Genomic DNA, 113598 nt, shown 5'->3' on the forward strand with positions numbered 1-113598 from the left:
CTGGCCTCCGTGTCGGAAATCGCCGGGTGCGGCCCTGTCCGCACCGTGCGGCTCTGGCAGACATGCTAACCCGCGTTTGATGCCGCGCGGCAGGCCAGCCTCTACCTCACGGGAGTCATACTGACTTATTGAAGGACAGCCCGCGCCCTATGACTGGGATCGTCAGCATGCCGAATGAATGAAGTGCGTGCCGTGCTCGTGGACGTACGCAAGGGCGTGCTCAGCCAGCCGGATCGAGGTCGCGCATCCGCTCCACGGCCTCGTCGCGCCCGCTCACGCCGAGCTTGCCGTAGATATTGGTGAGATGCCACTTCACCGTCTCGGGTGAAAGGCCCAGCGTACGCGCGATTTTCTTCGTGCTGAGCGCTTCGGCCAGCAGCTTGACCACGTCCATTTCGCGCTCGCTCAGCGCCTTGATGCCGGGCGGCGTCGCGCGCCGACGCGCCGCGGCGTTGCCGTTTTCCGCGGCCGATTCCCGAAGCGCCGTCTGCGGCGGCTGCGCGGCCTGCAAGCGCTCGACGTAGAACGCCAGCACCGGATCGAGCGGCGCCTCGCGCGCGACTTCGGCGATCAGATCGAGCGCCGACGCATCGGCATCGAGCAGGCTGCGCAGAAGCCCCAGTCGATGCCCGAGGCGCAGCGCCTCGAGCACGTTCGCGCGCGCCGGCGCGGCGCGTCCTAGCCGCCGGTCCACCACGGCGCGCTGCAGCCGCAGCGGGGCCACGAGGCCGAAGCGCCCGTGCACCTCGCACCAGGCCACGAGCGCGTCGAGCCGCAGGGCGGCCTGTTCGAGGTCGCCGGTTGCGATGAGATAGCGCACGGCGGCCGCGCGCGCCGCGAAGCGCAGCCCGTCGAACGTAGATTCGCCGTCACGCCGCTCGCGGCCGGAATCCGCGTCGGCCTCGAGCGCCTGCAGCCGTTCGAGGCAAGCCTGCGCCGCGCTTACTTCGCCGAGCGCGAGTCGGCGGAACACCTGCGTGGCGAGACTCACACCGAGCATGCGCGGCAAGCCCGAGGCCGCGCCGATTTCCTCGAGCCGTTCCAGCCATGCGAATGCATCGAGCCGGTGGCCCGCCGCCCAGCGCGCGCCAGAAAGCACGAGCATGCCGCGCAGCACAACGTCCGATACCGCAACGCGCTCCAGCACGTCGACCCGCCGCTCCAGCAATTCGCGCGCTTCCTCGTTCTGGTTCTGTTCGTAGAGCACTTCGCTCAGCAGCGCCGCCGCCACGCAAGCCGCCTGGTTGGCGGCGCGGCCATGGCGCTCGGCCTCGCGCAGCACCGCCCGGTAGATGCGTTCGGCCTGGTTCATCTGGCCTTCCATCGCGTGGCTCAGCCCCACGAAGCAGCGCCCCATGAGCGCGCCCGCCGCCGTGCCGAGCAGCGGCGCATCGGCGCTCGCGCCATCGCCGAATGCCGTGAGTTGAACATTGCGGGCCGCTTCGTACTCGCCGCGCTGCATGTAGATCCACGAAACGACATTGTTGCGCCCAGCGAGCGTCACCTTGTCCGCCGTGGGGGGCGGCGCGAGCAGTTGCGGCAGCAGCGCGATGGCCGCGCCGGCGTCGTCGCGCTGAATGGCCAGCGCGGCGCGCAGCACCAGCACCGTGAAGCGATCCGCTGCGGCGTTGGCGGGCAGGTCGGCGTCGAGCGCGTCGAGACTCGCGGCGCAAGCCTGCAATTCGAGGTGGAATAATTGCTGCCGCGCCATCCAGATGCGCAGCGTCAGGCTCGACTGCACCTGCGCGAGCGGCAACTGGCGCACGAGCGCGGCCAGCGCGCGCATCTGCCCGCGCAAGAACAGCGACTGCGCGAATTGCTCGATCAACGCCGCCGCCCGCGCGGCCTCACCCGCCTTGAGCACGTGGTGGACCGCCTCGCCCAGGTGCCCGTGCTCGAGGAACCACTGCCAAGCGCATGCGTGCACGTCGCGCTGCGCCCCGCCGCTCCAGCTCTCGAATCGATCGAGCAAGGTCTGCTGCAGCAGCGGATGCAGGCGATACCAGGTTTCATGCCCCGTCTGGTTGAGCGGCGTGATGAAGAGATTGTCGCTTTCGAGCCGTTCGAGCAGCGAAAGCGTGCCGGGCTGGTCGGGCACGTCGCGCGCGAGGAGCGCCGTGCACAGCGACGCGCAGAAGCGGTCGCAGGCCGCGGCGCGCGTAAGCAGGTCGAGTTCGGCGGGCGCGAGCTTCGAGAGCACTTCGCGCTCGAAGAACAGCGCAAACGTGCGGGCGTCGCGCACCTGCTCCTGAATGGCCAGATCGATGGCGCCCGCAGTCGGCGCACGGCGCTTCTTTTTCAGGCTCAGCGAAAAGAGTTGCAGACCCGACACCCAGCCGTCGGTCAGCTCGTTCAGACGCCGGGCGCTCGCCGCATCGACATCGCCCAGCTGCGCCTTGAGAAAGCCCTCAGCTTCGTCTGCGGAAAGGCGCAGGTCGCCCATGGCGAGTTCGAGCGTCATGTCCTGCCCACGCAGACGGTCGAGCGAAAGCGGAATTGGTCCGCGCGACGCCAACGCGAGATGCAGGTTCGCGGGCGCATAGTCGAGCAGCCATTGCAGCGCTTCGAGGATGCGCGGGTCGGTGAGGTGGTGGAGATCGTCGAGCGCGATCACGAGTTCGCGCCGGTGGCTCACCACGCCGCGCACGAGCGCGATGACGGTGCGCTCCACGCCGTCCTGGTCCATGCCAAAGGATTCGAGCAGCGTGGCTTCGCGCGAGATCGCGGGATCGACGCGCGCGACGCTGGAAAGCAGATAGTCGAGCCAGACGCCGGGATCGTTGTCGTCCTCGTCGAGCGAGAGCCACGCGACGTCATAGCCGAGCGGCGCGAGCGCGCGGCACCACGCCGCGAGCGTTGTGGTCTTGCCGTAGCCAGCCGGACTTTGCAGTACGAAACAGCGGCGCTTGCGCTCGGCGAGCATGCGGGCGATCAGCGCCTCGCGCGCGAGCGTGCGCCGGTTGCTGCGCGGCACCGCGAGCTTGCTGCTAACGAGCGGTTTGAGCGTTGCGGCGCCCGAACCCTCCGGTGCATTGGCCAGACTTTCCGACATGCTGGACTCGTGCCTCATGAAGCTCCACGGCATGGACATCGACCTCTCGAATACTACACTTCAGACCGCGCGGCAGCCCCCATACCGCGCCCTGGGCGCCGGGCACACGCGCAACGACACGCAAAAGTAGCGCTGACCGGAGTGGGCGGGCCCACCCAAAACCGGTGGGTTCGCGAGCGCGTCGGCGCGCTGCGTTACTGGGGCCAAACCCTATGCGTTGATCGCCCCTGCGGCGGCCCCTCGCCGCGCAATCTTGCACCGTCGTATACCCCTGGAAGGACTCGTAAGCGATTGGCCAAAGGCCGCGCTGATTCGTGCTTCATGCAAGCGCTCTGGAAGCGAAGATTTGCCTCGCCGCTCGCCGATTGCCCCCCGATCGGCGTAAGGCGGGGCGCGCTTCCCCCTTCTCGGCGCGCCCCTTCTTTTTGTTCCATTGCGCCAAGGAGGCCCTTCATGACCAGCCCTATCGGTTCGAGCAGTTTCGCGCACTTGTCGTCGTTGACGTCGCCGGGCGAAAACCGCAGCAGCAAAAATTCCAGCACGGGAAGCACCGCCGGCAACCCCTTTCCGCAGCAGGAAACCGTCCATCCGGCCGCGCCGGTCGGCCCGCTCGGCCACACCATCAATACGTCGGCATGACCACTTCGTTGTCACGGAAGCCGTCGACGCAGCGCTCGCCCATGTGCCCGACACCACGGTTGTCGACGCATCTGGTCCGCGCCGCGTCGGCCATTGCCATCGCCTGCCTCGCTCTGCCGCTCGACGGCTGTGCCGTGGTGGCCTTTCCATGCCGGGTTGCATCGGCCACGCTGAAGATCGTGCCGCTGGTCGGTCACCCCGCAGCCGTGCCGTTCGACGCGTGCGCGGCGGCGGTCGACTGATCGAGGTCCAGCCGATGAAACGGGCGTCATTGATCGCTTTCGTTTTGAGCGCGACATACCTGGCCGCGCCGCTCTCGTCCGCGCAGGCGGACACGCACTTCGAAGGGCGCGTGCAAACGTATGTCGCGCCGAAGGCCCCCGCGCCGGCGAACCCAACGAGCGCAGCGAGCGCAGTCAATGCCGCAAGCGCGGCGCAAGCGGCAAGCGCCGCCAAGCCATCGGCGTCGCCAGCCAAAAAGCGGCGGCCCGCGCCAGGCGCATCGGCCGCCCGCCAGCGCGTTCTGGTGCAGGACGACTCGCCCTTTGCGTTTCGCGGCATTACGCTCGGTACGCCGCTGAGCGCGCTGCGCCAAACGGACATGGTGCGCGCTACGCCGCACGAGAGCGAACTGCTTTGCGAAACCGATATCGCGGGCAGCGACATCGGCATGATGATCAAGAGTTACACGAGCCTCACGGTGGCTTGCCGGTGGGCGCACCACACGTCGCAAGGCTGGACGCCCTCGCGTGCCGTGGTGGACGGCGTGCCCGCGGTCGACCATATCCTGCGCTTCGCGCACGCTTCGGCGGGCGATCCGCTGCGTCTTTATGAAATGTCGTTCGTCGTGGACTCGACGACAGCGTTCGATCTGCGCGATCTGCTCGCGTCGCGCTACGGCGCGCCACGCGTGCTCGGCGCGCCGTCTCTGCCGCTGCTCGTATGGGAGAACGCGTCGAGCACGATCACCATCTGCCTGCTGCCGGACAGCCACCGCGCGACGCTCACGTATCTGCTCAAGCCCGCTACGGTGCGTGGCAAAGGCAGCGAGAAGACGCTCAAGCTCAGCCAGTTCGACGAAGGCTGAAATGGCGCGCGCCGACCGGTCGCCCGAACGAACTCAACGAATCCGTTGATATCGCCATATCCGACAATTCATTCTCGCCTCCTTCCCCGCCATGTCATTCGTTCAATCGGAATCCTCACTATCCAGCGCGCGCCGGACGACTCGTTCGAAAGGCCTGCCGCACGTGTTGCTATGCGCATCGATCGCCACTGCACTCGCCGGCTGCGCGACGCAGGAGTCGATCGTCAACACGCCCATGACGCCGCCGCTCGCGGAACCGCTGCTGAACGTCAACACGAGCGGCGCGATCTATCAGTCGGGCACGGCCATCTCGCTGTACGAAACCCCTCGTGCGCAGCGAATCGGCGACGTGCTCACGATCCGGCTTTCCGAAACCTATAGCGGCAACGATGTCGCGAGCGCCGCTGCGAAGCGCGACAGCAACATCACGGCTACGGCCGCCGACCAGTCGACCGGCGCGGCGGCACGGCTCGCGCGGCTGTTCAATATCGGCTCGGCTTCGACCTCGTTCAACGGCAGCGGCAACCACTCGCTTTCCAGCGATATGACGGGCACGCTGGCCGTCACGGTCATCAGCAAGACGCCTACGGGCAATCTAGTGGTCTCGGGGGAGAAGATCATCGCGATGAGCGGTGAGCATCAGCGCTTGCGGCTTTCCGGGATCGTCAATCCGAATGACGTGGAGGCCGATAACTATGTTGAATCTGGGAAGATCGCCAATGCCCGGATCGAACAGCTTGGGCATGGGTTGCTTAATGATGCGACTACCGTCGGGTGGTTGCAGCGGATGTTCTTGAGCGTGCTTACGTTTTGAGGTTTTTTTTGCTGGTGTTTGGTGGGGACTTTGGCTGCTTTGGCCTTGCCTTGTGTTCACGTCGGCATGCATGCGTTGCCCCTTTGCGGGGCAACGCTGGCAGACCGACGCAAATTCAAGGAAAGGCCAACGGTTTCAACCCAATCCCAAAGACGATCAGTCCTCCTCACCATCAGACAACTCACCTTCGAACTCATCGGCGTATTCACCGCCGGCATCACCCACATGCGCCCGAGCATGCTCGCCAAAGCGCTCGGCGAAACCAACCTCGCCATCCGGCACGAACACATACCCGTGCCCCCAAACCGTCTGAAGATACCGCGGCTCCGAAGGATCGGTTTCAATGAGCCGCCGCAAGCGCCAGATCGCGACATCGAGACTGCGGTTCCGATACCGCCCCGCCTCCCCATACACGATTTCGATAATGCGCTCGCGCGAAAGAATCGTCATCGAGTGATTGACGAATAGCTTGAGAAAAGCGAATTCGCTAGACCGCAACGGCATGCGGACTTCATCGCGATACAACTCCCGCGAACGGAAATCGAGTTCAAAAGGCCCAAAGCGAAACGATTCGCGGCTTTCCGGCGCGCCCGTGAGGTTCGAAATACTGCGCCGGCGCATGACAGAACGAATGCGCGCGACAAGCTCGCCCGGATCGAACGGCTTGCCCACATAGTCGTCGGCGCCGAATTCAAGGCCCAGCACGCGGTCGATCACTTCATTGCGCGCGGTCAGCATGATGACCGGCAAGTCGTCGCCGCTCTCGCGCAACGCGCGCAGCGCACTGATGCCATCCACCTCCGGCATCATGATATCGAGCACGACAACCTGCGGGCGCTCGGAACGCAGCCGCTCCTGCATCGCGCGCACGGAAGGCAGCGTCGTGACGGTAAAGCCACGCATCTGCAGATATTCGGCCGTGACGTCGCGCACGACCGGATCGTCGTCGACGAGAAAGATATTATTTGCCATGCGTAAATCGTAAGGGACGAGATCGAGCCGGTACAGGCCCGCAGCCTTACCAATCCTTTCCCGCGCGAGTCGCGGGGCGCCAGTTTTACTGGTCGCTGGAAGCGGACTGGAACGAATTGCCCAATTGCGTCTGATCGACCACCATGCTGTCTACCAGGCCCTTGAGCTTCACCGCCGCACTCGAATAGCGGTCGGTACCGAGGCCGCGCACTTCGTAACGCGCGGTAACGGCAATATGGTTGTGCATGAAGATCGTCAGATTGATCGTCGAAAGATAGGCCCGGCTTTCGTCGCTGAAAGTCGGCTTGCCGAATTCGATCGATGCGTTATACACGAGACGCCCTTCGCAACTCACCGGCTCGGTTCCGGCGCCATAGACGTCCGATGTCACGCCGCGCTGCGAGAGCACGAGCTGCAACGACGGCACGAAATCGCCCGACGTGACCATGGGATTATTTTCGATGCAGATCGAGCTGAGATTGACTGGCCGACCCGTCACGAATTTAGGCGAGGAGTAATTCGAGGCGACCGCGTAGCCCGCCTGAATCACGGAGCCAGTCGCATCGGCCGCGGTAATGAGCGTCCATGCGCAGCCGTTGAGCGCGAGCGCCGCGGCGCATGCGGCGCCGAGTTTCACCGTGCGCGCGCTCGCACGGCTGACGTATGACACGATTTCATGTGGCATGGGAGCGGATACCCGATGCGTGGTTGGGCTGCGCGAAACGAAACACGTTCCCGGCAGGACTCGACACGCATGATCGGTGCAATGCACTACGTGCGATGGCCGGGACATCGGTCAATGTTGAATGCCACTTCCCACTTCTTCAAAAACCTCCCGCTCGGTAAGGAGTTGAACGGCGATCGTTCGCACGTTCGCAGCGCAAACGCGCGCGCTGCAAGCGGTCGGCGACCTACGGCGACTATTGCGCGTCACCACGCATGTAATGTTTCGTAAGCGCTCCTGCATTCTCCCCGCTGAGTGAGACATTGCACGTTCACCGCCGCGCTATCGTTCTCACTGCGGTTCTCACTGCCGCGCCGCGCTTTGCGACGCCGGACGAACCACACGCTGCTCCCGTTTTTCCCCTGTTATTTCAACATCATCATGGCTGCCATGAACCGAGAACCGAAAATCCGTCGCGCCCCCTTCTTCAAGCGCGGCCTGAACGCTGCTGCGATCGCGCTGTTCGCGTCGCTCGCTGGCTCGCCGTTCGCGCACGCTGCAAGCTTTCACTGCCCGCACAACGCGTCGGCGTCGGAGCGCCTCGTGTGCAACGATCCGACGCTCTCCGCGCTCGACGACAAACTGGCCGCGCTCTATCACAGCGCGCTCGACACGACCACCGACACGACCGCGCTCGAAGCCGACCGCGTGAGCCAGTGGCAATGGCGCCAGCACAACTGCAAGGACAAGGCGTGCGTGACGGACTGGTACGACCGCCGTATCGCCGAACTCGAAGGCGATCTCAAGCATGGCAAGCAGGCTGCCGTGCAGCGCGTGAAGGAAGGTGTCGTCAACCAGAATCTCGCGCCCTCCGCACAGGACGCCGTGCTCGAAATGCATGGCATCCAGCCGACGCCCAAGGACAATAACGCAGCGGCTGCGCCGTCCGCGGATACGACGAAAGGTGTGAAGAAAACCGGCGCGAAGGTCGCCTCTGCCGAAACCGACGCATCGCTGCACCTGCAAAAGATGCCGAGCGGCGTGGCCGCCGACGCACGCCAGACGCGACTCGCGCAAGCGCATGCCCATCACCTGCCGCCGAAGGATGCCGCGCCGTCCGGCGACGTCTCTCCGTTGACCGCGAAGATGGCAGGCGCGAACTCGGCATTTGCGAAAGCGGCAGGCATGGCGTCCATCGACGCGCCGCCCGTTCAGAGCGCGAGCCCGGCGGCCAGCGTCGCCGCCGAAAAGCCGGCGGACCTGGCGAGCGCAGAACAAGGCGCACAACAAGGCTCGCAGCAGGGCGCGAACGCACTGAACTGCGCATCGGTTGCATCGACGCAAACCGCGCACGCTACGCAAACGTCCATCGAGCAAGGCACCGTCGCCCTGAAGTAAGGGGCCATGTAAGCTACGGCAAGAAATCTGCGGTCGCGCGCTGTTCTGCCGGTTGTCGATATCAAATAAAATGAGGCGATGAGTCCACACGTTCTCATCGTCGACGACGATCCGGTCGTGCGCGATCTCCTCTCCGGCTTTCTTCGAGCCAACGGTTTCGAAGCCTCGGTGCTCCACGACGGCACGCATCTCGGCATGCGGCTGGAACGCGAGCGGCCATCGGTCGTCGTGCTCGACGTCATGATGCCCCGCACCGACGGCCTGCGCGCCCTCGCCGCGCTGCGCGCGCAAGGCGACGACACGCCGGTGATCTTCGCTTCCGCGCGTGGCGCGGTGGGCGACCGCATCGCCGGTCTCACGCTGGGCGCAGACGACTACGTCGCCAAGCCTTTCGATCCCGAGGAATTGCTGCTGCGTATCCAGACCGTGCTGCGCAGGCGCGGGAACGGACCCACAGGCGCCCCCGTGGTGCGCGAGCGCTACCGCTTCGGCGCTTTCGAGCTCGATTTCACGGAGCGCACGCTCGAGCGTGACGGCAAGCGTGTGCCGTTGCGCAGCAGTGAGTTCGTGCTCCTGAAGATTTTCACCGAGCATCCTTATCGCGTACTCTCGCGCGTGCTGATTCACGATCTGCTGCACGCAGACGGCCTCGAATTTCACGAGCGCAGTCTCGACGTGCCGGTATGGCGCTTGCGCCGCGTGATCGAAGACAATCCTGCGCAGCCCCGCTACGTGCAGACCTTGCGCGGCAAGGGCTATGTATTCGTGCCGCAGGGCGACGTCGGCATTGAAGGCCACACAGCAGACGATGAGCCCCAGGGCGGTCGCAGCACGAACGCGTAATCGCATGAACAATCCGTTGAATACGCTGTTCGGGCGCATGGCGCTGATGTCTGCGCTGCTGCTGTTCGCCATTCAGGCATGCTGGTTCGTCGTGTTCGCGCCGCAGCCGCGCCGCCATGAAGTGGAAGGGTTCGAGCGCGGCCTGCTGCTCATGCTGCACGCCGCAACAGGTGCCGTACCAGGCACGGCGGCAGGCGCGGCACCCAGCGCGCCCCCCAACGAGATGGACCTCGCGCCGGCGCTGCGCGTGCATCTCGTGCCCACCTGGAACATGCCTGCCGACGTGCGCCTCGAAGTGCCGAAGCGCGAGCCGCTCGCCGACTTGCGCAAGCAACTCCTGCGCGACCTGCCGCCCGGCACCGAGATTCTCGCCGACCTGCGCCATCGCGAAGCCCTGTGGGTGCGTTTCGCGGGTCAACCCACATGGATCGTCGCGCCCGTCGATCTGCCGCCGGCACACAACCTGCTGCCGCTGTTCGGTTCCATGCTTGCCATCTCGCTGCTGCTCGCGCTGCTCGCCATGTGGCAAATGCAGCGGCCGCTTTCGCTCGTGGCCCAGGCCGCGCGCGCGTTCGGCACCGGCCATCGTCCCGCGCCCGTCAAACAGCACGGGCCGCGCGAATTGCGTGAGCTGATTGGCTCGTTCAACGGCATGATGAAGCAGCTCAACGAAGCGGACGACGATCAGGCCGTCATGCTCGCGGGCGTCGCGCACGATCTCAAGTCGCCGCTCACGCGCCTGAAGCTGCGTGCGAGCATGATGGGTTCCGAGCGCGAACGCGAACAGCTCATCCGCGAAGTCGATTCGCTGAACGATATCGTCCAGCAGTTTCTGGAATTCGCGCGGCAGCGGCCCGAATCGGGTCCCGAGGTGGAAGTCGACGCGCTGTTGCGCGAGCAGTTCTTTTCCGATGCCGGCGACGACGACGATGCACTCTTCCGGCTCGATCTGCGTGCGGGTTCGGCGTTTCGGCTGCCGCGCACGCTGCTCGACCGGCTCGTGTCGAATCTCGTAGACAATGCGCTCGAACATGGCGTGCCGCCTGTGGAAATCGCTACGCGCCGCGAAGGCACGCAGTGGATCGTCGAAGTGCGCGATCATGGCCCAGGCATTCCACCCGAGCGCGTGGCCGCGGCGCTCAAACCTTTCGTACGCCTTGACGAAGCGCGCGGCGGCGAAGGCCATTGCGGGCTCGGGCTCGCCATCGTGACGCGCCTCACGCGCAATCAGGGTGGCCGCTGCGAGTTGTCCAATCACCCCGAAGGCGGGTTGCGCGTGCGCATCGCGCTACCGGCCGATGCAAGGGCCGCAGCGTAAGTTTTTTATTGCCGTTGATCGCCTGTGTGGTTGTCGCTGCGCGCGCCGCTCATACCACGAGCCGGCCGCGCAAACGATCCACCGTCTCGGACGCAAGGCCAAGGCCCACGGTGAGATAGCGGTTGAGGTCCCCGTAGCCTGCCTGCACCGCGTCGAACGCGGTCTGCAGATAGCTGGCCTGCACGGGCGGCGCCGCGTTGACCGAATCGACGCCCGTTGAGCGCCACGCATCGGTCAGCATGAAATCCTTCACGATGATTTCGAGCGGCACGTTTGCGATCAGCAGCAACAGCGCGCACGCCCAGCCCACCACATCCACCCCTGTCCCGCCCGTGATCAGCACCGGCCCCGGCGCATCGGCAATATGTTCCAGCAGCGCGCCGTAGATCGAACATTGCATGCGGCCTGTCACGAGCGTGCGCCAGCGCATTTGCATCGCTGCGTCCAGTTCGCCGGCCAGCATGCCCGCGAACGACGGCGGTTCGAGCGTGCCCAGCACATTGAGCGCGAGGTAGCCGGCCGTGCCAGGCGTCATGTCGGGCGTCGCGTCGATTTCCGCAGGCGTGCGCAGATCGTAGACGTTGGAAAACGCCATGCGCTCGAGCGTCGCCGCATCGGCTGCATTCGGCGTGAGCGCGTCCGAGCGGTAGACAAGAGCGCGGCGCACGTGCGCGCCGTCACTCGTCGAATAGCCGGGCGCAGCGCCACCCAGATCGCGGAAGTTCGCGACGGAACCGATGACGGGCGTCGGCGCATCCTGCGCGCCGTCGCCTCCCGTGTATTCGCCGCCACACGCACTCAGCAACGTGCTTGCGCAACCGCTCAGCGCCAGCAGGCTCACCGTGCCCTTGAGTAGCGCGCGGCGCGGCGGATTGGCAAGCGCAGCGCCGCCCCTGCGGTTGAAGTTGCCGGTCGCGGCCACAGGCAAACGCTTACGCGCCTGCGCGAACGAAGAAGTGTAGGCGGAGAAAGGCAAATTCATCGATTGGCAGCTTATGTAGGGAACCCGCCGTTCGAGCGGGCCGCTGCAACGTCGCGCGTCGCATGCGTTCGGAAAGGCCGCAGTTTACCGGCAGATGTGCCTGAAAAGGTAAAAGCGCAAAACGCCGTAATAATTCTTTCCGATTCACCGTGCATTGCGCACCGATATTTAGCGCCGGATTTGACTTATATTCTTACCGGACCTTTCCATTTACACACAACAGGTAATTCCAGTGGTATTGGCCGGTTATTTCTCATTTCAATCCGTTCCTGAATATCGGCTGCGCGGCGCATTTTCTTTATAGATCCTTCAAGTTCTTTCCAAATATTATTCTTGACGCTCTTTGTCGCGCTTTTATAATCGCCCGTGAATTCAGGCATTCGCCTGGCCATCGCGGCAGCCATAGGCTGCCCCTGGGAGTACCACGTCATGTACAAAGGCAGTGTGACCGAGGAAGCGCGCGAAGTCCTGCGCGCAATCGAGCTGATCCAGCTGGGCGCACGCATGCCTGTGCTCGAAAAAGAGCTGACGCTTTCGCGCAATCGTTTGATCAGGCTTTATCGGGAACTCAAGAACGCTTCCCCCCCCAAGGGTATGTTGCCGTTTTCGGCGGACTGGTATTTCACCTGGCTGCCGAACATTCACGCGTCGCTCTTCTACAACATCTACCTGTTCCTTACGGACAGAGCGAAATGCAGCCGGCTCGACGCGCTCACGCGTGCGTACCGTCTTTATCTCGAACACTGCGAAAGCGCCGAAACCGAGCGCGTGCTGAGCTTCACGCGGGCGTGGACGCTGCTGCGCTTTTTCGAAGGCGGCCTGCTCACACTGTCGAGCTGCACCGTATGCTCCGGCCGCTTCGTGCGCCATGTGCGCGACGCACACAAGCCCACGGCGTGCTGCATTTGCATGCCGCCCGCGCGCGCCGGCATGACGCGCGCAGCACGTGCGAACCGCCAGGCGGAAGCTGACGCGCCGCCTCCCGCCTCCACCACGCGAGGCCGCGCCGCAGCGGCATTGGGCGAACTTTCGGGCACTGTGCGCGAAACCATGCGCGACACGCTCGCCGAAGTCACGCGCGCCCTCGACCCAAAGCGTTCCGCAAACCGCTTGCGCCTCGTCGGATCGACGCCTGTCTAAGCGACAAGCAGCGCAGTCCTTACGTCACATCCTCGTCGCGCTCTGCATCCGCCTGCAGAGCGCGAATATCGCACGCGCAAATCCGGCAGATTGCTTTGTGATCCTGATGAATGTGCTGATGCTGGCGAATCTCGCATTGCTGCGCCGCGAGCTCGATGGCGTGCGAGTGCGCGGCCTGCCAGATCTCCCAGGCGATCTGTGCGCCGCTTTGCGCATAGTCGTCGTTTTGGTCGCGCTCGAGCGCGTCGGGCAGGCGCGTATGGACTTGCAGATAGTGCGTGCGATAAAGCGCCTCGAATATCTCGCGGCGTGACGGGCGCTTCAAGCTCGCCTCTTCGCGAACGTTGCGGGATTGGTGAGGCGCAGAGACTTCATCCACATGCGGCGTCGAGACGTACTTCTTCTTGCGGGTGGTAGGGTCACGCAGCCGTCGCGCGCCAATGCGCGCACGACGTTACGGATATCGATATTGTCGCAGGGTGCGCCACGTAAATGGCCGCGGAATATCGCGAATTTTTCCGCGTTATTCGTGAGTCGTTTCAGCAACCGGACCTGCGATTATTGTGGGCATAAGGAAGTCGAAAGGAGTCGACCATGCAAATCGGGGCGGCGACGCAGTTCGCCAACAGCAACGCCAGCACGAGCACGCTCGGTGCGGGTGCCGCGTCAAACCAGGCAGAGCAGGATGACACGCAGTCGAGCGACGCTTCGACGAACGTCGCGCCGTCTACGTCGCAGGACGATGCCGTGCAGATTTCGCCGCAAGGCTATGCGGCCGCATCCACTGACGATACCGCGGACAGCGACGATTCCGCGAGCGATGCAGCCGACACGAACGATGCGAGCGACGCGACCAGCGCGACCGACGGGACAACGACGCCCGCCGAAGCGCAACCCGTGAAGTCGCTCGTTTATGGCGCGCTGGGACTCGAGCGGCCCGACGCGCCCGCCGACCCGAACCACACCTATACGCTTGGGCGGTGGATCGCGGCGGGCATTACGCTGGGCGGCATCATTTCCCTATTTATCTGAGCGCCGCGCGCCAACCTGGCGCGCATAATATTTCGGATAACAGAAGATACGGGTGGATTCGGGTGGCAAGTCGGCTATCATCAGCGCCGGCAAGATAACTAATTCATCACGTACAAGAGGTCCGCCCGTGGCTCTCAGCGCCTTTGCCGCTTCGCAAGCCGCCGTTCCGATCGCCGCCATCGCCGCCGCGGCCGTTGCGCTCGCCAAGGGTGGCCCAAGGCAACCCGCGCCGCTCGAGTCGATCAACGCGCCGTTCAAGCAAGTCGACTTTTCCGACCTTCCGGCGTTGCGTCGCTATTCCGCGCGAGACGGCACGTCGCTCGCATGGCGTGCCTACCTGCCGCATGCCAGCGCGCCGCAGGCTTGCGTCGTGCTCATCCACGGATCGTCGGCAAGCAGCGCGAGCCTGCACCCGCTCGCGCGCCAGTTCGCCGCCGCGGGCTACGCGGCCTGCGTGCCCGACATACGCGGCCACGGCGAATCGGGACGCAAAGGCACGATCGCCTACATCGGCCAGCTGGAAGACGACCTCGAAGACCTGCTCGCAGCGTTGCCGCCCGAACTGGCCGCACTGCCGAAAACGCTGATCGGCTTCTCGGCGGGCGGCGGCTTCGCACTGCGCTTTGCTGGCAGCGCACGTCAACGTCTGTTCGAGCGTTACGTGCTGCTCGCGCCCTTCCTGCACCACAAGTCACGCACGACGCGCAACGAAGTCGGCGGCTGGGTGTCGGTCGGCATGCCGCGCCTCGCCGTGCTCGCCTTGCTCAACGGCTTGCGCATCCGCACCTTCAATCATCTGCCGACGATCGCCTACGCGCTCGCGCCCGAGGTCCGCGACCAGCTCACGCCGCAGTACTCGTTCAATCTGATGCAGAATTTCCGCCCGCACGCCGACTATCGCGCGGACATACGCCGCGCGCGGCAGCCATTGCACGTGCTGGCCGGCGCCGACGACGAAGTTTTTCTCGCCCGCGAATACGCTGCGGCGTTCGAGGAAGCCGGCGCGCACGTGCCGGTCACGCTCGTGCCCGGCGCGGGGCACATCGGCTTGACGCTGGATGCACCCGCAATCGCCACGATCGTCGGCTGTGTGCAGGGCTGCTTGAAACGATAAGGCCGGCGCGACGGCTTCACGCTGGCCTGTCCATATCCGCCAAACTGGCGGAATTCGCCGATTGATATTCGGGACGAACTGGCCCATATTCAAACAGGTGCGCCAAGTCGGGCACCGTTTTTGCGGCAATTCGTCAATCGAAGCGAAAGCGCGCTCCTCCCATGCTCAACGCCCCTGGCCACGACGATTCCGGTGATTCTGGTCTGCGGGAGTGTCCCTACTGCGCGGCTCGGTTCAACGCTTCCCTCGCACTCTGCCCCCAATGCGGCGCGAACCAGCTGGCCGCCGCTGCCCGCCTCGCGGGAGCCAACGACGATGAGCCGGACGAACAAACACGCGGAGTCGCCGACCGCCTGCGTGCGAACCTGGGCGCGCTACCGGGCGGCCTTGGCGGGAATCGGGTCTACAACGGCGAATACCCTTCGATCGACGAGGAACACATCGCCGAGCGATCGCGGCGGCCCCGCTACGCGTGGGCGGGTCTCGGCGCGCTCGCAATCGCGCTCGCGGGCTTCGCGTTCCTGCATCGCGGCGATTGGGAGCCGAAGCTCGGCGCACAGGTGGTCGTAGGATCCGTAACGGGCGCCAGCAGCACACAAGGCACACAGGCCACGCACGGTGCCAAGGGCACGCTCGCCGCCGCGCAGGCTAATGCGCCGGCCGCCGCCCTGCCGCGCGCGCACGCGGCGCAGCGCAGCGTGGCCCAGCAGAACGCACCTGCGGCCGCACGCGCACCCGCCTCGCCACGCTATGCGAGCGCGCATGCCGACGTCGCGAGAAATCTGACCAACGCGCGCCTCAGTCTCGACAAGAACAATCTTTGGCCCGCGCGCCAGGCGCTGAGGAATGCGCTCGCAGTAGAACCCGACAACCCCGACGCGCTGCAGATGCAAACCGACCTCGTCGCGCGCGAGCAGCAGCGCGACGCATTGATCGGCCAGGCACGGCAATGCGCACACGAGCGTCAATGGGCTTGTGTGCGGCAAGACGCGGGGCACGCCGTGGAGGTCGACGCATCGAGCCGCGAAGCGCGGCACCTGCTCGCCAGCGCCGAGCGCCGGCCTGGCGGCGCCAGGCGCACCGGCTGGAACTGGCCATGGGAAAGCCAGTATGCGCAGGCAGACGACGCCCGTTCTCGCCAGGAATCCCTCTTCTGGCACCACTGATTCCTTCCAGTCGGGCGGCCCCGGCAAACGAGACTTGCGGACAATTTATGAACGATGAATAATATTGAACGTCGTTCAATATTATTCTTTCGCATGTCCACGCCCACGACCTTTGCGCCAGGCCGCCGCGACCGCAAGCGCCTGCAGACCCTCGAGCATCTCGCGCGCACCGCCGCCGCGCTATTCGAAGCGCACGGTTACGAACCGGTGACGATGGAGCAGATCGCCGCCGCCGCGGACGTCGCCAAGGGCACGCTGTACAACCATTTCCCGGTGAAAGAGGCGGTGCTCGCCCATTGGCTGCATCTCGAACTGGCTGCGAATCTCGCAGCGCTGCACGCCAGGCTCGAAAGCACGCCGGGCTTCGCCGCTGGCGCACGGCTCGTGCTCGATCATTCCGCGAGCTGGTGCGAGGCGCACCCGGACTACCTCGCGCCCTACCTGCGCTATCGCTTTCTCGGCATCGGCACGCAGCCTTCGCCATCGCGCGACAGCGAGCAACTGAGCGATATCGCCGATACCTTCGCCTGGCTCGTGCGGCGCGCGCAGGGGCAAGGCGAACTGCGCGACGATCTCGACCCTGCGCGGCTTGCCCTCTCGTTTCACCACCTCTACCTCGGCGCCATGCTGCGCTGGCTCGCCGAACCGCGCCTGATGCTGCGCAAGGAGTTTGCCGCAGCGGTCGATTTGTTCCTGCACGGCGCCGCCCTTCCCGCGCAGGCAGCCCGGAAAGCGCCGGCGAAGGCCGCGCCGAAATCGAGGAAAAAGACCTCATGAAGTTCATCGTCGCGACTTACGGCACCGAGGGCGATGCGCGCCCGTTCGCCGCGCTGTGCCGTGGCTTGATCGACGCGGGTCACGAAGCGCGCCTGCTCGCCGATGACGCCACGCTGGGCAGCGCCCACGCACTCGGCGTGCCCGCCACCGCGCTCGCCGGCGACATTCGCGGCAGGCTCCGCCCGGACCACGCGATCGCCGGCGTCGTCGCGAAAGGCGGCGGCTTCAACGAAACCGCACGCGCGCTCGCGAAGATCGCCAACGAAAACGCGCAGTCGTGGATGCGCACCATCGTCGAGGCGGGCGAGGGTTGCGATGCGATTCTCGTTGCAGGGCTGGCCGCGTTCGTCGGGCTTTCCGCGGCGGAGTATCTGGGTGCGAAGGGTATCGGCTCGGGCATGATTCCGCTCACAGCCACGGCGGACTTCGCTTCGGCGTTCTTGCCGCCCAGGTGGGTGCCGCGCGTGCTCAACCGCGCGAGCCACGGCCTGGTGAACGCCATGCTCTGGAAGGCGTTCCGCGACAAGACCAACGCCGCGCGCGCGATGTTCGGCCTGCCGCCGCGCAAGGCGGTCTGGAAGGACCACCCGATGCTCTACGGTATCTCGCGAGGCCTGCTGGCCACGCCTGCCGACTGGCCCGCCAACGCGCATCTATGCGGACAGTGGCTGGCGCCGAGCCCCGCATGGACGCCGCCGCCTGAGCTGGCGCACTTTCTGGCTGCGGGCGAAACGCCCGTCTATATCGGCTTTGGCAGCATGACGGGCTTCGACAATGTGCGGCTGCTAACCGCACTGATCGAAGCCATGCAGGGCCGGCGCGCACTCTTCTACCCGGGCTGGAGCGGCATCGATCCGAAGGCGCTTCCTGAAAACTTCTTCGTCGTCGGCGACACGCCGCACGACTGGCTGCTCCCGCGCACCGCCGCCGTCATTCATCACGGCGGCTCCGGTACTTCGCACTCCGCAACACGCGCAGGGGTGCCTTCCATCGTGACGCCGTTCGCGGGCGACCAGTTTTTCTGGGCGGACCGCCTGCACGAGGCGGGCGTCGCGCCGCCCGCCGTCGACGGACGCAAGCCCAGCGCCAAAGCGTTCGCAAGCGCACTCGACTTCGCCGCCAGCGAAACGGTGCGAAGCCGCGCCCGTGCGCTAGGCGAAATCATGCGTGCGGAAAACGGCGTAGCGAACGCAGTGGCCACCCTCGAGCGCATCGTTGCGCTCGAGGTGCGCGAGGGAGCCTGAAGTCAGCCGGTCAGCGAAGCCGCAATGGCTTTCCTGAACGGCATCAGCCGTGAAGCGGCCCGCAGCATGAAGTCGCGCGCCAGCTTCGCGGGCGCGGTGTTGTTCGTATAGACGTCGGTGATGAAGCGCGTCGCGAGATAGAGCGGTTTGGTCGCGCGGCGATGCTGGGTTTCGTAACGTTGCAAAACCGGCAGGCCACCGATATCGAAGCCGCCCTTTTGCGCCTCGATAATTCGGTTACCTAATGTTTCCACGCCGAGCAGCCCGAAATTGAAACCATGCGCGGTCACCGGATGCATGCCGACCGCGGCGTCGCCCACGGCTGCAAAGCGTTTGCCGACGAAGCGCTCCGGATAAACGGCCACGAGCGGATACACGTGCCGCGTGCTCGCCAGCTTCATCGCGCCCAGCCTGTGCATGAAACGATCCTCGATATGGCGCGCGAATTCGTCGGCTTTCAGCGCGGCGATCTCGTTGACCTGGCCCACGGGCAGCGTGAGCACGACCGACGACTGATGCGCGTTCGTCGAGCGCTCCGCGTTCATGGGAAGCAACGCGAGCGTTTGCCCGTAGCCAAACCACTCCCAAGCGGCGTGATCGTGCGGCGCTTCATGCGTCATGCGGCAAACCAGCATGGCACGCCCGAAATCGTGCATGTTGGCGGCAATGCCCATCATCTTGCGCGTGGACGAGAAGCGGCTGTCCGCCGCGACGATCAACCTGGCCGAGAGCGTTTCACCGCTCTCCAATGTCACGCTCGCCAGGGCGTCGCCGGCTTTCACGCCGCTGACCTTTTGCTCTGCGAGCAGCGTCACGTCGCCGTGCTCTGCCATGCTTTGCCGCAGGGATTCATAGGCCGCCTTGCGAATCAGGTGATTGGAGATCAGCCAGCCCAGCTCCGCGTGGCCGCTCAGTTCGTGCCCGATCTCGAGCGCCCCCGGCGAGGGGCCGTTGAACACCTTGGCGCTGCAAAGCGGAGCACGCGCGTGCGGGTCGATACGATCCCAGAGCCCGAATTTGCGCATCGCGCGCACCGACTTCTGCGTCAGCGCGATCTCGCGTCCGTCGAACTGCGGCTCGCTGATGTCGGCGAGGCACTGCTGCTCGACCATGACGATCTTGAGGCCAACCCCACTGAGCGAGCGCGCGAGACAGAGCCCCACCGGCCCGGCGCCCACGATTACGATATCTGCTTGCATGAATCGAACGATTTGAATGTGACTCAAGCGACCTGAACGGCCGGAGCGACCTGCGCGATGCCGTGTTCGCGCAGGGCTTCGACCATGAGCGCGTCCATCGACTTGACGTGCCAGACGAACCAGTCGCGCAGTTCGCCCACCAGTTGCCGCCCTGTGTCGAAGCGCCCCTCGTCGGCAACTCGCCTGCGCACCTCGCCGACCACGTTCAGCACGTGTCGATGCTGACTCGCATGGCAATGGCGCGGACCGAAGTTCATTTCCTCCATCCACGCTTCTTCCTGCGCGAAATGCTGCCTCGTATGCGCCGCCCAGGCGTCGAGCGCGCCGAGCCATGTTTCGTCGGTTGCGCGCGCGAGCGCGTCGAGCAGCGCGACGAATTCGGCATGCATCGTATCGGTCATGGGTTCGCCTAGGTGCAGATCGGGCGCAAGAGTTGGCGTGGGGCGCGGCGCGGGTGAGATCATGAAGGAAAGTGGCAGCGTTCAGCAGCGGTCTGAAAGCCCTCTCGGGCAAATTTTCAAGATACCGGGACGCATGGGTTTGCGCGCTGATTTTTAGCAAACGTCGCACGATCGGTTAGTGAGGCCGATGGCCGCGCCCAAGGCTCGGTGTGTCCGCGTGCGGACAAAGCGATCAAACGAGAGGAAACGAGAGGAAACGTCGATTCCGGCGCAGCGCAGGTGCGCGGGCCGCAAATATGGAACGATGCGAGGAGAGGTGCCGCAGACGAAAAAATACGAAGCCGCGCGGCGCGCGGCTCAAACCAGTTCGGCGAGATTGACGAGGGCGCGATCGCCGTCGGATTGTGCTTCGTTTTCGGCGCGGAATGGCTTCTCGCTGTACGCGATGACCTTGAACCCGCCGCCTGCCGAACGCTCGATGGTGATACCCCAGTGCCAGCCGCCTTCCTGTTCGAATACGTGCAGCCTCGGACTCGATGGTTGGCTCGGCGATTGAAAAATATTCATGTGAAGCCTCCCGTGGTGGGAATATCGTCTCGGACGATTGCCTGGATAGGAATCAGTCTAAGAACCCCCTTGCTGCGACGCAATACGGAATTACGTGGACGTGAGAACCCTGAGGCGTCGCGCATCATTTGAAAATAACCCTGGTTATCATGCGACGCCTGGCAAGCGCGAACGCCGCCAGCCACGCCCGATCCCAAACTGCGAGACAGCGAGACCCCGATGACTACCCCGACGAACGCCGCGCCCTCACACCCGCTCGATCTTTCGCGGCATGCTCGCCGCGCATTGCTGGAAGGACCCACGCCGATCCAGCCATTGCCACGGCTAAGCGAGGAACTTGGGGGCGTGAATGTCTATGTCAAGCGCGACGATCTGACTGGCCTGGGCGGAGGCGGCAACAAGCTGCGCAAGCTCGAGTTCCTGGTAGGCGAAGCGCTGGCCGCCGGCGCGGACACGATCGTCACCGTGGGCGCGCGCCAGTCGAACCACGCGCGCCTGACGGCGGCTGCCGCGGCGCAAGTGGGCCTGCAGTGCGAACTGGTGCTCACGCGCGCTGTGCCGCGCGACGACTTCGAATATCTGCAGAACGGCAACATCCTGCTCGACGACCTGCTCGGCGCACGCGTGCACGATCTGCCCGGCACGGCCAATGCACTCGAGTTCGCGCAGGCGCGCGCCGACGAGTTGCGCGCCCAGGGACGCAAGGTCTACGTCTGCCCGCTGGGCGGGTCGAGCCCGGTGGGGTGTCTGGGCTATGCGGCGTGCGCCGCCGAAATCGTGACGCAGGCCCAGGCACAAGGACTGAGCTTCGCGCGCATCGTCGTGCCCAACGGCAGCGGCGGCATGCACGCGGGGCTCGCTGCCGGTTTTGCAGCGCTAGGTATCGACCCGGGCCTCGTGCTCGCGTACACCGTCTATTCGAAGGCTGAGCAGGCTCATGCCGCAACGCTTGAAAAAGCCGGCAAGACGCTCGAACTGATCGATCCGGCGCGGCGCATTGAAGGCCGGTCGATCGTGATCGACGAAGCCCAGCTCGGCGAAGGCTACGGCATTCCCACCGACGCCATGCGCGAGGCCGTGCGGCTCGTGGCTTCGAAAGAAGGCCTGCTGCTCGACCCCGTCTACAGCGGCAAGGCGTTCGCCGGTCTCGTTCAAGCCGCGCGTTCGGGACGCCTTGCACGCGGCGAGAACGTCCTGTTCATCATGACCGGCGGCTTGCCGGGCCTGTTCGCCTATCGCAGCGCATTCTGAGACATGGCTAAGGCGCTGCGCGGCGTTCAACCGCGAGCGGTGGGCCGGGCTTCCGGCGGCTGCACCACCGCGTGCCAGTACGCGAAGCCATGCCGCTTCCCTCACCGATTCCATTCGAATCCCCCGTTCCCGTGCGAGCCGCCTGGCTGCTCGCGAGTCACGAGAAATTGATAATGGCTTATCAATTGACTCGTCAGGGAATGCCCGAAAAATCGGGCAAGTCGCTTCCACCAGATGGAAAGCTACAATCGTCGGAGCGAACGACCCACGGAGGCCACGATGACCGATGACGAACGCGCCATTCGCGAGCTGGTGCAAACATGGATGGACGCCAGCCGCGCCGGCGACACGGCCAAAGTGCTGAGCCTGATGACCGACGACGTGGTATTCACCGTGCCCGGCCAGGAGCCATTCGGCAAGGCAGAATTCGCCGCGGCCTCGCAAGCGCAGCAAGACATGCGCATAGAAGGCACGGCTGAGATCGTGGAACTTCAGGTGCTGGGGGACTGGGCCTTTCTGCGGAACCGCATCGACATCGCCATCACGCCGCCAGGCGCAGCCCAACCCATGCGGCGCGCGGGCTACACGCTCACGCTGGTGCGCAAGGACGCAAACGGGCGCTGGCTGCTCGCGCGCGACGCCAATCTCGTGGCTGCGAAGGCGTAAATCCGCCGCAGCGAACGCGGGCATCGCCGCCTGCAATCCGCAATTCGCTCGCGGCACGCCAGGTCGGCAGGTCTGGCGCGCGCCCACTTGCTTTCACGACCGAAAGGAAAGAACGCCGCCCGACAAGGCTCGCCGCGTTACGCCCCTTTTTCGAATCAGAAAACCTTATCGATTCCTTCAGTTTATTGAGTTTCCCTTAATTGTGCGCTTGCGGCAAAGTGACGCTCATACGCTCGGAGCCACTCCTTGAACCAACGCATCGATCCCTCCCTACTTGCTGCGCCCGACCTGTCGTACGCCACGTTGCACTCGGGCATTGCCCTGCCGTTCCTCGAGCGCGGCGAAGGCGAGCCGCTGCTGTTCGTCCACGGATCGCTCTGCGATTACCGCTACTGGATGCCGCAGCTCAACGGCCTGTCGGAGCATTTCCGCTGCATTGCGCCGAGCCTGAGCCACTACTGGCCCGCGGCGGACGCCTGCATCCAGGGCGATTTCGGCTGGGAGAGCCACGTTACCGAGCTGGCCGATTTCATTACCGCGCTCGGCCTCGAATCCGTGCACCTCGTGGGCCATTCGCGTGGCGGCTGCGTGGCGTGGCATCTCGCGCGCCGCTATCCGCGTCTCGTGCGCACGCTCGTGCTCGCCGACCCGGGCGGCCCGCTCTCGCGCGTGGACGACGACGAAGCCGCGCTGCCTCCCGCGACCAACGCACTGCGCACGCGCGCAGCCGACCTCATCCACGCCGGAGATGTCGAAGCGGGGCTCGAGTTGTTCGTCGACTCCGTGAGCGTGCCGGGCGCCTGGAAAAAGGGCTCGGCGGCGTTTCGCCAGATGGCCATCGCCAACGCCACGACGCTGCCCAAGCAGTTGCAGGACCCGCTGCCGCCTTATGCGCCGCGCGCCGCCGGCGAGATCAAGTGCCGCACGCTGCTCATCGACGGCCAGCGCAGCCCGCTCATGTTCCGCAACAACGTCGAGGCGCTGGACGAGTGGATCGAGTTCGCGCGGCGCGTCACGATCAAGGGCGCCACGCACGGCATGAACGGCACGCACCCCGACCTCTTCAACACTCACGTGCATACCTTCATCACGCAAGGTTGAGACGTCAGTCACGGCCCGGTTGATCTGTCGTTTGTGGTCGAGACGACTCAACCGTCGGCCGCATTTCCAGCCGCACCGGCATGCGGTTCGGCACCATCGCGAATGCGGTGATTTCCTCGATCGTCGCGGGATCGACGGCCAGCTTCACGTTGAAGCGGTTCATCAGCATCGAAAGCACGAGACGCATTTCCATGGCGGCCAAATGCCGCCCCGGACACACGCGCGGCCCCGCGCCGAACTGCACCCACGCGCGCGGATCGTGCACGCGCGCTTCGTCCACCCGCACAGCGCCACCCGCCTGACCACGCAGCCAACGGTCGGGATCGAAATGCTCGGGCTGTGAATAGTGGCGCGCGTCGAGCATGGGCGGGCGGGTGAGGAAGAACATCTTCGACCCGGCGGGCAGCGCAACGCCGCCCACCTGCACATTCTCAATGGGCTCGAACGCCATGATCGCGGCCACCGGGCGAAACCGCAGCGTTTCGCTGCACACCGCTTCGAACAGGTCGAGATCCTTCACGAGCCCATAGTCCGGACACACCGCGTGTGCGCCCAGCACCGCGTGCGCTTCGTCGGCGAGGCGCTGCTGCAATGGCTCGTCAGCGGCCAGATAGTAGAGCGACCACGCCAGCGCATTGGCCGTGGTGTCCTCGCCCGCCAGCAGCAGCGTGAGCACGTTGGCAGCGATGATGTCGTCGCTCACCTCCGAACCCGGCTCCGAGTCTGGGTCATCGCGCAGCGCAAGCATCGCTTCGAGCAGATGACGCGGCGCGTCGGACGGCTCGTCGCGCATGCGCTCGCGCGAGCGCGCCATCATGCCGCGTATCGTGCGATGCACTTCGGCGAGCGCTCGGTCCGTGCGGCGGTCGCGCGGCAAACGCACATAGCGCCAGTACGGAAACGGCGCGTTCACGCGATGCATGAGCGTCGGGAAAATCTGCGCGAGCTGCTCCTGAATAACGCCGCGCTCCTGCTCTAGCGTGCGCGGGTCCTCCCCGAACGCAAGCGCGCTCGTCACGTCCACGGTGTAGCGCTTGAGGTCGTCGGTCATTTCGACCACGTCGCCGCGCTCGGCCGCGCGCTGCCAGCGGTCGTTGAGACGCGCCGTGATCGCTTGCAGCGTGGGATAGAACGCGCGGATGTGCGGTATGGAAAGCGCCTGCATGACGAGCCGGCGCTGCGGCTCCCACGCCGCGCCCTCCGCCGAGAACACGCCGTTGCAGCCGATCTCGGCGAGCACGGGTTCGAGCGACGCATAACGCCGGTAACGATGCGGACGCTCGCGCATCACGCTCTGGCTCAACTCCGCGTCGCTCCAGACCGTGACCGGCATGCCGCAGATCTGGAAGCGATACGGCGTGCCAAGCTCCGCCGCCCACTGTTCGAGCACGCGATGCAGCCTGGGCGCGTTCAACTGATGCAGATTGCCGATGAACGGCAAGCCGCGCGGGCACGGCAGGTCGCGCACGTGGCGCAGGCGCTGGGCGGAGGATGCGGCGGCGTCCATGGCGCGACAGGGCGACGGGAGAGGCGACGGCGCTCAGTCGAGCGACATCCCCAGTTCGGCGGCCATGCGCGTAACGAGCGTCTGCAAGCGCGCGACTTCTTCAGCGAGGCGCTGCTGTTCGGCGCGCACCGCCTCGAAGTCCGCGAGCGAAACGCTCTCGCCGGCTTCCTCGCGGGCACCGGGCGCGATGGTCCCGGCTGCCACGAAGCTCGCTGCGTTCACCTCGCCGCAGAGCAGATGCATCCAGCGGCTTTCGCGCTCGCCCGGCGCGCGCGGCAGTTTCACGACGAGCGGCGGCTCGCGCTCGGCCAGTTCTTCCAGGAAGCCTTCGACCGACGAGACATCGGCGAAGCCATGCAGACGCGACGAGTTCAGGCGCAGTTCCGCTCCCGTCTGCGCGCCGCGCAGCAGCAACACGGTGAGCAGCGCCACGGCCTGGCTCGGCACGCCGAGCACGCGGTTCAAATTGTGTTCGAAGCGCGGCACGCGGCTGCTGCTGCCTTCGAACACGAGGCTCAGCAGCTTGAGGTCTTCGATGGCGGCGAGCACTTCGGCTTCGCTCACGTTCATGACTGGCGTGCGCGCCGTCTTCTGGTTGCAGCCGAGCGTGAGCGCATTGAGAGAGAGCGGATAGGTGTCGGGCACCGTGTGCTGCTTTTCGACCAGCACGCCGACGATACGCGCCTCGATGGGCGAGAGCGCGCGCAAGGCGCGCGGCGAGGAAGCATCGGCAGGAGAATTCATGGGCAGATCAACCAGGCTGTGGTTCATGTTGGAATCAGGCGTTCGATCATACGCGCGCCGGGCTTCGCGCAGAAGCCGGACGGCCTGAATCGAGCCGCGAACTAGCCCGGCGTAATCAGCTTCAACCCCGCCGGCAGCGCCTCGCCGAACACCCGGCCCGTGTCCGCCGTATCGAGCGCGACGACTTCGCGCACCATCGTCACCCACGTGGGCGGCGCGTTCGCCGACTCCATGCGGCGCACCACGGTCTCGCGCAACTCGGGCGGCAGGTCTCGCGAGCGGTCGCCCGTCATGCGCGCGATTTGCGCGGCGGCGAACATCGCCGGTTCGATCTTTTTCCAGTCGAGCGCGAGAATCGCGTCGAGCCAAAGCGCCGCTGTTTCCGGCGGCACCACGCCGTGCGCGCTGCCGTAGAACGGCTGGCGCGCGCCGATGCGGCCCACGGCCCACCATGTCTGATGATTCTCCGAAGGCTTTTGAAGCCGCTGCAACAGCCGCTCGCCGATCTCGATCTTGCGCTCGGCCGCAATCTGTTCGAGCGATGCGTAGAGACGGATCATGTCCGCATGGGCGAGCTTCGCGGGGTCGAAAGGCAGCTTGTGGCGCTTCGAGCCGGCGGCCTCTTCGAGGTAGGTCATCGCCTCCAGCACCTCGTGCTGCTGCGCCTCGTTCAGGCCGCCCGCCGCGCGCCGCCAGAGCGTCCACCACTCCGACCAGACCTGCCCCTCGTTGACGAACTGGATGCCGTCGTCGAAGAGCGTCCAGAGCTGTTCGACGCGCCATTCGTCCAGCGGATAACCGAAGCCCGGCCGCAAGCTGAAGCCGGCGAGGTTCAACCACAGGCGCTCGTGATCGGCGGAGCGCCGGCGCTTGCCCGCGCGTTCCCAGAGCGCGCCGAACAGTTCGCGCAGGAGCGGTCCGTCCCAGTTCTGGCGCGGCCCGAGCCGCTCTTCGAGATGCGCGCGCAGGCGCTTCACTTCCTTCGCGTCGATCTTGGCCGAGCGCGCGCCGAACACGCGCTCGATCGCTTCGATGGCGTCGTCGAGGCTCGCGTGGCGTGACTCGCCATTCGCCGCCGCTGCATCGCCCTCGTGCTCCGCGCGGCGCAGTGCGAATTCGAGCAGCCAGCGTTGCGAGGCGTCGTCGGTGGCGATGCAGTGCATCTCCAGCGTGCCGACTTCGGTCAGCGCGGTCGTGAGCTTGACGGCGCGCTCGCGCGCCGCCTTCACATCGCCGCCCGCGGGCACCACCGTTGCGAGCGGCGGCAGGCGCACGAAGTCGCCCGCCGCGAGGTCGGCTAACTCGCCGGGTTGCCACGCGGTGTCGGCCACCGTCGATGCGAGGTGGAACTGCACCGGCTGGCCAAGCTGCAATGCGAATGTGCGGTCGTCCAGATGCAGCTCGTGGCCTTCTTCCGTGCCGCGCGGCAGGACGCATACGCCGCGCGGTGCGGCATCGGCGTCCGCGCCTTCGTCAAGCACGAGGAAATAGCTGCGCGGTGAGCCGCCGCCAATACGCGGCGCGTTGCCCGCGCGCGCGAGCGCGTAGGCAACCGCTCCGCGCGCGACGGCCACGTCGGGTTGATCGTTTTGCAGCACGTTGAGCGGCTCACCGCGCCAGGTGCCGAGCGTATCGGCCAGACGCTGCGCGAGCGCGCGCGCGCGGAACACGCCGCCGTTGAGCAGCAGCGCGTCGGGCATGGGCAGCGTGGCGCTTTCTGCGCGGGGCGTGGCCAACGCGTCGCCCAACGCCTCGCGCGACTGCGCGGCGAAACGCTGCAAAAACGCCGCGATATGACGCGTGATGGCCGGATCGGCGGCATAGGGCAAGCCGAACTCGACGATCGCCGCGCGCGAGCGGCGCGGCAGGTCGCCGGCATCGCCCATCGGGAAGAAGCCGTCCACCACGATCTGCGCGACTTCCTCGCGGCCGAGCTGCGTGGTGCGCGCGCCGCCCACGAGGCGTGCGCCCGCGCCCAGCAGCGTGATCGGCACGGACTCGGGCGCGCTGTCGTCGAGCAACTGCTCCTTCGCCACGCGGCAGCGTTCCACGAGCTGCGAAAGGCTCGCCGCGCTCAGCCGCGTTTGCGCGTTCGCAAGGCGGCTCTCGGCCAGATGCGCGAGCGCGAGGTCCATGTTGTCGCCGCCGAGCATCAAGTGATTGCCCACGCCGATGCGCGTGAGCTGAGGCTCGCCGTTCTCGAACTGCACCTTGATGAGCGTGAGGTCGGTCGTGCCGCCGCCCACGTCGCACACGAGCACGAGCCGCGACGCGCCAAGCTCCGCGTCGAGCGTCGCGCGATGGTGGTACAGCCAGTCGTAAAACGCGGCCTGCGGTTCTTCGAGCAGGCGCAGCGCGGGCAGCTTCGCGAGCCGCGCCGCTTCGAGCGTGAGTGCGCGCGCGCCGTCGTCGAACGAGGCGGGCACGGTGAGCACCACGTCCTGATCTTCGAGCGGCGCGTGCGGGAAACGATGGTTCCACGCGGCGCGCACGTGCGCGAGATAGCTCGCGCTCGCCGCGACCGGCGAAACCTTGGCGACGTCGTCGGGCGCGCCCCACGGCAGGATCGGCGCGAGGCGATCCACCGCCGCGTGCGAGAGCCAGCTTTTCGCGCTCGCCACCAGCCGGCCCGGTACCTGCGCACCGAACGTGCGCGCGAGGCGGCCGATTACGGCGTCGTCGTTTTGCGAGGACGCGCTCCACGGCAAACGCAGATCGCCCGCTGCCAGCTCACCTGCCGCCGGGTGATAACGCGCGGAAGGCAGCATCTTCTCCGCGCCCACTTCCCCAAGGCCGGTGAGCTGCTCGACGTCGAACACGCGGATGGCGTCGCCGCCGGCCTCCACGTAGGCCACGACCGTATTGCTCGTCCCCAGGTCGATGCCGACGACGTATTGCTTCATCGGGCTCAGTCGCTCGCTCCGCCGCGCACGTCGAACTCGACCTTCCAGCGCTCGTTCGTGCCGCTCGGCATGGCCTCGAGCTCCAGCGTGCCCGCTTCCGTCACGCGCGCATGCAGCTTCACGGGCACGACTTCGCCGGGCGTGCGGCCTTCGGTCGGCAGCGTCGCCTGGATTTCCTCCAGTTCCTGCAATTCTTCAGGCGACCAGTAGTCGAGCATCGTGCCGACCTGATCCTGACGCCGCACCGAAGAGCCGAAGAAACGGAAGTGCACCGGCTCGCCCACCACGAGGCCGAACTCCTGCGGCGGCAGCGCCGCATCGGTGCCCTCTTCCATGCCGAAAGGCGCGACGCAAAGTGCCGACACCGGCGGCTCCAGGCCCGGCACCGCGGGCATGGCCGATTCGACCGCCACGTAGTACGCGCGAGCCGTACCGCCGCGAATGCGCACGCCCTTGCCGCGCTTTACGTAGCCGTAATAGGCCGCGCCGCGCGCCACGGCGAGGTCGAGATCCGCACCGCCCAGCAGTCGCGCGGGCGCGGCGCCTTCAGCCGCGAGCCAGCCGCCCAGGATGTCGAGGACGCGTTGCGAGAGCAGCGGCGACTTGAACACGCCGCCGTTGAAGAGCACCGCCGTGGGATGCAGGAAAGTCGCGCCAGCGGGCGGCGCGCCAAAGCCTTCGAGTTCCGCGAGCGCCTGCACCTGGCGACCGAGGAAGGCCGCGAGATGGCGCGTGACGCCCGCATCCTGCGCATACGGCAGACCAAGCTGCGTGAGGCCCACGCGCGTACGTACGGCGGGGCGCGCGGCGGCGTCCACCTGCGGGAAAAAGCCTTCGAGAATGATCTGCGTGAGTTCGGCGCGCGTGAGTTCCGTGCGGATCGACCCGCCGATCAGCTTCGAGCCGCGGCTCGGCACGACGATCGGCACCGTATCGACGGAGGCGTCGGTCAGCAGCGTTTCCTTCGCCGAGCGGCACGCATAGGTCAGCGCACGCAGTTGCCACGGGTCGGCCTGCGTGCCCTGCGCCGCGAGCTTGCGCGCGACCACGTGCGCGAGTGCGAGGTCCATGTTGTCGCCGCCGAGCAGAATGTGCTCGCCCACGGCCACGCGATGCAGTTCGAGATTGCCTTCGCGCTCCACCACGGCGATCAGCGAAAGGTCGGTCGTGCCGCCGCCCACGTCCACCACGAGGATGATGTCGCCGACCTTCACTTCCTTGCGCCACGCGCCGCCGCTCTTCTGGATCCAGCTATAGAGGGCCGCTTGCGGCTCTTCCAGCAGCGTCATGTTGGCGTAGCCCGCGGCTTGCGCGGCTTCCGCCGTCAACTCGCGTGCGGCTGGGTCGAACGAGGCCGGAATCGTGACGGTGATCTCCTGTTCGCCGAACGGCGCCTCGGGGTGCGCGTGGTCCCACGCCTCGCGCAGGTGCGTGAGATAGCGCACCGAGCTTTCGAGCGGCGACACGCGCGTGACTTCAGGCGGCGCGTCGTTCGGCAGAATGGCCGCGCGGCGGTCCACGCCGGGGTGGCACAGCCAGCTCTTCGCGCTCGAAACGAGGCGAATGGGCGTGCCCGCGCCACGGCTGCGCGCCAGTTCCCCCACGGCGTACTCGCGCGTGGTGGTCCACGGCAGCGTCAGGTCGCCCGGCGTCAGCTCGCCCGCATGCGGCAAATAGAGAAACGACGGCAGCAGATCGGGCGATTCCAGGGTGCCTGGCGCCGTGAGCTGGGTCACGTTCAGCACGCCCTGCTGGGTCTTTTCGCCATCGCTGGCGGTGAGGTCGACGTAGGACAGCGCGCAATGCGTCGTACCGAGGTCGACGCCAATCGAATATCGCGGATCGCTCACAGCTCCACCTCCGCCGGCGCGATGATGCGCGCGTCGTGCGTCTTGACGAGTTGCGGCAGCTTCACTTCCTCGACGCGCCAGCCGCGATGCGTGAGGCTGCCGCTGAACGGCGCCTCGCCCACCACGTTGCCGGTGAGGCGCACGGCGGCGGCGTCGAAGCCGGCCGGCAGCGTCACGCGCGAGCCTTCGGACTCGCTGCGCACCGGGCGGATGGCGAAGTGGTCGCGCAGCGTGGCGCGGCAGCCTTCGTGGACGATGCGGGCGGCGGCGCCGATATCCGCATCGGCGTAACCGGCAATGTCTTCCTCGACGAAATCGACGAAGCGCGCGTTGCGCTGGAGCAGGCCGAGCAGCTGAAGCGCGGCGTCGGGCGTGGCTTCCTTGATGACGGTGGGTGCGGGTGCCGGTGCGGGTGCCGGCTTCGCGACCGGAGCCGCGGCGGGCGCGGGCGCGGCGGCGGCGGGCGCAAACCCGCCCTCACGCAGACGGCGCACGTTGGCGGCAAGCTCGCCGTCGCCGAGGATCGCGAAGAACGATCCCAGCGCGACCGAAAGGCGGCCGAAGAAAGACAGATTCGATTCGGGCATGTAGACGACTCCAATAGCGCTTGAGGGCTCGCAGACAAGGCGAGCCGACCTGCCGGGCTCGCAACGAGGCCCGATCGATGCCTGGAAGGAGGCGGCCGGCAGGGGAAACTCGAGCCCGGCGCGGGCTCAAAACCCGTATTTTGCCTTGTCGCGGGCGCAAGCCGGTCGAAAAGCGGGATTTGGCGGGGGAATGGCGTGCGCGGGGCGGGGCGCGAGGCTTTGGCGGTGGGCCGGCGCCGCGGGCTATGGGCGCGGGCGGCGCGGCTCTACCTCGGCGGCCAGAGGTCGAGCGTTGCCGCCCTCAAAAGGCGCATCGCGGCAGAGAAATGGGGCGCGACGGCAGGCGTGCGCACACGCTCAGGCCTGCCCCTCCGCCACGCTTCGCGCCAATGCACCAGTGCATTCAGGGAAAGATCGGCGACGTCGCTTCCGCGCCTTCCACGTCGGCACGCGGAACATGCTGCGCGATGTTCTCCTCGATCTCCGCTTCGCGCGAGCCGGGCACGTCGGCCATGACCAGCAGTTGACCGTCCTCGATCGGCCCGCGAAAACGCGTGAGCAGCGTGTTCGGTTCGTCCACGCCGATCATGCCGGCCGCCCACGCGCCGAATATCGCTCCCGCCAGAGTCAGCGCGACGACCACCCCGCCCGTGATATCGAAGTTCGAGAGCGGAAACACCAGCGCCACGAGACCGACGATTGCGCCGGTCGCAGCGCCGAACATCACGCCGCGCTCCAGCGCATGCACGACGTCGCTGCGCTGCAACAGCGAGGCCTCGGGCAAGCGTTCGAGCCCCACGCTGTGATTGGCGAGCACGTGAATATGACGCCACGTGATGCGGGCGCGCAGCAGATCGTCGACGATCGCCTGCGCGGTGGTGGTGTCGGGAGCGAGGAAATAGAGGCGTCGCATGATGGCTCTCCTTCGGTCATGTGGCTGACCGCTTGCTACTACATGACGACTGATCCGATCATCCTACGCCTGACCACGACCAGATGGAAACGCCCTGGACCGCGTCAAGCGCTCGAAACGCTGCTATATCTCGACGCGCGCGCCGACCTCGATCACGCGATTGGCAGGCAGCTTGAAGAACGCGGCGATATTCCCGACGTTGTGCAGCATCACCGCGAAAAGGCGCTCGCGCCAGATCGCCATGCCATGGCCGCGCTTCGGCACCACCACGGCGCGGCTCAAGAACCACGACGTCTCGTCGAGATCGAACGTCAACTCCGCGGACTTGTAGGCGGCAAGCGTGCATGGCAAGTCCACCTCGTCCTTGAATCCGTAATTGACGATGACGCAGTAACAGCCTGGGCAGAGCAGTTCGACCTTCACGCGCTCGCTCTCGGCCACCCATGGCACATCCTTCGTCTTCACGCTCAGGAATACTACGCGTTCGTGCAACACCCGGTTGTGCCGCAGATTGTTGACGAGCGCGTGCGGTACGGCGTCGGCGTTCGGCGTGAGGAAGATCGCCGTGCCGCCCACGCGCACGGGGTTGCTCTCGAGCAGCGCCGCGAGATAGGGCTTGAGGGGCTTCTTGCCGGCGCGCGTGCGCGCCTCGACTGCCATCATTTCCCAGCCCTTTCCCCAGGTCGCCATGACCGTGAACATCAGTCCGCCGATCACGAGCGGGAACCACCCGCCGTCCACGATCTTGAGCAGGTTGGCCGAGAAGAACATGGCGTCGATCAAGAAGAAGAACGCCGTGGCGAAGATGCACAACGCCCAGTTGTAGTGCCACGCATAGCGCACCACGAAGAACGTGAGGAATGTCGTGATGAGCATCGTACCGGTCACGGCAATGCCATAAGCGGAGCCGAGCGCCGTGGATGAACGGAAGCCGAGTACCGCCGCGACCACAGAGACGAGCAGGATCCAGTTGATGCCGGGCACGTAGATCTGCCCGATCTCGCGCTCCGACGTGTGCACGATGTTCATGCGCGGGAGGAAAGACAACTGCATGGCCTGCATCGCCATCGAATAGGTGCCCGAAATAACGGCCTGCGAGGCGATGACGGTGGCGATGGTCGCGAGCACGATCATCGGCAGAATGGACCATTGCGGAAAGAGCCGATAGAACGGACTTTGCACAGCGCCTGGGTTCGCCAGCAGCAGCGCACCCTGCCCGAGGTAATTGAGCGCAAGCGCGGGAAACACGATGCCGAACCACGTGAGGCGAATAGGCTGCTTGCCGAAGTGCCCCATGTCGGCATAGAGCGCCTCGGCGCCCGTGAGCGAGAGCACGACTGCGCCCAGCGCGACGAAGGCGAGCCAGCGGTGATGCAGGCAGAACGCGATGCCCTCGCGCGGATCGAGCGCGAACAGCACGGCCGGCGCATCGGCGATGTTGATCAGCCCCACCCCGCCGATCACGACGAACCACAGCACCATCACCGGACCGAACACGGCGCCGATGCCCCCGGTGCCATGCTTTTGCGTGAGGAACAGCACGATGAGCGCTGTGAGCGTCACCGGAATCACATAGGTCTTCAGCGCGGGCTCGGCCACTTCGAGGCCTTCCACTGCGCTCAGCACGGAAATGGCCGGCGTGATCACGCTGTCGCCGAAAAAGAGCGCCGCGCCCATCACGCCGATCACGAGCAGGGTGTTGCGCAGATGCGGCTTCGACGCAACCGAGGAAGCCGCGAGCGCGAGCAGCGCCATGATGCCGCCCTCGCCGTGATTGTTCGCGCGCAGGATGAGCGCCACGTACTTGAGCGAAACGACGATCATGAGCGACCAGAAGATCAGCGAGACGATGCCGACGATATTGAAAGCATTGACCGCGAGCCCGTTGCTGGGATCGAACACAGTGGCGAGCGTGTAGAGCGGGCTCGTGCCGATGTCGCCGTAGACCACGCCGAGTGCGGCGAGCGCGAGCGCGGGAAGCGCCGGGCGATGCGGGCCGGAGTCGCCAAGGCGATCGTGCGCGTGCGCCGCAGATGCGGATTGTCCCATGTCTCCCTCCTGGTGGCTGCGGGGCCGGGGGGCCGCGCGGCCTTTTCGCTTCGCATTCGCTTCGTTGGCGAGGCTGCCCCTGTTGGGGGCGCACTAGTCGAAGTATAGGAACTGCGCGCAAAAATGCGCTTTGCGTGGCACGCAACGACGCCGGGCGAGGCACCATGCTTTCGCAAAACTGTCATAGTCGAGCGTATTCACCTGACCATTCGCCCGATCAATCGTGCCGCGCGTTACGCGTACAACGAAAAGGAGCCGCACAATGCGAAGCCGCCTAACGTTCCACTGCGCCGCGCTAGCGCTCGCTGGCTGCGCTTCGTTGCCCCCTTCCACTCAACAAGGCGCACAACAGGACACAGGAGCGCTTTCTGCGCAGCCTGCGGCCTTCGTGCAGGCAGGCGCAAGCGCACACGGCCGTGCCGTGAAAGTCATGATCGTGACCATGTTTGCGCCCGAAGCGAAGACGTGGCTCGAACGCCTCGGTCCCTGGGAGTCCGTGACGATCGCGGGCCTCTCGCCCGACTACCCCAACGTGCAATGCAACGCCGACGACGTCTGCGTGATGACGACCGGCATGGGCCACGCGAACGCCGCCGCCTCGACCATGGCCCTCGCCTTCGCGCCGCAGTTCGACCTGCGCAAGACTTACTTTCTCATCGCGGGCATTGCGGGCGTGAACCCCGAGCATGGCACGATCGGCTCGGCGGCCTGGTCGGACTGGCTCGTCGATTTCGGCCTGCAGTGGGAAATCGACGGCGATGGCCGCCCGCGCGATTGGCGCACCGGCTATCTCGGCATCAATACAAAAGGCCCGAACGAAAAGCCAGCGCTCGACTATCGCACCGAGGTATTCCGCCTGAACCCGAGGCTCACCGAAGCCGCCTGGGCGATCTCGCACGACGTGACGCTCGCCGATAGCGCACAGGCCCAGGCCGCGCGCGCGAAATATGCTTACCCAAGCGCGAAACGCCCGCCCACGGTGATCCGCTGCGATTCGGTCGCCGACGATACCTGGTGGTCGGGCAAGGCGCTCGGCGCGCGGGCCAGCGAGTTCACGCGCCAACTGACAGGTGGACAAGGTGTGTACTGCATGACGCAGCAGGAGGACAACGCCACGTTCGAAGCGCTCAGCCGTGCGGCGCGTGCGCAACGCGTGGACCTCGACCGCGTGGCGGTGCTGCGCGCGGGCTCGGACTTCGATCGTCCGTATGCGGGCGAATCGAATGCGGCGAATCTGCTGAACTATGCGAGCCAGGGCGGCTTCGCCCCCGCGTTGGAAAACCTCTATCGCGCGGGCCATCCGCTCGTGCAGACCATCGTTGCGCATTGGAGCGAATGGCAGGATGGCGTTCCTGCGAACCTGTCTGCCGCTTCGCCTCGCTAGCAATATCGCGGCCTGTCCCCGCTTTGCCTCGCTGCATCGACGCATCCTTGTGAGGAATACAGACGATCGATGTACGCCGCTACCCGGTACGCATTGCCTATTCGCAAAGCAATTACAGCGCACGATCGTTCATACGCATTGCGCATGGGAATGCGGGATTTCCGCTACCGAAATCCTCCTTTGACCGGATAGCTTTATCGCGGCATCTATGCCAGATTAGTTCTCACTCAATGCAAGCGCAGCGCAGGGGTCGCGTAGCGATGCGCCATGATTCCACGGGGGACAGCATGCACGGATACTTTCCTCCCCTTCATGCCACCACGCACATCATGTTCGCGAGCAGGTTCGCGTGTGTACATTCGCGAGTGCGTGGGTCATGAATGCCGCCAGCATCGTCGTGCTCGGCGCGGGGCCAGCGGGCGCAGCCGTTGCGCGCGCGCTCGCGGGGCTCGGTTATCGCGTGCAGGTGGTGAGCGACTGGCGCCGCTTCGACGCTGCCGAAACTTTGTCGGTACGCGTGATCGAAGCGCTGCGCCGCGCGGGCCTGCATCGCGCAGCCAGTTGCGGCGAGGGACCCTGCGTGCGCACGACGCTCTGGAACGGCGCGCTGCAAACGCTCGACGCCGAATTCCTCGTGGACCGACGCGTGTTCGATGCGGCCCTGCGCGAGGATCTATGCAGTGCGGGCGTCGACGTGATCGAAGCGAACGTGCGCTCGCTGCAGTCCTCGTCCGCGGGTCACGACCTCATGATCGAAACCGCCGACGGACCGCTCACGTTGCGCGCTGACTTTCTTGTCGAAGCGCGCGGCCGCCTCGCGCCGCTATTGCGCGACGCCACGCGCGGTCCGCAAACCGTGAGCCTGCTGAACGTATGGAAGGGCCGCCCGGGCGCGGCCGCCACCGCGGTGGAAAGCCTGCCGGCCGGATGGGCGTGGATGGCGCGGCTAGGCGACGGCCGTTGCTACTGGCAATTGACGCTCGACGTCACGAACCCCGAACTGCCGCAGCGCGATGAGTTGCTCGCGTTTTGCGAGCGCATGCGGCACTCGCCGCTAGCCAGCGACTTCTTCGCTGGCGACGCCGCGAACGACGCGCGTCTCTACGCACGCAGCAGCACCGCCACACTGTGCGGCCGCACCGGCGGCCACAACTGGCTGCGCGTGGGCGACGCCGCGATGGCCGTCGATCCGCTTGCGGGCCATGGCGTGTTCCAGTCGCTCACCTCTGCGCTGCAAGCGCCCGCGGTGATCCACACTTTGCTCGCGCGGCCCGAGCGCGCGCCACTCGCGCTGCGTTTTCACCAGCAGCGTATCGAACAGTTGTTCATGCGTTTTGCGCGCACCGGTCGCGATGTCTATGCGCTCGAACAGCGCTGGAGCACGCAGCCGTTCTGGCAAACGCGGGGCGCGTGGCCCGACGACCGGCCCGCTCATGTGAGCGCCGATTTCAACGAACTGAACGTGGGGCGTGCGCCCGTGATCGATGGCGGCATGATTGCCGAAGCGGATGTTGTCGCGAGCCCGGACCAGCCGCTCGGCATCTGGCATCTTTGCGATGCTTCGCTCGCGCCTGTGGTTGAAGCGCTGCGGCATGAGCCTGCCGAGCAGGTGCTCAAGTCGCTCGATGCGGATCAGGCGCGGATGATTCGGCATTGGCTTGCGATGCAGGATTATTCGTGAGCCAGGTGTACGCGCACACGGCCGGCGGCGGCAAGCTGCTCGCGGTGCTGCAGGTCAACAAGCAGTCGGCCTTCGACGACGGCCGCGCGCGGCAGGCAGCGATCATCGCGCTCGGCGTGTATTCGGAACTCAAGCACGCGATCCTCGTGGACGCCGACGTCGATCCCTTCGACACCGACGACGTGATGTGGGCCATGCGCGACGAATTCGTGCGGGCGAAGTTCAAGGAGGTGGATCCGCGGCCATTCGCCCCCACGCTGTTCGGAGACGATCATGAGTAAGCGCGCCTTGAATGGCCGCAAGCGGCTGATCGTCGGCGTGACGGGCGCCACCGGTTTCATCTATGCGGAGCGCACGCTGCGCCTCTTGCGCGAGATGGAGGTCGAGACGCATCTCGTGATCTCCCGCGCGGCCGAACTCACGCGCGGGTACGAGTCGAGCCTCTCACGCGAAGCCCGCGAGCCTGCAGGAAATGGTCGATCATTCGGTGAGCCGCGCGCTCGACCGGTTCGGGCTCGATACGGAACGCATCGAGGCCGGGCGCGACGCATGAAGCCGCACGGGCACACCGCGCTCACGCTGGCGACAATTGGGGAACGTGCATCGCAGTATTAAGTTTCGGCGTAAAATGCGCCGTTCGCCGCGATGTACCGGCGTAGAAGCCTCACGCCAGCGATGCACGTCGATCTACTTACCATCTACTTTCTCCTGATCGGGACCCTGCTAGCCAGCTCCCTGATCACGCTCTGGGAACATCGAACGCATCCCGCGCGCAGCAAGGCCTTGCGGATACTGGCCGCGGGATACGCCACCCTCGCAACCGGCTGCGCCGCGGTGCTCGTGCGCGCCGATCTGCCCGGCGTATGGGGCGCCGCGCTGAGCAACCTCGTCATCATGGCCGGCTATCTGCTGGTGCTGCATGGCGTAGCGACGTTGAACGCCCGGAAATACCGGGCGGCTTCGATCGTCCTGCTCGTTGTCATCGCGCTGACATGGGCCACATGGGGCGCGCGGCATCCCGCCGACATGTGGTACTACGCAAGCGCGTTTCCCATTGCGCTGGTGAGCGCCATGACCTCGCTCGAACTGCTGCGCGGCGATGGCATGAAAGGCGTTCAATCGGTGCAATCGCGCCACGTCGCGACGTTCGTCACGGGATTCCACGCGCTCTTTTACCTGTTTAGAACGTTCGTGCTGCCGTTTTTGGGGAGCCGCTATGGAGACGGTTTCGTCGCGCTCGTCAGCAAGATCACGATGTATGAAGGCGTGCTGTATTCGATCGTGCTGCCCATGGCCTTGCTCAAGCTGATTCGCGAGGAAACCCACGGGCAGCTCCTGCGCGAATCCCAAACCGATTACCTCACGCACCTTGGCAACCGCCGCTGGTTCTTCGAAGAAGGCGAGCGTGTGATGAGCGACATCGGGGGGCGTCAGCCCGTTTCGCTTCTCGCCTTCGATCTCGACCACTTCAAGACCATCAACGACCGCTACGGCCACAAGACCGGCGACGAAGTCCTCAAAACCTTTGCGGATATTGCCCGTAACGCGATGGGACCCGACATGATCCTCGCGCGCATAGGCGGTGAAGAATTTGCCGCCCTGCTCCCGGGCCATGACCGCCTGCGTGCCAAAGCGGTGGGCGAAGCGATCGCCAGGCATTTCGCCCAGACCGTGACGCACGTCGACATACGCGCCACGGTGAGCATCGGCCTCGCACAGCATGGGTATGAGGCGTCCACGCTCTCCGACCTGCTGGCCGCCGCCGACACGGCGCTCTACAGTGCGAAAGCGCTGGGCGGCAACCGGCTCGAAATGCTGGTGCTCTAACGCCCCCCTCAAGCCAAGTCAGCTATTTGTAGGCTGCGCGCATCCTTTTTGCTAGCCCACTAAGGCCCGCCCTATCCGGTCGCGGGCGCAACCGCGTCGAGCGGTAAGGGGGGCACAATGGCAACGATCGATTACCGGATTCGGGTGGCAATTTCCGCCGGACTGATTTTCTTGCTCGCGGCCTGCGGAGGCGGTGGCGGAGGCGGTGGCGGCGGTGGCTCGAGCAGCACCACGAGCACGCCGGCGGGCGGCGTCAAACTGCAGATCGTCTCGTTCGGCGACAGTCTTTCCGACGTCGGAACCTACGCGCCGCTGGCGAGCGCCGTGGGCGGCGGCCGGTTCACGACCAATCCCGGCCAGGTCTGGTCCCAGGACGTCGCGCAATATTATGGGGACACCCTGAGCGCCGCGTACACCGTCGGCCTCGATCACAAGCTGAGCGCGCAAGGGGGCTTCGGCTACGCGGAGGGCGGCTCGACGGTCGCCACGCCGGCCAACCAGTACGACTTCCTCTCGGACGTAATCGGCAACATCGAGATGCCGGTCAACACGCAGGTTTCGAGCTATCTCTCCGCTCACGGCACCTTCAACTCCGGCCAGCTCGTGCTGGTCTGGGCAGGCGCGAACGACGTGCTGCGCGCGGGCAACCCGCCTACCGCCAATACGGTCGTGCAGGCTGCCGCCACGACGCTTGCTCAAGTTGTCGGGCAGATCGTGGCGGCCGGCGCCACGCATGTCGTGGTGATCAACGTGCCGAACGTCGGGCTCTCGCCCAAGGGCATCGCCTCAGCCGACGGCGGCGCGAATCTGACCCAGCTCTCGCAGCTCTTCAACTCGACCTTGAACGGCGCGTTGCAGACGAATGGGCTGCAAGGCAAGGTCATCCAGATCGATTCATACACGTGGATCACGCAGCTCGTGGCGAACTTCCAGGCAAGCGGCTTTACCGTGTCCAACACGGCCCAGGCGTGCGACCCGTCGAAAACGCCGGATAACACCTCGCTGCTCTGCTCGCCCGCCACCTACGTCGCGGCCAACGCCGACCAGACCTATATGTTCGCCGACGACCTTCATCCGACCACGCACACGCATACGCTGTTCGCGCAGTTCGTCGAGCGGCAGATCGCGGCGAGCGGTCTGGGTCACTGAGTGCCGAACGTTCACGGCCGCGTCGGGCATGGGCGCGGCTGGGGCCATCCCTCAATACTCCTGATGATTCCCGGTGTCAGCGCCGGAAGGGCCGATATAGTTGGCCCGCGGCCGCAGCAGCGTGCCGCTGGTCATCTGCTCGATGGCGTGCGCCATCCAGCCCACGCTGCGCCCAATGGCGAATATCGCGAACACGGCGTCTTCTGGCAAACGGCAATAGCTGGAAAGCGCGGTGAGCGCGATGTCGATCGTCGGCGCGAGACCGAGCGATGCGTGAACGTGATCAATCAGCGCACGCACGTCGTCCGGCGCGTCGAACGCCGCGAGCAGGTCCGCCGCGCGCGGGTCGCCTTGCGGGTAAAGTTCGTGTCCGAAACCCGGCAGCGGCCCGTTCGACTTCAGCCAGCGCTCGACCGCCGCCGCCACGCCCGCATCGCGCACCTCACCGAGCAGCGCCTGCACGCGTAATGCGGCGTCGCCGTGCAAGGGGCCCGCGAACGCGGCCAGGCCCGCCAGCATGCAGGAGCCGAGCGACGCCCCCGTGGATGCCGCCACGCGCGCCGCAAACGCCGACGTCGTCAGTTCCTGGTCCGCCAGCAACGCGAGCGCACGCCGCAGCAAGTCCGCCTGCGCTTCGCACCGCCAGGCACGCGCAAGGCGCAAATGCAGCGCGCCGCTTTCGCCGAAGCGGCCGAGATCGTCCGGCCCGATGAAGGCGCTCGCGAAGCGGCCCACGAGGCGCGCCGCCTCCTCGTTCAACCGTGCTGCGTCGAGCGCGCCGCTCGTACGCGGTTGCGCCGCGGCAAGCGCGATCGACGCGTACACCCGCGCACGCGGCGGCGCGCCCTCGGGAACGCTCACGTCGTCGTGGCAGGTGGGAAAGACCGGCGCAGCTTGCGTTTCCCATAGACATTGGGCGACTGCTTCGAGCGTCGCCTCGCTCGCAAGTTCGACCGCGTCGTGCCCGCGGTAGTACAGCCGACCTCGCGCGATCGTGGAAATGCGCGTGTTGATGATGGGCTCGCCCCACGCCATCGTGCTTGCCGCGATGCTCTTGTGGGCGCGGCCAAGATCGCGCTTCTTCCTGAGCGCCGCAACGTCCGAGCCGCGGTACAGCTTGCGGCTTGCGTGCTCCGGGTCCCAGCGGACTTCGATGCGCCCGCGGCTCACATACGCATACAACGTCTGCTTGCGCACGCCCAGCGCATCGCACGCCTCCTCCTGTGTCATCCAGATTTCCACTAGTTATCCACGAATATTCAGGTTGATTGTCTTAATCAAGGTTGACGCGTATTAGCGGGGTGCGTCAAATACAGTCAATCTGCCCCGGGCATGGAGACGATGCTTGCGGGTACGGATCGATAATGATACCCGCGGCCTCGAGCGCGGGACTGGAGACATCGATGTCAACGCAGAGGACCGCCGGCTACGCCGCCACCGAAGCCACGAGCACCACCCGCACGCGATACACGATTCTGGCCGCCATCCTGCTGCTCGCGACGGTCGCCTACGCAGACCGCGCGATCCTCTCGATTGCCGGGCCAGGGATCGCGAAGGCATTCGGGCTCAACCCTATCCAGCTCGGCTACGTGCTCTCGGCGTTCAGCTGGGCCTATGTGGTCGGGCAGATTCCCGGCGGCCTGCTGCTCGACCGCGTCGGCACGAAAGTCATGTACGCCGCCACGCTGATCCTGTGGTCGCTCGCGACGATACTCGTCGGCTTCGTGGGCAAAGTGACTTCCGACTTGTCTGTGGCGCTCGGCCTCCTGTTCGCCCTGCGCTTCGCGCTCGGGTTGATCGAAGCGCCGAGCTTCCCCGCCAATAGCCGCGTGACGGTCATGTGGTTCCCGAAGGAAGAGCGCGGCTTCGCCACGTCGTTGTTTGCGTCCGCATCGTATTTCGCCGTCGCGATCTTCTCGCCGTTCGCGGGCTGGCTCACCGGCAAGTTCGGCTGGCCCGCGCCGTTCTTCGCGCTCGGCCTGATCGGCATTGCCTCCGCCGGAGTCTGGATGCGCGTGATGCACGAGCCGCGCAAGCACCCGCGCGTGTCGCCCGCCGAACTCGACCACCTCGTCGCGGGCGGCGCGATGATCGACATCGACTCGAAACTCGAGCGCCTGTCGCGCCCCGCCGTGTCCGGCAAGGCGTTGCGCATGCTGCTGGGCAACCGCATGCTCTGGTGCTCGTATATCGGCCAGTATTGCGTTATCGCGCTGAGCTACTTCTTCATCACGTGGTTTCCGATCTACCTCGTGCAGGCGCGCGCCATGAACGTCATGCAGGCCGGCCTCGCGACGATGCTGCCCGCTATCGCTGGCTTTGTCGGCGGCATTGCGGGCGGTGCGATCTCCGACTCGCTGATCCGGCATGGCTGGAGCGTTTCGTGGGCGCGCAAGACGCCGTATATCGTCGGCATGGCGGTGGGCTGCTGCATCGTGTTCTCGGCGTTCACCGAGAGCAACACCGTGATCGTCCTGTTGATGACGCTCGCGTTCTTCGGAAAAGGCGCCGCCGCCGGCGCGGGCACGTGGGCCATTGCGTGCGATACCGCGCCGCGCGAAGCCGTGGGACTCGCCGGCGCGATTTTCAACTGCATCGGCAATATTGGCGGTATCGTCACGCCTATCGTGTTCGGCTATATCGTGCAGGCAACGGGCGGCTACACGGCAGGTCTTTATTTTGTCGCGGCACACTGCGTGGTTGCGGCGCTGGTTTATCTCGTGTTCATGGGGCGCATCGAGCGCGTGAAAGTCAGCTGACAGTCAACTAAGCGCGCGAGCCCACGCATTAAACGAAGCAAGGATTCATCGATTCATCATGGCAAAACCCATCATTCTCAACGCAGCCGAATTGCCGGAACGCACTCAGGCGGAACTCGCGTCGCTCTTCACGATGCTCGATCTGCCGGAGGAACCGGATGAAGCCGCCGCATTCCTCGCGAAGCATGGCGCATCCATTCGCGGCATCGCGCTGCGCAAGACGAAGATCGACGCGGCGTTTCTCGACGCCCTGCCCGCGCTGGAGATCATCGCGAGCTATAGCGCCGGCCTCGACAACCTCGACGTGAAAAGCGCGCAGGCGCGCGGCATCCGCATCGAGAACGCGTCGCACGTGCTGGCCGAAGATGTCGCGAACACGGCTATTGGACTTGCGCTCGCGCTCACGCGCGACATCGTGCAGGCAGACGCGTATGTGCGCTCCGGCAAGTGGCCCGCGCACGGCGCGCTGCCGCTGGGCCGTTCGATTTCGCGCATGAAGGTCGGCATTGTCGGGCTCGGCATGATCGGCGCGGCAATCGCGAAGCGGCTGAAGGCGTTCGGCTCGCAAGTCGCGTACTACGGGCCGAACCGCAAGAACGTCGATCTGCCGTACTACGACGACGTTATGCGTCTCGCAGCCGATAGCGACATGCTGATCCTCACCTGCCCGCTCACGCCGCAAACGCATTATCTGGTGAATGCGGCCGTGATCGACGCGCTCGGCCCGCAAGGCTTCCTCATCAACATTGCGCGCGGCCCCGTGGTGGATGAAAAGGCGCTGATCGCCGCGCTCGATGAGCAACGAATCGCAGGCGCGGCGCTCGACGTGTTCGAGCACGAGCCGCACGTGCCGCAAGCGCTGATCGACAACCCGCGCGTCGTGCTCACGCCGCATATTGGTTCGGCTACCGAAGAAACACGCAGGGGCATGGCCGACAACGTGGTCGATATGCTGGCAAGCCACTTTGACATTGCGAGTCCGCGCAGCGGGCCTGAGCAAACGCTGGAAAGCGTAGCTGCAGCCTGAGAGCGACACGAAGCGACTCAAGCCGACTCGCGCGCCACGATCGTGAACCCCACGTCGAGCGCGCGAGACTCGGTCACGCGCACTTCGCCGCTCAGGCGGTCGAGCAGAAAGCGTGCGGCGTTCACGCCGATGCGCGTACCTTCCACGCGCACCGTCGTTAGCTGCGGCGTAGTTTCGGTTGCAAACTCCAGATCGCCGAAGCCGCAAATCGCCAGTTGCGAGGGCACCTGGACGCCCATCTGTCGAGCAGCCCCGAGCGCACCGATGGCGAGCAGATCCGAGCCGCAAAACACGGCGTCGATCTCTGGCGCGCGCGCGAGCAGTTCGGGCAGCGCGCGCTTGCCGTGCGCGACCGAACTCGGCGGCGCGACCTGTTCTTCGGGCACGTCTTCGATGCCTGCTTGCGCAAGCCGATCGCGAAAGCCGGCGCGCCGCGCGAGCGCGCGCGCGTCGTTGGCGGAGATCAGCGCGGGACGGCGTGCGCCGCGCGCGAGAAAATGCGCCGCCACCGCCGCGCCGATCTGGTAGTGCGAAAAACCCACCAGCATGTCGATCGGCGTATCGGTCATGTCCCACGTTTCGACCACGGGAATGCCGACGTTCTTCAGGCGCTCGCGCAGCGAATCGGTATGCGCGACACCCGTGAGCAGCACGCCTTCGGGACGGCGGCTCAATACCGTATCGAGCAGGCTCTCTTCGTTCGACGCGCTATAGCCGCTCAATGCGAGCAGCACCTCGTAGCCCGCGCGCGACATCGTTTCGCTGAACACCTGGATGGTTTCCGAGAACAGCGAGTGAGAAACCGTCGGCACGATGGCCGCGATGAGGCGTGAGCGCGCCGACGACAAACCACCCGCTAGCCGGTTGGGCACATAACCCAGTTTCTGCACGACCTGACGCACGCGCTCGAGCGTTTCCGGCGCGACCGACTCCGGATTGTTGAACACGCGCGAAACCGTGATGGGCGAGACGCCCGCTTGCGCCGCGACGTCGGTGATACGCAGGCCCTTGGGGCCGCCGCGCGTGCGCTTCGTGCGCACGGTGGCGTCCGCGTGTTCGATGCTCGGAGCGGGTTTGATGGTCGACATGAACGTGAACGGGTGTGGGCAAGGCGCGGCTATTGTAGCGAATGCGCCTCGCAGGCTAGCGTGCGTTGTTCGGCAAGGGCGTGCCGTCAACCGTCTGCGCCGTGCGATCTCCACGGCGCAGGATCATGGCCGTGACGATCGCGAAGATCACCATGCACGCGGCAGGCACGAGCATGGGCATGCGGGTGCTGCCCGTTGCCTGCTTCACGAAAGGCACGAGATTCTGCGCGATGAACCCGCCGATATTGCCGAGCGAATTGATCGCCGCAATGCCCGCCGCGGCGCGTGCGCCGTACAGGAACTTGGGCGGCAACGTCCAGAAGCACGGAATCAGCAGATACATGCACGGCGCGCCAAGGCACAGCGCGGCAAAGCGCAGCGCGTGGCCCGGCAAAAACACCGACGAAACGAAGAACACCATGCCGAGCAGCGACGACACGAGCATCGCGATGGTCGCATGATTGCTCGCGCGAAGCCGCGAAGGCAGCGTGGCGAGCACAATGGTCGCCAGCAGCCAGGGAATGATGTTGAGCAGCCCGTTCGTGGTGTTGCTCACGCCAAAGCCCTTGACGAGCGTAGGCAGCCAGTAGCTCACGCCGTACACGGAAATCGACAGCATCATGTAGTAGAACGCCATGCCGAGCACGCGCGGCTCCGTGAGCACGCTGAGCACCGAGCCGTGGCGCGCCTTGCCGCGCGCGGCCGCGCTCTCGGTCGAGAGCGTGTGCATGAGCCAGCGCTTCTCGCCTTCGGAAAGGAACTTCGCCTGCTGCGGGGCTTGCGGCAACAGGTACAGCACGACAATCGTCAGCAGTACCGATGGAATGCCGGTGACGACGAACACGAGTTGCCAGCCTTGCAGGCCGAAGAGTCCGCCCTTGTCGAGCAGCCAGCCGCAGATGGGCGCGCCGATCATGTTGCCGAGGCTGCTGCCCACCGTGAAGTAACCGAGCATGCGCACGCGGTGGCGCTGCGGAAACCACAGCGTGAGGTAATAGATCACGCCGGGATAAAGCCCGGCTTCGGAGGCCCCCAGCAAGAAGCGCAGGATGTAGAACATCGTGGCATTGCGCGTGAAGGCGAGCAGAATCGTCACCACGCCCCACGTGAACATGATGCGCGCCATCCAGCGCGGCGCACCGTACTTGTGGAGCAGCACATTGCTCGGCACCTCGAACAGCAGATAGCCGATAAAGAAGAGCGATGCGCCCAGCCCGTACGCGACTTCGGAAAGCCCAAGGCTGCCGAGCATCTGCAGCTTCGCGAAGGCGATGTTGGAGCGGTCGATATACGCGACCAGGTAGAGCACGCCGAGCAGCGGCATCAGCCGCCAGCCCATGCGGTTGATCAAACGCGGCTCGTCGATCGCTGCGGTGGCATCGTTCACGTTGTCTCCTGAGCCCGCGTCGCGCGCGGGCTTCTGTTTATCGATATCGTCCAGCTTATGTCCTGCTTATTTTGCCTGCTGCTCGCACCATGCGCGATACGCCGCCAGCGTTTCCTCGTTCGGCGGATACGTGCCGCGCAGCGCAAGGCCGGACTCGATGCGCTCGGTGATGAACGCCTCGAGCCGCTCCTGCTCGGTGGCGTCGCGCGCCACTTCCTCGGCCATTTCGTGCGGCACGATCACGACGCCGTCGGCATCGCCCACGACGATATCGCCCGGATACACCGGCACGCCGCCGCATGCGATCGGCACGTTCAGGTCCACGGCGTGATGCTTCGCGAGATTGAGCGGCGCGCTCGCGCCCGCGCACCAGATACGCAGACCAAGCGCCGCGATCGTGCCGCTGTCGCGCACCGGGCCGTCCGAGACCATGCCCGCCACGCCGCGCTTGGCGAGGCGCAGTGCGAGAATCGAGCCCACCGAAGCGACGGTGCGGTCGCCACGGCAGTCCTGTACGAGCACGCTGCCCACAGGCGCGGTTTCCACGGCCTTGCGCTGCGGGTGGTCCGGATTCTGGAACACGCCCACATGGTCGAGGTCCTCGCGCGCCGGGATATTGCGCAGCGTGAACGCGGGGCCGACGAGATTCGCCGTGCCCGGCTCGGGCTTCACGAGCGGCGCCACGCCCTGCAGAAACACGTTGCGCAGGCCGCGCTTGAAAAGTTGAGTCGTGAGCGTGGCGGTGCTCACGTGACGGAGTTGTTCGAGCGCGGCTTCGCTCACAGGCTGGTTCGGTGCGGTCATGATCGGTGATGGCTTCTATCGTGGAGATTAGTGAATTTCCGGTTCGGCGCCGTGGGCTTCGCACGCCGTGGCGGCTGGCGTTTCGAGGAAATCGAAATCGCAGCCCTTGTTCGCCTGCGTCACGTGCAGTTGATGCATCACGCCGAAGCCGCGCTCGAATGGCCGCTTCGGCGGCGTCCACGCCGCTTTGCGCTCCGCCAGCTCAGCGTCGCTCACATGCAGATGCAGGCGCCGCGCCTCGACATCGAGCTCGATGATGTCGCCGTCTTTCACGAACGCGAGCGGCCCGCCCACGAACGATTCGGGCGCAACGTGCAACACGCACGCGCCATAGCTCGTGCCGCTCATGCGCGCGTCGGAAATACGCAGCATGTCGCGCACGCCCTGCTTGAGCAGCTTTTGCGGAATCGGCAGTTGGCCCCACTCGGGCATACCTGGCGCGCCTACCGGGCCCGCGTGCTGCAACACGATCACGGAATCGGCGCTGACGTCGAGATCGTCGCTGTCGATGCGCGCCGCCATGTCGTTGTAGTCCTTGAACACCACGGCGGGGCCACGATGCCTGAGCAGATGCGACTCCATCGCCGCGGGCTTGATGACCGCGCCGTCCGGTGCGAGATTGCCCGTGAGCACCGCAAGGCCGTCGCGCGCGACGAGCGGATTGCTGCGCGTGCGGATCACGTCGTCGTTGAAGATCTCCGCGCCCGCGATGTTCTCGCCAAGCGTCTTGCCGTTCACGGTCATCTGCGTGCCATCGATCAGGTCGCCGAGTTCCACGAGCAACGCGCGCAGGCCGCCCGCGTAATAGAAGTCCTCCATCAGATACTGGCCGGCGGGGCGGATATTACCGAGCACGGGCGTCACGCGCGCGAGTTCGTCGAAGCGCGCCGTGGTCAGATCGATGCCCGCGCGGCGCGCCACGGCCACGAGGTGCACGATGGCGTTGGTCGAACCTGACATCGCGAGCACCGTGGTCACGGCGTTGTCGAAGGCCTTTGCGGTGAGAATGTCCGAGGGTTTCTGGTCGGTCCAGACCATCTCGACGATGCGCTGCCCGGTGAGCGACGCATACTGTGCGTGACGCGAGTCAGCCGCCGGAATCGACGAGAAGCCGGGCAGCGTGAGGCCGAGCGCTTCGGTCGCGCTCGTCATCGTCGAGGCCGTGCCCATCGTCATGCAATGGCCGGGCGAGCGAGCGATGCCGCTCTCAATGCCCTTCCACTCGTCTTCAGTGATCTTGCCCGCGCGTAGCTCAGCCCAGTACTTCCAGGTGTCCGAGCCGCTGCCGAGCGTGCGGCCGTTCCAGTTGCCGCGCAGCATCGGCCCGGCGGGCAGATAGATGGCGGGCAGGTTCATGCTGATCGCACCCATCAACAGACCCGGCGTGGTCTTGTCGCAGCCGCCCATCAGCACGCAGCCGTCGAACGGATAGGACTTGAGCAGTTCCTCCGTCTCCATCGCGAGGAAGTTGCGGTAGAGCATGGTGGTGGGCTTCTGAAACGGCTCGGCCAGCGTCATGACGGGCATCTCGACCGGAAAGCCGCCCGCTTGCCAGATGCCGCGCTTCACTTCCTCCACGCGCTGCTTGAAGTGGGTGTGGCACGAGTTGATCTCGCTCCACGTGTTCACCACGGCGATCACGGGCTTGCCCAGGTAATCGGACGAGTGATAGCCCATCTGCGCGGTGCGCGAGCGGTGGCCGAACGAGCGCAGGTCGTTGACGCCGTACCAGCGGTAGCTGCGCAGGTCTTCGGGCTTCTTGCGGACTTGGGACAAGGGGTTCTCCATGATAACGCTACCATTTCGACGGATAAAAAAAGCCGCCGAAGGCCGGGGGCCGATTGCACCGCCCGGTGACGAGGTGATGGTGAATGGTAGCGTTATCATTGATGGGGCGGTCCTAGGGGAAGTACGGAGGGCGGCTTGACCACCCAACTTCCCATGTGTATGTTTTCGTTAACGAATTTTGTAAAGGAGACGTTCATGTCTATTCGTGCCCAAGACGTCGTCCCGATCAGCGAAGCACGCGCACGGCTAACCGAACTGGCGGACGACGTCGTCGCCGGTGCCGAAAAAGTGCTGACAAAGAATGGCGCAGCCTTTGTCGCACTCGTCGACGCGAAAAAGCTCGACTTCTATCACGCCCTCGAGGCCGAGTACGGCCGGCTGATCATGATCGATGACGCTGAGAAGGGGCTAAAGGACGCGCTCGCCGGACGCACAAAGTCCCTGGAGGACATTCGGGAGTCGATGCGACGACGCGCTGAGTCGCGCAAATGATCCGGGTCGATTTTGCAGAAACGTTCGAAGAGCGCCTCGAAGCGATCAGCGAATTCATGCTGGAGCAGGACTCGTTGTCAGCGCCGCAGCGCATGGATGACCTTTGGGAGCAGATTTTTCGCTTCCGCGATCTCGTGATGATTCATCCGCAACTCGGCCGCCCCGCCGAGTTCCTTGCGGCGCAGACCATTGAGGGGCAGACACGGCTCGAGAAGCTAAAGCGTCTGGCAACCGAAGCTGGCGTACCCGATTTCCGCGAATACGTACTGCGATCGCACGTGATCCTGTATGCCCACTCCGAGACGCGCGCCGTGGTCCTCTCGATCCGACACCAGCGCGAGCTTGGTTACGCACCGCCAGGTGATTGACGGCTCCGGCATCTCAGCGGCGCTAGCGCACTCCGATTGTCGTCCCCAGCTGAACGCAGCATCACGCTCGAGCCACTTTATCCACGCACGCACCGAACGCATACTTCATCACATAGCCTCCACAACCCCGCAAACGCCATGCTAAACAGAGACGCCATTCGCTCCGGTGCGTTTCTCGAGAGTTTCAGCCATCTCCCGCCGGAAATTCTCTGGACGCAAACCCAGATCGACCAGTCGCTCGCCGAAACGATGGCGAAGCGCCCCGCGGGCAAAGACATCTGGGTGTTCGGCTATGGTTCGCTCATGTGGAATCCGCTCTCGCGCTTCGACCAGCGCGCGTTGGCCACGCTGCACGGCTGGCGCAGGAGTTTTTGCATTCGCCTGTTCGGCGGGCGCGGCACGCCACAGCGCCCCGGCCGCATGCTCGCGCTCGAACGCGGCGGCGATACGCAAGGCGTGGCGCTGCGGCTCGACGCCGCCTCGCTCGAGGAAGAGCTTCACATTCTCTGGACCCGTGAGATGCTCACGGGCGCCTACACGCCTGAGTGGACCACCGTGACGCTCGCCACGGGCGAAAAGCGCCACGCTCTCGCCTTCGTCGCAAATGATTGCCCGCGGCAATACGAGGCCGATTCGAGCCCGGAAACGGTCGCCCGTCTCATCGCCCAGGCGCATGGCCCGCTCGGCACCAACGCGGAATATGTGTTCCAGCTCCGGCAGGCGCTCGCGGATTGCGCGTTGACCGACGCTTATATCGAAGAAGTCGCACGAGCGCTCGAACGTTTCGAAACGCCGGACTAACTACGCGTTACGCAAGCCGCGCGAGTCCCGTGACCATTTGAACCACGCCAAACGCGCCAATCGCAACGGCGGAAAAAATGGAAATGCCCCGCGTGAACGCGAGCGGCAGCTTCGTGCGCAACGCAGCGGTCACGCCGCTCAGGAACAGCCACCACACCGCCGAACCCGCGAACACGCCCGTCACCATGGGCGCGACCGCAAGCCATCCCGGCGCGCCGTGCTCGCCCGGCGTCGGCGACAAAGGCCCGAGCGCTGCGAAGGCGGCGATGAACGAAAAAATGGTCAGGGGATTCGAGAGCGTCAGCGCAAACGTCGTCAGGAAATCACGTGTAACAGGCGTGCGCTGGCTCTCCTGCACGGCGACCGGCGCACGAGGCGACTCACGCGCGATGGTCCACGCCATCCACACGAGAAACGCACCGCCCGCCGCCTTCAAAACCACCGTCAGCATAGGCAGCGCGGCCACGATACCGGCCACGCCGAGCGCGCCGAGCAAGCCATAAAATGCATCCGCGCACGCGGCGCCAATGCCCGTTGCGAAGCCGGAATAGAAACCGCGGCTCAGGCTGCGTTGGATGCACAGCATGCCGATGGCCCCGACCGGCGCCGCGATGCAAAATCCCATCGCCACGGCTTTAACGAACAACATGTTCCTTCTCCCCGCAAATCGTGTTCTATAGGGGGATATCGTAGACTGCGAAGATTATCCGCAGAAGCCGGGATTTAAGGGAAAATGGATCTTTCACCTTAAAGATTTCGCCATGATGGACGACCTGGACTGGAAAATACTGGCGCTGCTGCAGGAAAACGGCCGCGTGACCTATACCGAGCTCGCGCGCCAGGTGCATCTCTCCGTTCCGGCGGTGACGGAACGCGTGAGGCGTTTAGAAGATGCCGGCGTGATCGAGGGCTACACGGCACGCGTGAATCCGGTTGCCGCCGGCTATGCGATCTCGGCCCTGATCGGCATTACGGTGCCTCAGTCCGCGAAGGCGAAGTTTCTCAAGTTTCTCAGCACGATTGCCGAGGTGCTCGAATGCCATCACGTCACTGGCGCGGACTCCTATGTAATTCGCCTCGTAGCGACGAGCGTGGCCGACCTGGAGCGCCTGATCCAGCGGATCAACCTTTACGGCGAGACGCGCACGTCCATCGTCATGTCCACGCCGCTCCCCGCGCGTGCGCTCGCGCGGCCGCAAACCGGGTCGCGCGGCAAGGCTTAGCCGCGGCGACCCGGGTACTCAAAGCGAGCGCTCGATCGCCTGCCCCAGCAGTTCCACGCCGAGATCGATCTCCTGCTCGCTCACGGTCAGCGGCGGTGCGATACGGAACACACCGCCCATGCCCGGCAACTGCACGATGTTCATGCTGAGCCCGAGCTTCATGCATTCGCGCGTGATCTTCGCGCCAAGGCCGTCGGCAGGCTCTTTCGTACGGCGGTCCTTGACGATCTCCAGACCGAGCAGCAGCCCGCGCCCGCGAATGTCGCCGATGCAATCGAAACGCTCCATCAGGTCCAGCAGCCCGCGCCGCAGACGATCGCCCATGATGTTTGCGCGCGCAACGAGTCCGTCGCGCGCCACCACGTCCAGCACCCGCAGGCCAACTGCGGCGGGAAGCGGATCGGACACATGGGTCGTGTAGAACAGAAAGCCCCGTTCGTGCGCGGCTTCCTCGATCTGCGCGGAGGTCACCACAGCCGCGAGCGGCAATCCAGCGCCCAGTGTTTTGGATAGCGTGAGAATGTCAGGCGTCACGCCGTCGTGCTCGCACGCGAACATCATCCCGGTGCGCCCAACGCCCGTTTGCGCCTCGTCGAGGATCAGCAGCATGCCGCGCTCTTCGCATTTGCGCTTGAGCGCCGCCATATAGCCCGGCGGCAGTTCGATGATGCCGCCCGAACTCAGGATCGGCTCGGCGATAAAGGCCGCGAGGTTGCCGCTCGACTGGCGGTCGATGAGATCGAACGCGTAGTCGAGTTCCGCGAGGTAGTCGTATTGCCCGTTGCGCTCGAAGCGCGGGCGGTACGTGAACGGCGCGGGAATCGCATACGAGCCCACCGCTGCGGGGCCCACGCCCTTGCGTCCTGCGCTATAGGTGGCCGAAGCCGCGCCGCCCGTCATGCCGTGCCACGACTGCGCAAAGCCCACGATTTCGAATTTGCCCGTGACGAGTTTCGCCATGCGGATGGCGGCCTCGTTCGACTCCGCGCCGGTGCTCAACAGCAGCGCCCGGTCGAGCCCTTTGGGCGTGACGTCGGCAAGACGCGTGGCCAGCTCGACCACGGGTCGCGAAAGCATGCCGCTGAACAGGTGGTCCAGCTTGCCCGCGTATTCGTTGATGACCGAGACGATTTCGGGGTGGCTGTGGCCCAGCACCGCGCTCATCTGCCCCGAAGTGAAGTCGAGAATCGGGCGGTCGTCGGCGTCGTAGACGAAGCTGCCCTGAGCGCGCTCGATGATCATCGGCTCGAACGTGCCGCCATAGCGGATCAGGTGCTGCCTCGCATTGCGCCAAAACTGCTCGTCGTCGTTCCTGGACACGGGCTTCTCCTTTTCGGGTGGCAGGTTTTGCTTGCAGTCTAGTCGGCGCTCTGGTTTTATAGAATCGAATAGTTCTTATGCAAGCTAGAAGAGAGGCTAATATCGTGAGCCGTCCGCTGGAAATCGATCTGCTGCGTTCGTTCGCGGTCATTGCCGAGGTGCGCTCGCTCAGCCGTGCCGCCGAACGCGTTGGCCGCACCCAGTCGGCGCTGAGCCAGCAGATCAAGCGGCTCGAGGAGATCGTCGATCAGCCACTGTTTCAGCGCACTGGCCGCGGCGTTGCGCTGACCCACCCCGGCGAGCGCCTGCTGGTGCACGCCCAGCGCATTCTGCGACTGCACGACGAGGCGATGTCCGACCTATGCGGCACGGGCCTGTCGGGGACTATCCGCTTCGGCTGCCCGGACGACTATGCCGCCGTGTTCCTGCCCTCCTTGCTACGCCGGTTTTCGGGCCAGCATCCCAATGCGCTCGTCGAAGTCGTGTGCGTTCCCACACCACGTCTTTTCGAACAACTCGACAAACGTGCGGTCGATCTCGCCCTCGTGTCGCTGCCTTTGACCGGCACCGAGTCCGCCGACGCAGTCGGCACCGACGACGAGATCATTCGCCGCGAGCAACTGGTCTGGATCGGTTCGCCCGAGCTCGACTCCGCCCACTTCGATCCGCTGCCGCTCGCGCTCTCCGACCCGGACACGCTCGACCACATCGCGGCCTGCGAGGCGTTGGCGCACGCGGGCCGAGCCTATCGCGTCGCGTATGCGAGCAGCAGCCTCGCCGGCCTCACCGCGCTCGTGCGTTCGGGCCAGGCCTTCGCGGTCATGACGCAAACGGCCGTTCCGCAGGATCTGGCCATTCTCAATGGCGACCCCGCGCTGCCGCCCTTGCCGGCCGTTGGCATCACGATCAAGTTCGGGCGCAAGCGGCCCTCTGCGCTCACGGCGGCGTTTGCGGAACACATTCGGCTTACGCTGCCGCTGTTGTGATCGCGTAGTGGACCTCACCGCGCCCCCTCTACAGCGCATTTCCCGCCGAAATGATCGGAGAGACGACTTCTCAACGCTTGATACGCATCGGATCGTTTTCTGCCGCTCGTATTGAAAACTAGATTGGCACGGTTGTACTGCCTGCTTTCCATCTTTCCACTTCAGACTTTTAGGTAAGTTGATGAGTCTGCCTGGTGGTATTTAGTAAATCATAAACGGGCATCACTTACGTGACATGACTAGCTGCGTCGGTGACCGCTGCATCTGTGAAGGAGGAGAAGGAGGAAACTTGTGGACACCGCAGATATTGAAGTTTTGAGCGCCGCCATTGATTGGCGGCAGAACGGGTACCCCGTCTTTATGGCCACAGTTGTGCACACGTGGGGCTCCGCTCCGCGCCCGGTAGGCTCTCTGCTGGCAATTCGCTCGGATGGAGTCATGAAAGGTTCGGTTTCCGGCGGCTGCATTGAGGATGATCTCGGCGAACGCGCAAGGCAACATAAGTTGGCATCGATCCGCCCGGAGCTTGTCACGTACGGTGTGACGGCTGAGGAGGCACATCGCTTTGGTTTGCCGTGTGGCGGGACGCTTCAACTCGTCATTGAGCCAGTCAGCGCTGCATCGAAGCTGACTGAATTACTCGCCGGCACGCTGAATGGCGAGACGATATTGCGAACCCTTGACGTGTCGACAGGGAACGCCACCCTCAGCGCACTCGCAGCGCCACAAAATGTCAGTTTTGATGGCCGCCACTTATCAGTCGTCCATGGCCCGAAAATGCGGGCCATCCTCGTTGGCGCAGGTCAGTTATCCGAGTATGTAGCGAGACTTGCGATTCCTTTGGGCTACCATGTCATCGTGTGCGATCCTCGCATCGAGTATCTGGATAACTGGTCAATCCCACAGATCGAGTTGAGTCGGGAAATGCCCGACGATTTGCTGATGCGTATAGGCATTGACTGCAATACTGCCGTACTGACGCTCACACACGATCCCAAACTCGATGATATGGCGCTGCTCGAGGCTCTGAAATCCGATGCATTTTATATCGGGGCAATTGGATCGAGAGCTAATACGGCCAGGCGCAGGGAGCGGCTCAAGCTGTTCGATTTGACCATCCAGCAGATCGATCGCCTACGTGCACCCATAGGGCTGTACCTCGGTGCGCAAACGCCTGCAGAGATTGCCATATCGATTGTCGCCGAGATGATTGCCATGCAACGAAACGTCCCCGTACTTCAGGGACACGCGCTTCGCGAACCACATTGCGCAGGCTACCGAAATTTGAGGTTCGGCACCGGAGATTAACGCCTGGCGAGATCCGAAAATATCGAAGACACGATGCCGATGTAAGTGGGTTATTGCCTGCCCAGGGAGTTCGATCAAAAACAACACCTCCCCGGAGCATATCGCCCGGCTCTTGTTCAAGAGACCGGGCAAAGAGGATCTTCTCAACGCCCGCTACGACGACGGCGAAAGCGCGCACTCACGATATCGATCCGATCCAGACTCAAACGTCTTCCCCTAGCTGGCCACTAGTCTCTGGCACAACAACAGCGCCGATCATATAGAGCACGCTCACTATGAAGAGCGCAGCAGCCAGGGCGATGGGCAGTTGCGCTGGCGACCGCGAAAAAATTGAAACGACGGTAGGCATCATCCCACCAATGGCGAACCCGATATTCCATGAAATGCCGGTTCCAGTTGCACGAATAGATGTCGGAAATCGCTCGTTCAGGAAAATCAATATCGGCGCATACCCCGCGCTGCCCAATGCACTCAGCAAGACAGCGTACAGTCCAATCATCGCAACACTACTCGCATGCGCCATCCAGACGTAGAAAACCGGAAAACAGATGAGCCTGACGACGCCGAGAATAATGAAGCATCGCCTTCTTCCAATCAATGTACTCAAATGTCCAGCGGCAGTCGATGCGACTATTACAGCGAGACTGGAAATCATCAGAATGACGCCAGCCGTACTGTTAGATACATGATTGACGACTTTGAGAAACGTTGGGAGATATCCCGAAGTCAGGTAATAACCGCTCCCTCCACCCACCGTAAGAAGCAGGTTGATCAGCAATATTCTCCGATACTGCAGTGAGAAAAGGATGCGCAGCGGCGATTTCCCTTCTACAGCATCGCTCCCGCGCGCCGCGGTTAAGGACTTCTTCTTTTCCGCGTTCAATGCTAACCAGACGGGCGACTCCTCGATGGCGTTAAATACAAACACCCCGAGCACGGAACTGATGATTCCCGCAAAAAACATGCAGCGCCAGCCCCAGATCTCAAACTGATCACCCGGAAAAATCGCTGAAGCGGCGAGATAGACCAACGATGCAAAAAGCGCTCCCAAGCCGGCGCCACCCCCGCCGACAAATCCGGAAACCGCACCGCGATATTTGGCACTGACCGTTTCGGTTCCAATGGTATGAGTCGAGGCAACCACCCCTCCGACGAATATGCCTTGAATCAGTCGCAAGACAAGAAACACAACGGGCGCCAGAACCCCGACCTGGAAGACCGTAGGCAAGAGGCCGAACGCCGCGGTCGAGAGACCCACACCGACGACGGAGACGATCATCGCTTTCTTTCTGCCGCGCTGATCGGCAAAAGCACCGAATATCGCGGACCCAAGCGGTCGCATGAGGAGCGTGACGGCAAACGAAGCATAGACTGCCGCCAAAGACAACATCGCGTTCGTCGACGGAAAGAACAGCTTTCCGACTATTGGCGCGACAAAGAGCACCACAAACAGGTCAAAAAGGTCGAGCGCCCAACCCAGGCATGACGCGGCGACGGCCGCGTACACCTGTCGACTACCGGCATTTCCTACCGCCTCACGGCTTCCAAGGACCTCTTCCATCTGGATCTCCTTCCAGTGTCAAATCTCGATTAATTAATTTAGTTATACGAATCAAACAATCTATTACGAAGTTACGAGTTGCTCACGAAAAATGGATCAGACTGAGTCCTCTCTTATGGACTCAATTGACTTCGACGTTACTTCGTTTGCTGGCTAGCTTTCTCATCGGAATACTCAGGCGTGTAATCTCCGCAAGACAGCTTCCGACGCAATATTTTTCCAACTGGAGATTTCGGTATCTCGTCCACGAAGATATATTCCCGGGGTCGCTTGAAATTCACCAGATCAGAATTTCTGCAGAAGTCATCAAGGGCCGTGCCATCGACGTATTCGATTCGCTTGATAAACGCGACAACTCTTTGCCCCCAACGCTCGTCCTTAAGACCAACAACGGCGACTTCGGCTACCGCCGGGTGTAACGACAGGATCGATTCGATGTCTACGGGCGAAATGTTCTCTCCCCCGCTGATAATCATGTCGTCGACGCGGCCTGTAACGTACAGATCACCTTCGTCATCGAAATAGCCCGTGTCACCGGTGAAATACCAGCCGTCACGCAAGGACTTTGCGTCGGCATCCGGGCGATTCCAGTAGCCTTCGAAAGCCTCATCGCCAGAAAGATCTGCAATGATTTGCCCTTCTTCGTTAGGACCGGCCCTTTCATCTGCGCCAGTACTTTCGTACTTGACAATGCGGATACGTGCGTTCAAGCCAGCGCGCCCTGCACTTCCGGGTTTTTTCCTTGCATCCTGGTCGAAACTGAATGTGTACACCTCAGACGATCCGTAGTGGTTGACGAATAATTCTGGTCTGAAAGCCGCTTCGCATCGTTTCAAAAGACCATCGTGCATCGGCGCTCCGGCGAAGCCCAGGCGCTTGACCGAGCCGATATCGGTTTGTGCAAATTCCGGTGCCGAGAGTAGATCGTGGTACAGAGTCGGCACGAGATAGAGGCACGTCAATTGATACTTTTGGATTAGCTCGAGTGCCTGAGCAGCGCTCCATCGCCGGACGCACACAAACATGCCGTCGACCATCGCCATCGCGAGTAGCGAACGCACTCCCATTGTGTGATAGAGAGGCATGACGCCGAGCGTTCGCTCGCCGCGCTTGTACGCATTCTGTGCAATGTGGCCCAACGCCGCCGCACGCTCATGGCGGTGGCGACGAGGCACACCTTTCGCCGCGCCCGTTGTCCCTGACGTGTAAAGCATCACCGAATAGTCGTCCGCGGATGAAACCGGAGCGAGCGTCCGGACGGAGTCACCTTCATCAGCGCCGATTACGTCCTCATAGCGCACCGAAGCCCCAGCCGCCCCGTCGATCGCGACACGGGTCACCAGTTGCGCCGAGCGGCTGTTTGCGACGGCCTCCTCTGATGCCGGTTCGTACACGACGGCTTTTGCTCCCGCGTCAGTCACACTGTGATCGAGCTCCTCGGGCTTGACACGCCAATTTATCGGAACGATCAGGATTCCTGCAAACTGACAAGCCCAATGTAGCGTTGCCAATTCATGGCGATTCTGCAAAACCGCGACGAGCCTGTCGCCACGCGACAACCCGAGTTGGCGCAATCCTGCGACGACCGCAGCAATCTGAGCGTGCCATTGCGCATAGGTAAGCTCCACTTTGCCGTCAACAATTGCGACGGCGGCCGGGCTGCGCTCAACAGCTTGAAGAAACGTGCGACCCAGATCAAGCATGACTGACCTCCTTTTCACCACTTCGGTTGCGCCGCAATGCAGCCACATCGAGCACGGCCTCGACAATCGGCGTATAGCCCGTACATCGGCAAATATGTCCGGATAAAATCTCCCGAACGTCATCTTCAGTCGGATCTGGAACGCGCATCAGATAGTCAGCGCACGACATCAAAATGCCCGCGGTGCAGAATCCGCACTGAAGCGCGTGATGGCGCCGGAAGGCATCTTGCAGATCACTTAGCGTGTTGCCGCTAGCCAGTCCCTCCACCGTATCGATGCCACGACCTTCCGCCTGGACTGCGAGCATCAAACAAGAACGGCAAGCTACGCCGTCGACATGTACCGTGCATGCGCCACAAACACCATGTTCACAGCCAACGTGCGTGCCGGTCGCTCCCAGTTCATGCCGGATAAAGTCCGAGAGCAGTTCGCGCGGCTCGCACGCCCCACTTCGCACAACGCCGTTCAACCTCAGGGTGATCCTTCTCAGCTCACCCTGCTGATGGGCAGCATCTAGCGGATTGTTCTCCTTGCCTCTTTTCACGTTGCCTCCTGTATCACCTTCCAGCCTAAGTGCCTGACGAGATGCCTTCGATGTGTCGCGCTCACGTGCGCGTCGTCCTGCGCTCCGAGCTTCCACGCCAAATCGTTGAGTGCGCTGCGAAGATCGTCACCTTCCAGCTTTGGCAGCGACTCCACGACAGGGCGATCCGCTACGCCACCCACGCCGATCCGGATCGAGTCATCGGTCACCACCGCTGCGCACGCTACAAGCGCGAAATCTCCATGCCTCGCCGAAAATTCGCTGAACGCAAAGCGTTGCCCAGGCTTTCGCAAGGGAAACCGCACGGCTTCGACGAGTTCGTTCGGCTCACGGGCCGTCATCAACATGCCCTGAAAGAATTCGTCTGCCCGCAATACCCGCTTTTTCTTCTTTGAGCGAAGGATGACGTCACCACCGAGCGTGGTTAGCGCGAGTGGCAACTCAGCGCTCGGATCTGCGTGGGCGATGGAACCGCACACCGTGCCGCGGTTGCGGATCTGAAAATGCGAGATGTAGGGAAACGTCTGCCGAAGAAGGGGGACTTCCTGCTCAAGTGTTTTCCGCCACTCCACGCTACCTTGTGTAGCGGCCGCTTTCACGAGCAGGAACCCCGCTGCAGTGTCGACTTCGACGATGTTCAGGTCCTCCGTACTCGACACGTCCACGATCCAGCGTGGCTGGGAAAGCCGCATGTTCAGCACGGCCATCAGCGATTGCCCGCCAGCCATGACGCGCGCATCCGGCCCACCGTGATGCAGCGCGTCGAGAGCATGCTCGGTGTTCTCGGCCCGCAGGTAGCTGAATTGAGACGGTTTCATGATTGCCTCCTAAAGCGTGCAAGCAACTTTTTGAACCAAGAATTGCCTGCGCCGACCGCCTTGCCCGAGGCTTGCCGGCCGAGCGACTCGAAGAGTTGGGTCAGCACGACTTTCGCCGCGCCCTCCAGCATCCGCGCACCTACCGCCGCAACCTTGCCCGACACCTGCGCTTCGTAGTCGTACGACAATGAGGTTCCCTTCACCGTTGGAGTCAGTTCCACCAGCCCTTCTCCTTTGGCGGTCCCGAGCGGCGAGATACCGGCGCCAGCGAGGCGTAGCCGCCGCGGCGCCTCGATATCCGAAAGTCCGATCTTCGCTTCGAATCGCGCCTTGATCATGCCGACGCCGACAGTGACATCAGCGCGATACTGGTTTGGACCCGTTGTCTCCAGTGCATTGCAACCGGGTACGACCTTTGCCAACGCAACGGGATCCATCAAAACGGCAAAGACCGCTTCTGGCGTCGCCTCGAGTTCGACGACGCCTTGAGCTGTCAGCGCCTTACCTCCGCCGGACGGCTTCTTTTTTGGAGCCGAGTCACGATATTCGGGACGCGACGGCTCGGGATCATTCAATCCAATGAATGCAAGCACTTTGGCCGGTGTGACTGGCAGACGGATATCCTCTATCCCGAGGGCATCTGCGACTGCGTTAGCCACGCACGCCGGCGTGCTCATGTTGTTCCCCTCGCCGAGCCCCTTGGCGCCGAGTGGCGTAAACGGCGAAGGCGTCTCAAGGTGAAGAATCATCGGATCCGGTACGTCGCACGTGGTCGGCATGAGGTAGTCGGCCAGTGTTCCTGACTGGAAGCTGCCATCCGCGCCATACTTGAACTCTTCGAGCAACGACGCACCAAGGCCTTGCGCGAAAGCGCCGCGAATCTGGCCATCGGCCAGAGCAGGGTTCAGTATCTTGCCTGCGTCATGTGCGGTCACGTACCGATCAATCTTGACGCGCCCCGTGATCCGGTCTATTTCGATTCCACACATGTCGAATGCAAATCCGTAGCATGCCGAAGTGTTGATCCGATCATTCTCGTCGGGCGGCTCCATGTTCGGCGGAGTCCAGAAGACTGTTTCGCGCAACCCGGGCTCCTCGCCCTCGGGCAAAAGCGCCGGCGCCCAATGGGGCGCATTGCTGGCGGCCCTCGTGAATGGAAGCGCCCTCGCGTCATCGCCGTCCGGCGCGATGCGCCCATTTTTAAAAGTCACCTCTTCGGGCTTGCAACCAAACTGCCTGGATACGATGCGCGAAAGCTTGTCCCGCACGCGCAGCGCGGCTAGATGAACGGTTCCTGCAACCGCGCCTGCAAAGCGACTGGAATAGTTGCCCGATGCGACTGACCACGCGTCTTTGTGGGTATCGAACTCGACGTTGACCACGATGTCTGCGGGATCGAGACCGAGTACATCAGCGACCACCTGGGCACAGACGGTCATGTGGCCTTGCCCAGCAGGTGTCGATGCAATCGTGACGACAACGCCCCCCAGCAAGTCAACGCTTACGGTCGCGCTGGCGATCGCGCCACTTTTCGGGCCTGCCTTTCGTCTCGCCTCCACCGGCAGTACCGTGGAGATGTAGCCCATGTTCGACACAGACGGCTCGATGATCGCAGCGAAACCAATGCCATAGATACGGCCTTCCTTTCGGGCGGACTCGCGCCGGGCCACGAGTTCCGCGTATCCGCCTTCCGACATCGAACGCCGCAACGCCTCTTGATAATTACCCGAGTCGTATAACGCGCCGGAAGGCGTCCGATATGGAAACGCACTTGCTGGTATGAAATTACGTCGATAGACATCCAGGATCTCGATGTTCAGCTCCACCGAGATACGCTGAACAAGCCTCTCAAGTGCGAAGTAGACCTGCGGGCCACCAAATCCCCGCACAAGGCCGGTGGGGGTCTTGGTCGTCAACGCGACCCGATTGCGAACGTACAAGTTTGGAATTGCGTAAGCGCCAGTCAGGCAACCGTGCATTCGGTAGAAAGTTGCAGGCTCAGGCGCGCGCAGGTATCCGCCGCAATCTTCAATCTGATCGTAGGAAAGCGCGGTGATGCGGCCGTCGCTTTCGACTGCGGCCTTCAGGGTAGTCAGTCGTGCCGTTGCGGACGTCGCAGCGGTCAAATGCTCGAGCCGGTCTTCCACCCATTTGACCGGTGCTCCGGCCTTTCTGGCCGCAAGACACATCAGCACGACATAGGGAAATACGGCTTGTTTGACACCAAAGCTGCCGCCGGAATCGCGGGGCGCTTTATGCCGCAGCCGATTCGCTGGCAGCTTGAGCGCCATTGCCATCACCGCGTGCAACGAAAACGGACCCATGAAGTTCGAAGTGACTTCATAGCCTTCGTCGCCCGGCAGAAACTCTGCCACGACCACGGCGCATTCAATCGGTGTACAAGTATTGCGCGGATAGTGTGCTTCGACCTGCACGCAGTGTGGTGCTTTGGCAAACGCACCTTCCGGGTCGCCATATCGAAACTCGCGATCGCTCACGACATTCGTGGCGACTTTCGGATGCAACACAGGAGCATCAGCGGCAATCGCCGCCTCGATCGACGTGACTGGTGGAAGCGGTGAGTACTCTACCTTGATAAACTCGAGCCCGTCCTCCGCTAACGCCCGCGATTCCGCAACTACGACCGCCACCGGCTCGCCGCTATACCGGACTCGGTCCATCGCGAGTGACCAGTGCTCCATAGGCGATTTAACGCCGACGACAAAAGGCTGCGACCATTCGCGTACGTCGTCGCGGGTCAACACGGCGCGCACGCCTTTCTGATCTAACGCATCGGTAATATCGATGCTTTTTACTTCTGCGTGCGGATGGGGAGACCGCAGAACGGCCGCATACAGAGTATTCGGCTTGACTGCAATGTCGTCTCCGTATCGGCCCCGTCCCATAAGAATAGCCGCGTCTTCTAGACGCTCCATGGGGCGGCCAAGATGGCGCTTCTGCTCTTCGGGCGCATTCGCTCGCACAGTAGACGATTGCGACTCGGCCACTGGCTCCAAGAGTCTCGTCCCGGTTTCGCTCACGGTTGTCTCCTACATTTGATCAACGCGATCAGACACGTAACCGGAAGTGATTACCTTGAGCTTATGCTCGTGTCGTCACGCATGGCGTTCGTGGTCAGTGGGATTCGAGATGCTGCTTGCCACGTGCCAGTGAGGTAAATTTATCGCCAACCTTGGGGTTGAGCTTTACCTGGCCGTCCCGTAAGTTACCCTTGAGTCTGATGACTTACGTGGGGCAAGCATTTCAGCTTAGATAGCGGTGCTGTTGCCCGTTCGCGCAGGCAATCGGACGTCGCCCAGAGTCGTTTCCAGGAACGGAAAGCATCGTTCGAGTGACAAACGTCGTACGCAGGCCAGGTTGATGCGAAGGGCTTATATCTCGACTTCATCCGTGTCGAAGATCTCAACCACTCTCCGATATTCACTCGGAGTAATCCCGAGATGCTGCTTGAAAAATCGCGTGAAATGCGACGGGGCGGAAAAACCCAAATCGTATGAAATATTCGTCAATGAACCGGCGTTTGCGGAAAGGTCGCGGATGGCCGTCTCCATACGCAGCACATTGAAGTAGACATTCGGCGTGACGCCGGTGCAGCGGTGGAACAAGGCGAAGAAGTGCGCACGCGACAGACCACAATGCTCGGCCAGCATATTCATGTCGATTTCGACGCCGAGGTTATCCCTTAGAAAAGCAATGGCCTTTCTGATTCGAGGATCGCTGGTGCGTCGATAGCCCAGCTCCATTTGCTGGGAAAGTTCAGACCACTTCTTATCGGGATCAATGACCGAGATCATCAACTCGAAAAGCAATCCCTCAAGACGGGCAGACGCGATGCCGTCAGACCACCACATTTCGAGTGCAAGCTCTTCGGACAACTTGCGTGCCTGCGCGGAAAGGGGCACGCACGACTGAGGGAAAAATCTCGGATGGCCGACACCGCCAAGCGGATGCTGGATACTGGTCAGCCATTCCGGCTCAATATACATCGCGAGAATGACAGTGTGTCCCTTAGCCTCCGCGTTGTGGCGGTAAGCGTGTGGTTCCCACGGATTCACCAGAACCGCCGTTTCGCCAGTTAGCGGTTGAAGTGTTTCATTAACAGCAAAGAATGCGTCAGGGCCCGCAGCCTTGATCAGCAAGTGGCAATGATGATGTGCGTGATGGACGAGCGGCGCGTCCATGTCGAGCAAAGCGACGCGCCCGAATCGTCCCTGGTAGATTTTTATCGCACTTGACACTTGCATCCGCCTTTACAAAACGGGGAGCTCCACTTCTACTCCGCAAGTGAAGCGGGTGCATCTTGCTGCGACACACCCTTTCCCCATACTACGCCACGAACAGCCCTGAGGCAGGCCGGCAATCTGACTTCGTCCGTAGCTGCACTGAGGTCGTCAACCGCGCTACGCCGACAAGCTTCCCTTCGTCGCTCACCAGATGCACACCCTGGGTCTGACGCCCCAGGTGAAGCGGACTGCCAGTTGCCTCTACGACCTGGCCGAGACGCACTGCACGCACGTGGTTCGCATTGGTTTCCAACCCAGGCATCACGTACTTTGGCGCAACACACATTGGCTCGCGATACTTCCAACCGTCCCAGCTAGCGCGAGCGATGCACCGCCTTGCAAAAAAACCATGCGCCGAGCGGTGTTCGACTTGACCAAAAGCCGCGCCGACAGGGATCGATCTACGATGCTCGGAAATTCAATGCCGAGATGTTCAACTACAGTACCGCGCGTTATCGCTCCAAGTCGCTCCAGATCCCACTCGCCATGCCATATTCCTTGCACTGGAAGCGACGGCCGCATTGGCTAGCTCCTTAGCTGCCCTTGAAATGTGCGTTGCGCTTCTCGTGAAACGCTTCGACGCCCTCACGAAAATCATCCGAGCTACGCAGCCGGCTGTAGCAGTGTCCTTCCAGTTCGATAGCGATCGAAAGCGGCGCGTCTTCGGTGTCGTTGAGGAGTTTCTTCGCCGTACGCTGGGCCAACGGCGAGAACGCAACCAGGTCACGGACCAACGCGTCCGTCGCGCTTTCGAGTTCGCCGTCGGCCACGCAGTCAGTGGCGATACCCCAGTCGTAAGCCTGCTTGCCAGGAATACGGCGTGAGCGCATCACGATGTCTTTGGTGCGCCCAACGCCGACCATTTTTTGAAGACGAGCCGATCCGCCCGATCCCGGGATTTGACCAAGTTTCTGCTCGGGAAGCGCGTAGAGCGTCGTTTCCGTCGCGATGCGGAAATCGCAAGAAAGCGAAAGCTCGAAACCGACACCGAAGCAATAGCCGCGATTGGCAGCAATCACCGGTTTGCTGCAGCGCGTCGGAGCAGCAATATTCCACGCAAGCTTCGAGACATGTTCAGGAGACGCTTCGATAAAACCCTTGATATCACCGCCGCTCGAGAAGTGTTCACCGACCGCACGAACGACGATCACGCGCACTCTCGCATCGTCGTCCAGCGCCTCGAATACGACCCGGAGTTGCTCGCGCTGCAGCATGGACACGATATTGAACGGAGGACGGTCAAATACGATATCGGCACGCGCCTCCTTCTCTTTGATCTCGACGCGAAAGCCATCCAGCTCAGTCAGAAGCTTTTGGGCATTGTGAACAAGTTGTGTCATGGATATTCCTTGGGTAGGCGACAAATGGAGTAAGGGTTATCCCTTGAAATGCCAACAGCGAAGATCTATTGGGGGGCTTCGTTTGTCGCACATCGTGATAAATGGTCACCGTTCAGGTCGTTGCGCTCTGACTTCGACCGCTCTGTGCTGGGACGATTTAAGTATCCGGGAAAGACCAGGGGCTCGCTTACCCGCCATTCCACGCAGTTACCCTAAAGTCTGATTTTGTCCCGCCGATGAGTCGAATTCTGCGGCGCACACCCTATGCAAGCGGATTGGCGCGTCTCGGACCAGCGGCTAGTTATAACCAAGCACCGCGACGTGAGCGACCTCTGGATATTCCTCTGCGCTAGCGACCAACGCCGAAACGGGCAAACAGAGCAGCTTCGTATATTGGCTGATGCCCACCAAAGCTTCCCCTGTTGCACTTTTGCTCAAATTGAGCGTCGTATCTTTTGGGTCGCTATTACCAGTGTTGATTGACATGATCCTGCTCCTGTAGGTGACGTTATCGTGTGCTGCGTACGCAGTATCCGCTAGCGTCTAAACGAGGTGCTTACCCGCAACTCTGCGCAATTACCAAGGTGTCGGCTTTTTGTGTTCTGTTCTGCGGTTTTCGAAAAGCAGAGATCCGCCCTTGCCGTCACGCGCAAAGAAAAACGGCACGCCATTGCTGGCGTGCCGTTGCTGGCTAGCGAACCCGAGCGCGTCGTGCCGCTCAAGCCTCCAGTTGTTCGAGCACCTTCCCCTTCGTTTCTATGCCGAGAAAATGCACCGTCACGGCAGCGAGCAATGGCACCGCCGCGAGAATATAGAAGGCCACGTCGAGATTGCCGCCTATCATCGTCTTCGAAACTATCGTCGGTGCGAAGATGGCGGCCACCTTCAGCCACGCGCCGCCCACGCCGCAGCCCAGCGCACGGATGCTCGTGGGGTACAACTCGGGCGTGTAGACGTAAGCGGTGATGAAGCCGCTCGCGAGCAGGCCGAGCGCCAGCGCGCAAAACGTCGCGACCACGTACACCGACATCGCATGGAACACGCCGGCCAGCGCCAGAGAGATCGCGCAAAGCACGAACGAGACGTTGATCACCGGCTTGCGGCCCACCTTGTCGACCAGCAGTGCGCAAGCGAGCGAACCGAGCACGCCGAGCACCGAGGCCGCGACCGCGAGATTGAGCGCGAGCTGCAGCGGCGCGTGATACACGTTGCGATAGATCGTGGGCAACCAGGTGGACAGCCCGTACTGGATGAAACCACAGGTGATCCAGAGCATGGCCACCGCGATCGTGCGCTTGCGATACGCAGGCCCGAACAGGTCTTTCACGCTGCGCTTGGGATGACGCGCGACGAGCGCGTCAAATTCGGCTGCGTTCGTGACCGGTGCGAGCGGGCCCTTGGCGGTGCGTTCGAACGCGCTTACGGCGCGATCCGCTTCCTCCACGCGTTCGCGCTCCGCGAGCCAGCGCGGCGACTCGGGCACGAGCTTGCGCAGCACGAAGAACAGCACGAGCGGCATCCCGCCGATGAAGTACATGATCTGCCAACCGAAGCGCGGCACGAGCCACGCGCCCAGCGCATTCGATGCGAGCAGGCCCACCGGGAACACGATCTCGTAGAGGAGAACGAAACGTCCGCGGCCATGCGCGCGGCTGACCTCGTTGATATACGTCGCGGCCACGGGCAGCTCGCCGCCCAGGCCCAAGCCTTGCACCACGCGCAGCGCCGCGAACACGGCGAAGCTCGGCGCGAAGCCGCAAGCAATGCTTGTCACGCCGATGATGCCCGAACTCCAGGCAATCGCGCGCACGCGGCCATGGCGTTCAGCGAGCCACGGGAAGAGGAATGCGCCGAACAACTGCCCGACCGAACCCGACGCGATCAGAAAGCCGATCTCCCACGGCGTGAGATGCCACTTCTGGATCAGGATCGGCAGTGTCGCGGCGATCGCGATCACGTCGAAGCCGTCGAAGAACGTGGCGAGGCCAATGAGGATACGCGCGCGCACCAGCATGGCGTTGGTCGGCAGCCGTTCGAGCCGCGCGATGATCGAGCCGCGCGTGTGGGGCCCACCGGTCGCGTCGCTGAGCGGCTCGTACATGGCGGCGCCGCCGCGATGGCCGATGGAGTTGTCGAGGGTTCTCATGCCTGTGATCCCGTCCCGTGTTGTCTCGTGTATGAGGTGTTAGGCAAGCGCCTTGCTGGTGTCGACGAGGGCGGCGATATCCACCGCGCGCCCCTGACTCATCCATTTGCGCGCGAGCTTGAGTTCGCGTGCCGCGTTGATCGCAATGACGCCGCGCAGATGGCCGTCTTCCACGAAGAAGAGCGAAGCGCGCTTTTCTTCGATGCTGCCGCGCAGCACCGGCGCAACGCCAGTGGGAATGTCGCCGAGAATCTGCAGGTTGACGTCGTACTGATCGGACCAGAACCACGGAATCTCCGCATACGGCGTCTTCACGCCCAGCACGGCTTTGGCAGCCGCAATGGCCTGGTTCTGCGCGTTGGCCCACGATTCGAGCCGCACGCGGCGCTTGAGCCACGCGTTCGGATGGTTGGCCACGTCGCCACACGCAAATATGCAGGAATCCGATGTTTCGCCGAATTCGTCCACCACGATGCCATCGTCCACCGAAAGACCTGCTTCGACGGCGAGCGCCGTGTGCGGCGCGAGGCCGATGCCGGCAACGGCGAAGTCGGCGTCGAGCGTGCTGCCGTCGGCGAACGTTGCGCGCACGCCGCCTTCCGCACGGTCTTCGAGCGAGAGCAGCATCGCATTCAGGCGCACGTCCACGCCGTTGGCGCGGTGCAGATCGAGCAGGAAGCGCGAGACGTCCTCCGGCAACGAGCGGGCGCACAGGCGCGGCGCGCCCTCCACCACCGTTGCCTGTACGCCGAGCTTGCGCGCCGTCGCGGCGACTTCGAGGCCGATCCAGCCGCCACCCACCACCAGCACGCGCTGGCTGTTGCGCAAGCGCTCGCCGAGCGCCAGCGCTTCGTCGAGTGTGCGCAGATACGTCACGTGTGCACTCTTCGCGACGCTCTCAGGCAGCTTGCGCGCCGCGCCGCCCGTGGCGATCACGAGCCGGTCGTACTTCACTGCGCGGCCCGAACGCGTTGTCACCACGCGCGCCTCGCGCTCGATGGACATCGCACAATCGGGTTGCCACGTTTCGACGTTGAGCGCGGCGAACTCATCGGGCTTCGCGATGCGCACCGTTTCGATATCGGCTTCACCCGCGAGCACGGCCTTCGAAAGCGGCGGACGCTCGTAGGGCAGATGCACTTCGTCGGCGATCATTACGAGGCGGCCGTCGAAGCCCTCCTTGCGCAGTGTCTTCACGACCCAGCCCGCAGCCTGGCCGCCGCCGATCACGACGACGGTGCGCGGTGCCTCTTCGGTGTTTTCGGGCATGGCGCTCATTGTTTCCGCTCCGTCATGAACTTGCCTTGCGGCGCATCGGCGTTTTTCTGGCGGCGAGTATTGCCGTCGAGGCCGCCGTCAATGGCCCATTCCGCGAACACGGTCGGGCCCGGCTCGAAATCGCGCGGCTGCCACTCGGGCGTGAGCACGTCTTCGTCGGCGTAATACTCGATGAGGCCGCCCGCCGGGTTCTTGAAGTACCAGAAGTAAGCGGACGAAACCGGATGCCGGCCAGGCCCGAGTTGCGTCGTCCAGCCGCAGCGGCTGATATGCAGGCCACCGCCGAACACCTCGTGGATATCGCGCACCGTGAACGCCACGTGATTCAGGCCTTTCTTGCCGTCGGGCAGCGCAAGCAGAAACAGGTCGTGGTGACCGCCGTGCGGCGCGCAGCGCATGAACGCGCCACGGTTCGGATAGCGGTCCGAGGTCTCGAAACCGAGCAGTTCGTGATAGAACTTCTCCTGATCCGCCAGGCAGTTCGTGAAGAACACCACGTGGCCCACTTCCACCGGCTCCGCGCGTTCGTAGATCGGCGAGGGCTGGTCTACGCGCAACGTCTGCCCCCATACGTTCGAAGGCGAGCCCTGCACGTCGATCTCGCGGCGGCGCGTGACTTCCACGCGAATCGCCATGCCAGCGGGGTCGAAGCAGCCTGCTGCATCGTCGTGGCTGTAATAGCCGGGCTGGCCCTTCAGGCGTTCGCGCAGCGCGTCGAGTTCCGCGGCAGTAGCCACGCCCCACGTCACTTCACGCAGCGTCGGGCCTGCTTCGAATGCGGCGGGGAGCGTTGCATCGTTTGCGTCCACCACGAGCACGGTGCAGCCGTTGAGCGTTTCGAAGCGTGCGCGCGTTTCGTCGTGCGCGGTTTCCTTCAAACCCCAATCAGCAAAAAAGCGCCGGCAGGTTTCGAGGTCCGCCACGCCGTAAGTAATCTGTTCGATGCCGAGTATCGTCATGTTGCTTCTCTCCTGTCGACCGCACTGCGCGCTTTAGCGCCTGGCGCGGTCCCATGCATAGCTAGTCGAGCGGGCGTTCAGGCGTTGGCCCACGGCAGCGGTGCGTCGTTCAAGCCCCAGTAGAGGCTCTTTTGCTGCATGTATTCACGAATGCCAAGCCGCCCTTTCTCGCGACCCATGCCGCTTTCCTTCCAGCCCGAGAACGGCGTGGAGATCGAAAACAGCTTGTACGTGTTGATCCACACCGTGCCCGCTTCGAGCTTGCGCGCGAGGCGCCACGCGCGTTTGTAGTCGCGCGTCCAGATGCCGGCGGCAAGGCCGAACACGCTGTCGTTTGCTTCTTCGATCAGCGCCGCTTCGTCGTCGAACGGCATGGCCACGAGCACCGGGCCGAAAATCTCTTCCTGGCAGATACGCGCGTTGTTCTGGAGTCCTTCCAGAATGGTCGGCTGATAGAAAAAGCCGTTCTCGCGTCCATCGCCCACGGGTCGCTCGCCGCCGCACAAAAGGCGGCCGCCTTCCTCGAGACCGAGCGCCACATAGCGCTCCACCGACTCGCGGTGCTTCGCCGTAATGAGCGGGCCCATCTGCGTGTTTTCGCGCGATGGGTCGCCCACGCGCAGCTTGCGCGCGCCTTCCACCAGGCGCTTCATGAATGCGTCGTAAATCGAGCGCTGCACGAAAAGACGCGACCCGGCGATACACGCCTCGCCCGACGAACTGAAGATGCCGTACAGCACGCCGTTCACGGCATGGTCGAGGTCGGCGTCTTCGAACACGATGGTCGGCGACTTGCCGCCCAGTTCGAGCGACACCGGCATGAGCTTTTCCGCCGCGATGCGCGCGATGCCGCGGCCCACTTCGGTGCCGCCCGTGAACGACACCTTCTTCACGAGCGGATGGCGCACCAGCACGTCGCCGATCACCGAACCCTTGCCGGGCAGCACGCTCAGAATGCCCTTGGGCACACCCGCTTCCTCGCAGATGCGCGCGAGTGCGAGCGAAACGAGCGGCGTAACTTCGGCGGGTTTCAGCACCACCGCGTTGCCCGCCGCGAGCGCAGGCGCGAGCTTTTGCGCATCGGAGGCGATCGGCGAATTCCACGGCGTGATTGCGGCCACGACGCCAATCGGCTCATGCACGCTCATCGTCAGGTAGTCGCCACGCGAGGGCGTGAGGTCGTCGTCGAGCGTTTCGAGGCACGCCGCGACATAGCGGAACGTGTTCGCTGCGCTCGCCACCAGCACGCGCGTCTCGCCGATCGGCTTGCCGTTGTCGCGGCGCTGGAGCTGCGCGAGCGCTTCGTGGCGCTGCATGATGAGCTCGGCGATGCGATACAGCACGAGCGCGCGCAGATGCGGCTTCATGCCGGCCCACTCGCCCGTCTTCCATGCCGCGTGCGCTTTCTCGACCGCCTCGCTCGCGTCTTCGGCGCTCGCCGTCGAGACCTCCATGTTCAGCGACTGGTCGGCCGGGTACAGGCTCGCGAAGGGCGCGGCGCGTCCCTGGCGCCACTCGCCGCCAACCAGGATATCGCTGTTCGGGATGAGGCTCGTATCGAATGAAGTCATCTTGGGTGTCTCACTGCTATTTGCATCAAATCACGCAGCGCGCGGCCCGGTTGCGCAGCGCGCGAATCGCGCTGTACGCGGTGAGCGCCGAGGTCTTCGGGTTGTCGGGCAGCGGCTTGCCGCACATTTCCAGCGACATCTCGCCGAATGCACCGCGCGCCACGATGCGGTGCACGTTGCGCTCCACAGCCGGATCGGCGATCAGGCGCACCGTGGTCTGGTCCAGACCCAGGCCGGCAAGCGCGATGGTCGCCGCCACGTTCGCGTTCTTCGGGAAGAGCCGCGCCGCTTCGCGCGCGCTGCCTTCGAAAATCACCTGCTCCTGCGTGAGCGTGTGCAGATCGCAGACCTTTTCCGCAGGCGTGTCGAGCCAACCGAGCGGCGGCTTGCGGCCCGTGTAGAGCACTTCGTCGAGGCCGCCCAGCTTCGCCGCGGAAAGCGCGTCGATGCCGCCAATCGCGCCAGAAAGCAGCGTGAGTGTGGCGTCGCCTTCGTCGGCGGCGAGCGAGAGACGTCCGAGCAGTTCCACATCGGAAAGCGCGCCGATGGAAGCCACCGCGCAATCCGTGCCGCTTTGCAGCAGCGGCACGACGTGATCGACGAGCGCTGCATGGCCCGCGCATTCGAGCGCGAATTGCGGCCGCGTGGAAAGCGCAAGCACCGACGACACCACTTCCACCGCGCCGTCCACCTGCTCGCGCACGGCGGCGGCGTGGTGCTCGGGCACGATCACGTGCGAGACGTGCACGAGCGGGTCGGCTGCGACCGCGCGATACACGGTCTGCCCGATCGCGCCGAAGCCGATCATCGCGATGTCGATGGGTGCGTGCGGCACGGCGTGGCCGTTATGCATGTTGGGGCTCCTGCTTGCGCACCGGCGGGCCCGCGAACACCGTTTCGAAGCTGCCCACGGCCTTCATGTCCACTTCGAGCAGCACCGGGCCTTCGAACGCCATGCCTTCGCGAATCACGGCATCGGCGTCGTCGAGCGACGAGAGGCGGTAGTGCTTGAGACCCAGGCTCGCGCAGAACTGCGAGAACTCCGGTTGGTGCAGATCGACATACATGCGGCGGCCGCCATATTGCGCGTCCTGAATGTTGCGGATCACGCCGTAGCACTGGTCGTTCATCAGCACGATCATCACGTTGGCTTTTTCCTGCACGGCCGTCGCGAGTTCGCCCACGTTCACCATCAGGCCGCCGTCGCCCACGAGGCACACGGTCTTCGCCGCTGCGCTCGCGAGCGCCGCGCCAATCGCCATCTGCATACCCTGGCCAATGCCGCCGCCGAGCGCATGGACGCCCGCGCGCGGCGTGAAGATCTTCAGGAGGCGGTTGCCCCACGTGCTGTTCGAGATCGTGACGTCGCGCACCCAGTTGTAGTCGCGGCCCACGGCGCGCTGGAGCGCTTCTACGAGACGGCGATACGGGCCGAGACCCTTGGCCGTTTCCGCCACTGCAATTTCGCGCGCCTCGGCAATATCGGCGGCGAATTGTGGATCGATCTTGATGCGGTTCTCGAGGCGCTTCGCAAGTGCGTCGAGCACGCGCTCGGCGTCGCCGTGCACGAACAGCGCGTTGCGGTAGCCGCGATTGTCGGCGAGCGCGTCGGCATCGATCCGGTACAGCGGTTGCGGCAACGCGAGCTTGTACTTGAGCGTTTCGTTGCCGCGCAGGCGCGAGCCCACCACCAGCATCGCGTCGCAGGTTTTGTACAGACGTTCGACCGACGGGCTCACGTTGAACGCGCCGAGCGTGGCCGGATGATCTTCGGGCAGCACGCCGCGGCCCTGCACGCTCGTCACCACGCCAAAGCCGAGCGCAACGAGGCGCTCCACCGCAGCGCGCGCGTGACGCGTGCCGCCGCCCAGCCACAACAGCGGACGCTTCGCCTTCGCGAGTTCGTTAGCCAGTTGCTCCACGCGCGCTTCGTCGTGCGTGAGCGTCGTCAGGTGCGGCGCGGTGAGATCAGCGGGCCAGTCGGTGAGCGCCGCCTGAATGTCGATCGGAATCTCCACGCTCACCGGGCCGCTCGGCGCCGTCTGCGCCACACGCACCGCTTCGCGGATAGTGGGCAACGCAGTCTCGACCGAACGCACGCGGAACGCTGCCTTCGAAATCGACGAGAGCATGGTCAACTGATCGGGCGCCTCATGAATGTAGGCGAGGTCCTGGTCGAGGTATTCAGTTTCGATCTGGCCGGTAATGTGCAGCAGCGCCGTGCCTGCCGTGAGCGCTTCGACCATCGCGCCCGCCGCGTTGCCCGCCGCCGTGCCCGTGCTCGTGAACGCCACGCCCAGGCCGCCCGAAACGCGCGCGAGCCCGTCCGCCATGTTGACCGCGCCTGCTTCGCCGCGCGCGCCGACATAGCGGATGTTGCCGCGCGTGCCGATGGCGTCGAGAATCGGCATGTTGTGGATCGAGATCACACCGAAAGCGGTTCGGACTCCACATTGTTCGAGGAAGGCGGCGATCAGTTCGCCGACGGTGGTTTTATTAGACATGACGTGCAACGCCTCCAGATACATCGATATGACTGCCCGTCGTATAGGACGACAGGAACGTGGCCAGATAAAACAGCGCCTGGGCGGCTTCTTCGGGGCGGCCGAAGCGGCCAAGCGGAATATGCTTCTTGCGCGCGAGCGCTTGCGTCCAGTCTTCCCAGCTTTGGCCGGCGGACTGCGCCTCTGCGTCGTTTTCGTAGCGCCGGCGCCATTGCCCCGACTCCACGATGCCGATCAGGATCGAGTTCACGCGGATCTGCTCAGGCGCGAGTTCGACGGCGAGCGACTTGATGAGACTGAGCACACCCGCACGCGCCGACGAGGTCGCGACCATATGCGGCTCCGGCTGCAGCGCGAGCAGCGAGTTCACGCAGACGATCGAGGCGTTGCCTGTTCCATTGCCCGCTTTCGCGGCATGGCGCAGCAAGGGCAAGAACGCGCGCGTCGGGCGGATGATGCTGAAATACTTGAGGTCGAGCTCTTCGCGCCATGCTTCGTCCGACGTATCGGCGAAGGTGGACACGCGACCTTGCCCAGCGTTGTTCACGAGCATGTCGGCGCGGCCGAAGCGCTGCTCCACTTCTGCGGCGAACGCAACGACTTCGTCCGCGTCGAGCACGTCGCAGCGCGACGCGAGCAGTTGCCCTTGCGGATAACGCTCGCGCAAGCCGCGTTCGGCGCGCGCGAGGCGATCGCTGTCGCGCCCGCAGATCGCAACCGCCGCGCCCGCGCGCAGGAAAAGTTCGGCGGTGGCGAGGCCAATGCCGGACGACCCGCCCGTCACGACCGCGACCTGACCGGTCAAATCGAGTTGAATCATTTGATCCCCAATGCCTTCATGTAGGGCGCAACCTTGCCTGCGGACGCCTGCAGCCGGGCGTGAGACCCGGGCCGATAGTTCAGGCGCTTCGAGAGTTCGTTGGCCGCGTGGCGCACCTGCTCGATCAAACCGCCGTCGAGCAGTTGCGTGTCGATGCCGGGACGCGGAATGGTGGTCGTCACCACGGCGGCAATGCGGCCCGTGTCGTTGCGCACCGGCGCCGACACCACGGAAATTCCTCGCTCAAAGGACGATTCGCTCACGGCATAGCCGCGCTCGGCGTCTTCGCGAATGCGCTCGAAGAGCGCCTCGACCGTCTCCGGCGTAGAGGGCGTGAAACGCTCGAGCCGCGGCTCGGGATACAGAGCACGCAGTTCGGCGAGCGTGAGATCGCCCATCAGCACCTGGCCGTGCGTCGTGGCATGCGCCGGAAGGCGCGTACCGACGTTCACCTTCACGGAGCTGAAAATGGGCGCGTGGCTCTGCGCCTTGGCGACGAATACGATGTCGCGGCCGTCGCGAATCACGATATGCGCGGTGAGTCCTGTTGCGTCGCGCAGCGCTTCGATCAACGGCAGGCCGAGGTCGGTGAGTTCGAGCGAACTGAGATATTCGAAGCCGAGACGCAGCACCGCCACGCCGAGGCGATAGTTGCGGTCGCGGTCGGCGCGTTCGAGAAAGCCGAGCGATTCCAGCGTTTGCAGGAGACGAAACACCGTGGTGCGCGGAATGCCCAGGCGGCGCGAGAGTTCGGGCGCGTCGAGCACCGGCTCGCGCGGCGAGAATTCGGTCAGGATGCGCAGGCCGCGCTCCAGACCCGGCACGCGGTAGCTGGCGTCGTTGCGCTCTTCTTCGACGTCGGGTGTCATGCCTTAAGCTCCGTAGTACTGAATGTACGAGTCAGCGTGAATTCGATCAGCGTACTGTAGGCCAGCGATTGTTCGATGTAGCCCGCGTGGCCTGCGCCCGGCACGACATGAAACGGCGCGTGCGCGATCTGCGCGAGCCGCTCGCAGGCCTCGGGCGGCGTGATCGAGTCTTGCGCGCCCACCGCGACAGCCATCGGTACACGGCCCGCGCAACGCGCGAGGTCGGTGGCGAGATCGGCGTTCGCGAGCAGATGCGTGGCCTGGGCGTAACCGTGCGGCACGATGCGCGCCATGTTCCAGCGCACCCAGGCGCGTGCAGTGTCGTCGGCGTGCGGCGACAGCATGTTCGCGCTGCGCTGTTGCGCGAGACCTTGCGGGCCGAGTTCCGCAAGCATGGCAAGGCGCGCGTCGCGCTTTTCGGCGCGCACGCTGGCATCGGCCGCGCCATAGCCGCCTGCCGGCGAAATGAGCAACAAGCCGGCCACGCGCTCGGGATGCGCGGCGGCAAACGCGCCCGCCATGATCGCGCCGAGCGAATGGCCCACCAGCATGCAACGCGCGATTCCCAGCGCGTCGAGCCAGTCCGCCAGTACGCGCGCATAGTCCGCTGCGAGAGGCGACGCGCTCGCGACCGGCGTGGAGGCGCCGTACCCCGGCGCGTCCCAAGCGAGGACGCGACGCGCGCCGCCGAGCGCCTCGAATTGCTGCACCCATGAAGCCGCACCTGAGCCGATGCCATGCAGGAGCACGAGCGTGTCGTTACTGCTCTCGCCTGCTGCTTCGCGATAGCTCACGCTGCCCTCGCCTACACGAGCGTTATGCATCGCAAAGCGTGCGAGCCGCGTTTCGAGCGTGGCGGCGGATGAGGCAGCAGTGTGGATCGTGTCGTTCATGGCTTCGGATTCGGATTGCGGCTACGTCGCTTACTTCATTTCGCGCTTGATCTTCGCGAGGGGCGAATCGGGCGGATACGTCGGCGTGATGGGCTTCGGCGAACCGAGCATCACGCACATCAGCGCGTCTTCCTCGCCCACGTTGATCTCCGTTCGATACACGCCGGGCGGCACCGAAATCAGGTCTCGCTCGCCCAGCACGGCCTCCCACGTCTCCCCGTCCTTCTCGCAGATCACCTTCATCTTGCCGCGCAGCACGAAGAAAATTTCTTCGACATCCATATGGATATGGCTCGGGCCGATGTTGCCGGCCGGAATCACCATGGTCGAGAACGTGAAGCCGCCAGCGGGTACGGTGTTGACGTCCTTCGCGACGCCCGTGCCGCCCGTGCCCACGTAGCGCATTTGCGCGCGGCGGTACTTCGGGTCGTAGTCGGCCTGGAACTTGAGGGCGTCCCAGTCATAGCGGCGCGTTTCGAAGCGCGCCACGCGCGTGTTCATCCAGTCGTCAAAGCTCGCGTCAGCGGGACGGTCCCACGACTTGCACTCGATATCGGCATCGGCCATGTTTTCTCCTTGGGTTCTTGCGAACGTATCTTCAGTTCTACGAAATCAGTTCATCACGAAGCCGCCGTTGACCGGCAGCAATTGTCCGGTCACGAAACGCGCCGCGTCGGACAAGAGGAACAACACCGGACCCGTCACGTCCTCGGGCACCTGCGCGCGCCTGAGCGCGCGCCCTTCGAGGTAATACGCGTGGCGCTCGGCTGGCACGTAGGCCGTCGCCTCCACTTCGGTCAGGCCCGGTGCAATGGCGTTGACGGTGATGCCGTCCGCGCCGAACTCGCGTGCGAGCGAATGCGTCATTGCGATCACAGCGCCCTTGCTCGCCACGTAGGCGAGCAGCTTGGGCGCGCCCCACAGTGCCGTATCCGATGCGATATTGACGATCGCGCCGCGCCCCGACTCGCGCAGCCAGCGCTGCGCCGCCGCGCACATGAGCCAGGTGCCGCGCACGTTCACGTCCATCACCGCGTCCCACGTCTGCACGCTCACTTCGTGCGCGAGCTTGCCGCCCGAGTTGGTGATCGCCGCGTTGTTGATGAGCGCGTCCACACCGCCCATGCGCTGTGCGGCGGCTTCGACGAATGCGGCAATGCTTTCCGGCTGCGCGAGATCGAGCGGCACGAAGGCGACGTCGTGCCCCGCTGCAGCGAGTTGCTGAGCGAGCGCTTCGCCCGCCTCGGCCAGCACGTCGCCGAAGGTCACACGCGCGCCAACCGCTGCGAGCGCCGCGACGAACGCCGCGCCCAGACCGCGCGCGCCACCCGTGACGATCACCCGCCGTCCGGCGAGCGCGACCTGCGCCGCGAACGTGGTGTTATGCATGACCATGCTCGGCGGTTTGTGCGGCGGCGTCCTGCCGGGCGCGCAACGCATCGAGTTCGGCGAAGTGCTGCTGGGCGCGCTGGCGCAGCATACGGCGCACGCGCGTCATGCCGACGTCGTGCTGATAGAGGAATTCGTGATCGCGCGCATTCGGCGCCATGCTTTCCAGCACGTAGCGGTCTTGCTCCAGCACGGCCCAATGCAAACCTTCCAGACGATTGCGATACATGAAGCGCCATGCGTCGCGCTGCCAGCCTTGCACCTTGCGCGTGCGCCAGAAGTAGACCTGGCAGTTGTCTTCGTCGACCGGGACCGCGAAGCCGATGATGCCGAAGTTGCCGCCGGGGCCGAACTTCTTCTTGTACGGAATGGCGAGGCGCATCCACAGGCAGCCGGTTTCGCCGAGTTCGACCCAGTCGAAGTTCACGTCGCGCTGGCCGATCTTTTCGAACATGAGGCCGGATTCGGTCTTGCGCACACGCATCTCGGCCTGCTTGTCGCCGTCGGCCATCGAATGCGAGGTGGCGTGCAGATACGCGCCGTGCATCGGGTCCATGACGTTGTCGATGGCGTACTGGTAATTGCACTTCCAGTTCGATACGCACAGAAAGCTTGCGTACTCCTCACCAACGAGTTCCTCCGGCAATTGCAGCGGGGCGGCTTCCTTGTGCGCTTCGTCGCCGAACCACAGGAACACTGCGCCGGCATGCTCCTGCGCGGGATACGACTTCACGCACTTCTGCCCTTCGAGCGGGCACGCAGATACAGCCGGCACGTTCTGCACGGTGCCGCTGCCATCGACTTCGATGCCGTGATACCAGCACGCCACGCGGTTGCCCAGGTTCCAGCCGAGCGACAGGCGCGCGCCACGGTGCGGGCAACGGTCTTCGAGCGCGTGGACCTGGCCGTCCTGATCGCGCCACAACACGATCTGCTCGCCAAGGCGCGTGATGCCGATGGGCGCGTTGCCCACCTGCCAGCTCGGGGCCACGGGATACCAGTAGTTCTTGATGCCGCGGTCGAGATAGGCGCGGATGGGATCGGCGCCGCCTGCGGCTTCAATCGTGGGGGACGTCATGTGGGGTCTCCGTATTCAGTATTGGCTGCGCAGGCTCATTCGGCGAGCAGACGGAATTCGGCGGCGAGGCGCTCTGCACTCCATGAGGCGCCTTCGGGCGTGCGAAAGCCGATGCGGTTCAGGCCCGCCACGACTTCCTCGAGTTCGGCTGCGCCCGCTTCGAACACTTGTTCGAGCGCGTCGCCGAAGTCGTTTTCATATTGCGTGGGCTCGGCCTTGCGCGTTTGCCACACGATGTTTTGCGCCTCGCCCGGCTGCTCGATCACACCCTTGCCCGCGACGTTGTTCGGTTGCGGCGCGAGCCAGGGCTTGAGCGACGGATTGAAATTCACGGGGACTTCTCGCATGTCATTCCACCTTGATCTGGATTTCTTCACCGGCGAGCCGCACTGAGTACCTCTTCAGATCGCGGCCGCCGGGCTCCTTGAGGCACTTGCCGGTCGGGATATGGAACACGGCTTCGTGCAGCGGACATTCGACGGTGTCGCCATCGACGAAGCCTTGCGTCAGCAACGCGTAAGCGTGTGGGCAGACGTTTTCCAGCGCGTAGATCTCGTCGCCCACCTTGTAGATGCCGATCTCCGTGCCGTCGAGTTTGTATTCGAGCGGCCCGTCTTCGGTCAGATCGCCGGCATGCCCGGCGCAGCGCCATTCTTCAGCCATTTGTCACCTTTCCCGTTCAACCGTGTTCCATATACGGAACAGTAGTTCGTGTATGGTCAATTATGAAACGGTCTTGGGAAGAAAAAAATAGAAATCCGGCGTGCCTGGGGAAAACACCGAGCGCACCTTGCAAGATGACATCTTCAAGGTCGCCAAGGGCGCCGTTCTGGTTGCCAAAACGCTTACGGCACGTGCACTTACGCGCGCATGAGGTATCCGGGCCCCGGCTCGCACCTGGGGGAATCACCGTCCTAAAAAAGTGTTTTGGCGTCTCGCAAGAGTCTCTATACTTTCCATAGGCAGCACGTCTAACCATATATGGAACAAACGGAGCCGCCCGCGAGCGCTTGCCGACAGAAGCACGCCGCGCACTGCGAATGGATTGGGTACGCCGGATGAACGCTCCGGCTTTTCGTCATACGATCAGGAGTCCAAAGTTGAAGCATTTCATTGCCGCGGGGTTGACGGGTATTTGCGCCGTCTCATCTGCATGGGCGCAAAGCAGCGTCACGCTTTATGGCAGTCTGGATGCGGGTGTGGCCTACGTCAGCAACGTAGGCGGCCACTCGAAGTGGATGATGGAGCAAGGCAACACCCAGCCCGACCGCTGGGGCCTGCGCGGCCAGGAAGATCTGGGCGGCGGACTCAAGGCGATCTTCCAGCTCGAAAACGGCTTCTACACCAACACGGGCGCGATGGCGAAGGCCAATACGCTATTCAACCGCCAGGCATACGTTGGCCTGAGTTCGGATAAATTCGGCACGCTCACGCTGGGCAATCAAACGCCGTTCTCGTTCGACATCCTCGATCCGTTCAGCACGGCTTATCTCGCGGCGAGCTGGTATGCCTTCCATCCTGGCAACATCGACCAGTTGGCGGATACGGGCGTCGTGCCGTACAACAACTCAGTCAAATATCGTTCGCCGAGCTTTTACGGCTTCTCGGCGGGCGCGATGTTCGGCTTTGGCAATACCACGAACTTCTCGACCGGCAGAACGATGGGCTTTTCGCTCAGTTATGCTAACGGTCCGTTCAAGGCCGGTGCGTCGTGGTCGAACGAGCACGACCGCTCGGTTGCGATAGCGACCACGGGCATCACGGAGTTCCAGGGCCAGCCTGCGGCCACCTATATGGCCGACAAGGTCGAGAACATGGGTGTGGGCGCGTCGTACTCATTCGGCAAGCTGCTCGTCCACGCGCTCTATACGCGCACGAAGCTGGAGTCCAACGGCTACTCCGATACGTTCCAGAGCTACGACGCCGGCGCGAACTACCAGTTCACGACGGCCAATGCCGTAGTGGGCGGCGCGGCGACATCCACGCTTTCCGGCCGCCGCTGGACCCAGGCGATGATCGGCGACGTGTATTCGCTTTCGAAGAGCACGCAGGTGTATGTGAACGCGCTTTACCAGCGCGCCAACTCCGAAGCCCAGGCGGCCTTCTTCACCGCGGGCGTGGCGAGCGGACGCAATCAGGCGATTGTGCTCGCGGGCATTCACCACTCGTTCTGATCGCGGCGCCTTCGGGCGCCGCGCGAGGTGGGTGCGTGAATCAGATCGCGTGGAAACTGCCGCTGCGCGCGGCCTGCGCCGCAGTGGGGTCGCTCGCCGCAGGCCGGTAATTGAGCCGCGCCGAGAGGTCGAGCGCCGCGGCGCACACGGCGGAGACGAGCGGTGCGCGCTCGGCCTCGCCGATGTCCGAGCGCGGCACGGTCGCCGTGAGCGCGGCCACGATGCGGCCCGAGTGATCCCTCACCGGCGCGCTCACCACCGAGATGCCGGTTTCGAACGACGCTTCGCTCACCGCATAGCCCTGCTGCGCGAACTCGCGCACGCGCGCATAGAGATCGGCGACGGTCGCGGGCGTGCGCTCCGTGTAGCGTTCGAGCTGTTTCTCGGGGTAGAGCGTGCGCAGTTCGGCGAGCGTGAGGTCGCCCATCAGCACCTGGCCATGCACGGTGGCGTGCGCGGGCAGGCGCGTGCCCACATGGACCTTCACGGAGCTGAACATCGGCTCGCGCGTTTGCGCTTTCGCGACGAACACCACGTCGCGCCCGTCGCGAATCAGCAGATGGGTGCTCAGGCCCGTCGCGTCGCGCAGACGCTCCAGCAGCGGCGTGCCGAAATCGGTGAGTTCGAGCGAACTCAGGTATTCGAAGCCGAGGCGCAGCACCGCCACGCTCAGCCGGTACTGCCGGTCGCCGTTGGCGCGCTCGATGAAGCCGAGCGCTTCGAGCGTCTGTAGCAGGCGAAACGTGGTTGTACGCGGAATGCCGATGCGCCGCGAAAGCTCGGGCGCACCCAGCACGGGCTCGCGCGCCGAGAATTCGGCGAGGATGCGCAGGCCGCGCTCGAGGCCCGGCACGAGATAGGTGGACGCGCCCGCGCCCTCGTCGTCCGCTTCGGGACTCGACTGGGCGGCGTCCACGTCGGCTGGGGTCTCCTCGGGAGGCAGCGCTGCGCGCTTGCCCGGCCCGGCGCTGCGGCGCGCGGGGCCTGCGGTTTGTTTTGTGACCATTGGCGGCTTGAATGGGTAGACCGGGTTTGGACCGGGTTGGACCTTTCTTTTGATGGGGTCAATGATAACGCGAAGCGCCGCCCCCCCTCGCCACCCCTTCGACGCGCGTGGCATTACGGCCTGCCGGATGCGCGTTCCGGAGTGGGCGGGCGCATCCACGAGTGGGGCCGGCGCCGGTCGACATGGCGGGCCAACCGCATTGGTGCGAACTCGCTCTACCTGTCGCCTGACGTCGAAACGGCCGTGCGCGAATACCAGCAGGTGTCCCCGCTACGAGCGCGGATGCGGCGCGGCAGGCGCGGCGGTTGAAATCAGCTTGTGATCCATTGTGTTTAGCCAAATAGGGGGCTGGACGGTCAACGGGAAAAATCTGAGATGTAGCGTCGGAAAAGCACGGCACCTGACTACGACGGGCCGCTCGCGTCCGCTTTGGCCCCGCCGGATGTGCTGCGCTCCAGTCTCATGTACAGGTTCGCTGCCACGATACCGAAGACGATGTGAACGAACACGCTGGCCCAGTTGCGCGCTTCTGCGAACCACGGAAAAAGCCGTGTCATGGCGTAGAAATTAATCAGGTAAACGGCTATTGCGAATGCACCACCCGCCAGTGAAGCCATCTCCATGCTCGAGTCAAGGTTGAATGACGTCATGATCAGACCGAGGGCAAGCGCGAATACGGTGGCAAGGGAAAAATGCACCACAAAGGCCGCGAGCACGATGCCGGGCGAGAATGCTTGCGGTGATTGCAATGCGCCTCGTCCCAGAATAATCGCGGCGACCATGCGTGGGGGCTCCAGCAGACTGCCGCCAGTCGTCAGTGCCATCAAGACGACCCCTAACACCAGGAACACAGTGCCGGCGATGACGCCTGCCAGCACGGCGGCCCGCCAGTCGAGCTGGCCGTGGGTGAAATGATGAGAATCCATGTGAAGTTGCACAATTTGTCTCCTGATTGACTCGGAGAAAATCTCAGCGAAAAACTCCTTTAAATCAGGCGTGCTTCTCACTGAATTCGTTGAGCGGCACAGGCTGCTTGAGCGGATCGAAGTCGGCCCACCGTCCTTGTTGCCAGCGGCCGGTCGCGCGTTCGATCGCCGCGCCTCCCGCATCGCGCAGGACCCGCGCGGCGTTCAACTGGCTGTCCGGCGACACGTGTACGGCCACCAGCACGCCGGATTCACGGGTTTCTTCGTTGCTGGCTTCACGCGTGCGCACCATCGCGCCGACCAATGAGCCGACATACGCACTCACCCCAATCGCGATCAGCGACACGATAAGTGGCGGCGAAAACACTGCGAAGACCCCGACGCCGACCAGGGCGCCAACCACTGCGCCAATCGTGACGCCTATCTCGGCACCCGCCGGCGCCTCCCTCGCGTTTGCGTCGGTGATGGTTTCGAATCCGTGCTGGCCGGACGGATTGACGAAAAACAGTGTGACGTCCTCCTCGACGAAACCGGCAGTGATGAGCCGTTGTGCCGCGTCTTCAGCGGCGGGGAATGTCGTAAAGCGTGCTGCGACGATGAGTGACATGTGGCCTCCGTCCATCGTTGAGGAGCGCTTGCAGGCTATACCGCCCCTCCTCACCCGCGCCGGGACATATGTGTATGCGGTGGCACGCGCCGGGACTATGCCGAGCTGCCGAGATCGGGTTCCATACCGTCCACTCTGAACGGTCCGCTATGTACCACTACTCCTTGCGACTGCGGCGCAAATTGCCGGTCGCGAGCGAAAAACGGTTGATTCACCGTGTCGACTCGGTGCGGCTGTTCAGCGGAGCAATGTCAAGCATGGCGGCGGCAAGCGCAGCATGATATCTGTCATGATGTTTCTTCTCGCGAACCTGAGATCGCATCTAAATTTCGGGTCCGCTCTAAGAACGTAAGTGGACTTCGAAATATTCCGCTCCCGGGTCGGGGCACTCGGTGTGGCCAGGCTCGCGGCGAACGATCTTTTCCACCGCCGTTTTCGGCTTTGCATGAATGCCTCAGCCGGCTTCAAAGCATCACGTGCACCGGGCGGCCGCCTTCAAGCAGATTGTTGCAGCCAACGCACAACGCGCCCTCGCCTGTTCTAACTGCCCGCGCACTTTGCATGTATTGCTCAGCGTAGCCGGCGCTTTATTGCGACGTGGCGAGGCACTTTTTCGTGTGATGCAGCCCGTCAACCAGGCGGACATCGCGATTGCGCGTGAGGAATAAGACGTAGGCGCGCAACGTTACTAACTATGTCGATGCCAGCGTTCGCGATGAGCCGTGCGACGCGTCCGCCATGCATCCGCAGTTCGGCGTCGTCGGTCATTGCGCGGCTCATTCCTCGCTGGATAGCCCTCCGCGGGACTTCCTGCGAGCTTCCCTCCAGGAGGAAAGCATTATGAAGCGGCTTCGGATAGTTTTTGCGTGTCTCGTTTGCCTCGGAATGGCCGTGGTTTCTGGATCCGTTGCCGCGAGCGGCGATATGAATCAAGGAGGCAACGGCGCGTCGAGCACTTCGACCAATTCCTCGGGCGGTGGTTACTGAGCGCTGCACGCCGTATTGAGCAGTACATCGCCGGGATCCCTGTGCGATCCGCAGCGTACGGCGTTGAGTGCGGTCCCGGCAATGTCTCGCAGGCCGGTCGAACTACGTTGTGGGCTTGCGAACCCGTTCGCCGGACTCCGGGTGTCACTGGTTGTACGGACCTCGCTCAGCCGGCCTGCAAACCATATGTCACTGCATCCAGCAACAACCCACATTTGAACGCTGATCCCTCGTGCCGGATAGCGCCGCGTGCCAGGCGTCCGGCTGAGTTAACCGAAAGGAGATAGCAGATGAGTGCATTCCAGTTACGGCGCGCTATTCTCGCGCTTGCCGGCGTCCTGTGTGCCGGAGCAGCGAGCGTTGCACTTGCTGCGCCCATGTCATTCTCGGTACCGCTCAATGGCTCGGAGCAGGTGCCTCCCGTACAAACCAGGGGCGCGGGAGACGCGAAGCTCACATACGATCCCGACACGCGCCAGGTCACCTGGAACGTAACGTACAAGGACCTTTCAAGTCCGGTAACGATGGCGCATTTCCACGTTGGGGTAGCGGGAAAGAATGGCAAACCTGTGGTCTGGCTGACGAAAGTGGGTAGCACCAGCACCCCCATTGAGGGTCCCATCCAAGGCGAGAGTACGCTGACGGCAGATGAGGCGAAGGAATTCGCTGCGGGCGGCTTGTACATCAATGTCCACACGAAGGACCACCCGGACGGCGAGATCCGCGGTCAGGTTATGCCGCAGAAATAGCATCTGTTGGGGGAGGGTGCGCGTCAGCAGCGCTCTGGCGCGTACCACAAATATATCGCGACATGATTCGTGGCCATCACCACGAGCGCGCAAACGCCTATCCAGGCGCGCAGCGCGCTGCTCATCGCATTCTCGCCAACTTCCAGGTAGGCATTCGAACTTCGGCTCCACCCCGGTAGTTCCGAAAAAGCCGCCAGTACCTTCAGAACATTCGGCAAATTGAAGAACGTCGATTGACCGGCGCGATTTTGATGACGAGTCAACGGGGCTGTAGACAGAACAAACTCTTCTACTCGTTCAACCTTGCTGATCAGATCCCTCGCGAGTGCGTGCGGCAGGCATCGATCGCATTCTCGATCCTGGCGATCTACATTAGCGCTTCGCGCCATTCTACAGCTCGATGAGACGACCATCGACTGATCGGGACCTCATCGGTCACGATGACACATCTGCCCAACGTGATGCCCGCGATTTGCACGTATCGGGGGAAACACTACCCAATGCGAAAATTCCAATAGACCCCATTTCAATCCGCATGCGTACATGACATGTCAACTACATATTTGCTCCACGAAGGAATTTTATTCCTTTCACTAGGTAATAGACGCTAGAGGATTTGAAAAAAAATTCTCCCGCTCAGCCAGTACGATCTCCTGCAACAAAAACAAGACGGGCTGGACGCGTAACGCGCGTCGCGTCATGGCCCCTGGGCTGCTATCGAAGTTCGGCCGCCGCGATGCGTCCGGCAGACGATACGCAGCCAGGACAACGCCGTTGCTTCACGGGGCCATGCCCCAACCCGATGAAGGCATCCAGCCTTCTACATTCTCGATCGAACGACTGCCTCAAATCCAGGGAGGAGACAATGAAACTTTCGAACGCCATGCGTCTGCTTATGCGCGGTGCGCTCGTCGCGACTGCGCTCGGCTTTGTCGGTGCGAGCGCACACGCCCAAGACCTGCTTGAAACGGTGAAGTCAAATGGTGTACTGCGCGTCGGCCTGGAGGGTACCTACCCTCCGTTCGATTACCAGAACGCAGCCGGTGAACTTGAAGGCTTCGATGTGGATGTGGCCAAGGCCCTCGCGACCAGACTGGGAGTCAAGCCCGAGTTCATTCCCACCGAGTGGAGCGGTATTCTTGCCGGACTGCAGGCCGGCAAGTTCGACGTGATCGTCAATCAAGTCACGATCACGCCTCAGCGCAAACAGGCGCTGGATTTCAGCCAGCCCTATACGTTTTCCGCGGCCCAACTGATTCAGCGAGCCAACGACAAGCGTGAATTCAACGCGCTCAACGAGTTCGGCGGCGAGAAGAAGATCGGCGTGACGCTCGGCACGAATTATGATCAGATGGCGCGCGCCGTTTCAGGTATCAATGTCCAAACCTACCCCGGCGCTCCGGAGAAGTTGCGCGATCTCGCATCCGGTCGCATCGACGCGACGCTCGACGACCGCCTGATGCTGCCGTACATCATCAAGACTTCGAATCTCCCGCTCCGTCCGGGATCGGTCCTGAAGGGTGGCGAGCAGGAAATGGGTATTCCGTTCCGCAAGGGAAATCCTGAGTTCCAAAAGGCGGTCAACGACGCTCTGAACTCATTGAAGCAGGACGGCACGTTGAAGAAAATCTCGATGCACTGGTTCGGTACTGACGTAACGCAGCCGGTCTCGCAGTAATCGCTCCCCTCCCCTGATTGCGTCACTCCGGTGCAGACCCGGGTGGCGCGCCCGCGTGACGGATCATTTCATGACTCCAATCGACCTCGTTATTCAAGCGCTGCCTGTCCTTCTGATGGGTGCGATGATTACCCTGAAGTTCGCACTTGCCTCGGCATTCCTTGGCCTCTGTGTCGGCCTCATCGTCGCCATAATGGGTATCAGTGGTCAGCCGCTCGTCACGGGCGTGGCCCGCGGGTATGTCAGCCTCATGCGCGGCACGCCACTGCTCGTGCAAATATTTGTCATCTACTACGGGTTACCCGATCTCGGCATCTCTCTCGATCCAACGAGCGCTGGCATTCTCGCGCTGACCGCCAATGCAGGAGCCTACCTTTCTGAGAGCATGCGCGGCGCGATTCTCGGAATCAGCCGCGGACAGTGGAGCGCGGCACACAGCCTGGGTTTGACCCACCTTCAGACGCTCCGGTACGTTATTTGTCCACAAGCTTTGAGAATGGCCGTACCGAGCCTCGGCAATACGCTGATCAGCCTGATCAAGGACACTTCGCTGGTGTCCGTCATCACAGTGACAGAGATGCTGCGCGCGGCGCAGGAAGTCATTGCAGCCACGTATCAACCGCTGCCCCTTTACCTGGCTGCCGCAGCAATCTATTGGGTTCTTAGCACCGCAATGTCGCGGGTTCAGCGTCATGTTGAAGTGCGGCTCGCTCAGGCGCATGTCCGCTAAGAAGACAGGAAACCTGACGATCATTGGGGTTACAGGATGATTTCACTCAAAAACGTCTCGAAATGGTACGGGCAGTTTCAGGTTCTTACCGGCTGCACGACCGAAGTGAACAAGGGCGAGGTGATCGTCGTATGCGGTCCATCCGGCTCTGGCAAATCGACGCTAATCAAGGCGGTGAACGGTCTCGAACCAATCCAGGCTGGCGAAATCGTCGTCGGTGGTCAGCCGGTTGGGGACAAGCAGACAAACCTCGCAAAGCTCCGCGCCAAGGTCGGCATGGTGTTTCAACATTTCGAGTTGTTTCCGCACCTCTCAATCACCCAAAATCTGACGCTCGCGCAGATCAAGGTTCTCGGCCGCGACCGCGACACTGCGACCGCGAAAGGCCTGGCGCTACTCGATCGGGTTGGGCTTCGGGCGCACGCGGACAAGTATCCCGGCCAACTGTCCGGCGGTCAGCAGCAACGTGTTGCAATTGCACGGGCGCTGTCGATGGATCCGATCGCGATGCTGTTTGACGAGCCCACGTCCGCCCTGGACCCCGAGATGATCAACGAAGTGCTCGATGTAATGATCGAACTCGCCCACGAAGGCATGACGATGATGTGCGTCACGCACGAAATGGGATTCGCGAAGAAAGTGGCGAACCGGGTTCTGTTCATGGACAAGGGCATCATTGTCGAGGACGCCCACAAGGACGTCTTTTTCGACAATCCCCAGTCCGCTCGCGCAAAGGAGTTTCTGATGCGCGTGCTAACCCACTGATCGAATGCATCGAGCGCACCAGGATCGATCAGGAAGGCGCCCCGTCGAGATCAAGCTTGCCGCAATGCTCTGCGACCGCCCTGGCAGCAAGTGGCTGCGCCAGAGAGTGCCGTGTCCGAGGGTGTTTGCGTTGCTTGTGGTTCGTGAATCTCCACGCGAATTTCCAGGCCCACAAGAAGCGCCGGACTGGGAAGGTGTTTGAGTTCCAGTCCGACGCCTGGATTGTGGTTGCCCAGGAACTGCCGGGAGACCCGAACGCTTTCTTTTACATCGGAGGGACGACGCCGTTCTTTTCGACCACCACGCGCTGCGCGGCATACGTCCCCTGTGACGCGGATTTCGCGACCACGAAGACCTGCTTGCCTGGCGCGAGATCGGAGCGCGCAGCCGGCATGAAGGTAACGATCGGTACATTCGGCGGCACTGTGACCTCATTGCTGCCACCCTTGTACGACAGCTTCAGGTTACGGCCGTCCGTACCCTGCACGACAGTATCGACATTCGCGTTGGTCATTGTGCTGTTCGGACCGAGGTCCCAGGCGTAGTGGCCCTCCCCCGTTCCGCGTGCGGCTTCAGGAAAAACGACGACTTCGGTCGCCGTCAGTTTGCCGTCCGTGCCCGTCGTCGCGGCCGTGCCGACGAATGAACCCGGTTTAATGTCGGATAGCTGCATCGCCTTGACGGACGAAACGGGAACGTTGGCCGCGAGGTCGATCGAGACTGTGTCGCCGCTGCGTCGATGAACCTTGAGAACATCGCCGTCGAGAGAAACGATATTGCCGCGAATACGCGCGGGCTTCGCGTCAGGCGTTTGCGCGAGCGCGCTGCCGGCAAACGCCATTGCGGCAAGGGCCGCGCCAACTCTTGGTCGAATAGACATGAATGCTCCGATTAGCAGATATGCGTTGAGGAAAAGGTCGATTGCACTTCAGGAACCGCCGAACCAGTTGTAGCCCTGGTTCTCCCAATAACCACCGGGATACTCGTTCGTCACCGTGATTGCGACGATATGCTTCGGATTCTTGTAGCCGAGTTTGGTCGGCATGCGCAATTTCATCGGGAAGCCGTATTTCGGCGGCAGCACGTCCCCGTCGTAGGTCAGCGTAAGCAACGTCTGCGCGTGCAAGGCCGTCGGCATATCGATGCTGGTCCAGTAGTTATCGGCGCAATGGAGCGCGACGTACTTCGCTGTCGTGTCGGCGCCCGCGCGGCGGAGAAAATCGGCGAAACGCACACCGCCCCAATGTCCAATGGCGCTCCAGCCCTCGATGCAGATATGGCGCGTGATTTGACTTTCCTGTGGCAGCGCTCGTAGTTCGTCGAGCGTCCATATGCGTTTGCCGTTCGCGAGTCCTCCCACCTGCAGCCGATAAGTCGCGGAATCGACTTCCGGCACGTCGTCGATGTCATAGAACGCGTTGAACGGGAACGGCCGCGTGATCATCGATTCCGGATACGTCGGCGCCATCTTGTTCGGATCGAACAGCAGCGCCTGTACGCGGTCGTTGAAAAACGACATCTTGCGCAGCATGCTATTCACGGATTTGTCGTTCGAGAGATCGCAGCCCGAGAGCATGGCAATGCCGCCGAGCGTGAGTATCTGTCTGCCGAGCAATCTGCGCGCGGGACTCTTCAACTCGCCGCGTGCGTCCTTGATGATCGAATCCGCGTTCGACACGAGAAATGCATTGCGTTGTTTTTTGCCAGTGCGCATGTTCGATTACCGTCCGCGAATCATCAGGAGCAGCGAGCGCGGCACGAGCGCGACCATGACGACGTGCACGACGAAGAACGCAACGAGAACGCTCATGGCGAAGAAGTGGACGACCCGTGCGTTGTCGTATCCACCCATGAGCGCTCGCAACAGGGGAAACTGAACCGATTTCCAGACCGCCAGGCCCGAAAGAATCACGACTGCGATGTCGACGATCACCACGACATAGGCCAGCTTTTGAATGGTGTTGTAGCGCGCCAGATCCTCGTGCGCGAGCCTGCCGCGCAGCGCGGCGACGAGATCCCGACATAGCGCACCGAAACGAATCGGGAGAAGCTTTCTCCACAGGCGCTTTGAGAGGATGTTGAGGGCGACGTAGACAAGATAATTCGCGACCAGCAGCCACATGATCGCGAAGTGCCACTGCAATGCGCCGCCCAGCCAACCGCCCAAGGTTATGCTCGCGGGAAATTTGAGGCCCGCAAAGATTGGCGAAGCATCGTAAATCTGCCAGCCGCTTGTCACCATCAGCACGACCGCCACGGCATTGATCCAGTGTGTCGTGCGAACCCAGAGAGGCTGAATTACCGTTCGGCTCATTTGCAGGCTTCGTGGAAGTTGTTCGTGGGTAAACCACATACGTACGTCCCTATTCCACTGCTGCCGACGATTTTTTTCTTACAAATTACCAACAAGACTAGCCGACTTTCAAAGACGCCAGTCAAACGTCTTTGAGGCAAATGACACCGGGGCGCTGCCGCCGCCTGGCACGAACGTCGAAGTGACCTCAGCAAATCCTGCTTTCGCGTGCAGCGGAATAAAGGGCCCATGCGTAACGTTTTCCTGGTGTCCTCCGTACGTCACGAGGCCGTGATGCTGTCTGGACAGACGCTTTCCGCGTGATTGGGCACGTTGGATAGTCGAACTGCGGCCGAGCTGTCAGTACGGCGGCGTCATATTTTTTACGGGCGACTGAGCACATGCGTCTGCTGCACGCAGCGGGCAGCTCCACCGGCCCGCGTCGTCGGCAGCATAGAGTGAGCGCGATGAGCGACGATCTCGATCCCGGGGCGGTGTCAGCCCTCAGCGAACCGGAGCTGCGTACGCTATCGGCATTCGTTGACGGCGAGTTGACGGTAGCAGAACACGAGGCCCTAGGCGCGCGATTGGCCGTCAACCGGCGCGCTGCAAGCGTCGTCGCCAGCTATCGCACGCAGCGGGCCGCGTTGCGCGTGCTCATCGCTGATTCCGCCGCAGAAACGACGTGGTCGTACGTGGTACTGCTGCGTCCGCGCGCACCCTGGTGGCATCGCATCGCGCTCACCGTCAGCCCGCTCGCGGCGGGCGCTATCATTGCGGGGCTCGCAAGCGTGCTGCTGTCGCCTGTTGCGCCGCTTTCGGCACAGACGGCATTCGCCGAGCAGGCCGACGATGCATACGTGGTCTACGCGCCCGAGCGACGTCATCCAGTCGAGGTGACTGCCGCGCATGAGGGGGCGCTCATCGCCTGGCTATCGAAGCGCCTGGATCGTTCGCTCGCAGCGCCGTCGCTACAGGAGTACGGATTCGCGCTGCTGGGTGGGCGGCTGTTGCCGGGCATAGCTGGGCCTGCCGCACAATTCATGTACGAGAACGGGGCCGGCGCGCGAATTGCGCTCTACATGAGTCCGACCTCGCAACGCGAAATTCCGATCCGGATCCTGCGCGAAGGCGGTCGCCGCACGTACAGTTGGGCAAGCGACCACATGAGTTACGCGCTCTCCGGGCAGGTACCTGAGGGACAACTGCACACAATCGCTGTCGACGTCTGCAGCGAGCTTGGCGGACACCCCGAAAAGTGGAGGTAAAGCGTGCTGGATCGCAACCCCATCCGTCGACGAGGCGTAATCATGGGTCGTCTCAAACCCCACGCAACCGCAATCGCGATGTTTGCCTGCACTGCCTGCGCAGTTGCCGGGGTCAGCGCCGATCCGATCGACACGTCTGCACAGCTGGCACGATATCGACTCGATCCAGGCCGTTCGGGTGTGACATTCGACGTCACGAACGTCTGGCACTCGAATCTCACGATGCGCTTCAGCCGTTTCGGTGCCGAACTCGATGGATTCCAGGGCGTGGCTTCGGGCCGCGTCATGGTGACAATCGACGCGACAAGCCTCGAAGCGAACGCACCGTTTGTCACCGGAATCGTCGAGGGCGGCGGCATGCTGGACGTGGAGCACTACCCGGCCATTCGCTTTGTCAGCACCCGCCTTGTGCGGATCGGTCCGTTCAATGGCCTGTTGACGGGCGATCTAACGATCTGCTCGACGACGCGCCCCGTCACGCTCGATGTCAGGTTCGACGCGGACCCGCACGATCCGCCGGGCGCTCTCCAGACGCTGGCCTTCTCCGCCGACGGCCATTTCAGCCGATCAGCGTTCGGGCTGACGAAATGGTCCTCCGCTGTCGGAGACGACGTGCATATGAAGATCCGTGCCGAATTCGTCAGGGAGCGTGCCGATCCGTGAATGCTGCGTTTCCCGTTTCACGAATGGATATACGTCATCGTCGAGCCCTTTCGGGCATCGAGGCCGCGGCGAATGCGCTCAGCACGTTTCGTTAGATTGTCGGCTTCATCGCGGTAGCAATCGTGTCATTTAAGGAAAGGCAGCATGCGCGAAAGAAGTCGGTCACGGTCGAACCGCTGATGCTTGACGGCCGCCGCAACGTGTACGGTGACAAGCACGAGCAGGCCGTAATTGAGCGCAATGTGAACCGTCTTGAAGACGACCTTCAGCACCAGGCGCGCCCCTAGCGCGGTGCCATGATCCGCAGTACAGGATGCCCGCCGACGTCCTTCAGCGGAAAGTACGACCGGTGCGTCTCCACATCGACACCGACAACGTGTGCATTCGGTCCCACGTGCCCGTCGCCAATCTTCGACACGCGGGACGCGTCGACGCTGAACATCGACACGACGCCTGCCTCGCCAGCCACGAAGACCGTGTGCAATGCGGGATCGAACGCCAGTACATCCGGCTCGCCGCCGGTATCGAATGCCGAGACAACGTTCATCGTGTGCATGTCGAGCACCAGCAGGCGGTCGTTGCCATCACAACCGATCAGTGCGAGACGTGAATCCGGGATAATCAGCAGTCCGTGATTCCCCTTCGCGTCAGGCAGGTCAGCACGGGAAACAATCGCATTGGTAACCGGATCGATCTCCACTAGCTGCCGTCGCGTCTGCACGTTGACGAAGATGTGTCGCGAAACCGGATCGTATTGCGAATTTCCAACTTCCCCGTCGAGCGGAATCGTCGCAATACGGCGGTTGCCCGCGACATCGATCACTGTCTCCGTCTCTCCCGTCTCATCCGAAACGTAGAGCCTGCGCGCGTCGGGCGCGTTCGCCATGCCGTCCGGATAGATACCGCCTGGCGCGCGGGCAATGATCTGCAACGTGCGCTCGTCAATCGCGACAATCTCGTTCGTGCCGGTTGCCGATGCGTACACGCGGGACAGGTCAGGCACTACCAGTACGCCATGCACGGAGGAGATGCCGGTTATGCGCGCGACAACGCGGGACGCGAGCGTATCGAACACCACAACTTCACTGTCCCCGAGATGTGCGATGAACAGCAGATGCCGGCCGGCGTCATAGCTTTCATAGTCGAAGCGTGACGCGCGTCCTGGCAGCGGCACATCCTCGACGTGCTTCAACGGGAGGTTGCCGGTTATTGCGTCATCCGCTCCACGCGCGATACAACCAGCACCGCTCCCGGCCGCAGCCGCGATCACGAAAAGCATGCCGACGAGTGGCGCAACGAAGGAATGGCGCACGCGTCCACGTCCGCATTTCACGACGATCCTCCGTCCGGCCTGATATGACGAAAAGCGGCGAGCACCGTGAGATCGTAGGCGATCTTGAGCGTTCCGCATGCGACCAATGGCGCGGCGAGCCATCCGGCGCCCAGCAGCGCGCCTGCGATCGCCGGCGCCACCGCCGCCGCCAGGCTACGCGGCACCGCCGTAAAACTCGCAGCGGCCGGCCGCTCGGGCGGTGTGACCACCGACATTACGTAGGCGCTCCGCGTCGGCACATCGAGCTGCGACAGCGCACTGCGCACAAGCAACAACACTAAAGTCAGCGGTAGCGTAGGCGTGAAGGCGGCAGCAATCAGGCATACGCTCGAAGGGATGTGAGTGAACACCATGGTGTTGAGCAAGCCGATCCTGCGTGCGATCGGTGCAGCCGCCAATTGCGAACCTGCGCTCAGCAACCCAGACCAGAAAAAGAACTGTCCTGCAGACGCGAGAGTAAAGCCGAAGCGCTGGATAAGCCATAGCGCGAGCAGCGAGTTCACGAGCAGGCCGCCGGCAAACGCGTCGACACTGAACAGAAGCGCCAGGCGAATAACGATCCCGCGCGACGGGCCGAGCGACGCACGAACCGATGCGGTGTGCGCCAAACGCTTCGGCAATCGAAGGTACAGCAGGAAGACCACGAGCCCGGTAATCGCGTAGATGATAAACATCCCGCGCATGGCAAAGCGCGCGGAAACGCCGGCATGCGCGGACATCCAGTCAGGGAATCCGGCGAACAGCGCGCCCAGGGCAGCCGACACCCCTCCCACAAGGCTGTAGCGTGCAAAAAGCGCGGTACGTGCGTCGCCCGAGGCAGATTCGGCGAGGCGCGCGTGCTCAAGCGGCAGAAACAGGCTGACGTCGCCCGAACCCGGATTGAGCGTGCCGACAAACGCCACCACGAGCAGCGGCCACAGTGACGACAGGAATCCAAACGCAAGGCCGGTTGCCGCCATCAGGGCGGCAGCGAAGAGCAGTAGCGCACGCTGCGGGTAATGGCTACCCAGCAGCCCCACAACAATCGTAGCAACGGCCGAACCCAGCAGTGTGGCGGTGCCGATCAGGCCAACCGTGAGCTTCCCGAAGCCAAGCGACAGAAGATACGCCGGCAACAGCACGGCGACGAAACCATCGCAGATCCCGCGCAGGCTCCGTGCGGCGAGCAGTAGCCATGCGCTGCGGTCCACGCCCGCCGGCGGGAGCAGGATTGAAAGTGGTGACCTCGCAGCAGTCATCGCAGAACCCGGATTTTCGCCTCCACGTTACGCCACATTCAAGCAGGTTGGGATCTTTCAGTTCCTTGACAAGGCCACCTTGCGGATTGATGACAAGCAGCGAGCCCGGCGCGACGACGGTCTTACCGTCCGTGGTCGGCACATTGCCCACCAGCACGAAGCCGCTTCTGATCCTTCGCGACACGCCTTTCATCTTGCGAGGCTCCAGACAGCTTCCTGAGCATTTGCCCGGATGAAGTCCTTGCTCAATCCAAAGACGTAACGGTCAAAGAACGAGGAGAACACGGGGTTTATTCCGGATAAGCAGGTTGTCCGCACGGATGGAATATTCTCGCCTCGTGCAAAGGAAACCCATCAAATGCGCTGTTCCGATGCGGCAGACCTCCACCATCGCCGACGTATCAGATGGTCGAGCGACAACACTCCGGCGCCCCGGCACAACAGGACGAGCAGCATGGCAGCCCACTGAATATGCGTCGGCCACGCCTGCGGATACACAAATATCTCGATCACGGAGGTCATCCCGAGCAGGACCAACGCGGCAGGCCTGACGCCCAGTCCGAGCACCAGCAACACCGGCATGCTCAGTTCTATCGACACCGTAATGTGTGCTGCCACATCCGGCGGCAATATGGGTAGCCTGTATTCGTCGCGAAACAATTCGAGCGCGGCATCCCAGTTCGCCAGCTTGGTCATGGCCGAGTTCCAGAAAATCGTTGCAACCGCGAGGCGCAGTGCAATGGCCATCAGCGAGTAAGGCAGGCGTTCCAGCAGCTGAATTGCACACTGAATTACGTTGCGGCCGCGTGCCGAGTTGGAGAGGCGAGTCATGTTGATGATCCGTGGTCGATCCGGGTGCAGCTGGCAGCCTGCGGCGTCCGGGCGAAGCATCCGCGCGCCAGGTATGCGCCGATAAGTGCAAAACCATCTGCTTCCGACGCGCATGCGAGCGCGGCGCCAAGCGCCTCACCTGCAAAAAGCGCCTTGCTGATGCGCCACTCTCCGGCGCTCAAGCGCAGCGTATCGACACCCTCAGCGACGCGTTGCACGAGCAGATGCACGGGGCCGTCCTCGGGCTCGATTGCGCGCAGCGCCGCGTCGTCCTGATGGAGTACCGCACGCCAGATAGCGTCAGCCGGAGCGTCGCAGCGCAGCAGCCGCGTGGCCGGATGAGGCGACACGCGCAACAAGCCGAGCGCGTTCTCGTCGAGCCCTGCAAGACTCGCCGGATCGAGAGGCGCGACATCGGGCGCGTGCAGCACGCCATTCACCACCCATTCGAGCTGAGCGACGTCGATCACATACGGCACCGATGAAAGCTGTGGCATCTGCGCGAGGAAGGCGGGGAATTCTGCGCCATATTCGTCGAGCCATGCGCTGCGCGGCGGCGCGGCACGCACGAACAGGCGCACCGTACCCTCGAAGAAGTCCGCACCAACCAGACGCTGCACAGCGGGAAAGGCAAGCCGCAGCGCATTGATCAGCACGCCCACCGCCGTGTTCCGGTAAACGTTCAGGCGTGTTTGCGGATCGAGACCATCGGCCAGCACGGCGATCGCGGCGCTTCCATGGGCACCATCGTTGGCACCTTCGAGCAGGCTGCGGCGCATGGCCTCTTGAAGCTCAGCCAGCGATAGCGTGTGCATGTTCATGTCGAGCCATCTCCAGTGCCGATTCCGCCGTAGCGGCTTCCTCGATGAGAACGTCGAGCGGCGGCACGTCAGTGTCCCATTCGATCAGCGTCGGCAGCGGTCCGAAGCGTTGCAGCGCGGCTGCGTAGAGCGCCCACACTTGCGGCGCGACACGCGAGCCGTGATCGTCGATCCGCAATACGTGGCCGCCCTCCAGTTGCTTGACGCTATGGCCGGCAAGATGGATTTCGCCGATGGCCGCCGGCGGCAGCGCGCCGAGATACGTGTGGGGATTCCAGCCGTGGTTGCAGGCGCTCACATAGATGTTGTTCACGTCGCACAGGAGTCCGCATCCTGTGCGTTGCGCGAGATGCGCGAGAAACTCCCACTCCGGTATCGTCGAATGCGCGAAGCGAAGATAGGTGGACGGGTTCTCCACGAGAATGCGCCGGCCGAGGGCCGTTTGCATCCGATCGACGTTCCGGCATACGACATCGAGCGCCTCTTCGGTCATCGGCAATGGCAACAGATCGGCGAGATACGTGCCCCCCGCCACGCTCCACGCAAGATGCTCGGAGACGAGGCCGGGCTGCACACGCGCGACGACCTCGCTCACGCGTGCGAGATGCGCGGCGTCGAGTCCATCGGCACTGCCGAGCGAGAGGCCCACGCCGTGCAGCGATACCGCATAGTCGTGGCGTATGGCGTCCAGATAGCGCGTAGCAGGACCGCCGCCCATGTAGTTTTCAGTGTGCACCTCGAACCAGGCCACGGCGGGACGCTCATCGAACACGGCCCGATGATGGCGAAAGCGCAGTCCCACGCCGGCACTCGAAGGAATCGGGCCGACCGGCGCGCGGTCGCGGGCGACGGTTGAGCTCATGGGCGCAGCGCCCCTCAGCTTGCCTTCGTCTGGCCGCCCGCGATCTTGCTGCAATCGCCCGCCGGCAACAGCACGAATGACTTCGGGTCGCGCGCCTGCGTGGCCTGGCCGGCGCACGAGTGGGCCCCTTCGGCACAGTCGTTCTTCGCGACGGCGTTGATGCCGTAGCACTTTTCGAGGTGGTTCTGCGCCATTCTGGCCATGTTGTCCTTCACGGCCTGCGGCGGGTTGCCCATACCCTGCGACTGCGCGGGCAGCGCCTGCATTGCGAGCGCCATGCCGACCGCGGCGGACAGCGACGATATGGTCAAAGCAGACTTGCTCATAGTATCTTCTCCGAGGGTTAGGATCGCGAAGATGCGACCACACATCCAGATTCGGTCCGGCGCGGGCAAAGGTTACGTCGCACGCCAATTATTTTTTTGCGCAGTTTGCTTCATCCACTGATTGCAACGATGTCCGACTTCCGACACCGCAGTGCCGCGCGCATGCAGGCTGACCGGTCCGCTCCGGCTATTGGGAAACCGCACAGCGCCACGCTGGATGACGCAACGCGGCCCGATGGCACGCCCGACTGGTCTGTTTTGATGGCGCGCGCGCAGCAAGGCGATCGCGACGCCTACCGCCGCCTGCTGCTGAGCATGACGCCGTATCTGCGCAGCCTCGCAAGCCGTCACGGGGTCCACCCCGACGCCGTTGAAGACGTCGTGCAGGACGTTCTCGCCACCGTGCACCTCGTGCGTCATACCTACGACGCCGGGCGGCCGTTTGGCCCCTGGCTGCTGACCATCGCCATGCGACGCATCGTCGATACGCTGCGTCGCGACGGGCGTCTTGACGCACGCGAAGTGCCGCTGGACGACGAGCATGAAACCTTGCCCGACCCCACAGCGAATCTGATGGAAGAGGCCACGGATGCGCGCGTGCTGCGTGAGACGATCGAGCGTTTGCCTCCCGGGCAGCGCGACGCGATACGTATGCTCAAACTCGAGCAAATGTCATTGAAAGAGGCGGCCGTGGCGAGTGGAATGACTATTGCCGCGTTGAAGGTCGCGGTGCACCGCGGGCTGAAAGGCTTGCGCAAGCTCCTCTCGCAGGGAGAAGGCAAATGAGTTCGACCTCCGACCTGATCGAATCGCTGGTTGCCGACGCGAAGCCGGTGCGCCCGCTGCGCTCGCCCGCCTTGCGGGCGGCCGGCTGGCTGCTGTTCGCCGGACTCGTGCTCATTCTGGTCGGCGTGGCGCACGGAGTGCGGCCCGACCTCGCGGCGAAGCTCCAGCAGCCGGTGTTCGTGATGGGTGCGGCAGCCGCCGCGTTGACGGGCATTCTCGCCGCCGTCGCGTCGTTCATTGCCAGCGTGCCGGGAAGGTCGCTGCGCTGGCTGCTGTTGCCACTCCCCGCACTGCTGGCATGGGTATCGACGATCGGCTACGGATGCTTGACGAACTGGGTGGAGATCGGCCCGAACGGCGTGTCATTGGGGGAAACCGCACGTTGTTTTGCGACGCTCGGCCTCACAGGCATTCCGCTCTCGCTCGTCCTGCTGATCATGCTGCGCCATGTGGCGCGCCTTGCGCCCGCTCCTGTGGTGATGACAGGCAGCCTGGCCGTTGCCGCGCTCACGGCCGTAGCGCTCTCGATGTTTCATCCGCTCGACGCGACGGTCATGATCCTGATCTGGAATTTCGGCGTCGCGGCGATGCTGTTGCCGATCAGCGCGCGGTACTCACGGCGATTGTTCTCGTGGGTAACATCGCCTGCCCGATGACGGCATTGGCGAAGCGTGTTGCATCGAGCGCACGCGGGTCCAAACGCCGTCTCTCGTTTGTTACCCACGCGCGCGCATGGGACGATCAAGCACATCGTGCCGTAGCCGGCCAGAATGCGCCGTTCAGATCGATGGCGGCAACCTTACCTGCAACCCGTCCCTTGCAGAAACGGCATGCTCGCCATCGCCCGACTTGGTCAGCCGAAAGCGCTTACGACCCGCCAAAGAACACCGGCCTCATCCCGCTCGTGCCGGCCGGCCGGCCCATCTGCGACGAACCGTTGGTCGCAGGACCGTAGCCGCTGCTCTGGTCGGCGGCCCTGGGGTCGGCGGCCTGCATATTGGCAGGAAAATCAACAGTATTCGCATTGGCAGGATTGAAGCCTGCTTGCTGCAGCTGAGCGATCTCTGCCTGCACTTGCGCGTGTGTGAGCGCCCCCTCCGACTGTGCCAACGACGCAATGGGTACAGCGATGACGGCGACCGCGCAAACTGTGTGGACTAACGTCTTCATAATGGTCCACCTCCTATGGTTGACTACTCCAGTTGTTCATTCATCGAGTTTGGATATCGGGCGAGGCGCACGTGCGCGAGGATACGTTCGCTGCGTCCGTCGAGCGTCCGCGAGGGGAGAGGCTCAGACTTCCCGCGTGGCCGCAACTGCAATCCGGCACGCTGGCAGTTATGACTGTATTCGCTGACCAAATGCGCATGAATTAGGTAAGCGTCCTAAAAGTGGCTCGGGGATTCCCTTATTACGTGAGCAGTTTCGCCCTATTGACCCTCGAACCACTGAACTGCGAACCAAATCCGCCACGGCGCCGACGTTTCGCCGTCGGTAGAGTGATACGGCATGCTCACCACTCACCCAAAGTCGAGCGCCCACAGACAGCAACGCCCCAACGAGCGAGGCGCTCACCGCGCGCAAAACCGTCTTCTCTGCCCCGCTCCCCCTCTTTTGATGAATGCAGGCCCCATTGGCGCCTACGAAGTGAATTTCGAGGGCTTTCGGATCGGCCATCGCACTGAAGTTTTCCCCAGATTTCGACTCGCCGTGCAGCTATTGAGATGATCCGATAATCCGCGCACTCCTGTTGGCTAGCCCGACCGCTGCGCAGCTACGCGGATCGTCAGGACATCTCTCGCACCGGCCGAACGGATTGGCGTGGTTCGACATCTGGGTGGCGGCGTTGACTCAGTTGTTTTCTTGACTTCTAGTCAAGTGTCATTTGACTCAGAAGCTATGTGGATTTGCCAATCGTTCGGTTAGAGTTTGTCGCGCCGTGGTACGACAAACAGCACAAGAAATGATCACGCCGTGAAAACACCGAACACATCCACCAAACGCGTGCCCCGCACACCAGATCGGCTATCCGCGCAGAATACCTGGGTTCCGCTTGCATTGCACATCCTCGCCGCCGATCTCGCTGGCGAACTCGGGATCGCAGAAGTTGCGGCGCGCGTGTGCATGTCCAAAGCTCATTTCTTTAGCGCTTTCCGAAAGCGTGTCGGACAGACACCACACCAATGGCGGCTGAGGCAGCGCATTTCTGCAGCTCAAAATGAACTGCTCAATCTCCCAACGACAACGTCAGAAATCGCTCTGAAATATGGATTTTCCGATCAGGCGCATTTCACTCGAGCGTTCAAGCGGATCGTAGGAGAAACACCCTCTTCCTGGCGATCGCGAGTGAGAGCCACACACTTCAACATTTCTGCCGAGCCGGGTCGGACGCTTTAGATCACACGCGCTCTGCCCAAAGTTGGATGGGTACCGTTCCCATAGAGGTCGGCATCAAGATCGCAACTCACGCGTTAGCTGCGCGATTTGGCGGGTTTGGGCGATGCGGAACTCACCACGTCTCCGGTGACACCTCTGACAAAGCCCTGCTCCCCGCCGCCGACCCGGACCGCCTGTATCGCGTCACGAACCCGATTCTGAAGTCGTCAAGATTGACGGCGCACCCCGAAGTCACGAAGTGGCACGGGACCCGCAGGGAAACGTTCGTGATTCGCTGAGGCGAGCGCCTCAGGTTTTGGGGTGGCACTCGAACTGAATGACGGAGGCCTGCTGCTGCAGCGCCTCGATACCCTCGGTGTGCTCCATGCCGAGACTCGTTTGCATGCCGCGGCTTTCGCAGTAGTCGGTGGCTTCGCTCACCGCGCGTTTGTGGGCGCGCGCCCACGCGAGGCGTCCGCCCGCTGCGGTCGCCGAAACGACGTACGTGCCCTGTTTGTCGGCAGTGGTGACGTTGCCAGCCGACGCACAACCTGCGAGCACCGCACAGGCGGCCGCAAGCGATACGGCGACTTTGGGCCAGGACCGGCTTGCCACGCCTGCAAGCTTTGCGGTCCCTTTGAAAATTTGCTGCATCAATTCCTCTCATGATCGAGCGTCGCAATACGCTCACGCGAGAGTGAATTTTAGGGCTGCCCTATCGAAAGTCTATGCCAATAGAATGAACTCACTGTTACCGCCAGGAGAACAATCGCGCAACCTTTCTGGCCCTATGCGCGCGGCGAGTCGCGCTCAATCGCGCCCCCGCCGCGGCGCAACCGGGTTCAAGCCGGTACGCCCTCCATGGCGCGCCCGGAACGTCCCCACGCCACCACGACGCCGAGACCGAGCACCGCGAGACACACGATCGGCACGATCATCGGGCCAAAAGCGGTGCCCGTGAGCTTGCCCGCGAGCGGCATGAGGTTCTGGCCGAAGAAGCCTCCGAGATTGCCGATCGAGTTGATCGCGGCGACGCTCGCCGCCGCCCGCGCGCCGGTGAAGTAGCGCGGCGGCATCGACCAGAAGCACGGGTACAGCAGCGGAATGCACGCGCCGCCGAACACGAGCGCGATGAAGCGCAGCGGCGTGGAGGGCAGCAGGAGACTCAGCAGGAAGCTCAGCGTGCCGAGCGCCGCGACGATCGCCATCGCGCGCAGAATGCTTTTCGCGCGGCGCAGCTTCGACGGCAGCCACAGCAGCAGCAAGACCGCCAGCGCCCACGGCAGCATGCTCAACAGCCCGTTCACGCTGCTCGACACGCCAAACGACTTCACGAGCGTGGGCAGCCAGTACGTCACGCCATACAGCGACGTCGACATCAACATATAAGTCGCCGCGAACAGCATCACGCGCGGATCGAGCAGCGCCTTCCAGGGTTGCGCGTGTTCGGCGTGCTCCGGCTTCTCGCGCTCGTGCGCGGCCGCCACGATCTGTTTTTCGCGCTCGTTCAGGAAGCGCGCTTCCTGGTACGACGCCGGCAGCAGCCTGAACACAGCGATGCCGACCAGCACGGCCGGGAGACCCGTGGCGATGAACACCCACTGCCAGCCCGCAAGACCCCATACGCCGTTGAGGCTCAGCAGCCAGCCGCCCACGAGCGAGCCCAGCATGTTCGCGAGCGCGCTGCCCAGCGTGAAGATGCCCAGCACGCGTGCGCGATAGCTTTGCGGAAACCACAGCGTGAGGTAGTAGATCACGCCCGGATAGAAGCCGGCTTCGGCCACGCCCAGCGCGAGGCGCAGGCCGCAGAACACCTGCATCGACGTGGTGAAACCCATCAGCACCGTAATCAAGCCCCAGGTGAGCATGATGCGCGCGAGCCACACGCGCGCGCCGAAGCGGTGCAGCGCGAGCGTGCTGGGCACTTCGAACAGCAGATAACCGATGAAGAACAGCGAGGAAGCCAGGCCGAACGCCGTTTCGGTCATGTTGAGGCTGTGCACCATCTGCAGCTTGGCGAAGCCGACGTTCTGCCGGTCGATGAAGGAGATCAGAAACATCACGACGAGGATCGGCATGAGGCGGCGCGCGATCTTCGACATGACGGCCCGCTCTTCGGCGGGCTGTTGATCGACGGTTGAGTCTGTATTCACTATGTTCTCCTACGTTTATTTGTGTGTTGCCTGAGATGGGCTGAAGTCCCCGAGCATCGCCACGAACATGTCGTTCCATGTGCGCGGCTTCGCCTTGATCGTGCCCACCATGTACAGAAAGTCCACGTACTCCATCAACTGCTCGGGCCAGACCGAAAAACGCGACTCCGGCGCAGCGAGTGTCTGCACCACGTGCTCGCGCGAAGCGCCAAAGCCCGACGAATCGACATAGATCTGCGCCGCGGCCGCTTTGTCCTGCGCGATCATTCGGTTGGCCTCGTCGAGCGCGTGAAGGAACGCTCTTGCGAGCGCCGGTTCGGTGTCGACGAGGCGCTTGGGCGCGAACACCACGTCGAGCGTGAGCGGCCCGAGCACGTCGACCGAATTGACCACGCGGTGGATGCCCGGCTGCTGCAACTCGAGCGTCGAGAATGGCGGCGACGCGAAATGCGCCGTGATGCCGCCCTCGCGCCGGATCAGCGACTGCATGGCCTGCGGATGCGGCAGGCCAACGGTGATCGAATCGAGCTTCGCGAAGTGCTGCGGCCCGAGCAGCTTGCTCGCCACCATTTGCAGCACCACGGCAGAAAGCGAGGTGCGAATGCCCGGCACCGCAATGCGGTCGGCGCTCGTGAAGTCGCCCAGCGTTGCGATCTGCGCACGGTTCGTGTTGAGCGAGAGCGCCGTGGCCGAAAGACCGCTGATGCCGATCACCTCGACGTTCGGTATGCCGCGCGCCCGCGCCCACAACTCGATGAAGCCAGGCGCGCCCACAGCGGCGAAGTCGAGCGTGCCGGCCATCATGGCGTCGTCGACAGAATTGCCGCCGTCGAGCCTCACCCACTCCACACTCACGTCCGCCAGCCCCTGGCGGGCCGCATGGCGCTCGAAGAGCCGCGCCTTTTCCATCACGAGCAGCGGCAGATACAGCAGGCCATAGCCCTTCGAAATGCGCACCGTGCGCGGCGTGGCCCGGACCCAGGCAGGCGCGAGCCCCGCGGCAAACGCGGCCGCGCCAAGCCCGGCCGCGAAGAGCGCTCTTCGTCGCCGTGAAGGCCGCTGTGGCGACCTCAAGCGCATCTTGCCGTCTCCGGTGGTTCGTGTCGTAATCACGTCGCTGCATCTTCCATGGTTCGCGAGATTACCGGGCGAGTCTGAGAAAATGCTGAGAAACATTGATAGTAGACCTCGGGGAAAACCCGCAATCGCACCCATGAAGATTTCGGCAGGAACCGCATCATGCGCATTCTGGTGGTAGAGGACGACGCGGAAATCGGCGCGGCGGTCCGCAGCCGCCTCGCGCGCCTCGGTCACGCGGTGGACCTCGAAGCGAACGGCGCCACGGCGAACAGCCTGCTTGGCGTCGAACGCTTCGACCTGGTCGTGCTCGACGTGATGCTTCCCGCCATGGACGGCTTCGCGATCCTGCGCAACCTGCGTGCGGCGGGCTCGACCACGCCAGTGCTCCTGCTCACCGCGCGCTCGGCCATCGACGACCGCGTAAGCGGCCTCGGCCTCGGCGCCGACGACTACCTCGTCAAGCCGTTCGACTATCGCGAACTCGAAGCGCGCGTGCAGGCGCTCCTGCGTCGCAATAGCGGACACGCGAACGATGTAGTCAGGATCGGTGGTCTTGCAATCGACCGCAGCAGCCGGCTCGCCGAACTCGACGGCAAACCGCTTTCGCTCTCGCGTCAGGAATTCGCGCTGCTCGAAATCCTTGCGAGCCGTCCGCAACGCATCTTCCCGAAGGAGGAACTGCTGAACCAGTTGTTCAGCTACGGCAACGAGCCGACCGCCAACGCGGTCGAGCAATACGTCACGCGCTTGCGCAAGAAGCTGCAGGGCAGCTCGGTGGAAATCCGCACGGCGCGCGGCATGGGATATCAAATTGCCGCGCTTTGACTGGTTCCCGAAAACGCTGCTCGGCCGCACGCTGCTGTTCATCGCGCTCGTCGTGGCGTCGGGCGCGGCGGCGCTCGCGGGTATCGCGCGCTATTACGCGGGCGTCGCCTCCGAGCGCGCCTACGATCAACTACTTGCGGGCGCAACCATCCAGGTCGCCGAAAACCTCTACGTGCAGGGCGGCGTGCTCGCGCTCAATCCGCCGGTGGCCGCGCTCTCCACGCTCTCGCGCTATGACGTCGTCTACTACAAGGTGGTCGATGCGCGCGGCCTCGTCGTCGCGGGCTATGGCGACCTTCCCGGTCCCGCCAGCACGCTGAGCGCGCGCCAGGGTCCGACCTTCGCGAACGGGCGTTATCAGGGTGAGCGCGTGCGCACGGCGACCATCGGGCGCTACATGCCGGACGCCCGGCCGCCCGGCTGGGCCCTCGTCACCGTCGCGCAGACCACGCACGCGCGTCAGCAACTCACGAACGACATGAGCTTCAAGGTCTGGACGCTCATCCTGCTGATGAGCGTGCTCGCCATTGGTGCGAGCGGTCTCGCGATCCGGCGCGGTCTGCGCCCGCTCGCGCAGATCGAGCAGATCATCGCCGCGCGCGATCCGGCCGACCTGCGGCCCGTGGCGCACGACACGCCAAGCGAGATCAACGCGCTGATCGGCGCCATCAACGGGTTGATTGGCCGCCTCGCCGAACGCATGACGGCCATGCAGCGCTTCATTGCCGACGCGGCGCACCAGATGCGTACGCCAATCGCGCGGCTCGACGCGCAGATCGAATTGCTCAGCACCGAGTCAGATCCCGCGCGCCACGCGGCGCGCCTCGAAGCGTTGCGCGCCACCTGCTCGGACGTGGGCCGGCTCACTGGCCAGTTGCTCAATCACGCGATGGTGATCCATCGCACGGAAATGGTCCCGCTGCAGCGCGTAGACCTGGCGAAGCTCGCCAGAGAAGTGCTGGGCCGCACCATTCCGCTCGCCGACGAGCGCGACGTGAAAGTGGCGTTCGAAAGCAGCGCGCCGCAAGTGTGGATCGCGGGCGACCCAGTGAGCCTGCAGGAAGCGCTCTCGAACGTGCTGCACAACGCGCTGCTGCACGGCAAGGCCGACGATATCGTCGTGACCGTGAGCGCTTCGCAGGACGCCGTCACGCTGACCGTGACCGACAACGGCGGCGGCATCGCGCGCGAACACTGGGACGCCGCGTTGCGTCCGTTCGAGCGCATCGGCCAGGAAGGTGCGGAGCGCACCACGGGCTCGGGCCTTGGGCTCGCCATCGTGCAAGCGGTGATGAAAGCGCACGGTGGCCGCGTGAACTTTGCGTTTCCCCCCGAGGGCGGATTTGCCGTGGTGCTGACGTTTCCTCCCGTGGAAGACGACACGCCTCGCGCTACGCCAATGTGAACGCCTCGCGAAAGCGCCGGAGCGCGAGTGCGTCGTCGCCGCTTGCCCAGGCTTCCAGCCCGATCGTCCCGCGATAACCGAGCGCGGCAAGCGCGCGTGCGATCGCGGGATAGTGGATCTCGCCGGTGCCGGGCTCCTTGCGCCCCGGCACATCGGCCACCTGGATTTCGCCGATGTACGGCGCGGCCCGGCGCACGAGTTCGATCAGATTGCCCTCGCCGATCTGCGCGTGATACAGGTCGAGATTCAGGCGCAGATGCGGGCTATCGACGGCCTTGATGAGCGCCAGCGTGTCGGCGGCGCGCGCGAACGGCACGCCCGGATGATCGACCTCGGTGTTGAGGTTCTCGAGGCAGAACACCACGTCGTGCCGCGCGCCCAGTTCGGCAATACGCGCAAGCGTATTCTGCGCGGCTAGCCACATTTCGCCGGTCACGACCGGCACCGGCGTAACGGGCAAGCCTTGGGCATCGAGCCCGGTGCCGTGCAGATTCAGGCGCGGACACGCAAGGCGCTTCGCGACTTCGATCGATTGCTCCGCCGTGCGCAGGAGCGCGTCGGCGCCGCTTTCGGTGATCAGGTCGCCTTCGATATAACCCGTCATCGACGAAAACTTCGCGCCGCTGCGCGCCAGCGCGCCGATATCGTGCCGGGTCCAGTCCCAGATCTCGACCTCGAAGCCCAGCTCGCTGATACGCCGAACACGCTCGATCACTGGCAAATCACGAAAGACCATCTCGGCGCACACTGCGAGAGTAAACATATGCATTCCTTATTAAATCGGAAAATTCAGCCTGTTGGCCGGCAGCAAAATAGTAAAACGGTTTCGCACCACCATCGCCGCACCAAAATGTTCATATTGGCTATCCGTCAATAAATCAGCGACTTGTGAAGCGCCTCTGCTAGACTCGGCATCAGTTCATCCACGAGCAGGAGCGCCGAACCATGCATGCTCGCGACCGCTACGCGGCGATCGCCGTGATCGACAAGCTTTCCGGCATCTTACGCAGCGAGTTCGGCGACGCCGCGCACGAAAGCTGGCCGATCCTCAGTACGGTGCTGCAAAACTTTCTGGGCAAGCGTCAAACGACGATCACGTCACTGGCCGACAGTTCGGGCATGCCGCGCACCACCGCGCGGCGCGTCATCTTCGCGCTCAAGGCGCAAGGGCTCATCCAGTTCAAGCCCATTTCGGCCGGGCAGAGCCGCGAGCACGTGCTGCCTTCCGAGCGGCTTCTGGCGCATCTGGACAGTATCACCGGGCAAACGATCAAGCTGCTGATGGACGCCGTGGACCCGCGCGCCGTCGACCGTTTCGACACAGCAGGCCTCGCCGCGCCCGCCGAGATCGCGTGGCCGCGCCCGGCGGCGTCGGGCTTCGACGGGAATATCGAACTCACGCTGCTCGCCTACGCCGATCCCGTTTTCGACATTCTCAAGCAGAACCGCACCGATATCGAGCGCTTCCTCGGCATGCGCGTGCAGATCTCCACCTATGCGCAGGACGCGTATCGCGCGGTACTCGAAGCCACGCTTGCCGATCCGTCGAGCGGGAGCGGGCCGGTGGTCGTCGCCATTCCATTCCCATGGCTCGCCGAGATGAGCAGCCGCGGCCAGTTGCTCGACCTCCAGGCGCTCGCCGCGGGCAGTACCGTATCGGGTTCCGACTTCTACGACGCAGTCTGGCAGGCCGGATGGAGCGGCGGACGTCTGCACGGCATACCCATTCAGCCGACCGTGGACTTCCTCTGGTACCGCAAGGATCTTTTCGATGCCGAAGGACTGCAGCCGCCACGGACTTTCGAAGACGTGATTCGCTGCGCGAGCCTGCTGCACCGGCCGAGCCGGGGCCGCTTCGGCATAACGTGGACGGCCGCGCCAGGCCTCCCGCTCGCGGAGATGTTTCTGCAGATTCTCGGCGCACAAGGCGGCGTTCTGATGAGTGGCAACGCGCTGGAGCTGGACGCGGCGGCGTGCAAAAGCGTCGTTGAGTACTTACGCGCACTCATCCCTTATTCGCCGGGAAATCTGCGCGCCAACCATTGGGCGCGCAGCGTGCAGATCTTCGGCAGCGGCAATGCGGCCATGTGCTATCACTGGTCGAATCGCTATGGCACGCTGGACGGACACAAGCTGCTGGAGATCGGCGCGAGCATCGGTTTGCTCGAACATCCCACCATTCACAAGGACATGACGCCGCTCTCCCCGCTAGGCGGCGCATTGCTTGCGATACCCGCAGCTTGCGACGACCACGCGGTGCGGCTCGCCTGGCAAGCGGTTGAAACGCTTGGTTCTCCGGAGATGATGAAGTACTTCGTGCTCCAGGGCGCGGCAGGCAATGCGCGCTACTCGGTGGCGGAGGACCGGTACGTGCTGCAACGCAATCGCGTGATCGGGGTGATGGACCAGCTCATGAGCGCGCGTCGCGTCGCGGCATTTCCGTCGCCCGCCGTTCCCGCTTATCACGCGCTGGTGGAATTGCTCAGCACGCACCTCGAAGCGCTGCTTTTCAACGAGCATGCAGATATCGACGCAGGCGTCGCGCAGCTTCGCAGCGCCGTCGCCGCGCACGGCGAATCAGTGCGCTGAAGGATGCGCCCGCGCATACATGCGCAACGCGAGCCAGCACACCCCTGCCCCGAGACCGCCCACCACGCCGCCGAAGCTGCCGACCCACGACACGCCAAAGCCGTTGGCAATATGATTGCCAAGCAGCGCCCCCGCGCCGATCCCCGCGTTATAGAGGCCGGAATAGATCGATACGGCGAGGTCCGCGGCTTCGGGTGCGAGCTTGAGCACCCATGCCTGCATGGCAAGGCCGAACGAGACGATCGCGCCGCCCCATACCAGCGTGTGAACGGACAGCGTGACGATGCTCAGCGCGGAGGGAAACAGCACGAGCAGGCACACGCACACGGCGACCACGGCCGCTTGCAGAAACTTCGCCGGATCGCGCGGATACAGGCGATTGAAGAAAATGGCCGCGGGAATGCCGGCACTGCCGAACAGGATCAGGATATAGGTGACGCGTTGACTGCTTTCGTGGCCCACGGTGTGAATGAAGGGCTCGATATACGTGTACGACGTGAAATGCGCGGTCACGACAAGTATCGTCAGCAGATAGAGCGAGGCCAGCATCGGCTTTCTGAACAGCACGGGTACGCTGCTGAACGAGCCCGTTTGCTGGCTTGGCAACACGGGCAGCATCACGCGCAACATGAGCAGCGCAACCGCCGCAGCGCCCGCAATGACGAAGAACGTCTGCCGCCAGCCCAGCGTCTCGCCTATCACGCGCCCAAGCGGAATGCCCGCCACCATGGCGATCGACGTGCCCATGCCGAGCATGGCGAGCGCCCGGCTCTTGTTGCCGGGCGGCGCGAGCCGCACCACCAGCGAAACGGAGATCGACCAGAATATGGCGTGCGCAAAGGCAATGCCGATCCGGCCCACCATCAGCACCGTAAAGTTCCACGCGACGCCAGTCACGATATGGCTGACGACGAAGAGCGCGAATATCCACGTCAGCAGCTTGCGGCGTTCGACGTTGCGCGTAAGCAGCATCAAGGGCAGCGACGCCACGGCCACCGTCCACGCGTAGATCGTCAGCATGAGGCCGACGTCGGTCGGCTTCATGTCGAGGCTCTCGCCAATGGCGCTCAGCAGCGCGACCGGCACGAATTCGGTCGTGTTGAAAATGAAGGCCGAAAGCGCCAATACGAGCACGCCCCACCAGGAGTGCCCCGAAGAAGCCGGTTCAGGCGTTGACATACGAGCGATGCGGGAATCGATAAAGGGCGATTATCGCGTATGGCGCGTTTTACGATGTCCGAACCGTACAGTGCTTCTTCTGGCCCTCGCTGCAGGCAGCGAGGGCCGCGCCCGCTCATTTCACGGCTACGGGGGCCCGTTTCGTGACTGATTCGATGCAGGCCAGTGCGATGGCGAGCGCACGGCGCGCGTCCTCGCCGCCCGGCCCTGCCACCGGCTCGCGCTCGCGCACGGCCCGCGCAAACGACGCAAGCTGCGCCGTGTAACCCGCCACGAAATGGTCCGTGTCGCGGCGCCACGTGTCGTTTGATGCGCCGCTCGCGTCGAACAGCGTCATGCTGGAGCGGCGCACGTCGCCCATCGTCACCATGCCGCCAGGGCCGAAGACTTCGCCCCGAATGTCGTAGCCGTAGAGCGCCGAGAAGTTCGCCTCCGCCACGGCAATCGAGCCGTTGTCGAATCGAATGGTCACGACCGCCGTGTCCAGAAAACCTTGCTCTTTTGCGTCGGGGCGCACGAGCGCGTCGGCAGCCGCATAGACTTCCACGGCGCGTGCGCCTGCGTTGAGCCACAAGAGCGTGTCGAAATCGTGGATCAGCGTTTCGTAAAAAATGGTCCAGAGCGGAATGCGCTCGGGATCGCCGCCGAACGGGCCGGGATCGCGCGTGAGCGAACGCAACAGTTGCGGCGCGCCGATCTTGCCCGCCTCGACTGCCGCGTGGCCCTGCGCGAACGCCTGGTCCCAGCGACGGTTGAAGCCCACTTGCAGCGGCACTTCGGCCGCGCGCGCAGCGGCGATTGCGCGGTCGGCTTCTTCCAGCGTGAGCGCCATCGGCTTTTCGCAGAAGATCGCTTTACCCGCTTCGGCGGCCTGCACGACGAGGTTCGTATGAAAGCGCGCGGGCGTCGCGATGATGACGGCGTCCAGCTCCGGCTGCGCGAGCAGTTGCGCCACGTCCGTGTACGCGTGATCGACGTCGAGGTGGGCCGCCAGCCTCGCGGCCGCACCACGCGCCGGATCGGCAATGGCGACCAGGTTCGCGTCGACGAGGCGGCGTGCGACCGTCTCAGCATGAAAGGAGCCGATGCGGCCAGCGCCGATCAGGCCGATGTTGACGGGTCTCTTGCGTAAAACCATGTTAGTGATCCTATCTATCCAGATTGAATGGGCGCCCTGGTAACTTCTTTCGTGACCCACATCGGTCAGGCGGCAGATCGATCTTAGGACCGGCACGATACGAGAGACGCAACTGGAAGTATCCGGATCGGCTATATCTTTTTAAATCATTGACTTACGCCGTGCTTGCAACCCGAACGCATACGCGAGCACAGCCGAAACGAGCAGCGTGGCGCTCACGAAATACAGCCCCAGCGAATAGTCGCCGCTCAGGTCGCGCAGTCGGCCGATTACCATCGGGCCGATCGTGCCGCCGATGAGGCTGCCCATCGCGTTGATGATCGCAATGCCCGCAGCGGCTGCGGAGCCCGAGAGAAACTGCGTGGGCATACTCCAGAGCGGCGGCTTCGCCGCGTTGATGCCGAAGTTCGCGATCGAAAGCCCGACAATCAGCACGATGGCGTTGGTGGCGTGCCCGGACAGCAGCATGCCGATACCGGCCGCGAAACACGCAATCGCAACGTGCAGGCGGCGCTCGTTCGTGCGGTCCGAGTTGCGCGCCCAGAGCACCATCGTCACGACCGCGAACAGATTCGGGATCGCGTTCACGATGCCCAGTTCGAAGTAGCTGAAGCCGAAGCGGTGAATGATCATCGGCGCCCAGATGCCGATGGCGTAGAGCCCGGTCGACGTGCCCGCATAGACGAGCGCGAGCAGCAGCACGCGCGGGTCCTTCACGGCGCCCCACACGCTCGACTTGCTCTGTGCCGCCTTCGCCTCGCGTTCGCGCCGCATTTCGCCGCTCAGCCACTGGCGCTCGGCGGGTGCGAGCCACTGCGCGTCCTCGGGCCGGTCAGTCAGATAGAAGTACGAAACGATGCCGAGCAACACGGTCGGCGCGCCTTCGACGAGGAAGAGCCACTGCCAGCCGTGCAGATGCGCCACGCCCTCCAGGCTCATGAGCGCGCCCGAGATGGGCGAGCCGATCATGTTCGAGAGCGGCGCGGCGGTCATGAACATCGCCGTGACGAATGCGCGATGACGCGCGGGGAACCAGAAGCTCAGGTAGAGAATGATGCCGGGAAAGAAGCCCGCTTCGGCGAGGCCGAGCACGAAGCGCAGCGTGTAGAAGCTGTACGGGCCTGTGACGAACGCCGTGGCCGCGGAAAGCAGGCCCCACGCAACCATCAGCAGTGCGATCCATCTGCGCGCGCCAACGCGCTGCAACGCCAGATTGGACGGCATGCCCGCCGCGATATAGCCGACGAAGAAAATCCCCGCGCCTACGCCGAACATGGCCTGCGTGAGCCCAATGTCGTGATTCATCGTGAGCCCCGCGAAGCCGACGTTCACGCGGTTCAGAAAGCTCAGGAAATACAGGACGATGATGAACGGCGTGATGCGCCGTGAGACCTTGCGCACGACGCTGGGCTCGAGCGTGGCGGTGTCCTGCGGATGGACTGCGGCAATGTTCATGGGGTGTCTCCGTATGAGCGCACTTGCCGCGTGTGGCGGTCAGTGCGCCTCTGTGCCGTTGCGTGCGTCGCCGCACGAACGGTTTGGTTATGAATTTGGGTTAGCCGCGCTGCTGCTGCGCCGGCAGATCGATGCGGCACCACGGCTGCGCGGTCCAGTGCTTCGCTTCGAATGCGTCGATCGCTTCCTGTTGGCGCAGCGTCATT

General features: G+C 63.7%; 110 protein-coding genes and 1 pseudogene (1 of these 111 only partly in view). 43 read left to right on the plus strand and 68 right to left on the minus strand.

Translation table 11 applies throughout. The features are described 5' to 3' along the window. Positions 1 to 220 precede the first annotated feature (220 nt). The gene (locus tag VSR72_RS15585; protein WP_342953241.1) at positions 221 to 3052 is read right to left on the minus strand and encodes a LuxR C-terminal-related transcriptional regulator; all 2832 of its coding nucleotides are present in this window, start codon (positions 3050 to 3052) and stop codon (positions 221 to 223) included. Positions 3053 to 3505: 453 nt separating this feature from the next. Here VSR72_RS15585 and VSR72_RS15590 point away from each other — a divergent pair, with 453 nt between their 5' ends. The 4 genes from VSR72_RS15590 to VSR72_RS15605 all read left to right on the plus strand — a co-directional run bounded on the left by VSR72_RS15590 (position 3506) and on the right by VSR72_RS15605 (position 5592). Beyond that, positions 3506 to 3691, plus strand: a complete 186-nt coding sequence (locus tag VSR72_RS15590; RefSeq protein ID WP_342953242.1) for a hypothetical protein — start codon at positions 3506 to 3508, stop codon at positions 3689 to 3691. Between the two features lie 41 nt (positions 3692 to 3732). Next, positions 3733 to 3933 (plus strand): DUF6726 family protein, encoded by a 201-nt coding sequence (locus tag VSR72_RS15595; RefSeq protein ID WP_342953243.1) that lies wholly within the window; start codon positions 3733 to 3735, stop codon positions 3931 to 3933. 14 nt (positions 3934 to 3947) lie between these two features. Continuing rightward, positions 3948 to 4778, plus strand: a complete 831-nt coding sequence (locus VSR72_RS15600) for a hypothetical protein (RefSeq protein WP_342953244.1) — start codon at positions 3948 to 3950, stop codon at positions 4776 to 4778. Between the two features lie 163 nt (positions 4779 to 4941). Next, on the plus strand, positions 4942 to 5592 hold the full coding sequence (locus VSR72_RS15605; protein ID WP_342953245.1) for a flagellar basal body L-ring protein FlgH: 651 nt from the start codon (positions 4942 to 4944) through the stop codon (positions 5590 to 5592). 156 nt (positions 5593 to 5748) lie between these two features. Here VSR72_RS15605 and VSR72_RS15610 read toward each other — a convergent pair whose 3' ends face one another. Both VSR72_RS15610 and VSR72_RS15615 read right to left on the minus strand, forming a co-directional pair. After that, positions 5749 to 6564, minus strand: coding sequence for a response regulator (locus VSR72_RS15610; RefSeq protein WP_342953246.1), 816 nt, complete (start codon positions 6562 to 6564; stop codon positions 5749 to 5751). 85 nt (positions 6565 to 6649) lie between these two features. Next, entirely contained in the window at positions 6650 to 7201 is a 552-nt protein-coding gene (locus tag VSR72_RS15615) for a hypothetical protein (RefSeq protein ID WP_342953477.1), read from the minus strand. Between the two features lie 477 nt (positions 7202 to 7678). Here VSR72_RS15615 and VSR72_RS15620 point away from each other — a divergent pair, with 477 nt between their 5' ends. The 3 genes from VSR72_RS15620 (at position 7679) to VSR72_RS15630 (ending at position 10787) form a co-directional block, all read left to right on the plus strand. Next, positions 7679 to 8626: a hypothetical protein gene (locus VSR72_RS15620; RefSeq protein WP_342953247.1), complete on the plus strand. Its 948-nt coding sequence runs from the start codon at positions 7679 to 7681 to the stop codon at positions 8624 to 8626. 78 nt (positions 8627 to 8704) lie between these two features. Then, positions 8705 to 9469, plus strand: coding sequence for a response regulator (locus VSR72_RS15625; protein WP_342953248.1), 765 nt, complete (start codon positions 8705 to 8707; stop codon positions 9467 to 9469). A 4-nt stretch (positions 9470 to 9473) separates the two neighbouring features. Then, positions 9474 to 10787, plus strand: coding sequence for an ATP-binding protein (locus tag VSR72_RS15630; RefSeq protein WP_342953249.1), 1314 nt, complete (start codon positions 9474 to 9476; stop codon positions 10785 to 10787). A gap of 49 nt (positions 10788 to 10836) precedes the next feature. On the opposite strand, the gene VSR72_RS15635 is transcribed toward VSR72_RS15630, so the two are convergent. Together VSR72_RS15635 and VSR72_RS15640 are read right to left on the minus strand one after the other, a co-directional pair. Then, positions 10837 to 11769: a tyrosine-protein phosphatase gene (locus tag VSR72_RS15635; protein ID WP_342953250.1), complete on the minus strand. Its 933-nt coding sequence runs from the start codon at positions 11767 to 11769 to the stop codon at positions 10837 to 10839. 185 nt (positions 11770 to 11954) lie between these two features. Beyond that, entirely contained in the window at positions 11955 to 12173 is a 219-nt protein-coding gene (locus VSR72_RS15640) for a hypothetical protein (RefSeq protein WP_342953251.1), read from the minus strand. Between the two features lie 25 nt (positions 12174 to 12198). Between VSR72_RS15640 and flhC the strand changes: the two genes are divergently transcribed. After that, the gene (flhC, locus tag VSR72_RS15645; protein ID WP_342953252.1) at positions 12199 to 12909 is read left to right on the plus strand and encodes a flagellar transcriptional regulator FlhC; all 711 of its coding nucleotides are present in this window, start codon (positions 12199 to 12201) and stop codon (positions 12907 to 12909) included. Between the two features lie 19 nt (positions 12910 to 12928). On the opposite strand, the gene VSR72_RS15650 is transcribed toward flhC, so the two are convergent. Continuing rightward, positions 12929 to 13234 carry a hypothetical protein gene (locus VSR72_RS15650; protein WP_342953253.1) on the minus strand — a complete coding sequence of 102 codons (306 nt, stop codon included), beginning with the start codon at positions 13232 to 13234 and terminating at the stop codon, positions 12929 to 12931. Between the two features lie 269 nt (positions 13235 to 13503). Here VSR72_RS15650 and VSR72_RS15655 point away from each other — a divergent pair, with 269 nt between their 5' ends. From VSR72_RS15655 to VSR72_RS15675, 5 genes are all read left to right on the plus strand, one after another. Next, a complete protein-coding gene (locus tag VSR72_RS15655; protein ID WP_342953254.1) occupies positions 13504 to 13941 on the plus strand; it encodes a hypothetical protein in 438 nt (145 codons plus the stop codon). A 127-nt stretch (positions 13942 to 14068) separates the two neighbouring features. Further along, positions 14069 to 15055, plus strand: coding sequence for an alpha/beta fold hydrolase (locus tag VSR72_RS15660; protein ID WP_342953255.1), 987 nt, complete (start codon positions 14069 to 14071; stop codon positions 15053 to 15055). A gap of 161 nt (positions 15056 to 15216) precedes the next feature. Then, complete coding sequence (locus VSR72_RS15665; protein ID WP_342953256.1) at positions 15217 to 16221, plus strand: hypothetical protein; 1005 nt, start codon at positions 15217 to 15219, stop codon at positions 16219 to 16221. Positions 16222 to 16314: 93 nt separating this feature from the next. Next, a complete protein-coding gene (locus VSR72_RS15670) occupies positions 16315 to 16998 on the plus strand; it encodes a helix-turn-helix domain-containing protein (protein ID WP_342953257.1) in 684 nt (227 codons plus the stop codon). Further along, positions 16995 to 18242, plus strand: a complete 1248-nt coding sequence (locus VSR72_RS15675) for a glycosyltransferase (protein ID WP_342953258.1) — start codon at positions 16995 to 16997, stop codon at positions 18240 to 18242. Before VSR72_RS15670 ends, VSR72_RS15675 begins: the two co-directional genes overlap by 4 nt. A gap of 2 nt (positions 18243 to 18244) precedes the next feature. On the opposite strand, the gene ubiM is transcribed toward VSR72_RS15675, so the two are convergent. The 3 genes from ubiM to VSR72_RS15690 form a co-directional block, all read right to left on the minus strand. Further along, on the minus strand, positions 18245 to 19468 hold the full coding sequence (ubiM, locus tag VSR72_RS15680; protein ID WP_342953259.1) for a 5-demethoxyubiquinol-8 5-hydroxylase UbiM: 1224 nt from the start codon (positions 19466 to 19468) through the stop codon (positions 18245 to 18247). Beyond that, on the minus strand, positions 19465 to 19905 hold the full coding sequence (locus tag VSR72_RS15685; RefSeq protein ID WP_342953260.1) for a hemerythrin domain-containing protein: 441 nt from the start codon (positions 19903 to 19905) through the stop codon (positions 19465 to 19467). The genes ubiM and VSR72_RS15685 overlap by 4 nt, the downstream gene beginning before the upstream one ends. A gap of 294 nt (positions 19906 to 20199) precedes the next feature. Continuing rightward, entirely contained in the window at positions 20200 to 20409 is a 210-nt protein-coding gene (locus tag VSR72_RS15690) for a hypothetical protein (protein WP_158762867.1), read from the minus strand. Positions 20410 to 20628: 219 nt separating this feature from the next. Between VSR72_RS15690 and VSR72_RS15695 the strand changes: the two genes are divergently transcribed. The 3 genes from VSR72_RS15695 (at position 20629) to VSR72_RS15705 (ending at position 23427) form a co-directional block, all read left to right on the plus strand. Next, entirely contained in the window at positions 20629 to 21660 is a 1032-nt protein-coding gene (locus VSR72_RS15695) for a D-cysteine desulfhydrase family protein (protein ID WP_342953261.1), read from the plus strand. 279 nt (positions 21661 to 21939) lie between these two features. Continuing rightward, on the plus strand, positions 21940 to 22326 hold the full coding sequence (locus VSR72_RS15700; protein ID WP_342953262.1) for an SgcJ/EcaC family oxidoreductase: 387 nt from the start codon (positions 21940 to 21942) through the stop codon (positions 22324 to 22326). Between the two features lie 246 nt (positions 22327 to 22572). Next, complete coding sequence (locus VSR72_RS15705) at positions 22573 to 23427, plus strand: alpha/beta hydrolase (protein ID WP_342953263.1); 855 nt, start codon at positions 22573 to 22575, stop codon at positions 23425 to 23427. A gap of 4 nt (positions 23428 to 23431) precedes the next feature. Here the strand turns inward: VSR72_RS15705 and VSR72_RS15710 are convergent, their stop codons facing one another. The 7 genes from VSR72_RS15710 to VSR72_RS15740 form a co-directional block, all read right to left on the minus strand. Then, the gene (locus VSR72_RS15710; RefSeq protein ID WP_342953264.1) at positions 23432 to 24934 is read right to left on the minus strand and encodes a cytochrome P450; all 1503 of its coding nucleotides are present in this window, start codon (positions 24932 to 24934) and stop codon (positions 23432 to 23434) included. A gap of 33 nt (positions 24935 to 24967) precedes the next feature. Beyond that, positions 24968 to 25678 (minus strand): YceH family protein, encoded by a 711-nt coding sequence (locus VSR72_RS15715; RefSeq protein ID WP_342953478.1) that lies wholly within the window; start codon positions 25676 to 25678, stop codon positions 24968 to 24970. A 101-nt stretch (positions 25679 to 25779) separates the two neighbouring features. After that, positions 25780 to 28581, minus strand: a complete 2802-nt coding sequence (locus VSR72_RS15720; RefSeq protein ID WP_342953265.1) for an Hsp70 family protein — start codon at positions 28579 to 28581, stop codon at positions 25780 to 25782. A gap of 5 nt (positions 28582 to 28586) precedes the next feature. Continuing rightward, positions 28587 to 30431: an Hsp70 family protein gene (locus tag VSR72_RS15725; protein ID WP_342953266.1), complete on the minus strand. Its 1845-nt coding sequence runs from the start codon at positions 30429 to 30431 to the stop codon at positions 28587 to 28589. Beyond that, positions 30428 to 31018: a DUF2760 domain-containing protein gene (locus VSR72_RS15730; RefSeq protein ID WP_342953267.1), complete on the minus strand. Its 591-nt coding sequence runs from the start codon at positions 31016 to 31018 to the stop codon at positions 30428 to 30430. Before VSR72_RS15730 ends, VSR72_RS15725 begins: the two co-directional genes overlap by 4 nt. A gap of 403 nt (positions 31019 to 31421) precedes the next feature. After that, complete coding sequence (locus VSR72_RS15735; RefSeq protein ID WP_342953268.1) at positions 31422 to 31931, minus strand: DUF1269 domain-containing protein; 510 nt, start codon at positions 31929 to 31931, stop codon at positions 31422 to 31424. 123 nt (positions 31932 to 32054) lie between these two features. Then, positions 32055 to 33980, minus strand: a complete 1926-nt coding sequence (locus VSR72_RS15740) for a potassium transporter Kup (RefSeq protein ID WP_342953269.1) — start codon at positions 33978 to 33980, stop codon at positions 32055 to 32057. 262 nt (positions 33981 to 34242) lie between these two features. Here VSR72_RS15740 and VSR72_RS15745 point away from each other — a divergent pair, with 262 nt between their 5' ends. The 6 genes from VSR72_RS15745 to VSR72_RS15770 all read left to right on the plus strand — a co-directional run bounded on the left by VSR72_RS15745 (position 34243) and on the right by VSR72_RS15770 (position 40021). Beyond that, positions 34243 to 35364, plus strand: coding sequence for a purine nucleoside permease (locus tag VSR72_RS15745; protein WP_342953270.1), 1122 nt, complete (start codon positions 34243 to 34245; stop codon positions 35362 to 35364). Between the two features lie 376 nt (positions 35365 to 35740). After that, on the plus strand, positions 35741 to 37045 hold the full coding sequence (locus tag VSR72_RS15750) for a lycopene cyclase family protein (RefSeq protein WP_342953271.1): 1305 nt from the start codon (positions 35741 to 35743) through the stop codon (positions 37043 to 37045). Then, positions 37042 to 37326 carry a hypothetical protein gene (locus VSR72_RS15755; RefSeq protein WP_342953272.1) on the plus strand — a complete coding sequence of 95 codons (285 nt, stop codon included), beginning with the start codon at positions 37042 to 37044 and terminating at the stop codon, positions 37324 to 37326. The genes VSR72_RS15750 and VSR72_RS15755 overlap by 4 nt, the downstream gene beginning before the upstream one ends. Beyond that, a complete protein-coding gene (locus VSR72_RS15760) occupies positions 37319 to 37660 on the plus strand; it encodes a flavoprotein (protein WP_342953273.1) in 342 nt (113 codons plus the stop codon). Before VSR72_RS15755 ends, VSR72_RS15760 begins: the two co-directional genes overlap by 8 nt. Positions 37661 to 37720: 60 nt before the next feature. Then, a complete protein-coding gene (locus tag VSR72_RS15765) occupies positions 37721 to 38872 on the plus strand; it encodes a GGDEF domain-containing protein (RefSeq protein WP_342953479.1) in 1152 nt (383 codons plus the stop codon). 117 nt (positions 38873 to 38989) lie between these two features. Then, entirely contained in the window at positions 38990 to 40021 is a 1032-nt protein-coding gene (locus VSR72_RS15770; protein WP_342953274.1) for an SGNH/GDSL hydrolase family protein, read from the plus strand. 51 nt (positions 40022 to 40072) lie between these two features. Here the strand turns inward: VSR72_RS15770 and VSR72_RS15775 are convergent, their stop codons facing one another. Next, positions 40073 to 41251 carry a citrate synthase family protein gene (locus VSR72_RS15775; RefSeq protein ID WP_342953275.1) on the minus strand — a complete coding sequence of 393 codons (1179 nt, stop codon included), beginning with the start codon at positions 41249 to 41251 and terminating at the stop codon, positions 40073 to 40075. A gap of 173 nt (positions 41252 to 41424) precedes the next feature. Between VSR72_RS15775 and VSR72_RS15780 the strand changes: the two genes are divergently transcribed. Both VSR72_RS15780 and VSR72_RS15785 read left to right on the plus strand, forming a co-directional pair. Then, on the plus strand, positions 41425 to 42780 hold the full coding sequence (locus VSR72_RS15780) for an MFS transporter (protein ID WP_342953276.1): 1356 nt from the start codon (positions 41425 to 41427) through the stop codon (positions 42778 to 42780). A 58-nt stretch (positions 42781 to 42838) separates the two neighbouring features. Further along, a complete protein-coding gene (locus VSR72_RS15785) occupies positions 42839 to 43807 on the plus strand; it encodes a 2-hydroxyacid dehydrogenase (protein ID WP_342953277.1) in 969 nt (322 codons plus the stop codon). A gap of 17 nt (positions 43808 to 43824) precedes the next feature. Here VSR72_RS15785 and VSR72_RS15790 read toward each other — a convergent pair whose 3' ends face one another. The 4 genes from VSR72_RS15790 to araD form a co-directional block, all read right to left on the minus strand. Then, positions 43825 to 44895 (minus strand): LacI family DNA-binding transcriptional regulator, encoded by a 1071-nt coding sequence (locus VSR72_RS15790; protein WP_342953278.1) that lies wholly within the window; start codon positions 44893 to 44895, stop codon positions 43825 to 43827. Positions 44896 to 44950: 55 nt separating this feature from the next. After that, positions 44951 to 46282, minus strand: coding sequence for an MFS transporter (locus VSR72_RS15795; RefSeq protein ID WP_342953279.1), 1332 nt, complete (start codon positions 46280 to 46282; stop codon positions 44951 to 44953). A 66-nt stretch (positions 46283 to 46348) separates the two neighbouring features. Then, a complete protein-coding gene (locus VSR72_RS15800; protein WP_342953280.1) occupies positions 46349 to 47086 on the minus strand; it encodes a ribonuclease activity regulator RraA in 738 nt (245 codons plus the stop codon). A gap of 27 nt (positions 47087 to 47113) precedes the next feature. Then, positions 47114 to 48862 carry an L-arabinonate dehydratase gene (gene araD / locus VSR72_RS15805; protein ID WP_342953281.1) on the minus strand — a complete coding sequence of 583 codons (1749 nt, stop codon included), beginning with the start codon at positions 48860 to 48862 and terminating at the stop codon, positions 47114 to 47116. Between the two features lie 207 nt (positions 48863 to 49069). Between araD and VSR72_RS15810 the strand changes: the two genes are divergently transcribed. The 3 genes from VSR72_RS15810 to VSR72_RS15820 all read left to right on the plus strand — a co-directional run bounded on the left by VSR72_RS15810 (position 49070) and on the right by VSR72_RS15820 (position 50535). Then, a complete protein-coding gene (locus VSR72_RS15810) occupies positions 49070 to 49366 on the plus strand; it encodes a type II toxin-antitoxin system prevent-host-death family antitoxin (protein WP_342953282.1) in 297 nt (98 codons plus the stop codon). Beyond that, positions 49363 to 49734: a type II toxin-antitoxin system RelE/ParE family toxin gene (locus VSR72_RS15815; protein WP_342953283.1), complete on the plus strand. Its 372-nt coding sequence runs from the start codon at positions 49363 to 49365 to the stop codon at positions 49732 to 49734. Before VSR72_RS15810 ends, VSR72_RS15815 begins: the two co-directional genes overlap by 4 nt. Before the next feature lie 138 nt (positions 49735 to 49872). Continuing rightward, positions 49873 to 50535: a gamma-glutamylcyclotransferase gene (locus VSR72_RS15820; protein ID WP_342953284.1), complete on the plus strand. Its 663-nt coding sequence runs from the start codon at positions 49873 to 49875 to the stop codon at positions 50533 to 50535. 7 nt (positions 50536 to 50542) lie between these two features. On the opposite strand, the gene VSR72_RS15825 is transcribed toward VSR72_RS15820, so the two are convergent. Further along, positions 50543 to 51184 carry a LysE family transporter gene (locus VSR72_RS15825; protein ID WP_342953285.1) on the minus strand — a complete coding sequence of 214 codons (642 nt, stop codon included), beginning with the start codon at positions 51182 to 51184 and terminating at the stop codon, positions 50543 to 50545. Positions 51185 to 51299: 115 nt separating this feature from the next. Between VSR72_RS15825 and VSR72_RS15830 the strand changes: the two genes are divergently transcribed. Next, positions 51300 to 51758: an Lrp/AsnC family transcriptional regulator gene (locus VSR72_RS15830; RefSeq protein ID WP_342953480.1), complete on the plus strand. Its 459-nt coding sequence runs from the start codon at positions 51300 to 51302 to the stop codon at positions 51756 to 51758. A gap of 18 nt (positions 51759 to 51776) precedes the next feature. On the opposite strand, the gene VSR72_RS15835 is transcribed toward VSR72_RS15830, so the two are convergent. Then, positions 51777 to 53078, minus strand: coding sequence for an aspartate aminotransferase family protein (locus VSR72_RS15835; protein ID WP_342953286.1), 1302 nt, complete (start codon positions 53076 to 53078; stop codon positions 51777 to 51779). A gap of 77 nt (positions 53079 to 53155) precedes the next feature. Here VSR72_RS15835 and VSR72_RS15840 point away from each other — a divergent pair, with 77 nt between their 5' ends. Together VSR72_RS15840 and VSR72_RS15845 are read left to right on the plus strand one after the other, a co-directional pair. Beyond that, complete coding sequence (locus tag VSR72_RS15840) at positions 53156 to 54064, plus strand: LysR family transcriptional regulator (RefSeq protein ID WP_342953287.1); 909 nt, start codon at positions 53156 to 53158, stop codon at positions 54062 to 54064. A 291-nt stretch (positions 54065 to 54355) separates the two neighbouring features. Next, complete coding sequence (locus VSR72_RS15845; RefSeq protein ID WP_342953288.1) at positions 54356 to 55372, plus strand: XdhC family protein; 1017 nt, start codon at positions 54356 to 54358, stop codon at positions 55370 to 55372. Between the two features lie 202 nt (positions 55373 to 55574). On the opposite strand, the gene VSR72_RS15850 is transcribed toward VSR72_RS15845, so the two are convergent. From VSR72_RS15850 to VSR72_RS15955, 22 genes are all read right to left on the minus strand, one after another. Beyond that, positions 55575 to 56933 (minus strand): MFS transporter, encoded by a 1359-nt coding sequence (locus VSR72_RS15850; RefSeq protein WP_342953289.1) that lies wholly within the window; start codon positions 56931 to 56933, stop codon positions 55575 to 55577. 137 nt (positions 56934 to 57070) lie between these two features. Beyond that, the gene (locus tag VSR72_RS15855) at positions 57071 to 58636 is read right to left on the minus strand and encodes an AMP-binding protein (RefSeq protein ID WP_342953290.1); all 1566 of its coding nucleotides are present in this window, start codon (positions 58634 to 58636) and stop codon (positions 57071 to 57073) included. After that, positions 58629 to 59117, minus strand: a complete 489-nt coding sequence (locus VSR72_RS15860; RefSeq protein WP_342953481.1) for a (2Fe-2S)-binding protein — start codon at positions 59115 to 59117, stop codon at positions 58629 to 58631. The genes VSR72_RS15855 and VSR72_RS15860 overlap by 8 nt, the downstream gene beginning before the upstream one ends. Before the next feature lie 59 nt (positions 59118 to 59176). Further along, complete coding sequence (locus tag VSR72_RS15865; protein WP_342953291.1) at positions 59177 to 59998, minus strand: FAD binding domain-containing protein; 822 nt, start codon at positions 59996 to 59998, stop codon at positions 59177 to 59179. Next, positions 59995 to 62934 (minus strand): molybdopterin cofactor-binding domain-containing protein, encoded by a 2940-nt coding sequence (locus VSR72_RS15870; RefSeq protein WP_342953292.1) that lies wholly within the window; start codon positions 62932 to 62934, stop codon positions 59995 to 59997. The genes VSR72_RS15865 and VSR72_RS15870 overlap by 4 nt, the downstream gene beginning before the upstream one ends. Before the next feature lie 456 nt (positions 62935 to 63390). Further along, complete coding sequence (locus VSR72_RS15875) at positions 63391 to 64257, minus strand: AraC family transcriptional regulator (RefSeq protein ID WP_342953293.1); 867 nt, start codon at positions 64255 to 64257, stop codon at positions 63391 to 63393. A gap of 578 nt (positions 64258 to 64835) precedes the next feature. Then, positions 64836 to 65642 (minus strand): enoyl-CoA hydratase-related protein, encoded by an 807-nt coding sequence (locus VSR72_RS15880; RefSeq protein ID WP_342953294.1) that lies wholly within the window; start codon positions 65640 to 65642, stop codon positions 64836 to 64838. A 297-nt stretch (positions 65643 to 65939) separates the two neighbouring features. Beyond that, positions 65940 to 66128 carry a hypothetical protein gene (locus VSR72_RS15885; RefSeq protein WP_342953295.1) on the minus strand — a complete coding sequence of 63 codons (189 nt, stop codon included), beginning with the start codon at positions 66126 to 66128 and terminating at the stop codon, positions 65940 to 65942. Positions 66129 to 66360: 232 nt separating this feature from the next. Beyond that, positions 66361 to 67743, minus strand: coding sequence for an MFS transporter (locus VSR72_RS15890; protein ID WP_342953482.1), 1383 nt, complete (start codon positions 67741 to 67743; stop codon positions 66361 to 66363). A gap of 84 nt (positions 67744 to 67827) precedes the next feature. Next, a complete protein-coding gene (locus VSR72_RS15895; protein ID WP_342953483.1) occupies positions 67828 to 69057 on the minus strand; it encodes an FAD-dependent oxidoreductase in 1230 nt (409 codons plus the stop codon). A 5-nt stretch (positions 69058 to 69062) separates the two neighbouring features. Continuing rightward, positions 69063 to 70025, minus strand: a complete 963-nt coding sequence (locus VSR72_RS15900; protein WP_342953296.1) for a VOC family protein — start codon at positions 70023 to 70025, stop codon at positions 69063 to 69065. 77 nt (positions 70026 to 70102) lie between these two features. Further along, a complete protein-coding gene (locus VSR72_RS15905) occupies positions 70103 to 71596 on the minus strand; it encodes an aldehyde dehydrogenase (protein WP_342953297.1) in 1494 nt (497 codons plus the stop codon). A 25-nt stretch (positions 71597 to 71621) separates the two neighbouring features. Next, positions 71622 to 72449: an aspartate dehydrogenase gene (locus VSR72_RS15910; protein WP_342953298.1), complete on the minus strand. Its 828-nt coding sequence runs from the start codon at positions 72447 to 72449 to the stop codon at positions 71622 to 71624. Then, positions 72442 to 74100: a thiamine pyrophosphate-binding protein gene (locus VSR72_RS15915; RefSeq protein WP_342953299.1), complete on the minus strand. Its 1659-nt coding sequence runs from the start codon at positions 74098 to 74100 to the stop codon at positions 72442 to 72444. Before VSR72_RS15915 ends, VSR72_RS15910 begins: the two co-directional genes overlap by 8 nt. Continuing rightward, on the minus strand, positions 74093 to 74920 hold the full coding sequence (locus VSR72_RS15920; protein WP_342953300.1) for an SDR family oxidoreductase: 828 nt from the start codon (positions 74918 to 74920) through the stop codon (positions 74093 to 74095). Before VSR72_RS15920 ends, VSR72_RS15915 begins: the two co-directional genes overlap by 8 nt. Further along, entirely contained in the window at positions 74917 to 75789 is an 873-nt protein-coding gene (locus VSR72_RS15925) for an IclR family transcriptional regulator (protein ID WP_342953301.1), read from the minus strand. Before VSR72_RS15925 ends, VSR72_RS15920 begins: the two co-directional genes overlap by 4 nt. Continuing rightward, positions 75786 to 76682: an alpha/beta fold hydrolase gene (locus tag VSR72_RS15930; RefSeq protein ID WP_342953302.1), complete on the minus strand. Its 897-nt coding sequence runs from the start codon at positions 76680 to 76682 to the stop codon at positions 75786 to 75788. The genes VSR72_RS15925 and VSR72_RS15930 overlap by 4 nt, the downstream gene beginning before the upstream one ends. 30 nt (positions 76683 to 76712) lie before the next feature. Then, on the minus strand, positions 76713 to 77249 hold the full coding sequence (locus tag VSR72_RS15935; RefSeq protein WP_342953303.1) for a cupin domain-containing protein: 537 nt from the start codon (positions 77247 to 77249) through the stop codon (positions 76713 to 76715). A 45-nt stretch (positions 77250 to 77294) separates the two neighbouring features. Then, complete coding sequence (locus VSR72_RS15940) at positions 77295 to 78071, minus strand: SDR family oxidoreductase (protein WP_342953304.1); 777 nt, start codon at positions 78069 to 78071, stop codon at positions 77295 to 77297. Next, positions 78064 to 79149, minus strand: a complete 1086-nt coding sequence (locus tag VSR72_RS15945) for an aromatic ring-hydroxylating dioxygenase subunit alpha (RefSeq protein ID WP_342953305.1) — start codon at positions 79147 to 79149, stop codon at positions 78064 to 78066. The genes VSR72_RS15940 and VSR72_RS15945 overlap by 8 nt, the downstream gene beginning before the upstream one ends. A gap of 35 nt (positions 79150 to 79184) precedes the next feature. Next, positions 79185 to 79496 carry a recombinase-like helix-turn-helix domain-containing protein gene (locus VSR72_RS15950; protein ID WP_342953306.1) on the minus strand — a complete coding sequence of 104 codons (312 nt, stop codon included), beginning with the start codon at positions 79494 to 79496 and terminating at the stop codon, positions 79185 to 79187. A 1-nt stretch (position 79497) separates the two neighbouring features. After that, positions 79498 to 79812, minus strand: a complete 315-nt coding sequence (locus VSR72_RS15955) for a non-heme iron oxygenase ferredoxin subunit (protein WP_342953307.1) — start codon at positions 79810 to 79812, stop codon at positions 79498 to 79500. Between the two features lie 395 nt (positions 79813 to 80207). Here VSR72_RS15955 and VSR72_RS15960 point away from each other — a divergent pair, with 395 nt between their 5' ends. Further along, positions 80208 to 81323 (plus strand): porin, encoded by a 1116-nt coding sequence (locus VSR72_RS15960; RefSeq protein WP_342953308.1) that lies wholly within the window; start codon positions 80208 to 80210, stop codon positions 81321 to 81323. 40 nt (positions 81324 to 81363) lie between these two features. On the opposite strand, the gene VSR72_RS15965 is transcribed toward VSR72_RS15960, so the two are convergent. From VSR72_RS15965 to VSR72_RS15975, 3 genes are all read right to left on the minus strand, one after another. Further along, positions 81364 to 82329: an IclR family transcriptional regulator gene (locus VSR72_RS15965; RefSeq protein WP_342953309.1), complete on the minus strand. Its 966-nt coding sequence runs from the start codon at positions 82327 to 82329 to the stop codon at positions 81364 to 81366. Positions 82330 to 82733: 404 nt separating this feature from the next. Next, positions 82734 to 83267 (minus strand): hypothetical protein, encoded by a 534-nt coding sequence (locus VSR72_RS15970; protein ID WP_342953310.1) that lies wholly within the window; start codon positions 83265 to 83267, stop codon positions 82734 to 82736. 52 nt (positions 83268 to 83319) lie between these two features. Continuing rightward, a complete protein-coding gene (locus VSR72_RS15975; RefSeq protein WP_342953311.1) occupies positions 83320 to 83862 on the minus strand; it encodes a hypothetical protein in 543 nt (180 codons plus the stop codon). 1277 nt (positions 83863 to 85139) lie between these two features. Between VSR72_RS15975 and VSR72_RS15980 the strand changes: the two genes are divergently transcribed. Continuing rightward, positions 85140 to 85598 (plus strand): CHRD domain-containing protein, encoded by a 459-nt coding sequence (locus tag VSR72_RS15980; RefSeq protein ID WP_342953312.1) that lies wholly within the window; start codon positions 85140 to 85142, stop codon positions 85596 to 85598. A 23-nt stretch (positions 85599 to 85621) separates the two neighbouring features. On the opposite strand, the gene VSR72_RS15985 is transcribed toward VSR72_RS15980, so the two are convergent. Continuing rightward, positions 85622 to 85987, minus strand: a complete 366-nt coding sequence (locus VSR72_RS15985) for a hypothetical protein (protein WP_342953313.1) — start codon at positions 85985 to 85987, stop codon at positions 85622 to 85624. A 476-nt stretch (positions 85988 to 86463) separates the two neighbouring features. Between VSR72_RS15985 and VSR72_RS15990 the strand changes: the two genes are divergently transcribed. From VSR72_RS15990 to VSR72_RS16000, 3 genes are all read left to right on the plus strand, one after another. Further along, positions 86464 to 87276 carry a transporter substrate-binding domain-containing protein gene (locus VSR72_RS15990; RefSeq protein WP_342953314.1) on the plus strand — a complete coding sequence of 271 codons (813 nt, stop codon included), beginning with the start codon at positions 86464 to 86466 and terminating at the stop codon, positions 87274 to 87276. A 70-nt stretch (positions 87277 to 87346) separates the two neighbouring features. Further along, positions 87347 to 88006: an amino acid ABC transporter permease gene (locus VSR72_RS15995; protein WP_342953315.1), complete on the plus strand. Its 660-nt coding sequence runs from the start codon at positions 87347 to 87349 to the stop codon at positions 88004 to 88006. Between the two features lie 36 nt (positions 88007 to 88042). Beyond that, a complete protein-coding gene (locus VSR72_RS16000; protein ID WP_342953316.1) occupies positions 88043 to 88771 on the plus strand; it encodes an amino acid ABC transporter ATP-binding protein in 729 nt (242 codons plus the stop codon). 265 nt (positions 88772 to 89036) lie between these two features. Here VSR72_RS16000 and VSR72_RS16005 read toward each other — a convergent pair whose 3' ends face one another. The 3 genes from VSR72_RS16005 to VSR72_RS16015 are packed head-to-tail and all read right to left on the minus strand — an operon-like array spanning position 89037 to position 91085. Then, a complete protein-coding gene (locus tag VSR72_RS16005) occupies positions 89037 to 89651 on the minus strand; it encodes a hypothetical protein (protein ID WP_342953317.1) in 615 nt (204 codons plus the stop codon). A gap of 48 nt (positions 89652 to 89699) precedes the next feature. Further along, positions 89700 to 90485, minus strand: coding sequence for a molybdopterin-dependent oxidoreductase (locus VSR72_RS16010; RefSeq protein ID WP_342953318.1), 786 nt, complete (start codon positions 90483 to 90485; stop codon positions 89700 to 89702). Between the two features lie 6 nt (positions 90486 to 90491). Then, positions 90492 to 91085, minus strand: a complete 594-nt coding sequence (locus tag VSR72_RS16015) for a cytochrome b/b6 domain-containing protein (protein ID WP_342953319.1) — start codon at positions 91083 to 91085, stop codon at positions 90492 to 90494. A gap of 446 nt (positions 91086 to 91531) precedes the next feature. Here VSR72_RS16015 and VSR72_RS16020 point away from each other — a divergent pair, with 446 nt between their 5' ends. Next, positions 91532 to 92332: an anti-sigma factor gene (locus VSR72_RS16020; RefSeq protein WP_342953320.1), complete on the plus strand. Its 801-nt coding sequence runs from the start codon at positions 91532 to 91534 to the stop codon at positions 92330 to 92332. Between the two features lie 42 nt (positions 92333 to 92374). Further along, on the plus strand, positions 92375 to 92995 hold the full coding sequence (locus tag VSR72_RS16025) for a YceI family protein (protein ID WP_342953321.1): 621 nt from the start codon (positions 92375 to 92377) through the stop codon (positions 92993 to 92995). A 125-nt stretch (positions 92996 to 93120) separates the two neighbouring features. On the opposite strand, the pseudogene VSR72_RS16030 reads toward VSR72_RS16025, so the two are convergent. The 7 genes and pseudogenes from VSR72_RS16030 to VSR72_RS16060 all read right to left on the minus strand — a co-directional run. Next, positions 93121 to 93267: pseudogene (locus VSR72_RS16030) on the minus strand (cytochrome b/b6 domain-containing protein); the annotation flags it as partial. A gap of 11 nt (positions 93268 to 93278) precedes the next feature. Continuing rightward, on the minus strand, positions 93279 to 94274 hold the full coding sequence (locus VSR72_RS16035; protein ID WP_342953484.1) for a YncE family protein: 996 nt from the start codon (positions 94272 to 94274) through the stop codon (positions 93279 to 93281). Positions 94275 to 94324: 50 nt separating this feature from the next. After that, the gene (locus tag VSR72_RS16040; protein ID WP_342953322.1) at positions 94325 to 95566 is read right to left on the minus strand and encodes an MFS transporter; all 1242 of its coding nucleotides are present in this window, start codon (positions 95564 to 95566) and stop codon (positions 94325 to 94327) included. 354 nt (positions 95567 to 95920) lie between these two features. Continuing rightward, complete coding sequence (locus tag VSR72_RS16045) at positions 95921 to 96397, minus strand: DoxX family protein (RefSeq protein WP_342953323.1); 477 nt, start codon at positions 96395 to 96397, stop codon at positions 95921 to 95923. Next, positions 96394 to 97218: a DNA-binding domain-containing protein gene (locus VSR72_RS16050; RefSeq protein ID WP_342953324.1), complete on the minus strand. Its 825-nt coding sequence runs from the start codon at positions 97216 to 97218 to the stop codon at positions 96394 to 96396. Before VSR72_RS16050 ends, VSR72_RS16045 begins: the two co-directional genes overlap by 4 nt. After that, entirely contained in the window at positions 97190 to 98080 is an 891-nt protein-coding gene (locus VSR72_RS16055) for a DUF692 domain-containing protein (protein ID WP_342953325.1), read from the minus strand. Before VSR72_RS16055 ends, VSR72_RS16050 begins: the two co-directional genes overlap by 29 nt. Before the next feature lie 14 nt (positions 98081 to 98094). Continuing rightward, on the minus strand, positions 98095 to 98406 hold the full coding sequence (locus VSR72_RS16060; RefSeq protein ID WP_342953326.1) for a DUF2282 domain-containing protein: 312 nt from the start codon (positions 98404 to 98406) through the stop codon (positions 98095 to 98097). A gap of 162 nt (positions 98407 to 98568) precedes the next feature. Between VSR72_RS16060 and VSR72_RS16065 the strand changes: the two genes are divergently transcribed. Beyond that, positions 98569 to 99192: a sigma-70 family RNA polymerase sigma factor gene (locus VSR72_RS16065; protein WP_342953485.1), complete on the plus strand. Its 624-nt coding sequence runs from the start codon at positions 98569 to 98571 to the stop codon at positions 99190 to 99192. Next, on the plus strand, positions 99189 to 99848 hold the full coding sequence (locus VSR72_RS16070; protein WP_342953327.1) for a DUF1109 domain-containing protein: 660 nt from the start codon (positions 99189 to 99191) through the stop codon (positions 99846 to 99848). The genes VSR72_RS16065 and VSR72_RS16070 overlap by 4 nt, the downstream gene beginning before the upstream one ends. A gap of 211 nt (positions 99849 to 100059) precedes the next feature. Here the strand turns inward: VSR72_RS16070 and VSR72_RS16075 are convergent, their stop codons facing one another. Next, positions 100060 to 100362: a DUF4148 domain-containing protein gene (locus tag VSR72_RS16075; protein ID WP_342953328.1), complete on the minus strand. Its 303-nt coding sequence runs from the start codon at positions 100360 to 100362 to the stop codon at positions 100060 to 100062. 804 nt (positions 100363 to 101166) lie between these two features. Between VSR72_RS16075 and VSR72_RS16080 the strand changes: the two genes are divergently transcribed. After that, entirely contained in the window at positions 101167 to 101589 is a 423-nt protein-coding gene (locus VSR72_RS16080; protein WP_342953329.1) for an AraC family transcriptional regulator, read from the plus strand. 288 nt (positions 101590 to 101877) lie between these two features. On the opposite strand, the gene VSR72_RS16085 is transcribed toward VSR72_RS16080, so the two are convergent. The 3 genes from VSR72_RS16085 to VSR72_RS16095 all read right to left on the minus strand — a co-directional run bounded on the left by VSR72_RS16085 (position 101878) and on the right by VSR72_RS16095 (position 104801). Next, a complete protein-coding gene (locus tag VSR72_RS16085) occupies positions 101878 to 102222 on the minus strand; it encodes a hypothetical protein (protein WP_342953330.1) in 345 nt (114 codons plus the stop codon). Between the two features lie 188 nt (positions 102223 to 102410). Next, positions 102411 to 103670 (minus strand): MFS transporter, encoded by a 1260-nt coding sequence (locus VSR72_RS16090; protein ID WP_342953486.1) that lies wholly within the window; start codon positions 103668 to 103670, stop codon positions 102411 to 102413. A gap of 66 nt (positions 103671 to 103736) precedes the next feature. Beyond that, positions 103737 to 104801 (minus strand): ABC transporter substrate-binding protein, encoded by a 1065-nt coding sequence (locus VSR72_RS16095; protein WP_342953331.1) that lies wholly within the window; start codon positions 104799 to 104801, stop codon positions 103737 to 103739. A gap of 159 nt (positions 104802 to 104960) precedes the next feature. Here VSR72_RS16095 and VSR72_RS16100 point away from each other — a divergent pair, with 159 nt between their 5' ends. Then, the gene (locus VSR72_RS16100) at positions 104961 to 105626 is read left to right on the plus strand and encodes a response regulator transcription factor (RefSeq protein ID WP_342953332.1); all 666 of its coding nucleotides are present in this window, start codon (positions 104961 to 104963) and stop codon (positions 105624 to 105626) included. Then, positions 105613 to 107031 carry a sensor histidine kinase gene (locus VSR72_RS16105; protein ID WP_342953333.1) on the plus strand — a complete coding sequence of 473 codons (1419 nt, stop codon included), beginning with the start codon at positions 105613 to 105615 and terminating at the stop codon, positions 107029 to 107031. Before VSR72_RS16100 ends, VSR72_RS16105 begins: the two co-directional genes overlap by 14 nt. Here the strand turns inward: VSR72_RS16105 and VSR72_RS16110 are convergent. Further along, a complete protein-coding gene (locus VSR72_RS16110) occupies positions 107018 to 107794 on the minus strand; it encodes a TIM barrel protein (protein ID WP_342953334.1) in 777 nt (258 codons plus the stop codon). The two genes, VSR72_RS16105 and VSR72_RS16110, sit on opposite strands and share 14 nt — an antisense overlap. A gap of 182 nt (positions 107795 to 107976) precedes the next feature. Here VSR72_RS16110 and VSR72_RS16115 point away from each other — a divergent pair, with 182 nt between their 5' ends. Beyond that, a complete protein-coding gene (locus tag VSR72_RS16115; protein ID WP_342953335.1) occupies positions 107977 to 109620 on the plus strand; it encodes an extracellular solute-binding protein in 1644 nt (547 codons plus the stop codon). Here the strand turns inward: VSR72_RS16115 and VSR72_RS16120 are convergent. The 4 genes from VSR72_RS16120 to leuD all read right to left on the minus strand — a co-directional run. Then, positions 109609 to 110799 carry a sugar transporter gene (locus tag VSR72_RS16120; protein WP_342953336.1) on the minus strand — a complete coding sequence of 397 codons (1191 nt, stop codon included), beginning with the start codon at positions 110797 to 110799 and terminating at the stop codon, positions 109609 to 109611. The two genes, VSR72_RS16115 and VSR72_RS16120, sit on opposite strands and share 12 nt — an antisense overlap. A 115-nt stretch (positions 110800 to 110914) precedes the next feature. Then, positions 110915 to 111937, minus strand: a complete 1023-nt coding sequence (locus VSR72_RS16125) for a Gfo/Idh/MocA family oxidoreductase (RefSeq protein ID WP_342953337.1) — start codon at positions 111935 to 111937, stop codon at positions 110915 to 110917. Positions 111938 to 112078: 141 nt separating this feature from the next. Next, positions 112079 to 113392, minus strand: a complete 1314-nt coding sequence (locus VSR72_RS16130) for an MFS transporter (protein WP_342953338.1) — start codon at positions 113390 to 113392, stop codon at positions 112079 to 112081. 100 nt (positions 113393 to 113492) lie between these two features. Continuing rightward, positions 113493 to 113598: the 3' end of a 3-isopropylmalate dehydratase small subunit gene (leuD, locus tag VSR72_RS16135; protein WP_342953339.1), read on the minus strand. Its footprint extends 533 nt past the window's final position; only the last 106 of its 639 coding nucleotides appear in the window; its start codon lies beyond the right edge, outside the window; it ends in the stop codon at positions 113493 to 113495.

The organism is Paraburkholderia sp. JHI869, assembly GCF_038900775.1.
Lineage (GTDB): Bacteria > Pseudomonadota > Gammaproteobacteria > Burkholderiales > Burkholderiaceae > Paraburkholderia.

Excerpts from the sequence above, each read along its gene's own strand:
- VSR72_RS15585 (WP_342953241.1), bottom strand. The coding sequence starts at position 3,052 with ATGTCGGAAAGTCTGGCCAATGCACCGGAGGGTTCGGGCGCCGCAACG.
- VSR72_RS15590 (WP_342953242.1), top strand. The coding sequence starts at position 3,506 with ATGACCAGCCCTATCGGTTCGAGCAGTTTCGCGCACTTGTCGTCGTTG.
- VSR72_RS15595 (WP_342953243.1), top strand. The coding sequence starts at position 3,733 with ATGTGCCCGACACCACGGTTGTCGACGCATCTGGTCCGCGCCGCGTCG.
- VSR72_RS15600 (WP_342953244.1), top strand. The coding sequence starts at position 3,948 with ATGAAACGGGCGTCATTGATCGCTTTCGTTTTGAGCGCGACATACCTG.
- VSR72_RS15610 (WP_342953246.1), bottom strand. The coding sequence starts at position 6,564 with ATGGCAAATAATATCTTTCTCGTCGACGACGATCCGGTCGTGCGCGAC.
- VSR72_RS15620 (WP_342953247.1), top strand. The coding sequence starts at position 7,679 with ATGAACCGAGAACCGAAAATCCGTCGCGCCCCCTTCTTCAAGCGCGGC.
- VSR72_RS15625 (WP_342953248.1), top strand. The coding sequence starts at position 8,705 with ATGAGTCCACACGTTCTCATCGTCGACGACGATCCGGTCGTGCGCGAT.
- VSR72_RS15630 (WP_342953249.1), top strand. The coding sequence starts at position 9,474 with ATGAACAATCCGTTGAATACGCTGTTCGGGCGCATGGCGCTGATGTCT.
- VSR72_RS15635 (WP_342953250.1), bottom strand. The coding sequence starts at position 11,769 with ATGAATTTGCCTTTCTCCGCCTACACTTCTTCGTTCGCGCAGGCGCGT.
- VSR72_RS15640 (WP_342953251.1), bottom strand. The coding sequence starts at position 12,173 with ATGGCTGCCGCGATGGCCAGGCGAATGCCTGAATTCACGGGCGATTAT.
- flhC (WP_342953252.1), top strand. The coding sequence starts at position 12,199 with ATGTACAAAGGCAGTGTGACCGAGGAAGCGCGCGAAGTCCTGCGCGCA.
- VSR72_RS15655 (WP_342953254.1), top strand. The coding sequence starts at position 13,504 with ATGCAAATCGGGGCGGCGACGCAGTTCGCCAACAGCAACGCCAGCACG.
- VSR72_RS15665 (WP_342953256.1), top strand. The coding sequence starts at position 15,217 with ATGCTCAACGCCCCTGGCCACGACGATTCCGGTGATTCTGGTCTGCGG.
- VSR72_RS15670 (WP_342953257.1), top strand. The coding sequence starts at position 16,315 with ATGTCCACGCCCACGACCTTTGCGCCAGGCCGCCGCGACCGCAAGCGC.
- VSR72_RS15675 (WP_342953258.1), top strand. The coding sequence starts at position 16,995 with ATGAAGTTCATCGTCGCGACTTACGGCACCGAGGGCGATGCGCGCCCG.
- VSR72_RS15685 (WP_342953260.1), bottom strand. The coding sequence starts at position 19,905 with ATGATCTCACCCGCGCCGCGCCCCACGCCAACTCTTGCGCCCGATCTG.
- VSR72_RS15690 (WP_158762867.1), bottom strand. The coding sequence starts at position 20,409 with ATGAATATTTTTCAATCGCCGAGCCAACCATCGAGTCCGAGGCTGCAC.
- VSR72_RS15695 (WP_342953261.1), top strand. The coding sequence starts at position 20,629 with ATGACTACCCCGACGAACGCCGCGCCCTCACACCCGCTCGATCTTTCG.
- VSR72_RS15700 (WP_342953262.1), top strand. The coding sequence starts at position 21,940 with ATGACCGATGACGAACGCGCCATTCGCGAGCTGGTGCAAACATGGATG.
- VSR72_RS15710 (WP_342953264.1), bottom strand. The coding sequence starts at position 24,934 with ATGGACGCCGCCGCATCCTCCGCCCAGCGCCTGCGCCACGTGCGCGAC.
- VSR72_RS15715 (WP_342953478.1), bottom strand. The coding sequence starts at position 25,678 with ATGAATTCTCCTGCCGATGCTTCCTCGCCGCGCGCCTTGCGCGCGCTC.
- VSR72_RS15720 (WP_342953265.1), bottom strand. The coding sequence starts at position 28,581 with ATGAAGCAATACGTCGTCGGCATCGACCTGGGGACGAGCAATACGGTC.
- VSR72_RS15730 (WP_342953267.1), bottom strand. The coding sequence starts at position 31,018 with ATGCCCGAATCGAATCTGTCTTTCTTCGGCCGCCTTTCGGTCGCGCTG.
- VSR72_RS15735 (WP_342953268.1), bottom strand. The coding sequence starts at position 31,931 with ATGCGACGCCTCTATTTCCTCGCTCCCGACACCACCACCGCGCAGGCG.
- VSR72_RS15740 (WP_342953269.1), bottom strand. The coding sequence starts at position 33,980 with ATGGGACAATCCGCATCTGCGGCGCACGCGCACGATCGCCTTGGCGAC.
- VSR72_RS15745 (WP_342953270.1), top strand. The coding sequence starts at position 34,243 with ATGCGAAGCCGCCTAACGTTCCACTGCGCCGCGCTAGCGCTCGCTGGC.
- VSR72_RS15750 (WP_342953271.1), top strand. The coding sequence starts at position 35,741 with ATGAATGCCGCCAGCATCGTCGTGCTCGGCGCGGGGCCAGCGGGCGCA.
- VSR72_RS15760 (WP_342953273.1), top strand. The coding sequence starts at position 37,319 with ATGAGTAAGCGCGCCTTGAATGGCCGCAAGCGGCTGATCGTCGGCGTG.
- VSR72_RS15765 (WP_342953479.1), top strand. The coding sequence starts at position 37,721 with ATGCACGTCGATCTACTTACCATCTACTTTCTCCTGATCGGGACCCTG.
- VSR72_RS15770 (WP_342953274.1), top strand. The coding sequence starts at position 38,990 with ATGGCAACGATCGATTACCGGATTCGGGTGGCAATTTCCGCCGGACTG.
- VSR72_RS15775 (WP_342953275.1), bottom strand. The coding sequence starts at position 41,251 with ATGACACAGGAGGAGGCGTGCGATGCGCTGGGCGTGCGCAAGCAGACG.
- VSR72_RS15780 (WP_342953276.1), top strand. The coding sequence starts at position 41,425 with ATGTCAACGCAGAGGACCGCCGGCTACGCCGCCACCGAAGCCACGAGC.
- VSR72_RS15785 (WP_342953277.1), top strand. The coding sequence starts at position 42,839 with ATGGCAAAACCCATCATTCTCAACGCAGCCGAATTGCCGGAACGCACT.
- VSR72_RS15790 (WP_342953278.1), bottom strand. The coding sequence starts at position 44,895 with ATGTCGACCATCAAACCCGCTCCGAGCATCGAACACGCGGACGCCACC.
- VSR72_RS15800 (WP_342953280.1), bottom strand. The coding sequence starts at position 47,086 with ATGACCGCACCGAACCAGCCTGTGAGCGAAGCCGCGCTCGAACAACTC.
- VSR72_RS15810 (WP_342953282.1), top strand. The coding sequence starts at position 49,070 with ATGTCTATTCGTGCCCAAGACGTCGTCCCGATCAGCGAAGCACGCGCA.
- VSR72_RS15815 (WP_342953283.1), top strand. The coding sequence starts at position 49,363 with ATGATCCGGGTCGATTTTGCAGAAACGTTCGAAGAGCGCCTCGAAGCG.
- VSR72_RS15820 (WP_342953284.1), top strand. The coding sequence starts at position 49,873 with ATGCTAAACAGAGACGCCATTCGCTCCGGTGCGTTTCTCGAGAGTTTC.
- VSR72_RS15825 (WP_342953285.1), bottom strand. The coding sequence starts at position 51,184 with ATGTTGTTCGTTAAAGCCGTGGCGATGGGATTTTGCATCGCGGCGCCG.
- VSR72_RS15830 (WP_342953480.1), top strand. The coding sequence starts at position 51,300 with ATGGACGACCTGGACTGGAAAATACTGGCGCTGCTGCAGGAAAACGGC.
- VSR72_RS15840 (WP_342953287.1), top strand. The coding sequence starts at position 53,156 with ATGCAAGCTAGAAGAGAGGCTAATATCGTGAGCCGTCCGCTGGAAATC.
- VSR72_RS15850 (WP_342953289.1), bottom strand. The coding sequence starts at position 56,933 with ATGGAAGAGGTCCTTGGAAGCCGTGAGGCGGTAGGAAATGCCGGTAGT.
- VSR72_RS15855 (WP_342953290.1), bottom strand. The coding sequence starts at position 58,636 with ATGCTTGATCTGGGTCGCACGTTTCTTCAAGCTGTTGAGCGCAGCCCG.
- VSR72_RS15865 (WP_342953291.1), bottom strand. The coding sequence starts at position 59,998 with ATGAAACCGTCTCAATTCAGCTACCTGCGGGCCGAGAACACCGAGCAT.
- VSR72_RS15870 (WP_342953292.1), bottom strand. The coding sequence starts at position 62,934 with ATGGAGCGTCTAGAAGACGCGGCTATTCTTATGGGACGGGGCCGATAC.
- VSR72_RS15880 (WP_342953294.1), bottom strand. The coding sequence starts at position 65,642 with ATGACACAACTTGTTCACAATGCCCAAAAGCTTCTGACTGAGCTGGAT.
- VSR72_RS15885 (WP_342953295.1), bottom strand. The coding sequence starts at position 66,128 with ATGTCAATCAACACTGGTAATAGCGACCCAAAAGATACGACGCTCAAT.
- VSR72_RS15890 (WP_342953482.1), bottom strand. The coding sequence starts at position 67,743 with ATGTACGAGCCGCTCAGCGACGCGACCGGTGGGCCCCACACGCGCGGC.
- VSR72_RS15895 (WP_342953483.1), bottom strand. The coding sequence starts at position 69,057 with ATGCCCGAAAACACCGAAGAGGCACCGCGCACCGTCGTCGTGATCGGC.
- VSR72_RS15900 (WP_342953296.1), bottom strand. The coding sequence starts at position 70,025 with ATGACGATACTCGGCATCGAACAGATTACTTACGGCGTGGCGGACCTC.
- VSR72_RS15905 (WP_342953297.1), bottom strand. The coding sequence starts at position 71,596 with ATGACTTCATTCGATACGAGCCTCATCCCGAACAGCGATATCCTGGTT.
- VSR72_RS15910 (WP_342953298.1), bottom strand. The coding sequence starts at position 72,449 with ATGCATAACGGCCACGCCGTGCCGCACGCACCCATCGACATCGCGATG.
- VSR72_RS15915 (WP_342953299.1), bottom strand. The coding sequence starts at position 74,100 with ATGTCTAATAAAACCACCGTCGGCGAACTGATCGCCGCCTTCCTCGAA.
- VSR72_RS15920 (WP_342953300.1), bottom strand. The coding sequence starts at position 74,920 with ATGATTCAACTCGATTTGACCGGTCAGGTCGCGGTCGTGACGGGCGGG.
- VSR72_RS15925 (WP_342953301.1), bottom strand. The coding sequence starts at position 75,789 with ATGACACCCGACGTCGAAGAAGAGCGCAACGACGCCAGCTACCGCGTG.
- VSR72_RS15930 (WP_342953302.1), bottom strand. The coding sequence starts at position 76,682 with ATGAACGACACGATCCACACTGCTGCCTCATCCGCCGCCACGCTCGAA.
- VSR72_RS15935 (WP_342953303.1), bottom strand. The coding sequence starts at position 77,249 with ATGGCCGATGCCGATATCGAGTGCAAGTCGTGGGACCGTCCCGCTGAC.
- VSR72_RS15940 (WP_342953304.1), bottom strand. The coding sequence starts at position 78,071 with ATGCATAACACCACGTTCGCGGCGCAGGTCGCGCTCGCCGGACGGCGG.
- VSR72_RS15945 (WP_342953305.1), bottom strand. The coding sequence starts at position 79,149 with ATGACGTCCCCCACGATTGAAGCCGCAGGCGGCGCCGATCCCATCCGC.
- VSR72_RS15950 (WP_342953306.1), bottom strand. The coding sequence starts at position 79,496 with ATGCGAGAAGTCCCCGTGAATTTCAATCCGTCGCTCAAGCCCTGGCTC.
- VSR72_RS15955 (WP_342953307.1), bottom strand. The coding sequence starts at position 79,812 with ATGGCTGAAGAATGGCGCTGCGCCGGGCATGCCGGCGATCTGACCGAA.
- VSR72_RS15960 (WP_342953308.1), top strand. The coding sequence starts at position 80,208 with ATGAACGCTCCGGCTTTTCGTCATACGATCAGGAGTCCAAAGTTGAAG.
- VSR72_RS15965 (WP_342953309.1), bottom strand. The coding sequence starts at position 82,329 with ATGGTCACAAAACAAACCGCAGGCCCCGCGCGCCGCAGCGCCGGGCCG.
- VSR72_RS15975 (WP_342953311.1), bottom strand. The coding sequence starts at position 83,862 with ATGTCACTCATCGTCGCAGCACGCTTTACGACATTCCCCGCCGCTGAA.
- VSR72_RS15980 (WP_342953312.1), top strand. The coding sequence starts at position 85,140 with ATGAGTGCATTCCAGTTACGGCGCGCTATTCTCGCGCTTGCCGGCGTC.
- VSR72_RS15985 (WP_342953313.1), bottom strand. The coding sequence starts at position 85,987 with ATGGCGCGAAGCGCTAATGTAGATCGCCAGGATCGAGAATGCGATCGA.
- VSR72_RS15990 (WP_342953314.1), top strand. The coding sequence starts at position 86,464 with ATGAAACTTTCGAACGCCATGCGTCTGCTTATGCGCGGTGCGCTCGTC.
- VSR72_RS15995 (WP_342953315.1), top strand. The coding sequence starts at position 87,347 with ATGACTCCAATCGACCTCGTTATTCAAGCGCTGCCTGTCCTTCTGATG.
- VSR72_RS16000 (WP_342953316.1), top strand. The coding sequence starts at position 88,043 with ATGATTTCACTCAAAAACGTCTCGAAATGGTACGGGCAGTTTCAGGTT.
- VSR72_RS16005 (WP_342953317.1), bottom strand. The coding sequence starts at position 89,651 with ATGTCTATTCGACCAAGAGTTGGCGCGGCCCTTGCCGCAATGGCGTTT.
- VSR72_RS16010 (WP_342953318.1), bottom strand. The coding sequence starts at position 90,485 with ATGCGCACTGGCAAAAAACAACGCAATGCATTTCTCGTGTCGAACGCG.
- VSR72_RS16015 (WP_342953319.1), bottom strand. The coding sequence starts at position 91,085 with ATGAGCCGAACGGTAATTCAGCCTCTCTGGGTTCGCACGACACACTGG.
- VSR72_RS16020 (WP_342953320.1), top strand. The coding sequence starts at position 91,532 with ATGAGCGACGATCTCGATCCCGGGGCGGTGTCAGCCCTCAGCGAACCG.
- VSR72_RS16025 (WP_342953321.1), top strand. The coding sequence starts at position 92,375 with ATGGGTCGTCTCAAACCCCACGCAACCGCAATCGCGATGTTTGCCTGC.
- VSR72_RS16035 (WP_342953484.1), bottom strand. The coding sequence starts at position 94,274 with ATGCTTTTCGTGATCGCGGCTGCGGCCGGGAGCGGTGCTGGTTGTATC.
- VSR72_RS16040 (WP_342953322.1), bottom strand. The coding sequence starts at position 95,566 with ATGACTGCTGCGAGGTCACCACTTTCAATCCTGCTCCCGCCGGCGGGC.
- VSR72_RS16045 (WP_342953323.1), bottom strand. The coding sequence starts at position 96,397 with ATGACTCGCCTCTCCAACTCGGCACGCGGCCGCAACGTAATTCAGTGT.
- VSR72_RS16050 (WP_342953324.1), bottom strand. The coding sequence starts at position 97,218 with ATGAACATGCACACGCTATCGCTGGCTGAGCTTCAAGAGGCCATGCGC.
- VSR72_RS16055 (WP_342953325.1), bottom strand. The coding sequence starts at position 98,080 with ATGAGCTCAACCGTCGCCCGCGACCGCGCGCCGGTCGGCCCGATTCCT.
- VSR72_RS16060 (WP_342953326.1), bottom strand. The coding sequence starts at position 98,406 with ATGAGCAAGTCTGCTTTGACCATATCGTCGCTGTCCGCCGCGGTCGGC.
- VSR72_RS16065 (WP_342953485.1), top strand. The coding sequence starts at position 98,569 with ATGCAGGCTGACCGGTCCGCTCCGGCTATTGGGAAACCGCACAGCGCC.
- VSR72_RS16070 (WP_342953327.1), top strand. The coding sequence starts at position 99,189 with ATGAGTTCGACCTCCGACCTGATCGAATCGCTGGTTGCCGACGCGAAG.
- VSR72_RS16075 (WP_342953328.1), bottom strand. The coding sequence starts at position 100,362 with ATGAAGACGTTAGTCCACACAGTTTGCGCGGTCGCCGTCATCGCTGTA.
- VSR72_RS16085 (WP_342953330.1), bottom strand. The coding sequence starts at position 102,222 with ATGCAGCAAATTTTCAAAGGGACCGCAAAGCTTGCAGGCGTGGCAAGC.
- VSR72_RS16090 (WP_342953486.1), bottom strand. The coding sequence starts at position 103,670 with ATGTCGAAGATCGCGCGCCGCCTCATGCCGATCCTCGTCGTGATGTTT.
- VSR72_RS16095 (WP_342953331.1), bottom strand. The coding sequence starts at position 104,801 with ATGCGCTTGAGGTCGCCACAGCGGCCTTCACGGCGACGAAGAGCGCTC.
- VSR72_RS16100 (WP_342953332.1), top strand. The coding sequence starts at position 104,961 with ATGCGCATTCTGGTGGTAGAGGACGACGCGGAAATCGGCGCGGCGGTC.
- VSR72_RS16110 (WP_342953334.1), bottom strand. The coding sequence starts at position 107,794 with ATGTTTACTCTCGCAGTGTGCGCCGAGATGGTCTTTCGTGATTTGCCA.
- VSR72_RS16115 (WP_342953335.1), top strand. The coding sequence starts at position 107,977 with ATGCATGCTCGCGACCGCTACGCGGCGATCGCCGTGATCGACAAGCTT.
- VSR72_RS16120 (WP_342953336.1), bottom strand. The coding sequence starts at position 110,799 with ATGTCAACGCCTGAACCGGCTTCTTCGGGGCACTCCTGGTGGGGCGTG.
- VSR72_RS16125 (WP_342953337.1), bottom strand. The coding sequence starts at position 111,937 with ATGGTTTTACGCAAGAGACCCGTCAACATCGGCCTGATCGGCGCTGGC.
- VSR72_RS16130 (WP_342953338.1), bottom strand. The coding sequence starts at position 113,392 with ATGAACATTGCCGCAGTCCATCCGCAGGACACCGCCACGCTCGAGCCC.